Origin of the sequence: Streptomyces sp. NPDC017520, from assembly GCF_044329855.1 — a bacterium.
Taxonomy (GTDB): domain Bacteria; phylum Actinomycetota; class Actinomycetes; order Streptomycetales; family Streptomycetaceae; genus Streptomyces.
Map to the genome: position 1 here is coordinate 1 of NZ_JBIRKB010000009.1, position 112,417 is coordinate 112,417.

Sequence of the window (112,417 nt, forward strand, 5' to 3'; positions counted from 1 at the left end):
CCCGCGGAGCGGGCTATGACCCGGCAAGCCGGGTCATAGTGAATGAATTGCGCAAGCGCAATTCCCATTCCGGCGCTTGCGCCGGAATGGGATTCCGTAAACGGAATCCCTAAAGGGAATGCAATTCGCGCAAGCGCTCATTGCGGGCACCCGCGCAAGCGCGGTCGCCTGGGCTGGCAGCAAGGGGGGTGTCACGCGGGGGTCTGTGTAGGGCTTGGGGTTCCTGGCCACCACCTCCACAACGGATGTGACGGCCTGTCGGGCTGGGCGGGTGCCGGCCTCGCCGCAGTGAGGGGTTCCGCTGCGCTCCACCCTGACCACTCCCCCACCCTCGAAACTGCCCGCTCGCACTCACCAATACCCCATCAGCATACAGGATAACCGGCCGCTTCGGGGTAAGATTCGGCCATGTATCACCCTGGGGGTGAAAGTTGGTGCGCGGATGCTGCATCACGGATCACGCCTGTGTAGTGTTTGGGTCCAGACACCACAACCTCGGGCCACACCATCGCGCCGGGATCTTCCATTCTGATTACGCGCGACATTCCGCGAAAAGGAGAGCACGGGAAATGGCCGTGAAGTTGCGTGACCACCAGATCGAAGCCGTTGCCGCCATCGTGCGGGGCTTCGATATCCCGCCGGGCGGTATCCCCGTGAATGGCCTTCGCGGTCAGGTGCACGCCGCGTGTGGCACGGGAAAGACCATCATTGCGGCAACGTCGGCGAAGCGCATTGTGCCCAAGGGCCGCATTCTCGTCCTGGTGCCGACGCTGGACCTTCTGACCCAGACGGTGCAGGCGTGGCGCGAGGCCGGGCACGCGGGGCCGGCGGTTGCGGTGTGCAGCCTCACCGACGACCCGGAACTGTGGAACCTCAAGGTGCGCTCCACCACCAACCCGGTGCAGCTGGCTCTGTGGCACAGCTCCGGGCCGGTCACCATCTTCGGGACGTACGCCTCGCTGGGGGTCCTGGCGGAGGCGTTCGAGGGCGCCTACGGGCAGCAGCTGGCCCCGATGGACCTCACGGTGGTCGATGAGGCACACCGGACGTCAGGCTCGATGGGGAAGGCGTGGGCCGACGTCCACAACCAGGGCGTCATCCCCTCGCACCGCCGGCTGTACCTGACGGCCACGCCGCGGATCTGGGAAGAGCGGCTGAACCGCGACGTCGCCGAAGGGGTGCGCGACCCGCTGCCGCGCGAGATGGCGGCCTCCATGGATGACGAGAGGGTCTTCGGGCCGGTCCTCTACAAGCTCTCGTTGGCGTCGGCCGTGTCGCGGAAGCTGCTGGCGAGGTACCAGATCATCGTTCTGGAGCTCCAGGACCCGGTCGTCACGCCCGAGCGGTTGATGGGCGAGGAGCGGCACAGCGAGAAGGTCCGCGGTGAGCGGCTCGGGGCGCTCCAGGCCGCCCTGCTCCACACGATGGAGCAGCACAACCTGTCGACCTGCATCACCTTCCACCACCGGACGATAGAGGCACAGGCTTACGCGGAGGGCCTTCAGCGCGTCGCGGCCAAGCTGCACGCCGACCAGCCCGAGAAGTACCCGGCGAAGATCTGGGCGGACTGGCTGTGCGGCGAGCACGTTCCCGAGCGCCGGCGGGGAGTCCTGGGCGGCTTCGGGTCCACCGCGATGCGGGCCGTGCTCTCGAACTGCCGGGTCCTGGGAGAGGGCGTCGACATCCGGGCCGTGGACTCGGTGGCCCTCCTGGACCCCAAAGGGGCCCCTCACGACATCGTCCAGGCCATCGGACGGGCGCTGCGTCAAAAGCCCGGACAGGGGAAAGTGGCCTCTCTGATCGTGCCTGTATTTCTCCAGCCCGGAGAGCAGCCGGAAGACATGTTCACCTCCGGATCGTATAAGCCCCTGGTGAAGGTATTGGAAGGTCTGCGCGCTCACGACGAAGAGGCAATCGAATTGCTCGCGATTCCGCAGGAGCCTCAGAAGGACGTCGCGCAGCCGTCCGAGTACATTGGTCCGCCGCCCGAGGAAGGCGAGGACGAATCCCGTCTTCTGCTCCGTTTTGCCGCTCCCCGTGACCCGGTGATGGTCGCGGACTGGATTTCCTTCAACGTGATCGACACGGAGCGCCAGGACTGGGGACGCGGCTGGGCGGCGCTCAAGAAGTTCGCGGAACGTGAGCTTCACGCCCGGGTTCCGTACGGGCACAAGGAAGGCGCGTACCCGCTCGGGCAGTGGGTCGCGGAGCAGCGACGGGCGTACGGGGCGGGGCAGATGACCGGCCTGCGCGCCCAGCGGCTGGAGAAGCTGGGCATGGTGTGGAAGCCGGCCGATGAGCGGTTCCAGGAGAACTTGGAGGCCGCCAAGGCGTACTACGACCGGCACTGGACCCTGTGCGCTCCCCGGTCCGCCACCATGCTGGACCGGCCTGTGGGGCAGTGGCTGTCGAACCTCCGCCGGGCGGGTGCGCTGGAGGGTCACCCTGAGTGGAGGGCGGCGCTGGAGGCCGTGGATGAGCACTGGAACCCGGCGTGGTCGGCGGAGTGGCAGAGGCACTACGCAGCGCTGCGGGAGCTACTGACGGACGAGGAGGACCGCTCCGAGGTCCTGCCCGGGTTCACCGTGCACGGCATGGACGTGGGGAAGTGGCTGGCGAAGCAGCGTCGGCACACGGTCTGGGTGGGGCTGATGGACGGGCAGCGCGAGCTCCTGGAGGTGGTCGGCGTCGTCCCGCTGTCCCCGGAACAGGCGGAGCCCGCCAAGAGACCCAGGAATGCTGTGAGCACCTTCGAGAAAGGCGTGGCGGCCCTGGCGCAGTACAAGGCCCGCACCGGCTCTCTGGTTGTCCCCAGAGCCCACACAGAAACAATCATGGTTGACGGTGATGGGCACCCCGTGAAGCTCGGGGTTTTTTTGAGTAACAGCAAGAGCAGGCGTGGGAAACTCACCGCAGGCAAGCTCGCCGCGCTTGCCGACCTCGGAGTGGAGTGGGCGGCAGCGTAGTCGTGCTCGGGAACCTCCGTACGGCCGGGCCCTGCTCTCTCTCGGGGCCCGGCCGCATCGTTGGGCGTTCGGTCAGGTCGGGACGGGCAGCGGCATCTGGTCCCGGGTGCGGCCTTCCAGGAGGCGGCTGCCGGCCTTCGGGGTGCGCCCGCCCGGGCCGAAGCCGCGGCCAGGTCCCCACCGAGAACGGCAGCATCATCAACGGAGCGCTGGGGGGCCGGCGACGGCACCTGGCGTGGGTGTCCGCTGAGGTGCGGGTCACCAGGGGCGGGGTTCGGTGGTCAGTTCCTTCCACCGCAGGTGGCGGTGTTCGTCTTCGGGGCTGGGGCCGAGGGCGAGGGCCTGGTCGTCGACGCGGTAGGTGAGGCGGTAGAGCAGGACGCGGGTCGCGCATTCGAGCCAGGGTCGGTGTCCCGGGCGGGCGGGGCCGGGCCGGGGACGGTGGTGAACCAGGCGGGCAGGAGCATGCGGCTACTGATGGCGTCGGTGGTGGCTTCGGCAGACGCCTCACGCGGTCGGGGCGGACGCGGCCGACCAGTTCGTCCGGCAGGTCACGCAGGACCCAGGCCAGGCGAGTGACGTCGTGGCCGGCGTCGCTGACGATCACGATATGCGGGTCCTCGGCCTGCCACTGGCCCGCGGCGATGAGTTGTTCGACCATTCCTCGGAGCTGGGCGGCGGTGACCGCGGTCGCGTCGTCCGCGGGCCCGAGCCGGACCGCGTTCAGGATTGCGGTCCAGGACGTGGTACCCGGCTCCAGCACGGCCACGAAGGGGTACGGCCGGCCCGGTATGAACTGCTGGGCCGTTTTTGCCCGTCCGTGGACGTGGCTGAACAGACGGTCCGCGGAACACGGCGCGTGCGGGCGGAGCCACGGCGACACATCCACCGCCAGCGCCAGGGGCCCGTCCTCGAACCGCGGCAGCGGCAGTCCGGCCAGCACGGTACGCAGTCGGCCGAATGTCGATCCGGCCGTGATTCAGACCTCCGTACATCGCTTCGTGCTCACGACGATGCTCCGGCAGCAACATCTGATCCATCGGGGACTTCACTGCACCGTCCGCACACAAGACGGCGTCGGACAGTTCGAACGAACTCGTCGCGCCGAGCGCCCAGACACTCATAGAACTCGCTCCGGAAGCGTGACGCTTCCGCGTCCGTCTCCCTCCGGACAGCATCAGGCAGCAGACTCATTCTCACGGCCTTGGTCGTGGTCACGTGCACTTTGGTCGGAGCACATGATCGGGCGGAGGCCGCTCCCACGTCCGGCGAACCCCCAGGTGAGCGACCCGGTACGAGACGGCGTTCGAGCCCGGAAGAATAGGAACAAGCTCAGTGTGCAGGCACTGTCGTGGGTGTTGCCCGGGCTTCGACGCGGCGTTGCCGCCTGCCGGCTCGGCCGGGGAGGTGAGGTAGGGGGTGAGGGGTGCCTGTCCGGCCGGTACGCTGCCGGGGTGACGGACCAGATCGAGCAGGATGGGCGGCGGCCGGCGAACGACGGGCCGAAGGCCGCCGCCCGTAACCGGGCCGCTCTGGTCATCGCCGCGCGGGAGGTCTTCGCCGAGCAGGGTCTGGAGGCGCCGCTCTCCGCGATCGCGCGCAGGGCCGGGGTGGGGCAGGGCGTTCTCTACCGGCATTTTCCGGACCGGAGTGCCGCGGTGGCGGCGGTCCTGGAGGAGAACGTGCGGCAGGTCGAGGAGGCCGCCGCGGACGAGGACGCCACCTTCGACGCCGTGCTCGGTGTGCTGACGTGGCATCTTGCTGAGTCGGCGGCTTTCATCGGTCTTCTGCACTCCGACCGGGCGGGCGGGCGCTCGGGTATCCGGGCGCAGGCCCTTGCGCTGTCGGAGCGGGTGGAGTGTGCGCTGCGCAAGCACCTTCCCCGCGGTCATCGGCTGAGTGCGGGGGACGACCTCGTGCTCTCGGTCGCCATGGTCTCCGCCGCCGTCATCGGCCCCACCCGCGAGGAGCGCGAGCACCGGGCGCTGGCCGGCTGGCGGTTGCTCGGCGTCGAGGTGGGGCCGGTGCGGGCCTTCGGCGGCTGAGCCGGGGTCCGCGTCAGCCGCCGTTGGACTGCCGGGTGCCTTCTGCCAGCGCGTCGAAGGCGTACAGGTAGCCCCCGGCGGGACCGCTGACGGTCATGTATGCCCTGGTCCCGCCGGGTGTGATCGCCACGTTGGTCGCCGATTCCAGGCCTTCGGCCCGCGCGGGAAGTTCCACCGTCGCCAGCCGCTCACCGTGCCGGTCGTACACGGCCATGGCCGCCCGGCCGTGCAGCCCCTGGTAGAGGTTGCCGTCCGCGTCCACGGCGATCGAGTCGGTCTGGGCTAGTCCGCCGTCCACCCGGATGGCGGTGTGCCGGGACGTCACCCCGCCCTTCTCGTCGAGGCGCAGATAGGAGATCCGGTTCTCGGTGAGCTCGCTGAACCACAGCCCTTGGTAGTCCGCGTCGAAGGAGACCCCGTTCGGCGCGGCCAGACCGTCGGCCAGAATGGTGGCGCGGCCGCCCTTCCGGTCGATCCGCACCACACGGCCGTGCGCCTTGCCCTCGGACAGACCGCGTGAGTCGCTGACGTACAGGTTGCCCTCCTGGTCGAAGGCGATGTCGTCGGGGTTCATCCGCGCTCCGTCGACCTCGCGGGAGAAGAAGGTCCGCGGGTCGCCGCCGTCGGGGGCCAGGCTGACGACTTCGCCGTGCGCGAAGTCGCTGAGGTAGAGCCGTCCGTCGTACGGGCTGAACTGTGCCGAGGTATAGGCCCCTTTGCCGTCGGTGTGGATCGCCCGGGACGTCTTCTTCGCGACGTCCACGCGGATGACTTTGGGCTTGCCCTCGGGTGCGGTGACGTCGACGACGATCAGGCCGCCGTCGTCTCCGAACACTGGGCCCTCGAGCAAGGTCATCCCGGTCTCGCTGTGTACCTGGGTCAGCCGCATGACCTTATGTGCCTGGATGGTCCTGCCCGCGGAGACCGAAGACACCTTGTCCTCGGGGCCGCCGCTCTCGGTTCCGCATCCGGTGAGGATCAGCGCGCCGACGGTGGCGAGCGCGGAAAGGGACCGGGCTGAAAGTCGCTGCATGGGGGGATCACTTTTCCTGTCGGGGTGGGCGGGTTCCGGGGGCGGTGGAAGTAGGCGGCCTGCGGAGAGGGGAACACCTGGCCGAATGTCGCTGTGCCGCTCCGACCTCAACCGGACAGTGTTGTCCGGTAGTTGCTACCGTAGCGGACGGCCGCCCGACCGGGGCCGCCCCGACATCCGGATCGAGGACCCCCACATGACGACTCCTCAAGCACCGGCTCCCCACGAGCTCGCCGCACTGAGGCGGCGCTACCGGCTCGAACGCGAACGGCGTGTGCGTCCCGACGGCGCCGCCCAGTACCGCGACGCCGACGCCGAGTTCGGCTACTACGCCGCGGACCCGTACACGGCCGGGCCGGTCGTGCGTGACCCTCTCCACGACACCGTCCAGGTCGCCGTGATCGGCGGCGGATTCGGCGGCATCCTCACCGGGGCGCACCTGCGGCAGCAGGGCGTCGAGCGCGTCCGGATTCTTGACAAGGGCGGTGATTTTGGCGGCACTTGGTACTGGAACCGGTATCCGGGAGTCCACTGCGACGTCGAGTCCCACGTCTACCTGCCGATGCTCGACGAGACCGGCTATGTCCCGGAGTGGAAGTACGCCCCCGGTGACGAGATCCGCCGCCACGCGATGCGGATCGCGCGGAAGTTCGATCTGTACGCGGATGCGTTGTTCTCCACCGGGGTCACCTCGCTGTCCTGGGACGAGGCGTCCGAGACCTGGGTCGTGGCCACGGATCGCGGCGATACCTTCCGGGCCACGTACGTCGTCAACGCCACCGGCACCCTCACCGACCCGAAGCTTCCCGGGATCCCCGGCATCGAGGACTTCGCCGGCCACACGTTCCACACCTCACGGTGGGACTACGCCTACACCGGCGGGACCCCCCAGGGCGGCATGGCCGGACTCGCGGACAAGCGGGTGGGTATCGTCGGCACCGGGGCCACCGGCATCCAGGTCATCCCGATGCTGGCCGAGGACGCCGCACACCTCTACGTCTTCCAGCGCACCCCCTCCACCGTGGACGAACGCGGCAACCGCCGCACCACCGCCCGGGACGTGGGCGCCGACCGCGAGGGCTGGGCCAGGCGGCGACGGGAGAACTACCTCCGCATCGTCTCCGGCGAGAGCGCCGACCAGGACCTGGTGGCGGACCGGTGGACCGCGTCAGCGGTCCTGCTGGAGAAGCTCCTGCCGAGCTTCCGGCGGCGGCACGGTGACCGGCAGGCCTTCGAAGCCGCCTACGAGGCCGCCGACGCCGCCAAGATGAACGAACTCCGCGCCCGCGTCGAACAGACGGTCACCGACCCGCGGACAGCGGAGAAGCTCAAACCCTGGTACCGCTACGCCTGCAAACGCCCCACCTTCTCCGACCGGTACTACCCGGCGTTCAACCGCGACAACGTCACTCTCGTCGACACCGCGGACACCCACGGCATCGAACGCGTCACCGAGCACGGCGTCACGGTCGCCGGCACCACGTACGAACTGGACTGCCTGATCTTCGCCACCGGGTTCAACGTCGGGACCTCCGGCATCCACTCCGGCAAGCTCCCCGTCCATGGCCGGGGCGGCGTCCAGCTGCTGCACAGGTGGGCGTGGCAGGGCCCGCGCACGCTCCACGGCTTCACGAGCAACGGCTTCCCCAACCTCCTGCAGATGGGGTCCCTCCAGAACGCCAGCAGCGTCAACTTCACCCACATCCTGGATGAACAGGCCATCCACACCGCCGCCCTCATCGCAGCCGCGGAAGCCGGCGGCGCCCTCATCGAACCCACCCCCGAGACCGAGGACGCCTGGATCTCCGTACTGGCCGAGGGCGCGCCCGACCACGAGTGGTTCCACACCGAGTGCACTCCCGGCTACTACAACCGTGAAGGGCGAGGCCGCCCCAACGGTCCCATCGCCTATCCGCACGGGGCCGTCGCCTTCCACGAGCTTCTGGAACGCTGGCGCGACGAGTCCATGAAGGAAATCCTCCGGAGCAGGACCGTCCACCCCACCTGACACGGCTCGATCGGCCCGCCCGCTCCTCCACCTCGAACCCCCAGCCCTCGGCCCTCAGCCCTCGCAATGCCGGAAGGACCGAACCATGAACGCACCCGTACCCGCTCCGGACATCGCCTCCCGCACCCCGCGGAGCGTGACCGCCACCAGGGCCGCGTCCGGCATCGGCCGGGCCACCACTCCCACCCTCGCCCCGCAGAACGACCACGTCCTCACAGCCGACCTCGACGCAGAGAACGCCGAGGAGACCCTACGAAGAGCCACAACCGCCGGAGACACCACCCTGACAACCGCCGGGAACCTGACCAAACACCGGGTAGCCAACCCCAAAAGAAACCACACGCCGGCGGAGTTCGGCGGGGTCGATGTCCTGGTCAACAACGCGGGAATCATGGACCGTATGCCGGCGGCGCACGAGACCGACGACGCCGAGTGGGACCGGGTGCTGCGCAACGACCTCACCGCTCCCTTCCTCCTCACCCGCGCCGTACTTCCCCACATGGGGGCCGCGGTGTCCGGCTGCCTGGTCTTCACCGGCTCCGAGGCCGGCCTGCGCGGCGGCGCCGCCGGGGCCGCGTACACCGCCGCCAAGCACGGAATCACCGGGCTGGTGAAGAACCTGGCGGTGATGTACCACGGGCAGGGCATCCGGGCCAACATCATCGCGCCCGGACCCACCGCGACGGGCATCGGTGTCGACAGCCGCCCCGGAGCACGCGGCCCCTTTGTCCTCAGGAGCCTCATCGGCGCGAACACCGGGCGCATCGGCTCGGCGGCCGAACAGGCCGCCGCCATCGTCTGACTCGCGTCCGATGCGGCTTCCTTCGTCAACGGCGCCGTTCTGCCCGTCGACGACGGCTGGTCAGCCGTCTGACCCGGCCGGGCCAAGGGAAACACGGCGCATCACGGGCGGGCCGCGCCGGAGACGCGGAACCCTCGGTGCGGGCGGTCAGGGCAGGAGCTCCACATACCCGTCGGAGGCGTGGACACGGATCCGCTGCCCGTCCCTGATCAGCCGGGTGGCCCGCTCCACGCCCACGACGGCCGGCAGACCGTACTCCCGGGCGATCACCGCGCCATGGGTCATCAGACCGCCGACCTCCGTCACCAGGCCCGCGATCCCGACGAAAAGCGGCGACCAGCTGGGGTCCGTGAAGGTCGTGACCAGGATGTCGCCCGCTTCGAGGTCGGCCTCCGCCATGTCGAGGATGACGCGGGCTCTGCCCTCGACGGTCCCGGCGGACACCGGCAGGCCGGTCAGCGCACCGGCCGGCACGTCGTCGCGCCGGTACGCGCCGGTGAGGGCCTCACCGTCCGACGTGAGGACCCGGGGCGGGGTGAGCGCGTGGTACGACTGGAACGCCTCCTTGCGCCGCTGGATGAGCCGCGCGTCCGCCCGGTTGGACCGTACGGCCTCGTGGAGTTCCTGGAACGTCAGGTAGAAGGCGTCCTCCTTCTCGGTGAGCACCTTTTCCCGCACCAGTCGCTCGGCCTCCGCCAGCAGGGCCCGCTTGTAGACGAAGTAGCGGCTGACGATGCCGTACTTCGGGTACTCCCGGTATCCGATGAAGGTCCTGACCCGGTCGATCATCCGCTGGGTCTCCTCGGCCTTCCGGTCCCCGTCCGGCAGGGCCCGCAGCCGTGACAGCACGTCCTGCTCCTTCTGCCGGGCTTTGCGCCGGCCCTGTTCGAAGCGCTGCTCGGCCGCGCCCGGCCCGAAGTTCCGCACATGGTCGAGGATCACCGGAACGAGCGTGGTGGGGCGCTCGCGCCATCGCGGCCTGGTGATGTCGATCTCGCCGACGCAGCGCATGCCGTACCGGTCGAGGTACGCCTCGATGGCCTCCCGTGCCTCGCCTCCGCCCTCGGTCTTCGCCAGCTCGTCCAGGAAAGAGCCGTCCTCCAGCTGCTCGGCGTCCCGCAGGAAACCCAGCACCCCCGGCAACGGGCGGATCACGTCAGCGACGTCGAGCAGCGCCAGTCCCATCTCCGACGTGATGTTGTCGGGGGCCGACAGCGTCAGCGTGTCCGCGACGTTCTTCTCGCCCAGCCACTCCCGCAGCCTGTCGTTGAGCCACCAGGTGGCGTCCATCCCCGCCATGAGTGCCCGCATGCTCAGCGGGTCGGCGAGAACCCGCTTGTGCTCCTCGAAGGCCTCCAGGAGGAAGTCGAACAGCGCCGGACCCTTCTTCGTCCGGATGTCACGTTCCAGCGCCGCGATGGACGTCCGGCTGCGTTCGATCAGTTCGGTGACGACGGCCGGATCGGTCTCGATCGGGGCGGGCGCACCGGTGGACGGCGACCCGCCGGGGGCCGCGTCCGGGTGCGAGGGGCCAAAGCCGTCGCGTTCCAGGACGGTCTCCAGGGCATCCCTGACCAGCGGATCGCCCTTACCCATGGCGTCCAGCAGGCTGTCGCGGCTCGTGGGCGATGCCAGGCGCGAGGTGACGTCGACGAACAGCCGCCCGCCGGCCTCGTGCATCGGCACCATGGCCGTCAGCTGCCACATGGAGTACCCGAGGGGCTTCATGGGGTCGGTCATCATCTGCTGGTGGCCGACGGAGACGTAGACGCGATTCCCTCCGTCGTCCCCCTCGTCGTTCTCCCCGTCATCCCCTTCGTCGCCGTTCTCGATGACGGGGAGGGGGAAGAGGGTGGTGATCGGCCTGCTCTGCACGAACCGGAAGCCGTCGTCCACCAGGCACCATTCGATGTCCTGCGGGCAGCCGAAGTGCGCTTCGATACTGCGGCCGAGCCCCACGAGGCGGACGGCCTGCTCATCCGTCAGCGCCGGCCGCTCCCGCTGTCGTGCGTCGACCGCCACTTCCCGCGTACCGCCGGCGGGCAGGGCGTGCAGGGCGCGCTCCTTGGCGGCGACGGTCCTGGTGACGACTTCGCCGTTCCGGACCGTGAAGACGTCCGGGTTCACCAGGCCGGAGACCAGGGCCTCGCCGAGGCCGAAGCCGGCGTCCACGGTGGCGACCTTCCGGTTGCCGGTGACGGGGTCGGCCGTGAACAGGATGCCGGACGCGTGCGGGAAGACCATCCGCTGCACGACCACGGCCATGTGGACCGTTCGGTGGTCGATGCCGTTCCGCTGTCGGTAGACGACGGCCCGCTCGGTGAACATCGAGGCCCAGCACCGGCTGATGTGCTGGAGGACCGCGATCGGCCCCAGGACGTTGAGATACGTGTCCTGCTGACCGGCGAAGGAGGCCGTCGGCAGGTCCTCCGCCGTCGCGCTGGACCGGACGGCGTACGCACCTTGCTCACCGAACCGGACGACCGAGCCAGTAATCGCCGCCGCGACGTCGCCCGGGACGGGGATCTCCTCGATGATGCGGCGGATTCGTGCACTGAGCGTGCGAATCGCCTCCTGGTCCTCCGGGTTCAGCCGCGACAGCTCATCGAGCCGTTCGTCGATCGACGGGACTTCCTCCATGGCCCGCCGGAAGGCATCGGTCGTCACGCAGAAGCCGTCCGGCACGCGGATGCCTTCGATCCGCGACAGTCCGCCCAGGTGTGCGCCCTTGCCGCCGACAGCAGCGACACGCGTCTCGTCGGCCTCGCTGAGGTCCAACACGTACGGGTCCGTCATCGCGACACCTCCGGAGCGGCCGTATTCCTTTGCACTGTGGCGGCCGGTCGGATCACCGGCGCCTCGCCCTCTGTCGAACCTCTTGTCGGGCACGTACTCATCCCTGGTTGTCTTCCCTCTGACGAATGGACCGGCGGATTTTCCCGGCCGGTCGGCGCACGTCGTGCCACCGTTCCCGCGAGTGGTGGCCTCGACCCGAGGATTCTGCGCTGGCACCGGGGTCTTGCCGCAAGCCCCCCGGTGAGCTATAAGTTGAGAGTGGCAAGGAGAGATCTCTCTCCTTGCCTTTGTTGTTGGGGCCTTTGCTGTTGGGGCCTTTACTGCTGGGCTTCCCGGGCGCCGGGGCATTCCTCCACGTTCATTGAGTCTTCGCCATCTTCGAACACGCAGGTCGGAAGCTCTGGCGTGGCGGCGGCCGGCGCACATCATCGTCTCCTGCCCGGGCCATCGGGTCGGGTGGTACTTCGGCGGCCAGGACATCGGGTCCCAGGCAAACGCCTACGCGGGGCCCGCGGGCCCTCGGACGCTGACCTGGACAATCCGCCGACGGTGGGTCCCGAGCGGTTTCCCATGGAAACCAGGGGTCCTGCACGTCAACGGGGAGCTGGTCCATCACGGCACCGAGGTCTCTGGCCTCCGGCGACAGCACGGGGGCGCCGTCGTCCGCCACGGCCCGCACGGCGCCGGCCGGGCCAGGAGCACCCGGGTCGAGCCGAGTCCGTCGACGCCGGGCGTCCGTACGTCCATCAGCACGACGCCCGGCCGCTGCTGGCCACCCCGGTGATCGCGGCGTTCGCGTTAGCCGCCTCCCCGACGACGGGCAGACCCGGTTCGCCGTCGATGACGAGCCGCAACGCCATCCGCGCCGACTGGTCGTCGTCGACGATGACGACACTCGCCGGCTCCCGCTCGCTCGGAACCGTCGGCGGGCCGGCGGACGGCCGGCAACGGAGGTCGGCAGGACGTCCGGGCCGTCGGGGGAACGGCGGATCGCCCGCGTCCCCGCCGACGTCGGGGCGGCAGCACGGCTGCCTGCCCCGCCCGGACGGGTGGTGGCCGCGTCGGGAACACTTCGGCGAACTTTCTCGTTCGACCCTCCGGCCCTACCGTGAATCGTGAATCCGAGGAACCGCCTTGCCCGATACTTCCACTGGCGACGCCGTGCGCCCGCTCCCGCCGCCCTCCGCCCAGGCGGAGCGCCTGATCGAACTCGGGGTGCACGCGATCGCGGGGATTCCCGCCGAGGACATCCGGGCGTTCGCCCGAAAGGCCGGGCGGGGCGGTGACGTCCTGCTCGCCGTCCATCCGGAGCGCGCCCCCGCTTCCGCCCTCGCGCCACTGCTCCTGCGCGACGGCAAGCCCGGCTTCGTCGTCGTCGACATGCCCGACGTCGACCGGTTCGGCCCCGACGCGGTCGAACTTCCCGACGCGCCTCTCTATTTCGTCGCCGGTCCCGACCGCGGCGACCACATGGCCAACTGGAGCCCCGAAGAGGCGTTGCCCGCCCTCACCGAGGCGGGCCGCACCCCCTTGGTGCTCACCGAGGGCATCCACTGGGTCCTGCAGCAGCCGACGGTGCTTGAGCGGAACCTCTGCTTCATGACCATCGGATCCCGGCTGCGCAAGGCGAACGGCGCCCTGGACGCACGTACCCCGGCGCTCTGGATCAGCAACGGCACCGGGCGGGACGGCAAGGAGCGGCGTAACGCTCCCAAGGTCGGCTGGTGCTGGTGGGGCAACCGCCATACGTGGCTGGGATTCGCCTCCGCCACGGGCCGCGCGGGCCAGTAGGGCCCGTTCGCCCTGCTGTTGCCCCATCTCTGTGCCCCACCTCCGATGAAGCGGGCCGCGCGGTCCGCTGCTGTGTCGACGTCGGCGGTCGCTCGTCCCACGCGCTCGACCTGGGGCGATACGTCGCGGTCGGGTCAGGGGTGGCCTGCTTCCCTCTCGGATGTCGGGCCCGCAGGCAGGCGCCCTGAGCCTCGAGGCCACCCGGCGTCACGGCATGCCCGCACCGTGACGCCCCGGCTGCACACGACGGACGGTCTACGTCATCAACGCGATGTGCGGATGCCCGGGCTCCGCCGGGCAGACGAACAGGTGCTGCCGGTAGCCACTGCCTATCTGGACCCCGGTCGCGTTGTAGCCGCGGTGGCCGGGGTACGGTCCAGCACCCGGGTGGGGGTGTGGAGACCAGCTGTTCCCGGCGTCGTCCCCTTCCTCGAACGTGGCGACGGTCATCAGGACCTCCATGCCGGTGCCGCACTCGGAGCAGGGCTGCGAGCTGGGGTCGGTGGAGTTCCAAGCGGGCCAGCCGCCGACCTTCCAGCCGGGTGCGTTGGACAGCACACAGTCGTAGTACGTGTCCGGGTCCATGTCTTCGTCTGCTGCCTGCGGCACACTCCATTGCCTGAGCTGCTCCCGCAGTTCTTCACTCAGCTCCAGATGGTCGGGGTACTCGGTGATCTGCTCCGGTTCGAGCACGCACGGTTCCGGTAGATAGCCGTCGAACTGCACTGCGGGCGGCTCGGGGGGCGTGTCGAGGACGTCGGTGACGGCGGCTGCCGAACGCCAGAAGAGCAGAGTCCTGGGCATGATCGGATGATCGAAGGGGCACCACAGAACCTGCAGCAGGTCCTTGCCCTCCGGCGGGTTCAGATCGGGGACGTCCCGTGCGTACAGCTGGGCCACGGGCAGCATCGCTATGGGGCCGTCGTACGCCTGGACCGCCGGCCTCACCGGATACGTCCGAGGGGGCCGGATCCGTTCGAGAGTCTCCCGTTCCTCCGTAGTCAGGTCCCGGCCGTGCGAGGCGGCGAAGATCCGTCGTTCCAGCCGCAGATCCGCCGGGGGCTGGGCCCGGTTGACGCCATCCACCACATGCGGTTCCTCGCAGTGCGGCCACGGCTCCTCGGCGGGCCACAGCAGCGGCCCGCCGATCGAGCTGTCGTGCCACGTCGGCCCCCCAGGGCGGGGGTGCAGGCGGGTCGCCGTGCGGGCCAACGGAGCCAGCTGGGGAAAGACCGCGGCCACGTCGATCGGCCGTGGCGGGGTGACAGGAGTGACCTTCATGGCCGCAATCTTGCCTACCGCCTCTGACAACGGCCCCCGCGACCGCCCCCCGAAGAGTTCCGGCACGGGTGATACCCAGGAGAAAGCTACCGCCGATCCGTCCGGCAGCCGGCCCGCGAGCAGGTCCACGATCGCCGCGTGGATGTCCGTCCACGCGCGCCTCTGGACGCCTGGCTGCGGCGTGTCACGGACCGCGCGAAGACATGCTTCCCCCCGCCTGCGTCTTCGGGGCTTCGGTTGCGTCAGGCCGCACTCCTGCGGCAGGAGACGACCACCAGGAACGGCCACAGGGCCTGGACGAATGTCACGACACGCTCGGCCACTCCGGGCGCCCCCGCACTCTGCAGCTCGGCCAGGAACCACAGGGCGCTCGCGCCCATCAACGCGCTCGCGGCGAGCGACACGTCCAGCCTCAGCGCCCACGGCACCGGCCTCCGGTCCCGGACGGCGGCCAGGGGAGGCCACACCGCCAGGAGCACGAGGCCCACGGTGGACACGGCGCCGTGCTCCAAAGCCCCGCCGCTGTTCGGGACGGGCACCAGCGTCAGGGCCAGTGCGCACAGTCCGCCGCCGGCCAGGGCCACCCGGCCGGCGGGCGCCGCCGGCCGGAGCGCGTGCGCCGTCGCCACGTAGCACGTCCCCAGTACCAGCAGCATCCCCGTCATCAGCCAGTAGCTGGCAGCACCGTAAGAGGCCAGCACGCTCAGGGTCTGCCTCGCGGGGTCGTACTCCGGACCCTGGCGCAGCTGCGCGATCATCCAGGAGCCGACCAGAAGGACGGGGGCGCAACCGGAGGTGACCAAGGCCCACCAGGGAGCAGATCGCATCGAGCCAGCATAAATGTGAGGATCTCAACTATTACTGACATTTGCCGGATTCGTTCGACCGGCTCCACCGGCCGCGCGCGGGAGACGCGTCGGCGGCCGGGGCGTTCAGCTCGCCAGCACGCGCGGGACCACTGGGCGCCTCGGACGCGGGCCGTGGCCTGGTACGTCAGCGGCCCCCGCGACGTCGGCCGTGTGCCCGTGGGCGTGCCGTTCCGGGAGATACACGCGGCGGGCGGCGGCGAGGTCGGCGCGTGCCGTTAGTGCGGGAGCCGCCGTGCAGCAGCACCAGCGGGTCGCCGCCCCCTCGGTCCCGTACGGTCCTGACACGGGGCGGATCCGCGTACTCACCCGTCGTTCCGGGACTCCCCGGGGCTGTCGTCTTCGTGGTCCCCGTCTCCGACCGGTCCGCGTCACGGTCCCGTGGGCCGCACACGGAGCCCGTGCGGTCACGTCCGTGGGCCCGCACGAGCGGCGATCGCGGGCTCGTGCCCGGCCCGCCGAGAAGATTTCCAGAGGTTTTCGGGCGACGATGTCGAGAACCCGCATCCGGCTCCGTCCCTGGAGTGAAAGCGGCCACAACGGGCCGCACAGCACCGAGGAGTAACACCATGGCCAAGTACCTTCTGCTCAAGCACTACCGCGGAGCCCCGGCCTCGGTCAACGACGTACCGATGGACCGGTGGACGCCCGAGGAGATCTCGGCGCACATCCAGTACATGCAGGACTTCGCGGACCGGCTGGAGAAGACCGGGGAGTTCGTCGACGGCCAGGCACTCGCCCCCGAAGGGGCGTGGGTCCGGTACGACGGCGAGGGCCGCCCGCCGGTCACCGACGGGCCGTTCGCCGAGACCAAGGACCTCATCGCCGGCTGGATGATCATCGACGTCGACGGCTACGACCGCGCCGTCCAACTGGCCGGGGAGCTGTCGGCCGCTCCGGGGGCGGGCGGGAAGCCCATCCACGAGTGGCTGGAGGTCCGCCCGTTCCTGTCCGCGCCGCCCACCGTCACGGAGTGACGCCACGATGAACGAGGCCCTCCTGCGGAGCCTCACACCGAGCGTTCTCGGAATCCTCGTCCGCCGCGGAGCAGACTTCGCGGCGGCCGAGGACGCCGTGCAGGATGCCCTGGTCGAGGCGGTGCGCGTATGGCCGGACGAGCGACCGCGGGACCCCAAGGGCTGGCTGGTCACCGTGGCCTGGCGGCGGTTCCTCGACGCGACCCAGGCGGAGGCCGCCCGGCGCCGGCGGGAGGACCTCGTCGACGAGGAGCCCGCGCCCGGCCCCGTGCCGGCGGTGGACGACACGCTCCAGCTCTATTTCCTCTGCGCCCACCCGGCGCTGACGGCGTCGTCCGCCGTCGCGCTCACCCTGCGCGCCGTCGGCGGGCTCACGACCCGCCAGATCGCCCGGGCCTATCTGGTGCCCGAGGCGACGATGGCACAGCGCATCAGCCGGGCGAAGCGCACCGTCTCCGGCGTGCCGTTCGATCAGCCCGGCGACGTGGCCACCGTGCTGCGCGTCCTCTATCTCGTCTTCAACGAGGGCTATTCCGGCGACGTCGACCTCACCGCCGAGGCGATCCGGCTCACCCGACAGCTCGCGGCAGCGATCGACCACCCGGAGGTGGCGGGGCTGCCCGCCCTCATGCTGCTCCACCATGCCCGCCGCGCCTCCCGGACCGCGCCCGACGGGAGCCTGGTGCCGCTCGCCGAGCAGGACCGGGGCCGCTGGGACACCGGAGCGATCGCCGAGGGCGTCGAGATCCTCCAGGGGGCCCTCGCCCGCGACCGGCTGGGCGAGTTCCAGGCCCAGGCCGCCATCGCGGCGCTCCACGCCGACGCGCCGACCGCCGGGGAGACCGACTGGGTGCAGATCGTCGAGTGGTACGACGAGCTGGCCGCCCTGACGGACAGTCCGGTCGTCCGGCTCAACCGTGCGGTGGCCGTCGGCGAGGCCGACGGACCGCGCGCCGGGCTGACCGAACTCGCCGCACTGAGCGACACGTTGCCCCGCCACACGGCGGTGGCGGCGTATCTCCACGAGCGCGACGGCGATCTGCCGAAGGCGGCGCGGCTGTACGCGGAGGCCGCCCACCAGGCCCCCACGCTCGCCGAACGGGACCACCTCACGCGCCAGGCCGCCCGGCTGAACGCCGGTCTTCGGCGCTGACGGACCGACCGCGCCCACCACGGCCGGAGGTGCGCGACCGGTCCGTCGTACGCCATCCGGCGCGGCAACGCAGCATCTCCGGCGGCGTGTTGGCGAGGACGTCCTCCCCCACCCACCCACCCACCCACAACTTCGCGCCGAGCGCGCGCCGGCCGGCCCCGGATGGGCTCGCAGAGGAAGCGGTAATCGCTCAGGGACGGACCGTCGAAACGGCGGCCGGGATTCTGGGCGAGTACGAACAACTCTCGTCGCCGGCCGCCAGGCCGCGGTGCGGGTGGCGGCAGCGGCGAACCGTACGGTCGAGCGAGTAGATCACTCGATCGTGACTTCCGCACCTTCGACACCCGGTGTGTCGCGATGCTGTGGGGCGGGCGCGCGACCCGCGCCGTCGGCAGTTGATGGGGTGGGAGTGGCATGACGCGAAAAGCGGGACGTGACGGGGACCTGGACGAGCGGGTGGTCCTGCTCGTGGCGGGGGCGGCCGATCTGGCGGTGAGCGCGGTGGGGTCGGCCCTGGGAGCGGTGCGCGGGCTGCTGCGCCGCTCGGACGCCGCCGAACTGGCGGCGGACGCCGAGCACGAGCTGATGGCGCGCGGGCGCCTGGTACTGGGCCGGTACGCTGCCCCGCCGCAGGCCCATCTGGAGCTGCTCGCCCGGCATGCCGTCGCCCGGCGGGCCGCCGATGACGCCTGACCGCTGGGACGCGGCCGCGTTCAAGCTCCGGGTCGACGAGGTGCTGCACCCGTTCGTCGCCCGGGAGGCCGAGCTGTTCGCGGCGATCGACCCGGCGCTGGCCCCGGTGGCCGAGCAGGTGGAGGCGGTCGTCGCGAACGGCAAACGGCTGCGGGCGGCGTTCTGTTACTGGGGCTGGCGGGCGGCGGGGCAGCCGGACAGCGATGCGCTGGTGCGGGCCGCGGCCTCCTTGGAGCTGATCCACGCCGCCGCTGTCGTGCACGACGATCTCATCGACGACAGTGCTCTGCGGCACGGCCGCCCCACCGCGCACATCGCTCTGCGCGGCGCCGTGCGCCGTCGCCCGCGTTCCATCGCCGCCGCCAGGTCGCTGGCGATGCTGGTCGGCGATCTGCTGATGGGAATGGCCGGGCAACTGTTCACCGCCAGCGGTCTGCCCGTCGCCTACCTGGGCCGGGCCCGCCCGTTGTGGACGGTTCTGGGCCGGGAGCTGATCGCGGGCGAGTGCCTGGAGATCCTGCGCACCGGAGCGGAGCCGGACACCGCGGCCTCGCTGAAGGTGATCCGGTACAAGACCGCCAAGTACACCGTCGAGCAGCCCTTGTTGATCGGCGGTGTGCTGGCCGGGGCCGGCGGTCGGCTGCGCGAGGGCTACTCCGCCTACGGGCTGCCGCTGGGCGAGGCCTTCCAGCTGAGGGACGATCTGCTCGGGCTGTTCGGAGACCCGGGGCGCACCGGCAAGGCCAATGCCGACGACGTGTGCGGCCACCGGCCCACGGCCCTGCTGGCGGAGACCTGGCGGGTCGCCGGCGACGACGACCGTGACCGGCTACGGGCCCTTCTGGGCCGGCGCGACCTGGACGAGGACGGGCTCAACGCGGTGCGCGCGGTCATGCGCAGGCTCAAGACCCCCGGCCTCGTCGAAGGCATGATCACGGCGCGCGTCGAGGAAGCCCTCGACGCTCTCCATGACCTGGACGTGCCGTCACATGCGGCCGACGCCCTGACGGCGCTGGCGAACTCGGCGACCGTCCGGCTGTCCTGACTCCTCGCCGGCCCGCCGCACACCCCCGCACCACACCGCATCTCGCATCGCATCGCACCGCATCGCACCGAGAACAAGGAAGTCCGTCTTGACCTACACCGAGGCTTCGATGAACACCCTGCGGCAGGGCGGTGACGAACTGGCCGACGCCACCGTCGCCGCGCTCTTCGAACGCGGGGAGGTGGGCAAGTTCAACACACTGATGCGCTACGTCTCCACCGCCGGCGCTCCCCTGCCGGACGGGCTGCCCGATGTCGCCCGGGACTACCTTCAGGCCACAAGCGCCCCGCCGGCCTGGGTCGACTGGGAGGAGATGGAGAAGGCCCGGCTGTTCTTCATCGACAACAACGTGCACATTTCCACCGCGCTGTCGTTCGCCTCCATGCCGGCCTGCTACGTGGTCCCGCATGTGGCGAAGCTCCTCTCCGCCACCCACGGGCTGAAGTACCCCTCCAAACGGATGGCGGAGACCGGCCAGTTCACCGTCTATCTGATGCGGCCCGACGCCTTCGAGGCCGGAGGCCGCTTCCTCCCCGCCGCCCAGAAGGTCCGGCTTCTGCACGCGTCGATCCGCCATCACCTCCTGCGCGAGAAGCGGTGGGACACCGACGCGCTCGGGACGCCGATCTGCCAGGAGGACATGATCGGCGGGCAGATGTTCTTCTCGCTGCTCGTGCTCGACAGCCTGCACCGCCTCGGCATCCACCTGTCGGAGGAGGGCGCGGCGGCCTACTACTACGCCTGGCGTGTGGTCGGCGCGATGCTGGGCGTCAGCCAGGAGGCCGTCCCCCGGACCCTTGACGAGGCGCGCCGGTTCCTCGACCTCTACATGGTCCGGCACATGGGGCCCTCCGAGGAAGGCGCGCTGCTGACCCGGCAGCTCATCGACCTGTACGAGGAGGTGGTGCCCGGGACCCTCTTCGACCCGATCGTCTCCGCGCTCATCCGGCACCTGGTCGGCTCCACCTGCGCCGACTGGCTCCAGGTACCCCGCACCTCGTGGGACACCGTCGTCAAGGCCGTACCCCACCTCCTCGGTGTCCTGGAGACCGTCGAGGACCGGTCCCCCCTCGGTGCCTGGGCCCTGGACCGCCTCGGCCACCTCACCACCGTCCTCGAACTGTCCTCCCTCACCCGCGGACGCGTGATGCATTACGCCATCCCCGAACAGCTCAAGGAGGAGTACGGCGTCTCCGCCGGAGCGTCCCGCGCCCGCCGCTGGAGTCCGCCCGCCGTCACCGTCCCCGGCCCCGCCCCATCGTGACCATTAGGTAAGCCTCCTCATATGCGATGTGTCGTCTTCGGGTCCCCACACGCCGAGAAGCCGGTATCCCCCCTTCTTTCGGCCGCCTCCCGGGAACGGCTCCGTCCGGACGCGCCGTGCCCCTCCCCCGAAGGAGACACGCAGCGCATGTCCATGCCCCGCCGCGGCCGCCTGGCCGCTCTTGCCGCCCTGACCGTCGTATCCGTGGGCGCCGGAGTCCTCGCCGTTCCCGCCTCCGCCTCCACTCCGGGCATCCACGCAGCCGAGCGGGCCGAGGTCGGCGGTACCACGTCCGCGACCTCCCCGACCCTGGTGTCCGGCCGTTCCTCCTGGGGCTTCAAGAACCCCTGGGACCGCTACGTCACCGGCTCGGGCGGCTCGGTGAACGTGACCGGCGGCACGACCGCGGACGCGACCGGACGGGTCGGCTATCCCGTCGAGCACGGATCGGTGGACCCCGCAGAGCGCTCCGCCGATGTGCGCTTCGGTGGCTCGGTCACCTACGCGGTCCCGAGTCACGGGATAACCGCCATCACGCTCGCCAACCGAGGTCACCGTCAGCGGCAAGGGATACCCGCCCGGGCGCGGCGTGTACCTGGCCCAGTCCATCGCCCTGCCCGGCACCGCCGACGCCAGCGTCTTCGGCAACGCGGCGTACGTCCGGCAGGTCGGCGCGGACGGCACCTTCAGCGTCACGCTGAAAATCACCGAGACCTTCGCCCCCTCCGGGGCCCCCGTCGTCGGCTGCCGTGCCACCGCCTGCTGCGTGACGAGCTTCAACTCGCACGACGGGAGCGACTCCACCTGGATGCCTCCCGGGCCCAGGACGTCGCCCAGCCGCTCAGGTTCGGCGTCGAGGTCCCCGTCGCCGCCGTGACCCGGCACCCCGCGTCCCGCACCGTCCGCTCCGCCGCGACCGGCACGTTCACCGCCGCCGCGACCGGCGCGGACTCGGTCCGCTGGGAGCACAGCACCGACTGCGGCACGACCTGGAGCACCGTCGCCGGAGCCGCCACGACCAGCCTGTCGGCCAAGGCGTCGGCCGCGCTCAACGGCCACCGCTACCGTGCTGTCTTCGTCAACGCGTCCGGTGAGAGGGCCACTTCGGCCGCCGCTCCCACGGTGTCCGCTGTGCCCGCCCGGATCGTCTCCTTCAACGCCTTCCCCGAGCCGGCCCGCAAGGGGCGCACCATCACCGTCAAGGGCACCCTGCGCAGCCTGGAAGGCACCTGGAAGGCGCAGTTCAAGGCCACGTCGTCCCGTCTGGGCACGACCGGCGCCGGCGACCGGGCCGATGTGCGCTGACCCGGACCCTGTCCGTCCGGCCCCGGCACCGCTGCCCCTCTCCCGTCGTCCGGGGAGAGGGGCAGCGGCAGTCCGGCAGTCCGGCCGGTGGTGGAGCTGGTCAGGGGGCGGTGCCCCAGGCGAGAGTGGAGCCGGTGTAGACGCCGACCCTCGGGGCGTCGGCGAAGGCGGTGTTGGTGGAGCGGCTGTAGTCGTCGCTCTCCTGGAACGCCGACCAGTCGCTCTTGTTGATCCGCAGCTGAATCTCCCCGGTCGTGGCGCCCGCCGCGAGGCTGCCGCTGCCGAAGCCGACCTCCAGGTAGTGGCCGGCGCCGGTGGCCGGTGTGCTCACCGCCCGGACGCCGTGTGTCACGTTGCCGCAGCCCAGCACCGCGTAGTCGCAGGAGGTACCGAAGGTGCTCGCGCCGCCTTCGGAGGTGAACCAGTAGCGGGCCGTGACCGTGGACAGATCGACCGCGGTCGAACCGGTGTTGACCAGGCGGAGGGACATCCGGATCTGGTTGTCGGTCGGGGAGCTGTCGGTGTTGCGGTATTCGGCCTTGAGGGTTCCCGTTCCGGTGCCGCCGCCCGCCTCGGTGGTGACCTGTGTGGCGGGGGACGCCGCCGAGACGTTGCCCGCCGCGTCCTTGGCCCTGACGGAGTAGCGGTAGGCGGTCGAGGCGCTCACGCCGGTGTCCGTGTAGGTCGTCGTGGCCGTCGTCCCCACCCGGACGCCGTCGCGGAGGATGTCGTATCCCGTGACGCCGGTGTCGTCCGTGGACGCCGTCCAGGCGAGAGTGACGCTGCTGCTGGACTTGGCCGTCGCCCGCAGGTTCGTGGGCACGGTCGGCGCCTGGGTGTCGTCCTCGCCCCCGCTGCCGCCGTCCAGCGGCGGGTTGGCGTTGCGGAGCAGCTCCTGGAACTGTGCTGAGAACCAGTGCCCGGCCACCGGGGAATCCGGCAGCGCACCCGTGAGGTTGAAGCCGTTGCGGCCGTTGCCGGTGTACGTCGGGTCGCACATCCGGTCGAAGCCCTTGCCCTCGTCGTTGTCCCGGGGCTCGCTGCTGCCGTCGGACTCACCCGGGGGCTTGGCCCAGACGTAGGCGTCGATCCCCGGCTCGGGGGCGGTCGTGGGACGCTCGCCGATGCCCGCGCCGCTTTGGTTGCACCAGTTGCCGGCGTGGATGCGGCGGTCGGTCCGGCTACCGTCGACATAGGCGTCGGCGCTGGTCAGCGGTCCGGGTCCAGCGGGCCGGGAAGAGCCGCCCCAACCGTTGCGGGCGGTGTCGATGAGCATGCCGATGTCGGAGGCAAAGCCCTGACGGACCAGTTCCGTGCGCAGGGCCTTCGCGAACGAGAGCTCGTCCACGTAGTAGTTCCAGTCCACCCAGCGCGACTGGCGCACCGTGGTCCCGTTCACGGAGTCGGTCACCGCGAAGTGCGGCTCCTGGAGCGCCGAGTAGTTGGCCGTGTTCACGATGAAGCCGTGCACGTCGGAGACGGTGGCGCCCTCCATCGTCGCGGCCTTCTTGAACTGCTGTGCCGCGGGGACGAAGTTGGAGTCCCAGCCGAGCCAGCCGTGGTGGGCGGCGTCGACGTAGTTGTAGACGTTGGGCACGGCGCCCAGGGTGCTCAGGGCGTATCCGATGCCCTTCTCGTAGTTGCCGTTGGCCTTCATCGTGGCGCACTCGGGGGTGGAGCCGGCGGTCCCTCCGGCGTTGGTGACGAGGTTGGGCAGCGAGTCCGGTTCGATGAGCGTGACAATGCGCAGGCTCGCGTACGCGGGGTCGTCGAGGATGTCGGCGATGGGGTCGATGTAGTCGTTCTTGTAGCGGCTCAGCTCGGTGGGGCCGAGTTCACCGTTGGAGGCGAGGGCGGCGCAGTCCCGGCCGGGCAGGTTGTAGATGACGACCTGGAAGAGGTCGGCTCCCTGGCTCACGGCCGTGTCGAGGTGCGCGCGCAGGCCTCGCGCGCCGGGGGTACCACCGATCGCGGCGATGCGGTCCATCCAGACGAAGGACGGCTCGTCCGCGATGACGTCGCCGCCGGGCTCGGCGGCGGCCTTGGCGGACCAGTCGGGGTTCACGTACGCGGTGGCGCCCGCGTAGGGGTTGTCGACGCGGTCGGCGGCCGACGCCTGTCCGGGTACGGCCACCGCGAGTGCGGCGCCCATGACCAGTGCGGACAGTGCTGCGGCCGCTCTTCTGCGAAGTGCGTGCGGGGTGGTGCCTCTGCTTCTCATTGCGGCTCCGTGCTCCTCTCGTACGTCCGTCGGGGGTAGCGACGGACGGGTTCAGGGGTCCGTGACGCTCAGGAGGTAAGGGATGCGAGTGGGGAAGCGTGCGTGTGGGGAAGCGTGCTTGTGGGAGCGCTCCCAAACTGGCGTGACATTCAATGACTGTCAAGCGCTACAGCGCAATTACGTTGCATGAACGTGTAGTTGGAGAGAATTGGAGCGCTCCCACCAACCGCCGAACTGGCGGCACGCGTAGCCCCCCGGTCATGTTCGCGTCGACGATTGGCCGACTTTCGACTTGCGGAGTGCGCGAGCGCCGCCGCGGGAGAAGACGCCGCAACGCTGGTCTGGGCCAGACCACGTCCGTCCCCCTATCCTCGCCTGTAGCCGGTGACACACCCACTCCCCCACCCAGGTTGCCTGCCGGCTCGTGCCCCCCACTCAACTCCGCTCGAGCAGCCGGGTGACCTCCCCCCTTCGCCGCCTCCAGGAGGCCACGGTGAAATTTCGCACCAGAAGCTCGGCGGTCATCGGCACGCTCTGCCTCGTCACGTCGCTGGCGTTGACCACGGCGTCGGCCGACGAGCCCGCGTCCCCGGTTCAGCCGGTGAACGCGTCCCTGACCGAAGTGGCCAGGGCCCAGAGCCCGTCCGCCGGGGCGGCCGGGCCCGATGACACATTGTGGATCGCCGAACGCGCGGGCACGGTAAGAGTGCTGGACGACCAAGGTCTCGGCGCACCCGTGCTCGACATCTCCGACGAGACCACCACGGACGGCGAACGCGGCCTGCTGGGCGTCGCGTTCGACAAGACGTTCGCTCACTTCTACATCTCGTTCACGGACCTCGAAGGCACCAGCACGGTGGACGAGTTCGCCGTGGAGGGCGGTCGGCTCCGGCCGGAGAGCCGACGCACCGTCCTCACCCAGACGCAGCCGTACGCGAACCACAACGGCGGGGACATCAAGTTCGGCCCCGACGGCTATCTGTACATCGCCTTCGGTGACGGCGGATCGGGCGGCGACCCGCACGGCAACGGGCAGAAGCTCGACACGCTGCTCGGCAAGCTGCTGCGGATCGACCCGAGCGGGGGCGACCCGTACGCCATCCCGGCGGACAACCCGTTCGTGGACGACGCGAACGCGAAGGACGAGATCTGGTCCTACGGGCTGCGCAATCCGTGGCGGTTCTCCTTCGACGCGGGCACGGGCGACCTGCTGATCGGCGATGTCGGCCAGAGCGACTGGGAGGAGATCGACTGGGCTCCGGCGGACAGCGAGGGCGGCGAGAACTACGGCTGGTCCTCCATGGAGGGCACCCACCCCTTCCGGGGCGGCACGGAGCCGGTGAACCACGTCCCGCCGGTCCACGAGTACGACCGCACGGGCCTCGGCTGCTCGGTGACGGGAGGATTCGTCTACCGCGGCGACGCGCTCTGGGACCTCCGGGGGAGCTATGTGTTCAGCGACTACTGCGACGGCACGCTGCGTACGCTCCAGCTGGAGAACGGCGAGGTGACCGGCGTGGGCGACCTCGGAGTCAGCGGCGGCGAGGTCATCTCGTTCGTCGAGGGGGGTGACGGCGAGCTGTACGTCCTGGGCAGTGCTGGCGCCGTCTCACGCGTCGACCCCGCGTGAGACGCTGAAACGCACGGACTGTCAGCCGCGCGGACCGGTGCGGGGCCCGCCGACCGTCATGATCGGCGGGCCCCCGCCCATGGCCCGGCCGTACGTCGGGGGCTCGGGCCCGACCGCACGGCAGGCACTCCGACACGCCGCCCCGCGCTCGTCACGGGAGGCTCCGCCCGGGCGGGGCCGGGCGGTTCGCCCTCTCCGCGCCTTCGCCGCGCTGATGGCCACGGCGGGCGTCCCGGTCGAAGATGCCCAGCAGCTCGCACGGCCCGCCCTCGGCGCCGATCGCGTGCGGGAGCATCGTGGGGAACTCCGCCGCCTGGTTCGTCTCGATCCGCAGGCGGCGGTTGCCCAGGAGCAGGATCGCGGTGCCGGAGAGAACGACGAGCCACTCGCGGCCCGGATGCGCGCGCAGCCGGGAGGGGTTGTCGGGCGGCGGCTCGGTCATGCGCTGACGGATGACGGTCATGCCGGGTTCCGCCTTGATGGGCCACCGCAGCTGACCGTGGGCCCCGTCGATCGTCGGGTTGGAGACGATGTCGTCGGAGGCCGTCTCGACCAGCTGGTCGAGGGAGGTGTCCAGGGCGCGGGCGAGCGTGACCAGCTGGTCCAGGGCCAGTCGGCGCCTGCCGTTCTCGATGCGGCTGAGCGTGGACTGGCTGACCTTCGCGCGGGCGGCGAGCTCTTCCAGGGACCACCCCTGGGCCACGCGCAGGGCGCGGATGCGTTTGCGTACCAGGCTGTCCAGCTCACCATCATCTTCTTGCGACATAGGCATGAGCGTATGCCATTGACGCAAGGCGCACTCTGCGTCGGTCGCTCCTGGGGTCTCGCCCCTACGTGCCGGTCCGGGGCCGCTGCGGCCGGCCCGTACTGCGGAGAGCTCCGCGGACGCACACCCTGCGGTCGGTGAGCCACAACCAACGGTTGTGGGCGCATAGGCTTCAAGGTGTGGACATCGAAGCCGTGCGCACGTTCGTCACTGTCGCGGAAACCGGACAGTTCCGGGAAGCCGCCGTGGAGCTGCGCATCAGTCAGCAGGCCGTCTCCAAGCGCGTGGCGGGCCTGGAACGCGTGCTCGGGGTGACGTTGTTCGTCCGCACCGCCCGTGGAGCGCACCCCACTCCGGACGGGCAGGCCTTCCTGCCCCACGCCCGCGAGGTGCTGCGGGCCGTGGAACGGGCCGTCGCCTCGGTACGCCCCGGAGACCGGGTGCTGCGTGTGGACGTGCTCCACCGGCGCATCGCCCCGGCGCTGGCCGTACGCGGCTTCTACCAGGCCCACCCCGGCACGGACCTCGACGTGGTGACGCTCGCGGACGCGAACGTGACCGGGGCGGCCGAGGCGGTGCGGGCCGGCCAAGTCGACGCGACCTTCCGCGCCGTGCCCGCGGGCGCGCTGCCCGACGGGATCAGCGCCGACCGCGTCCTCGACGATCCGTTGCAGCTCCTCGTCGGACCGCGCCACCCGCTGGCCTCCGCCCGGTCGTTGGCCCCGGCGGACCTGGCCGGTCACCGGGTCTGGATCCCGGGCATCAAGCAGGGCACCGAGTGGGCCGCCTACTACGACCGGCTCGCGGAGGACTTCGGTCTGCGCATCGACGCCGTCGGCCCCGATTTCGGGGCCGAGGCGCTGATGGACTCGATCGCCGACTCCGACGCGCTGGCCACACTCGTCGGCTCCCGGGACCGCTACGTGTGGCCGGCCTCGCACGACCTGCGGCGGATCCCGGTCGTGGGTCCGACTCCGGTCTATCCGCACGTGTTCCTGTACCGGACGGCCAATCCGCACCCGGTTCTGGCGGCGCTGCGCAGGTACCTCGCGCAGGTACGGCCGACACCGCCGGCCGACGCGTGGACACCGGGCTGGGCCCGCTGACGCCGTGGGCGAACCGCCTCAGTCAGGGGCGTCGCGCGGGGACGGGCCGGAGTCCGGGCCAGCGGGCGAGCATCCGCCGGCGCATGTCCGTACAGAGGATGCTCAGTCCGCTCGGACCATCGCGGCCGGCGGTCATGCCGCCGACGACACCGAGCCGGTGGACAAGGCGTTGACGGGCCGTCACGGTGCCCCACTTCCAGTCGCGGACCGGGATCCGGGCCAGGTGATCGGCGCCTTCGCGGTGGGCCCTCTGGACCAGGGCGTCGCCCCGGATCAGCCAGCCGGCGCAGAAGTCGGTGAGGTCGCCGTGGAGTTCGTCGCCGGCCTCGGTGCGCCATGCCGTGCGGTAGGCGGTCTCCGCCCGTTCCAGCAGCGGGGCCGGGGCCGCGGTGACACACCAGCAGGTCGGGAAGCCGATGCGCAGGTAGGCGAGCTCCACCAGCCCGCTGCCCAGTGAGGCCTGTTCGAAGTCGATGAACCGGGTCCCGCCGGTGGTATGCAGGTCGTTGCCGGGGCACGGGTCGCCGTGGAGCAGGGCGTGCCCGGGCGCCCGGGCCAGCCGGTGCACGAGGTCGTCGAGCTCGCCGGGCACGCCGGGAGGGACGGGAGCGTCGAGAGCGGCGGCCAGCCGGAGGAATGAGGCGGCGTCGGCGGCGTCCGGGCCCTGCCAGCGGGGCAGCACTCCGGCGTGCTCGGGACGGGCGACGGCATGCAGCCGGGCCAGTGCCGCCGCGTAGTCCACGATCCAGTCGCCGGAGGGTTGCCGGTGGTCCAGATGTTCCAGGACCAGCACCCGGTCGCCGGGAGCGGTGCCCAGGAGCCCGGGCACCACGGCCGGGTCGGCTCCGGCGGCGAGACGCAACGCGGCCAGCTCACGGGCGTACCGCTCATCGGCGTCGGGACCGTCGACGATCTGCTTCACCACCACCGGCGCCCCGGCCGTCTCCACCCGCCACACCCGTGAGCGCGGACTGCTGCTCAGCCGCCGGGAACGTCCGGGCGCGCCCAGTCCGGTCCGTAACTCGTCCCCCCAGGGCAGTCGCCGTCTCATGCGCTCATCCTCGCACGGGGGTCCTGCCCCGACCGGGGGATGTCCGGCCTCCGGCCCGGCCGTGGAGCAGCGGCGGGTCGAGACGCTCTTCCCCGTGCCGCCCGAGGGTTCAAGCACTGCTCCGGGCCGCGTCGCGCCGTACGGTACGACGTCGGCCCGCGCCCGAGTCCGGCACCGGGCCCCGCGTTGCGGCAGGGGCACGGCCGGCACGTACGGTACGGCAGGTGAACGAACCGCTCGAAGCCGTGACCGGCCCCCCTGCGGACGAACGCGTCCGGGCCACGACGACCCGCGTGTTCCTGGCGCTCGCCCCGCCCGACGACGCGAAGGACGAGCTGGCGCAGGCGCTGCGCCCGGCCTACGACGCCCATCCCCGCATGCGGTGGAACCGCATCGAGGACTGGCACATCACCCTTGCGTTCCTCGGTGAGCTGCCGGTCTCCGCCGTCCCGCCTTTGATGCCTCCGCTCGCCGGGCTCGCGGCGCGGCGACGTCCCCTGCGGCTGGCGCTGCACGGCGGCGGGCACTTCGACGAGCGGGTGCTGTGGGCCGGGATCACGGGGGACCTCGCAGGGCTGCACCACCTCGCCACCGACGTACGCGCCCTCGTCAGGGAGTGCGGTGTCTCCTTCCCCGAGCGGCCGCTGCGGCCCCATCTGACGCTGGCCCGGTCCCGCCGGGGTGACCACGCGGCCACGGTGGAGGCCGCGGCGGGGCTCGCCGCGTTCACCGGCCGGAGTTGGGAAGCCATCCGTCTCCACCTGGTCGGCAGCAACATCGGCCGAGGCCCGGGGCCGATTCACTACCGCGACATCGACGCCTGGGACTTCCACCACGGAGCGGGCGGGACCTGAACGTCCGCCGTGCTCCCACGGCGGTCGCACGGTCACGGTCCTGTGTCACGCGGTTCCGTGTCACGCGGACCGGTCGTACGGTCCCGTGCTTACGCGGACCAGTCGTACGGTCCTGTGTCACGCGGACCGGTCGTGCGACAGCAGGAACTCGGTGGCCCGCGCGATGGCCTCGGCGGATGTGCCGTGGACGGCCTCCGACTCGTCCTCCTGCAAGTCCGCGCCCGTGGCGGTGTACCACCAGGCGTCGGCGCCCGGATCGTGGTGAATCACGGCGTCGCCACCCGCGTAATGAAGGGGAATGGACTCACTGGCGGACTTCTTGGGCACCGCGTGCGGCCACTTGACGCGCGCCGACTGACGCTTGATGCCACCCCAGGCCGCGCCGAGCTGCGCGTAGCTGGATCCACCGCGTCCGGCGACGGTGGCCGCACTCTCGGCCAGCCGGTCGACGGACCGCTTGGCCTCGTAGAGCGACCGCACCATCGCCAGCTGCACATCGGGCGCGGCCATGAGGGCGGCGTCGAAGGGTTTGCCGGCCGCGCGGTAGGCGAGCGCGCGCGTCGAGATCCGTTCCGCCAGTGACCGGACCGCGTCGAGCACCTGCTCGTCCATGGCGAACGTGTCCTCGTCGCGGGGCTCGATCCAGGCGGGGTCCACCGGGGTCAGGACCGTGGCCCAGAAGTTCTCATCGCTCTGACCAGGGGTCGGGATCGCCTTCACATCATCCATGTGACAACTTTAGCTGTCACTGGATGAGTCGGCAATCATATTTGTCGCCTTGACTTTCGACAGATTCATCTGTCGCATAGCAGGGGGTGGCACCGGCGGACGTTCCTGATCTGCCTCGTGACCTTCGGTGCGGCCTCGCGCGACGACCTGGTCGCGACGGTCCGGATTCGGCCGCGCTCGACCGGTTCGCCGTCCGCCTATCGGCCTGCGGCTGTACGAATCACCGACCGTGGAGCCACTGGACCCCGGCATGCGGCGGGCGGTCGCCGACCGCAGAGCCGCCGCCCTGACCCACCGCGACGACCGACCACCAGGCACACCGGCCCTCAGTGACTCAGTAGGCGTCGGCGGCCTCCCCCAGGGCGGCGGTGAGACGACCCAGGACGTCCTGCAGCCCCAGAACCTCGTCCAGGGACAGACCGGTGGCGTCCAGCACACCTCGGGGGACGGACAGCGCGCGTTCGCGCAGGCGCGCGCCCTCGTCGGTCAGGTCGACCAGAACGGACCGTTCGTCCTCGCGGCTGCGTTCGCGCCGGACCAGGCCGACCGCCTCCAGCCTCTTCAGCAACGGCGAGAGGGTTCCGGAGTCCAGGTGGAGACGGTCCCCGATGCCCTTGACCGGCTGGGGGCCGTGCTCCCACAGGACCAGCATGACCAGATACTGCGAGTACGTGAGGCCCAGGCCCTTGAGAGCCTGCCGGTAGAAGCCGCCGAACGCGCGCGACGCGGAGTGCAGCGAGAAGCAGACCTGGTGGTCCAGTCGCAGCAGCTCCGCGTCGGGGACGCCGGAGAGATCGGGCGAGGCGCCCGGAGCAGTGGTCATGGAACCAGCGTACCGCCGACCACGCCATTCAGTTGTGCACAACTTAGTTGTATGCAATCTTTACTTCTGTCGCCGCGACCATCCCGGTCGGGGCTCCAGTGGAAGGTCACCACCCATGGACGCGTTGTACACCGCCGCCGCCACCGCCAACGGCCGCGAGGGCCGTGCCGTGAGCTCGGACGGTCAGATCGACCTCCCCCTCGCCATGCCTCCGGCTCTCGGCGGCAACGGCCGGGGCACCAACCCCGAGCAGCTCTTCGCCGCCGGCTACGCCGCCTGTTTCGCCAGCGCGATGGCCGCGGTCGGTCGCGAGATGAGGGTCGACACCAAGGACGCGTCCGTGACCGCCGAGGTCTCCATCGGCAAGGACGGCGACGGCTTCGGGCTCTCGGTGGTCATGCGCGTGGAACTCCCGGACGCTCTCGGGGGCGAGGCCGGGCGCAAGCTGGTCGAGGCCACCCACGCCTACTGCCCGTACTCCAAGGCCACGCGGGGAAACATCGACGTCGAGCTGGTCATCGAGTAGTCGCCCCGCCCCCGGGCCACTCCGCTCGTTCGCATCGGGACGTCACCCCTTCAAGCGGGCCAGCACCGCGCCCACCGCGCGGTGCACGGCCTCGCGCGCCCCATCGGTCGGGTCGAGGGTCTCGAAGCCGTGACGCCCCTCCGGTACGTCGATGACCTCGACGTTCGCTCCGCAGCGGGCGGCCTCGGTCAGGAACTCCTCGACGGTCGCGGCGATCTCGGCACTCTCGCGTTCCGCCCGGACCAGCACGACGGGAAGACGACCGGCTCGGGAGACCGCCCGGACCGGGTGGAGACGGGTGCCGCCCATCCCCCAGCTCGGCAGCGGCGCGAGGATCGGGTAGTTCGCGGCCACGCAGCGCAGCCACGGCGGCGGGTTTGTCAGCCAGTCCGCCATGATCGGGCCTCCGCCCGAGAAGAACCACAGGACGATCCGGTCCGGGTCCACCCGCGGATCGGCGCGCACCCGCTCCACCGCGTCGGCCACGTCCGCGGCGGCGACCTCGTAGTCGGTCACGGCGTGCAGGCGGTGGTCGAGCGTCACGCCCACGACCCCCTGCCCGGCGACGTGGCGTGCGTATCCCGTCAGCGTCGGCCAGTCCCGGGGCGTGGGCCGTGCGTCGGCGGGCACCGGGCCGCCGTGCACGAACACCACGGCCGGGTGCGGGCCCGGACCGTCCGGCAGGTACAGGTCGGTGTTCCCGGTCCGCTCGCGGGGCCTTTCGGGCACGTCGAGCAGGAACGGCCGCAGATGGGCGGGCGTACGGGAGGCGGCGTCGGCGGCGGTCAGCCGGTGCCCCCCGCCGGACGCGGCCTCGATCAAGGTCTCGGCCAGCGCGGCGGGGCAGGACAGCATCGGCCAGTGCCCGGTGGGCAGTTCGAGGAAGGGCACCCGGGCCTCGGCCAGCGACCGGAGCGCTGGGTCGCCGACGTCCACCAGGATCTGGAGCATCTCGACGCCCGGCCCGTTGCCGGTGCACAGCACCCCGGTCACGGGCACGTCGGCCACGGCTCCGGTGAGCCGCAACGGCTGGAGCAGCGTGCCCAGCGGCTGCGGTGCCGCGAGGGCGGTGAGCCCGTCGAGCGCCGCTCCGGAGAGACCCGCGATGCTCCCCCAGCGGGACCACGCGTCCCGGGCCGGGGGCGGCAGCTCACCGCCGGTCCCCCGCGCCCCGTTTCCGGCGGCGCGCTCCATCACCTCCTCGCGCAGTCGTTGGTCGGGCACGGCGGCCAGGGCGGGGACTCCGTCCCGCGGCATCCCGGCGTCCAGGTACACGATCCGGGCGATCGCCCCGGCCCTCCGGTCGGCGGCGCCGAGCACCGGATGGATGCCGTAGTCGTGGCCGACGAGCACGATCTCCCTGCCGTTCTCCGCCGCCACCGCGTCGATCACCGCGAGCACGTCCGCGACATGGGTCTCCAGGTCGACGGCCGCGCCGGGATCCGCGGGGCGCCCGCCGAGCGCGGTGAGCGCCACCGTTCGCACCTCGGCGCCTTCCGCGGTCAGCCGAGCGGCGGTGTCCCGCCACACATGCGGTCCGGTGAACGCCCCGGCCACCAGGATGAATACGGTCATGGTCCCTCCTCGTCACGGTGTCTGCCGCGCACCGGCCCGATCACCCGGCAGCGCTCGCCGTTACCGTAGGAACTCCCCCTGGTGGAGGTTCAAGTGTTCTCGTCGTACGACGGTCTGTGCACCATCGGCGAACTGGCCGAGCACACGGGCGTGAGTGTCAAGACCGTCCGCTTCTATTCGGATCGAGGGCTGCTTCCGGAGGCATCCCGCAGCGCCGGCGGGCACCGCAGGTACGCCCCCGAGGCCGTGGAGCGGCTCCGCATGATCCGCTCCCTGCGCGGCCTCGACCTGGCGGTTCCCGAAGTGCGCCGCATCCTCGACGAGCAGGACGAGCGGGGCGACGGGGCAGGGGAGGGTGGCGCGTTGGAGGATGCCGTGGCCGGCCGGCTGCGCTCCCTGGGCTCCGAACTCGCCGCGCTGCGCTGGCGGGAGGCCGCGCTCAGGCTGGTACAGGAGAGCCCACCGGCCGAACGGCCCGACCGGCTGCGGCTGGTCGGTGCGGTCGCCGCCCCGCCGAGCACCGCCTCGCTGGCCCGGTTCTGGCGTGCGTGGCTGCCGCCCCGCATGCCCGCCCGGTCGGTCACCGCGTTCCTGGAGGCGGCGGTGCCCGACCTGCCCGACGACCCGCGGCCGGACCAGGTCCTCGCCTTCGCACGGCTGCACGCCTACGTGACCCGTCCGTGCGGTGGCGGCGGTGGCGGCGGCTCCTGCCAGCCCCGGGCGCACCGCGTCGCCGGGGCCCGTGCGTCGGCTGTGCTGTACGCGGGTCTCGCCGCGGCCTACGACCTGGCCGGCGGGGAGTTGCGCCGCGATGCGGAGCCCTGTCCCGGCGAGGCGCTGGACGGTTTCGTGGACGCGTACGCGAGCTCGTACGGCGCCCCCGACACGGCGGCCTTCCGCCGCGTACTGGCCGGCCGGCTCGCGGACGATCCGCGCATCGACCGCTACTGGGACCTGACGGCCGAGGTGATCAGTGCTCCCGGCGGCCGCCCCGAGCCGACTCCGGGCTCCGCGCACGACTGGCTCCTGGCCTCCCTGGAAGCGCAGTTGCGGGCGATGGACGGTGTGGACGTGCGGTTGGGGCACGGTTCCGTCGCACCCTCGTCCGGAACGGGCGTACGGAACGGGGCACGGGCCGTTTCACCCCGGTGAGCGGGGCCGTTCCCGGTCCGCGATCACCCCAATCAGGCACTCCGGAAGAGCCAGGGCCGCCGGGAGCGGCGTGTCGGGCGGTGACACATGCGGGGCCGGCGCCTGGCGGGGTCGGTGAGGGGGCGCGCTCGCCCAGTTCGCGGTGCGGACCAGCACCCTGCTGGCGGTCGCCCTGATCGTCGCGCTGGTGTGGGTCAGGCCGAACTCCGCGCTGCTCAAGAGCGCCGTGGCCGCGACCGTAGTGCTCGTGCTGTTCGGCCTGCGGCTGGTGTGGCGCTTCGTCACCGCGCGATGCCGCGGCAACCGGTGCCGGCCGCACCAGTGAGGCGTCGCCGTCACCGGCCCGCTCGGCGGGGTGCGGGACGCGGTGGTGGGATCCGGCGCGCCGTACACCGTCCATGGCCGACGCGCCCTCATATGCTGCACCTTCTCCCAGTTCGCCCGCTTCAGGAGGTCCCGTGCCGGCCCGCGCCATGTACTGCTACACGTGCGATTCCGACGAGCAGCACCGTTCCCTCACCACCGACGAGAAGACCTGGCTCCGCAGCCGAACGGGCCGCCGGAGCGTCGACGAGTTCTTCATGTGCCAGGCGCCGAGCTGCCGCAATGTGCGCAGCGGTTTCAACAAGCACCCGTTCGACCCCGTGATCCGCGTCCCCCTGCCGGACTGAGACCGGCTCGGCGCGGCCGTACGCAGGCCCGGCGGTCCGGCCCTTGCCAGTATCCAGAATCCTGTTTACTGTTTGGTTCGTGAACGACCTCGACGACCGACTCCTCACGCGCAACGGCCTCGCCGCCCGACAGCTGGCCGTCCTGCTCCTGCATCACGAGCCGGACACCCGGCTGCCCCGCGTGCGCGACTTCGCCGAGGAGCTGGGCTGCGGCAACGGGACCGTCCAGGCGGCCCTCCAGCTCCTGGAGGAGGCCGGGGCGATCTCCACGACCGCGCGCGGCCACCTGGGCACCTTCCTGGTCCGTTCGGACCGCACCGTCCTGTGGCGGTTGTCCGGCCTCGGCACCCTGCTCGCGGCCATGCCGCTCCCTTACTCCCGTAGGTACGAGGGGCTGGCGACCGGACTGCGCAGCGCCTTCGAGGAGGCGGGCGCGCCGTTCGCGATCACGTTCATGCGGGGCGCCGGAGCCCGCACCGCCGCCCTGCTGGAGGGCAAGGTCGACCTGGTGGTGCTGTCGCGCTTCGCCGCCGACCAGCTGATCGCCGAACATCCGGTGGAGCTGGTGGCCGATCTCGGCCCCGCCACCTACGTCGGCGCACACGGCATGCTCGTACGGCACGGGGCCGACCTGGCCGCGCCGGGGCTCCGGGTGGCCATTGACCACGCCTCGGAGGATCTGCGCATGCTCGTGGAGCGGGTGTTCGCCGGCCGGGAGGACATCGAGTGGCGGGAGGCCTCCTACATGCAACTGCACGACCTGTTCGCCCGGAACGAGGTGGACGCGACCGTCTGGAACCTCGACGAGGCGCAGGACCGGCTCGGGCTCGGCGTCGACGTGGTGCCGCTCGGCGACGAGGTCACCCGGGAGCTGGCCCTGCGCAACTCCACCGCCGCCGTGATCGGCCGGACCGAGGGAGCCAAGGCTCTCGCCGCCGTCCGCGAGTCGCTCGACCTGTCGACGGTGACACGACTGCAGAGTGAGGTACTGCGGGGGGAACGCGTCCCCTCGTACTGACCCGCGGGCCCGGCCGCCGCGACGCGAATGTCCCGGAGCGCCGCACACCCTGAAAATACAGAATCCTGGTTATTGTTGATTGAGGAGGACCGATGGACGACCAGCTCGCACTGCGGATCCAGCTGTTCCGCGAAGGCGGTCAGGTCAAACCCGAGGTGGCCGACTTCGTCGCCGCCGAACTGGGCGCCCTGGAAACCGAGGGGCACCTCGTCACCGAGGCGACGGCGGCCATGCTGACCAGCCATCTCATGATGGCCATCGGCCGACTGCTGAACGGCGAGCCGATCGAGCAGTTCCTCACCGACGACCAGGTCGCCGCCGAACTGGCGGACCATCCGGAAGCGGTCGCGCGCGCCCGGGCCGTCGCCGCACGGGCCGAGCGGGAGCTCGGGGCCGCTCTCCCCGAATCCGAGATCAACTTCCTCGGCATGCACCTGGCCGTACTCGCCCGGAACTCCCCGCCCGCCCCCGCGTCCTGACCGGCATCGCGCTCCTCTCCCCGTACGCTCCCCTCCCCCGTACGCCCCCTCTCCCCGTACACCCCTCGGGAACACGTAGAAAGCAGGACAGCCATGACGAAGATCCTCACCGGTGGAGTCGGCAAGGTCGAGGTCACCCAGGCCATCGGCAAGCTCGGCATCGATTCCCTCGATGTCGTTCCCTCCAGCGACATGGACGCCGCGATGAAGCTGCGGGTCGGCCAGGCCGACTACTACCTGGGCACCTGCCACACCGGCGCGGGCGCGTCGCTGGGCGTGCTCGTCGGCCTCCTGGGCAGCGCCTCCTGCCACACCTTCGGCCGGAGCGTCCCCACCGAGGACGCGATCGCCGCCCTGCTCGCCGACGGCAAGAAGGCCTTCGGCTTCTCGATGGACCAGATCGACGTCATCGCCCCGCTGATGGCCCGCGCCATCGCGGCCCGCGGCTGATCACAGCCTCCTTCATCATCATCCCGGGCACCAAGGAGTGACTCGTGAGCACCACCCTCGCCGCCGGCGCGGAACTCGACTTCTCGCTGGCCCAGCAATTGACCGTGATAGCCCTCTGCGCGCTCACGGCGTTCATCGCGCACATGGCGCTGGCCGTCTTCAACGACGGTGTGCGCCCCTTCCTGCTGGACTTCATCCAGGGGCGCACCACCCGCAGCGCGACGACGGCCGTCTCGTTCGGGCTCTCGGCCGGGTTCATCTTCGGGCTCGGCGCGCCGATGGCTCTGTCCACCGGCGTACTGAACCCGTGGCTGCTCTTCCTGCCCACGGACATCCTCGGGATGCTGTCACCGAAGAAGTGGCTGGCCCCGATCCTCGGCGGCGCGTGGGGCGCGGTGGTGGTCTTCGGACTGAACGGCGCCAACAACATCGCCCATGACCTCCCGGTCGACTTCCTGACCGCGATGCAGCAGATGTCGACGCCGATCCTGTTCCTGTTCACGCTCTTCCCGGTGCTCGCCATCACCAAGCAGTTCGGCCGCAAGTGGGGCGGCATCGCCGGCGTCCTCGAACTGGCCCTCGTCGTCATGACGATGAAGCTGTGGCCCAACATGTTCGCCGGTGCGCTGGCCATGGCGGTGGGCGTGCTGATGCTCATCGGCCTCGCCGTCTCCAAGGACCTGCGGCAGCGCCGGACCGACCGGGCGGCGGGCGTCGTGGAGGAGGTGACCGGGGACGACCCGATGGCGTCCCTCTTCAGCGCCAGCGCGGCCCGGCTGCGGAAGTACCTCCCTCTGTTCATGGTGCTGGGCGCGGGCGTGTGCGTGCTCGCCCAGATGCACGTGTTCGGCGGCGGCGAGGCGACCAGCTTCCTGATCGCGAAGGGGCAGTACGCCGAGGCGGCGCAGGTCGACTTCTACCGGGTCTTCGGCTTCATCCCGCTGATCGCGACCACCGCCCTGGCGTCCGGCGCGTACGGCATCGCGGGCTTCACCCTGGTGTACCCGATCGGGTACCTCATGCCGAACCCCTTCCTGGCCGCCGTCGTCGGTGCGCTCGTGTTCGCCGTCGAGGTGCTGGCCCTCTCCTGGATCGGCAAGCTGCTCGGCAAGCTGCCGAGCGTCCGGGACTCCTCGGAGCACCTGCGCAGCGCCATCGGGGACACGCTCCAGCTCGCGATCCTGTTCGGTTCGCTGATGGCCGCCAACGCCATGGGGGGCGGGCTCGGCATCCTCGTCGTCGGCGGGCTCTACCTGCTGAACGAGTCGATGGGCCGGCCCGTCGTGCGGATGGCCGCGGCTCCGGCGGCCGTGATCGTCGGCGGTGTCCTCCTCAACATCCTGTACTGGCTCGACCTGTTCACCCCGGTCAAGGGCTGAGCCCCCAGACGGATCCGGCCGTGCCGTACACGGAGAAGGAAGCCCCACGATGAACCACCCCGCCCCGCACACCCTGCGCACCGTCACCGGAGAGCTCCGGGCCGCTTCGGTACGCGGCCCCGCCCTCGCCCACGAACACCTCGTCCTCGACCTGGACCGGGTGGGCGACGGCTCGGCCGTCCTCGCACCGCAACGCCACGCGGCGGCCGTGACCGCCGAGCTCGTCGCACTGCGCGAGGAGTATGGCCTCGCCCTGGTCGTCGAGCTGACCTGCCGCGGCATGGGACGCGACATCCGCGCGCTGTCCCGGATCGCCCGGGAGACCGGGGTGGCCGTCGTCGCCGCGACCGGCTGGTACTACGAGCCGTTCCACACGCCGGAGATCGACGCGCTGGACGTGGCGGCTCTCGCCGGCATCCTCGTCCAGGAGATCGAGGAGGGCATCGACGGGAGCGGCGTCCGGCCCGGCGTCCTCGGGGAGATCGGCAGCCACGGCGACGTACCCACCGCCTCCGAGACCAAGGTGGTGCGGGCCGGCGCACGCGCCGCGCTCGCCACCGGCCTCTCCGTCGCCACCCACGCGCAGCTCGGCCGGGGCGGCCTCGCCCAGCTGGAGCTGCTCACCGGCGAGGGCCTGCCCGCCCACCGCGTGAGCATCGGACACCAGGACCTCCTCGACGACCCCGGCGTCCACCGGGAGCTGGCGGCGCGCGGGGCGTACGTGGCGTTCGACACGGTGGGCAAGTCCGCGTACCAGAGCGACGAGACCCGGCTGCGGCTGCTGCTCGCGCTGCTGGAGTCGGGCCACGCGGACCGGGCCCTGCTCAGCTGCGACATCTCCCGCCACGGCTATCTGCGCGGCGAGGGCGGCCAGGGGTACGGGCACCTCTTCGCGGACTTCCTGCCCCGGCTGCGGGCGGCCGGGGCCGACGACGACCTGATCGACCTGCTGACCCGTCGCAATCCGGTGCGCTTCCTGACCGGCGCGACCGTGGAGGAGAACTGACATGAGCCCCGCACCCCCGCCCGCGCTCCCCGTGACCTTTCCGCTGCCGACGGTGGACCTGGAGGACGCCGCGGCCCGGCAGTTCCGGCTCCTGGAGGCCACCGCCGCGCACTTCGAGGGCGAGCAGTTGTTCACCGCCGACGCGGGAGTCGTCCCCGGCCTCGGCCGGCCCCGGACCACCGCCCGCGTCGAGGCGGTCCTCGCCGACTTCTTCGGCGCCGAGGACGCCGCCCTCGTACAGGGCGCGGGCACCGGGGCGATCCGGGCCGCGCTCAACGCCGTCGTCCGGGCGGGCGACGATCTGCTCATCCACCGGGCCCCGGTCTACCGCACCACCGAGGTCACCCTCCGAGGCATCGGCGTGCGCACCACGGAGGCCGACTTCAACGACCGGGCGGCGCTCGGCACCGCTCTGGCGTCCGGGCGGTTCCGGTGGGCGTACGTCCAGCACACCCGGCAGCGACTGGCCGACTCCTACGATCCGGCCGAGGTCATCGCCGCCTGCCGGGCGGCAGGGGTCCGCACGATCGTGGACGACAACTACGCCGTCATGCGCACCCCCGCCGCCGGTGTCGAACTGGGCGCCGACGCCTCCTGCTTCTCGCTCTTCAAGCTCCACGGGCCCGAGGGCGTCGGCCTGGTCGTGGGCGCCCGCGACCTGGTCGAGGGGGTCCGCCGCGACAACTACTCCGGCGGCGGGCAGGTCCAGGGCCACCAGGCGCTGGACGCGCTGCGCGCCCTCACCCACGTACCGCTCCTGTGGGCCGTGCAGTCCCGGGTGGGGGCCGAGGTCGCCGAACGGCTCGCGGCCGGTGAGGTGGCCGGGGTGGCGGAGGTGCGTGTCGCCAACGCCCAGGACCGGTGCCTGCTGATCCGCCTGGACCGGCCCATCGCCGCCGAACTGCCGTCCGTGGCCGCACGGTTCGGCGCCGCACCGTACCCCGTCGGCTCCAACTCGCGTTACGAGATCGCGCCGCTCTTCTACCGGATGTCCAGCTCCGCCCTGGACGACGCCCCGGAGCTGGCCGACTGGACCGTGCGCGTCAACCCGATGCGGGCCGGCGCGGACCTCGTCATCGACATCCTGCGCCGCTCGCTCGCCGCGATGGCCGACCCGAAGGACCACTGACCGTGTTTCTCGACACCGTGCTCACCCGCAACCCCGAGCTCGTCGACGCCGCGGCCGCCCTGCACCGGCGTGGCGAGATCCCGCCCGACACGTATGTGATGGATCTCGACGCCGTCGAGTCCAACGCCGCAGCTCTGGCGGCCGAGGCCGAACACCTCGGCATCGGTCTGTGGTTCGTCGTCAAACAGATCGGCCGCAACCCCGAACTGATCCGGGCCGTCGCCCGGCACATCCCCCGCTCCGCCGCCATCGACCCGGCCGAGGCCCGGACCCTGCACGCGGCCGGGGCAAGGCCGGGCAACCTCGGCCACCTCGTCCAGATCCCCCGGCGGGAGCTGCCCGGCATGCTGGCGTGGCGGCCGGAGAACGTCACGGTCTTCGACCTGGCCAACGCCCGTGCCGTCTCGGAGGCGGCCCAGGAGCTGGGCTTCGTCCAGGACGTCCTTGTCCGGCTGGAAGGCGCCGGGGGCGTCGTCCACCCGGGGCAGGAGGGCGGGGTTCCGGTGGAGCGGCTGGACGACTTCGCCGAGGCGGCCGAGGCGCTGCCGGGCATCCGGATCGCCGGCGTCACCGCCTTCCCCTGCGTGCTCTGCGACCCCGCGACGGGCCTGCCCACCGCGACAGCCACCTTCGACCTGGCGCTCAAGGCCCGTGACCTGCTGGCGGCGCGCGGGCACCAGAACCTGAGGCTGAGCGCGCCCAGCGCCACCTCGATGGCGTCCCTCCCGCTGCTCGCCGAGCGCGGGGCCACGCACGGGGAGCCGGGCCACGCCCTCACCGGCACCACTCCGCTGCACGCCCTGGACCCGGCCCAGCCCGAGAAGCCCGCGTACGTGTACGTCAGCGAGGTCGCCCACACCCTCGACGACGGCCGGCCGGCCCTGTTCGGTGGCGGTTTCTACGCGCGCTCCCACATCCGCAGCGCCCTCCTGCCACGCACCGGCACACGTCTGGGCGTGCGGGGCGCCCCCGCCGAGAACATCGACTACTACCGGCTGCTCGACGCACCCCCGCCCGGCTCGGACGTCCGGCTGGGCGACACCGCGCTGCTCGCCTTCCGCACCCAGATCTTCGTCACCCGCTCGACCGTCGCCGTCGTCTCCGGACTCGCCTCCGGCAGGCCCCGGCTGAACGGGCTCTACGACGCCCACGGCCGAGCCCTGTAAGGAGCGATCCCATGGCCAGGACTGTCATCGTCGTCATCGACGGATTCGGCGTCGGCGCCATGCCCGACGCGGGCGCCCTGCGCCCCGGCGACCTCGACGCCGACACCTGCGGGCACGTCCTCGACCACGCCCGCGCCGCGTTCGGGCGGCCGCTGCGGCTCCCGGTGCTCGGGGCGCTGGGCCTCGGTCTGGTCCACCCGCACCGGGACCTGGCGCGGAGCACCCGGCTGCCCGTGGCGGCGGGCCGGGCCGCCCTCGGCTACCCGGGCGCGGACACCTTCGCGGGCCACCAGACCATGATGGGCGCGGATTTCAGCAGGGTGACCGTGGCCCGGCTCGCCGACCACCTCGACGAGGTGACCGAGGCGCTCACGGCGGCCGGTCACCGGGCGGAGCGGCCGGCCGGGAAGCCGCTGCTGCTGGTCGACGGGGCGGTGCTGGTCCACGACAACCTGGAGGCCGACCCCGGGATCAACTGGAACGCCTCGGGGCGCCTGGAGGATCTGCCGTTCGACGGTCCGGGCGGGATTCTCGCCGTCGCCCGTACGGTGCGGACGGTCGCCCCGGTCGCCCGGGTCATCGCGGTGGGCGGGCACGCGGACGGTCCGCTCGGTTCCTACGTACGGGGCGGAGACGGGGGCACCGTCGGTCTTGACACCCCGGCCACCGGCTTCTACCGCAACGGCGGCCTGGAGGTCCAGCACCTGGGCGCCCCGCTCGACCACACCCGTCAGCTCCCCTCTCTCGCGGCGCGGGCCGGCATCCCGGTCACCCTGGTGGGGAAGGCCGCCGACATCCTGGTGTGCGAACAGGCGGACCGGCGGCCCGCCGTGGGCACCGCCGATGTCCTGGCGTACGCCCTGGACGCGGTACGCGCCGGGGGCGACGCCCTGGTGGTCGCGAACGTCCAGGAGACGGATCTGGCGGGGCACCAGCAGGACACCGGGCGCTACGGGCAGGTGCTGGAACAGGTGGACTCGGGGCTCGCCGGGCTCCTGGCACTGCTCACGGACTCCGGGGACCGGCTGATCGTCACCGGCGACCACGGCAACGACCCCTCGATCGGGCACGCGCACCACACCCGGGAGTACGTGCCGGTACTGATCCACCGCCCCGACGGGGCCGGGGTGGAGCTGCTGCCGGACGCGCGGAGTCTCGCCGACGTGGGTGCGACGGCCGCCCGGTCGCTGGCCCTGTCCCCGCGGGACCTGGCGGCGGGAACGCCGATCGGCACGGACGGGGAGGCGCGGGCCGCCGCACTCCGGACGTAGCCGCCGGGCACGAACAATCACCGGACCGTGATTGCGGTCCGGTGATTGTCGCGGGTATATTGAATTCTTCTGCGCTCATGCAGAAAGGCCCCGCTCGGGGACCTTATAGTGACGAATATATCTGGCGGGGAGCCGTTTTGTCAAACCGGGAAAGCGACGAATTGCGGGAAGAGCAGGAATTCATCGACCGGCTCCATGCCCGGGTCGACGCCCTGCGCGGGGTGGCCGCCGATGGCGTCGAGCACGCGCTGACGCCGGTCGGGACGGGCCAGCAGGCGCGGCTGGAGCGCGACATCCTCGTCGCGGAGCGCTCGGGTCTGCTCGCCGCGCTCAACGCGGTGGACGGCTCGCTGTGTTTTGGCCGCATCGACCGCTCCGACGGGCTCGCGCACCATATCGGCCGTATCGGGATCCGGGAGGACGACGCCGAGCACACCCCTGTTCTGATCGACTGGCGTGCGCCGGTGGCGCGTCCTTTCTATCTCGCCACGGGACACACGCCGATGGGTCTGCGCCGGCGCCGGCACATCACCACCGAGGGCCGCACGGTCACCGAGCTCCATGACGAGATCCTCGATCTCGGGGACCGCGACCGTACCGGTTTCGAGGATCCGAACGGCGACGCCGTGCTGCTCGCGGCGCTCGATTCCGCGCGCACGGGGCGCATGGGCGACATCGTGCGGACCATCCAGGCCGAGCAGGACGGCATCATCCGGGCCCCGCACCGGGGCGTCCTCGTCGTCGAGGGCGGACCCGGCACCGGCAAGACGGCCGTCGCGCTGCACCGGGCCGCCTTCCTGCTGTACGAGCACCGCGAGCTGCTCGCCAAGCGGGCCGTACTCATCGTGGGACCCAACCCGGCGTTCCTGCGCTACATCGCGGAGGTGCTTCCCGCGCTGGGCGAGACCGGGGTGCTGCTCGCGACGCAGGCGGAGCTGTTCCCCGGCGTGCACGCCACCGGCACGGACTCCCCGCGCGCCGCGGCCGTCAAGGGCGGTGAGCCGATGGCCGAGGCGCTCGCCCTGGCCGTACGCGACCGGCAGCGGCTGCCCGAGCCCGGGGCGGCGATGGTCATCCCGCACGAGGACGGCGGGGACCTGGTCCTGGACTGGGAGATCGCGTACGAGGCCCGGCAGGCGGCCAGGGACACCCGTCTGCCGCACAATCTCGCCCGCCCCCACTTCGTCTTCCGGGTCATCGACGCGCTCACCGCGCAGCTCGTCGAGCGCATCGGCGCGGACCCCTACGGCGGGCCCAACTTCCTCGGCCCCGACGATGTCGCCCAGCTCGGCCGGGACGTGGCGCTGAGCAAGGAGGTGCACGCGGCGGTGGACGAGCTGTGGCCGCCGCTGACCCCCGAGGGCTTCCTCGCCGACTATCTGGCCGACCCGGTGTACGTACCGGACGAGGACGCCGACGCGATCCGGCGCCCGGCCGCCGCAGGGACGTGGACGCCCGCCGACGTACCGCTGCTCGACGAGGCGGCCGAGCTGCTCGGCGTCGACGACAGCGCGGAGCAGGCGGCTGCCGAGGCCGCCCGTCAGGAGCGGGTCGGGTACGCGCAGGGCGTGCTGGAACTGTCGCGCGGCTCGGAGAGCTACGAGTTCGAGGACGAGGAGTCCGAGGTCCTCGCCGCCCACGACATCATCGACGCCGAGCGGATGGCGGAGCGGCACGAGGAGGCCGACCACCGCACCGCCGCCGAGCGGGCCGCCGCCGACCGCACCTGGGCCTTCGGGCACATCATCGTCGACGAGGCGCAGGAGCTGTCGCCGATGGCGTGGCGGCTGCTGATGCGCCGGGCGCCGAGCCGCTCGCTGACGCTGGTCGGCGATCCGGCCCAGACGTCCGAGGAGGCGGGCGTCGGGTCGTGGGAGAAGATCCTCCGGCCGTACGTCGGCGACCGCTTCGAGCACGTCACGCTGGAGGTCAACTACCGTACGCCCGCGGAGATCATGGAGCTGGCGGCCGGGGTCATGCGGGAGAGGGACCCCTCGTTCACCGCCCCCGTCTCGGTGCGGTCGACCGGCGAGAAGCCGTGGACGCGGGATGCCGGGGAGGACCTGGCGGGCGAGGTGGCCCGGGCGGTCGTGGAGTTGACGCCCCGGGAGGGGCGCCTCGCGGTGATCGCGCCGCGTGCGCTGCACGAGGAGATCGCCGCCCCGCTGGACGGCGTCGCGGTGGGCGAGGCCCCCGACCTCACGCGCCCGGTGGTGCTGCTGGATCCGCGCCAGGCCAAGGGGCTGGAGTTTGACCATGTGCTGGTCGTGGAGCCCGCCCGGTTGGGCACGAGCGATCTGTATGTGGCGCTCACCCGTGCCACTCAGCGCCTGGGCATCGTGCACCGGGAGGAGCTTCCCCCGGCGTTGCGCTGACGGGGTGGGCGGCCCGCCCTTCGTGGCGCTCGGCGTCGGCGGGCCGCGGACGTGGCCGGAACACGGTTGGCGAAGCCATAGGGTAACGCCATGTCTTCGCCATTGAGTTCGACAAAGACCGCGGCTGCTCTCCGCACGTCGGCACGGGTCTCCGCAGAGGTGCTGCTGGTCCTCGTGGCGGCGGCGGTCGCGCTGTGGGTGCTGGGCCGGATGTGGTCGGTCGTATGGCCGCTGATAGTCGGCCTGTTCCTCACCACGCTGACCTGGCCGCTCGCCCGCTTCCTGCGCCGGCTCGGCTGGTGGCCCGCGCTCGCCGCGTCGGTGGTGACGGTGTTCGCCCTGCTCGTGGGGGCGGGCATCGTGGCGCTGATCGCGGTGCCGGTGGCGGGCGAGTCCGGGGAGCTGGCCGACGGGGTGATCGCGGGCATCGACAAGCTCCGCGAGTGGGCGGCGGGTCCGCCGCTGAACATCGGCGACGACCAGATCACCGGCGCCCTGGACACCGCGACCGCTCGACTCCAGGACAGTGTCGGCAGTGTGGTCACCACCGCCGTCACCGGGGTGAGCACCGTGGTCGACGGGCTGGTCACGGCGGTTCTGGCGATCTTCCTCATGTTCTTCTTCCTCAAGGACGGCCCGCGCTTCCTGCCGTGGCTCACCCGTCAGCTTCCCGGGCGGCTCGCCACCGACGTCCCCGAGGTGGCCTCCCGCTGTTGGGACACCCTGGGCGCGTTCGTGCGGTCGCAGGCGTTCGTCGGTCTGCTGGACGCGGTCTTCATCGGGCTCGGCCTGTGGATCCTGGAGGTGCCGCTGGTGCTGCCGCTGGCGGTGCTGACCTTCGTCTGCGCGTTCGTGCCGATCGTGGGGGCGCTGTTCGCCGGATTCGTGGCGGTGGTCATCGCCTTGGTCTCGAACGGACCGATGGACGCCCTGCTCGTGCTGGCGATCATCGTCGTGGTGCAGCAGTTGGAGGGCAATGTGTTCCAGCCCATGATCCAGAGCCGGGGGCTGGGGCTGCACGCGGCCACGATCCTGCTCGCCGTGACCCTGGGCGGCAGCCTGGCCGGCGTGGTGGGGAGCCTGCTCGCCGTGCCGGTGGCGGCGGTGCTCGGGGTGGTCTGGAACTACCTCCGCGAGCAGCTCATGGAGGAATCCCCCCAGGACGGGGCCCCGGCCGACGGGGACGGCTCACCGGTCCCGTCGGCGTAGGGCCCCACCCCTCTCACCGCCCGAGGGTGCGCAGCAGCCCCGGCAGCGCCCCGCGCAACTCGCGCTCCCAGTAGGGCGGGGAGTGGGTGCCCCGGTAGAAGTGCGTGGTCACCGACACCCCGTGGGCCCGCAGCCGGGAGGCCATCGCCCGGTTCTCCGCCCCCATGATGGCCTCGGTCGGGGACAGGACGTCCTCGGGGAAGGGGGCGTCGGGGTCCTCCAGGCCGGGGACGTGCGGGTCCGGCTCCGTGCCGGGCGGGTCGAGCGCGCCCGCCCGGCCGTCGCCGCTGGAGAGGTGGACCTCGACGCCGCGCAGTCGCTCCGGCCGGTAGTACGGGTCGTGGTCCTGCCAGATCCGCCGCTGGGCCACCGGGTCGCCCCACAGGGCCAGCCGGTCCAGGCCCAGATAGTCGAGTCCGGCCTGGACCGCCCGGGGGTGCTGGAGCGGATGCACGTAGCCGCTGAGGCCCGCCACCGCGCGGAACAGGCCGGGATGGCGTGCCGCGTAGGTCAGCGCGCCGAAGCCGCCCTGCGACTCCCCCGCCGCGACCCGCCGGTCCCCCGCGCCATAGCGGCGCTCCAGCAACGGGCGCACCTCGTCGAGGTGGAAGCTCTCCACGCGCGGCGCGCCGCCGGCGCCGCCGTTCCACCAGTCGCTGTAGAACCCGAAGAGCGGCATCGACGGCATGACCACGAGCACGTCGCGCAGTTGCGGGAGCCGCTCCACCGCGTAGTCCTCGGTCCAGGCCTCGGGGTCGCCATGACCGCCCGCCAGCAGATACAGGACCGGCCATTGCTCGCCGCGCCGGCGATCCTCCCAGCCGTCCGGGGTGAGCAGGCGGACCGTGCCGGCGCCCTCCAACGCCGCCGACCACACGGTCAGTTCGAGGAGCCGGTCGCCGATCCACCGCTCCCCCGTCACTTGTATCCCCGGGGGCCGGTCCCCGGGCGGGGCCGCTGCCGCCGCTGTCCCGGGCACGAGCAGCAGCAGGGCAGCGCCCCATGCGATCATCTTGCGCGGAATGCTCATCACCGCGTCCTCCCGACATCGTCGGCCGGACTTCGCCCGACGCCTCGGACGGTACGGAGCGGGACGGCGCCCGGCATCCTCCGACGGGAGTCCGCTCGTACACCGACGGGAGGCGGTCTCCCGCTCCCGGTCACTTCACGCAGGTCTCGTCCGTCTTCGGGAGCAGGCCCGTCGCGAGGTAGCGGTTGACCTCGGTGTCCACGCAGGCGTTCCCGTACTCCCCGTACAGGGCGTGGCGGTTGGCGTTCTCCAGGGTGAGGAGCCTGGAGCCGGGAAGCCTGCTGTGCAGGGTGGTGGTGCTCCGGTAGGTGGTGCGGGGGTCGCCCGTGGCCGCGACCAGGAGGACGGGGGCGTCGTGGCTGATACGGGTGGGGGCTTCCCGTGGCGCGTCCCAGAAGGCGCAGGGGCCGATGTTCTCGGTGAGGGGGCCGAACAGGGGGTGTGCGCCGCGGCTCCGCTGGATGTCGCGCCAGTAGCGCTCGGTCGCGCGCGGGGCCGGTACGTCACCGCAGATGATCGCCGTCTGGGAGCTGCCGAACGAGGAGCCCGCCCCGGAGAGCAGAAGACCCAGTGTCTCCCCGAACCCCGGGGGCAACGGAGCCTCGCGGCCCTTCGACGCCTGGGACAGGGCCGCCACCTGCTGGGCAAGGAGGTCCCGCGCGCCGTCGGCGTCGTCGGCCACGCCCATGAAGAGCACCGTCGGTATGTGGGTGTCGTCGACCCGGAAGATGTCGGGGGCGGTGCCGAGGGTCAGCGGGGCGCGGGCCGCCTTCGCCATGACGTGGTCGATGGTGGCGAGCACCGCCGTACGGGAGCGGCCCAGGCCGTACGTCGTGTGGCGGGCGGCCGCCCAGGCGGCCCAGGCGGAGAGCGCCTGCTCGTTCTCGCGCACCGTGTGCTTCAGCAGGCGCGGGTTGTAGTCGTCCGGTCCCACCGCTCCGTCCAGGACCATCCGGTCGTAGCGCCCGGGGAACATCTGGGTGTAGACCGTGCCCAGGTAGGTGCCGTAGGAATAGCCCAGGTAGGAGATCTTCCGCTCGCCCAGTGCGCCCCGGATCACGTCCATGTCCCTGGCTGTGTTGCGGGTGCTGATGTGCGGGAGCACCGAGGCGTTCGTGGCGCGGCACTTGGCGGCCAGGCTCTTGCTCAGCGCCACCTGGCGGTCGAAACCCGCCCGGCTCGCCCCGGCCGAGAACCAGGTGAAGCTGACGGGCCAGCCGCAGTCCAGCGGGGTGCTCCGGCCGACGAAGCGCGGGTCGAAGCCGACGATGTCGTAGCGCGGGCCGGCCTCCTTCATCGCCGTGCGGACGATCGGTGGGGAATCCACGGCAGGGCCGCCGGGGCCACCGTTGTTGAGGAGGATCGCGCCGATGCGGCGGCGGGTGTCGGTGGCCTTCAGACGGGATATCGCGACCGTGATCGTCCGGCCCCCGGGGGCCGTGTAGTCCAACGGGACGGTGACGTCGGCACACTGGACGCCCGCCCTGTCCAGGTCTCTGCCCGTCTCGTCCTGCGGGGAACTCATACAGGTGCCCCAGTCCAGGGGTTGGTGGTAGTAGCGGTCGAGCGCTCCGGCAGTCGTCGGCGGTGCGACCGTACGGGGTTCCGTGCCGGGCGGTGCGGTGGCCAGGGCCGGTGACGCCGTGATGCCCGCCGCGAGGGCCAGGGCCAGGCCCGCGGCGGCGGTTCTGGCGGTCGTCCGGGCGGCCGTGGTGGTGCGGGCGGCCGCCGGGGTTCGGGTGGTCTTCTGTGCGTCCTCTGCGTAACTCACATCAATAGACGCTAGGAGAAGAACGGTTGGGGATCACTGGGGCTGGCACCCCAGCTCGGCGGGGGTCACCTCCCCCTGTTCGTCGGGTTTCCCGGGCCCAGGGCCGCCGCCGGTCCGCTCCCGCGGGGGGCCGGTGCCGGGCGCGGGCGTCAGCGAGGCGTCTGTGCGGGCGAGTTGCCGGCCGGCCGGGGATGCGGCGCGGTACTGCGCACAGGCCGCTTCGACGGGACGCGGCCGGTGGATGCCCGGGAGGGGCGGCCTGGGGACGCCGTGGGAGGAGCGCGGGCCGCCCGGTCCGGCCGGGCGGCCCGGTGGGCGGTCAGACCTTGGCGGGGCGGCGCGCTAGGGCGTAGCCGTACTGTTCGGGCCAGCGGGGCCCGGCCGCCAGGGCCTCGGCCGCGTGATGGGCCCAGTGCGGATCACGGAGCATCTCGCGGCCGATCATGACCGCGTCCGCCCGCCCCGTCGCGACGATCTCCTCGGCCTGGTCGGCGTCGAGGATCAGGCCCACGGCGGAGGTGGGGACACCGGTCGTCCGCCGGACCTGGTCGGCGAAGGGGACCTGGTAGCCGGGGTGCGCGGAGATCGCGGCGTCGTGGACGATGCCGCCGGTGGAGACGTCGAGCAGATCGACGCCGTGTGCGGCCAGCTCTTGGGCGAGGCGGGCGGTGTCGTCGCCGGTCCAGCCCTCGCGCGGGTCCTCGGGGTTCTCGGTCAGCCAGTCGGTGGCCGAGGTACGGAAGAGCACCGGCAGGTCGTCCGGCCATACCGCGCGGACGGCGTCGACCACCTGGAGCGGGAAGCGCAGCCGGTTCTCCCAGCTTCCGCCGTAGGCGTCGGTGCGACGGTTGGTGGCCGGGGACAGGAAGGAGTTGATCAGGTAGCCGTGTGCGCCGTGGATGTCGACGACCCGGAAGCCGGCGGCGAGGGCCCGCTCGGCAGCCGCGGCGAAGTCACGTACCAGCTGCCGGATCTCGTCCTCGGTGAGCTCGTGCGGCACGGGCAGGCCCTCGAACGCGACGGCGCTGGGGCCGACGGCCGTCCAGCCGCCCTCTTCCTCGGGCACATAGCGGTCGGCGAGCCAGGGCCGGTCGGTCGAGGCCTTGCGCCCGGCGTGGGCGAGTTGGATAGCGGGCACCGATCCGTGTGAGGTGATCGCGGCGGCGATCCGGGCGAAGGCCTCCTGCTGGCGGTCGTTCCACAGGCCCAGGTCCCAGGGGCTGATCCGGCCGTCCGGGCGCACACCGGTGGCCTCCGTCATCACGAGGCCGGCTCCTCCAGCGGCCCGGCCCGCGAGATGGGCGAGGTGGAAGTCCGTGGGAACGCCCGCCTCCGGCCCGTCCGCGGCCGCCGAGTACATGCACATCGGAGACATCCACACACGGTTGGGGATCTCCAGGGACCGCAGAGTCAGGGGCGTGAACAGGGCGCTCACAGGGTGTCTCCTCACGTGGGGGGCAGTCGCCGCGCGGCGACATCGAGGCAAGTACGATAGACATCGTAGTACGTCGATTGTCAAACTACGAGAATTATCGTACTTTGATGGGGACCCCGAGGAGGCCGGCCACCCATGTCCACCACAGCGCGCGGAGCCGCGTCCGGGCGACAGCTCGCCCATCCGCTCCGGACGGAGATCCGCCTGGAAGCGGTCCTGCACGCCCTGGCCGACCCCACCAGGCTGCGCATCGCCCGTGAGCTGGCGGACGGGCACATCGACATGGCCTGTATCGCGTTCGGTCTCCCGGTGAGCAAGTCCACCAGCACGCACCACTTCAAGGTGCTGCGGGAGGCGGGCGTCATCCGCCAGCACTACGAGGGGACCTCCCGTCTGAGCCGGCTGCGCGAGGACGACCTGGAGGCGCTCTTCCCGGGGCTGCTCCCGGCCGTCCTGGAAGGGGCGCGCCGGTCGGCGGGAGCACCGGACCCGGCATGAGTACGGGTCCGCCCCGAGCACCTCGGGCGCTCGGGGCGGACGTGCGCGTGGCGGGGGCGGCCGGGCGGCCGACGCCTCAGATCGTCGCCGTGTCGATGACGAAGCGGTAGCGGACGTCGCTGGCGAGAACCCGCTCGTACGCCTCGTTGACCTGGCCCGCGCCGATCACCTCGATCTCGGCGCCGAGCCCGTGCACGGCGCAGAAGTCCAGCATCTCCTGGGTCTCCTTGATCCCGCCGATCATCGAACCCGCGATCGACTTGTTGCCCAGGATCAGGGAGAACAGGTTCAGCGAGATCGGCTCCTCGGGGGCGCCCACGTTGACCAGGGTGCCGTCGGTCCGCAGCAGGGCGAGGTACGCGCCGAAGTCCAGCGGGGCCGAGACCGTGGAGAGGATGACGTCGAAGGTGCCGGCCAGTTCCTCGAAGGTCCGCGGGTCGCTGGTCGCGTAGAAGTGGTCGGCGCCCAGGTCGAGCCCGTCGTCCTTCTTCCGCAGCGACTGGGAGAGGACGGTGACCTCGGCGCCGAGCGCGTGCGCGATCTTGACGGCCATGTGGCCGAGACCGCCGAGGCCGACGACGGCGACCTTCCTGCCCGGGCCCACGCCCCAGCGCTTGAGCGGGGAGTAGGTGGTGATGCCCGCGCACAGGAGCGGCGCGGCCTCGTCCAGGGCGATGCCCTCGGGGATGGAGAGGGCGAACGTCTCGGCCACGACGATGTGCGTCGAGTAGCCGCCGTACGTGGGCTCGCCGCCGCGGTCGAGGGCGTTGTACGTCTGGGTGTTGCCCTCGGCGCAGTGCTGCTCGCGGCCCATCAGGCACGCGTCGCACGCTCCGCACGAGTCGACCATGCAGCCGACGCCGACGCGGTCGCCGACCTTGAAGCGGGTGACCCCGGGGCCGGTCTCCGCGACGATCCCGGCGATCTCGTGGCCGGGGACCATCGGGAAGATGCCCTGTCCCCAGCCGTCGCGGGCCTGGTGGATGTCGGAGTGGCAGATCCCGGCGAACTTGATGTCGATCAGCACGTCGAACTCTCCCACCGGGCGGCGTTCGATCGTGGTGCGCTCCAGCGGGGCCTTGGCACGGGGAGCAGCATAGGCGGCAACGGTGGTCATGCCGGAGGTTCTCCTCTGGGTGATGCGGTAGGTACGTCTCCCAGCATCACGCCGTGAGGGGTGTTTACCCAGGTCACCGCTTTGCCTACGTCCAGCGGTCCTACTACTGACGGGGACAGGCTCAGGCTCCTGCGGCCAGGAATCACAGGAATAATGGAAGCCATGGACGATCGACCAGAGGCCGCAGCCCCCGAGCCGATGGACGGGCGCGCCGAGCTCAGTGAGTTCCTGCGCACCCGGAGGGCCAAGCTCCAGCCGGGGGACGTGGGCCTTCCGGAGTTCGGCCGGCACCGCCGGGTGCCCGGTCTGCGGCGGGAGGAGCTGGCGCAGCTGGCCGGGGTGTCCGTGGCGTACTACACGCGCCTGGAGCAGGGCAACGGGCGCAATGTGTCGGCCGAGGTGCTCGACGCGATCGCGCGTGCGCTGCGGCTCACGGACGCCGAGAGCGCACATCTGACCCACCTGGCCAAGCCCGCGCGGCACCGGAAGAAGCGTCGCCCGGCCAGGGTGCAGCGGGTGCGGAAGGGTCTGCTGTACCTGCTCGACAGCATGGACGGCATCCCCGCGTACGTGACCGGGGCGCGGTCCGACGTCCTCGCCTGGAATCCGATGGCGGCCGCGCTGTTCGGTGACTGGGGTGCGCTGCCGCAGATCGAGCGGAACTGGGCGCGGCTGGTGTTCCTCTCCCCCGCCTACCGGGACCTGTTCGTGAACTGGGACTCCAAGGCCTCGGACATGGTCAGCTATCTGCGGCTGTACGCGGGCTGCCACCCCGACGATCCGGAGCTGTCGGCGCTGGTGGGCGAACTCTCGGTCAGGAGCGACGAGTTCCGGCGGTTGTGGGCCACGCACAACGTCAAGGAGAAGGGCCACGGCGTCAAGGTGCTGCGGCATCCGCTCGTCGGGGAGCTGACCCTGTCGTACGAGACGCTGAACCTGCCGGACGACGAGGAGCAGCATCTGGTGACCTACCACGCGGAGCCTGGCTCGGAGTCTGCCCAGGCCCTGCGCCTGCTGGCGAGCTGGGGAGCGGACGCGGGCCGGGTCGACGTCATCGGCGACGCGAGGCGGGGCCGCGCCGGCGAGCGATGAGGACGAGCGCGCGGAGCCGGACCCGCCCGCCCCGGAGAGCTGGAGCCGCCGAATTCACCTCACCGGTCTTCTTTTCGGAGTACGGATAAATGCGGCAGTGATTTCCAGGCCCTTTTCGGGGTCCGCGTCCATCGCGCGCCGTGAAAGCGGACGGGAAAAGGAAATACATGCGCAGTCGCGCTCATCTGCCGCCCGCGCAAGGAACAAGGGCAATCTCTGCGCACCCGCGAAGCCCTATTCCGGCGTGAAAGCCTCCGCGTGCTCGGCCGCCCAGCTACGGAACGGCCGCGCCGGACGGCCCGTCAGTTCCTGGATCGTGGGGACCACGGACGCCTTAGCTCCCGCCCGCTGCCGCTCGGCGCTCTGCAGGAAGGCCTCGGCGACGGGCGGCGGATACTTCGCCAGCAGGGCCGTACGCGCGGCGTCCACGCCCAGTTCCTCGAAGCGCAGAGGCCGCCCCAGCACCAGGGAGAGCTGTGCCGTCTGCTTGCGCGCGGTGATCGCCTCCGGGCCGGACACGGCGTACGCCCTGCCCTCGTGCCCCGCGCCGGTGAGAACGGCGACGGCCACCGCCGCGACGTCGCGCGGGTCGACGCACGCTACGGGAGCGTCGCCGTACAGGGCGCGCACCACTCCGGCCGACCGGATGCCGGGGGCCCAGGAAAGGGTGTTGGACATGAACGTCCTGGGGCGCACGAACGTCCACGGGACCCCCGAATCCCTGATGGCCTGTTCGTTGTCCCGCTGGCGCCGGGTGATGAAGTCGTCTGCGCCCGGCTCCTCCACCGCCATCATCGACAGCTTGACCAGGTGGCGTACGCCCGCCGTGGCCGCCGCCGCGGCGACCCGCTCGTCGTCGGGCTCCGTCGGGCTGTTCGTCACCAGGAACACCGAGGCGACGCCCTGCAGGGCCCGGTCGAGAGCGGCGCGGTCGCCGTACTCCCCCCCGACGACCTCAACCCCTGCTCCCCGCACCGCGAGCCGCTCGGGGCGGCGCGCGAGAATCCGCACGGGGCCGGCCTCCGCGAGCTGTCCGGCGACCTCACGGCCCACCGCTCCGGTCGCACCCGTCACGAGAATCACTCGAGCAACCTCTCAGCCGTCGGCCCGGGGGCCGGACAGGACCGTGGAGAAGACCGTCTTGTCGTCCTGACGCCCTGTCACCTGGACCGTCACCGTATCCTCGTCCTCTCCCGGCAGGACCACCGCCCCTATCCAGCACGGGCTGCCGAACTCGGAGTACCGGTGGAACCGGGTGCTCGCCTCGACCGGAACGATTCCGGCGGGCCCTGCCACCAGGCACGCCGCCTGGCGGGCCGCCTCCAGCAGCAACATGCCCGGAACGTGGTCATTGGGGCGCTGGAAGAGGGTGGGGTGCCGGGTGTCCACGCGCAGTTCCCAGACTCCGTCCCGCTCCGTCCCCGAGAGCACCACGTCCTCGACGCGGGCACGGCCCGCGAGGACGGCCGGAACCGGCACGGTCTCCGGTATGGATATTCCCTCGGCCGGGGCGTCGCCTCGTATCCGCCTGTACGCCTGGGGGGTGCTGAACCGGGTCGCCCCCATCCCCGTCGCGGCGAGCTGACCGTCCCGGTGCACCGCCCAGCCGACCCGCCCCTGCGCCGGGAGCCCGCTCCGCCACTTCAGGTCGGTGCAGAACACCTCCACGTCGACCTCGGTGGGCGCGCCCCCCACCGCCAGATGTTCCTGATGGCAGACGTAGTCCAGTTTCGTCATCAGGAACTGGTAGCCGAGCGGGATCCCGTACCCGGCGTGGAAGGCGAGCATGGCCGCCTGCCGCATCGCCTCCGCGACCAGCAGCGGATCGTGCCGGTCGTCACCCACCGGGGCGAAGAAGGGATGGTCGTGGGGAAGAACCGCCTTCACCGCGAACCGGTCGCGTCCCAGGCGTGCCCAGTTCCGCGGAAAGGCGTCCTCCGGCCTGGTCCGGTGCACCATGTCGATCCCCACGGGATGCACCACCTCGGCCTCCACGTCCATAGTCGGCACCGGATCGGTCAAGACTGCTGCTTCGGGCATAACTCCCCCCAGGGGTCATGTAGTGGCGAGCCGTTCCTGCGATGCGCGTACTGGTACGACAAGATACAGAATAGTCGGTTATTTTCTCCATGTCCGAACGAGGCTCCCCACCCCGCGGGCATCCGGGAAATGCATCCGCCGGGCCACGACGATTACCGGAATTCCCGAGGCGCCGACCGTACAAAAGGCCGTTCTCGCTCCCTTTTCCCGCATGGCACCGATCCTGTCGAAAGATGGCGATCATGGCATGGTACGCCGGGCGCGCGCCCTCGACCCTGGACGCGTGGAAGCGTCCAGGGTCGAGGGCGCACGGAAGGCGCTCAGGCGCTCAGCGCCAGCTTCGCGCCGAGGCCGATCATCGTCACGGCGACCAGGCCGTCCAGCACCCGCCACGCGGAGGGCCGCGCCAGGAGTCCGCTCAGCAGCCGGGCGCCGAACCCGAGCGCGGCGAACCAGCACACGCTGGCGAGGATCGCGCCGAGGCCGAAGGTCCAGCGCAACGGCCCTCGGTCGGCGGCGACGGACCCGAGCAGGAACACGGTGTCGAGGTACACGTGCGGGTTGAGCCAGGTCATCGCCAGGCAGGTCAGCACCACACCCCGGCGCGAGGCGGCCGGAGCGTCCCCCGCGTGCAGGGCCGACGGCCGCACGACCCGGCGCGCGGCGAGCAGACCGTAGCCGACCAGGAACACCCCGCCGAACAGCCCCACCACCGTCAGCGCCGACGGCCAGGCCACGACGAGAGCGCCGACGCCTGCGACCCCCAGCGCGATGAGCACCGCGTCCGACAGGGCGCAGATCGCGACCACCGCGAGCACGCCGTCTCGGCGGACGCCCTGGCGCAGCACCAGGGCGTTCTGGGCTCCGATGGCGACGATGAGCGAGAGGCCGGTGCCGAAACCGGCGGCTGCGGTGGTCAGAGCGTTCGTCATACGGCGACGCTACGGAGCGGGAAATCACCGTGTCCAGCTAAAGATTCTTACGTATCATTAGCAGTCATGATGTCCGAGCTTCCTCTCGATCAGGTGCGGACCCTGCTGGCGGTGGTCGACGAGGGCACCTTCGACTCGGCGGCGAACGCCCTCCGCCTGACGCCGTCGGCGGTCAGCCAGCGGGTGAAGGCGCTGGAGCAGCGCACGGGCCGGGTACTGCTGATGCGGACGAAGCCGGTTCGGCCCACCGAGTCCGGTGAGGTGGTGGTGCGCTTCGCCCGCCAGCTCGCCAGGCTGGAGCACGACGCGCAGGCGGCGCTCGGGATGTCCGGGCCGGGCGAGCCGACGCTCCTGCCGATCGCGGTGAACTCCGACTCGCTGGCGACCTGGTTCCTGCCAGCCCTGCGGCGCGTGCCGGAGGAGCTGGGACTCTGTTACGAGCTGCGCCGGGAGGACCAGGACCATACGGCCACCCTGCTGCGGGAGGGGCTGGCGATGGCCGCGGTGACTTCGTCGCCGGAGGCGGTGACGGGCTGCTCGGTGCGCCGGCTGGGCCGCATGCGGTATCTGCCGGTGGCCAGTCCCGGTTTCGCCGACCGGTGGCTGGGGCGGCGGGAGGACGCCGCGTTGGGCGAGCTGATCGGCGACGCCCCGGTGATCGCCTTCGACCGGCGCGACGATCTTCAGGACGCCTTCGTGCGCCGGCTCGGCCCCGGCCGCCGGCCGAGCGCCCGACGCCACCTGGTACCCACGTCGGAGGGGTTCGCCGACGCCGTGGCGTCGGGTATGGGCTGGGGCATGGTGCCCGAGGTCCAGGCGGAACCGTTGCTGAGCGAGGGCCGACTGGTGCTGCTCGCCCCGGACCACACCGTGGACGTCCCGCTGTACTGGCAGCAGTGGAAGCTCGAATCAGCTGCCCTGGCGGCCGTCGCCGAGGCGGTGGCGGCGGAGGCCGCCGAGGCACTCGACGGCGACTGGCCGGAGTGACCGGCGCTCCCGTCCGGCACCGGCGGCGCGGTCGGGCGACTTCGACCGGATCGGGCCGGGCGAGCCGGGTGCCGCCCCGGTTGCCGGGCGCGGGGCCCCGCGCCCGGCACTCTCCGGACCGGGGAGCTTCACCGGCCTGACGGGGCGACTCGGTTCGGGTGCGCGGGACGCCTTAGGATGGCGGGTCTCTCCCCCCGGACAAGACTCGGAGGCATCCTCACCGTGCGTGTGCTGCTGGTGGAGGACGACGACGACCTGCGGGACGTGATCGCGGCCGGGCTGCGGGACGGCGGCTTCGCCGTGGACTGCGCGTCGGACTGGCCGGAGGCGGACGTACTGCTGCACATGACCGCGTACGACTGTGTGGTGCTGGACCGGATGGTGCCCTCCGGCGACACCCTCGCGCCGCTGGAGAGCAGGCGCCGGGCCGGCTGGTCGGTGCCCGTGCTGTGTCTCACCGCCCTGGACTCGCTGCACGAGCGGCTGCGGGGGCTGGAGAGCGGGGCGGACGACTATCTGGCCAAGCCGTTCTCCCTGCGCGAGCTCGTCCTGCGCGTCCGGGGCCTGAGCCGGCGGGCGTCGGCCCGGCTCCCCTCCTTCCTGAGCTGTGCGGACGTGGTCATGGACGTGGCACGGCACGAGGTGCGGCGCGATGGTGTGCTGCTGTCGCTGAGCCCGAAGGAGTACGCCGTGCTCCAGCAGCTCCTCGTCCACCGGGACGCCGTCGTCACCCGTGCCGGACTGCTGGAGCACTGCTGGGACGAGATGGCCGACCCGGTCTCCAACGTGGTCGACGCGGTGGTCGCGGGGCTGCGGCGCAAGCTCGGCTCCCCCGGCCTGGTGCGCACCGTACGGGGGCAGGGGTTCCTGTTGTCGGCGGAGCCGGGGCCGTCCTGATGGCGCGGCCCGTACGGCGGCGCGGCTCGCCGGCCCGGAGGCGGCTGCACCGGCTGCGGCTGCGGCTGACCGCCGCGTACACCCTGATCACCGTCGTCGGGCTGGCCTGCCTGTCCTGGCTGGTGATCCGTACCGACGACCGGGCGCGGCTGGACGCCGAGTACGACGAGATGCGCCGCCGGGCTTCCGTCGCGGCCTCGCTCGTCTACTACGAGGACGACCGGATCCGGCTGGACGGGCTCGCGGACGACGAGGCGACCTCGGGAACCCCACAGGTCCTGGTGGTGGAGGGCCGCCCCGGCGGTGCGTCGGTCACCGTGTTCCGGGGGCGTACCGCGCAGTTCACCGTGGCGGACGGGACGATTCGGGCGGTGACCCGTTCGGCGATGGACGAGGAAGGGCCGGTACGGGCCGAGGCGCGCGACCGTGCGGGAGAGCCCGTCCGTCTGCTGGCCGTGCCCTTCTACCACGACGCCACCGACGAGGTGGCGGGGGCAGCCGTCGCGGTCGGCGATCCGGAGCGTGGGGCGGCCGAGCACCGCAGTCTGGTCCTCTCGCTCGTCGTCGGGGCCGGTGCGCTGACGGCGCTGGCCGCGCTGACCGGACATGTCCTCTCCGGGCGGAGCACGCGGCCGGCCTGGGAGGCGCTGGAGCAGCAGGAACGGCTGCTGGCCGACGCGGCGCACGAGTTGCGGACCCCGGTCGCGGTGATGCGCGGATCGGTGGAGGTGGCCGCCGGGGCCCCGGGCGGGCTGGAGGCGCAGCTGCCCCGGATCCGGCGGGCGGCGGACCGGATGGCCGATGTCGTGGAGAACCTGCTGGCCCGGGGGCGGCTGGAGGCCGCCGTGGACGTCGTACGGGCAGAGCCGCTGCGCCTGGACCAGCTCGTCGAGGAGGTGTGCGCGGAGTTGCCGGAGGGCGGGCACTGGCTGGAGTCACGGCTGGAGGAGTCGGTGGTGGAGGCGGACGCCGCACTGGTGCGGGTCGCTGTGCGGAACCTGCTGGACAACGCCGTGCGGCACGGCCGGGCCCCCGGCGCGCCGGGCGGGGCCGGTCTGCTGGTGACCGTGCGCGGACCGGAGGTGCGGGTCGCCGACCGGGGCCCGGGAGTGGCCCCGGCCCGGCTGCCGGAGCTGATGGAACGGTTCAGCTCGCCGGGCGGGGGCACGGGGATCGGCCTCTCGCTGGTACGGCGGATCGCGGAGGCCCACCGGGGGTCGCTGACCGTCCGGGCGCGCCCCGGCGGCGGCGCGGAGTTCGTCCTGCGTCTCGCGCCCGCCCGGTCGCGGCGTGGCCTCGGGCGGGTGCTCACGATTCGCTCATGATCGGCCGTCCATGATGGGGGCAGTTCCGAAGCCCACGTCCAGGAGTCACGTATGTTCCAGCACGCCGTCCGTCCGCTCCTCCGCCGCCGAAGCACGCTCGCCGGTCTGGCCGGTGGTGTCGCGATCGCGACGGGAGCGGGACTGCTGCTGTCCCACGCCTTCGCCTCGGGGTCAGCGCCCGAGGTCGTGCCGCCCGGGGCCGACGTGGCCTTCGACTACCAGATCGGCGGCGCGTACACCCCGCCCGCCGGGGTCGGGGCGGTCTCCCGCGACCGTGGCGACGAGCCGGCCGAGGGCCTGTACAACGTCTGTTACGTGAACGCCTTCCAGAGCCAGCCCGACGCGCTGGACCGGTGGGAGAAGGACAACCCCGATCTGCTGCTGCGCGACGGCGACGGCGACCTGGTCAATGACGAGGAGTGGGGCGAGGCGCTGCTCGACACCTCGACCGCGGACAAGCGCACCCGGCTGGCGGACATCGTCGGGGGCTGGGTCGACGGCTGTGCGAAGTCCGGTTTCCAGGCGGTGGAGCCGGACAACCTGGACTCCTACGAGCGATCGAAGGGCCTGCTGACCCCGGCGCACAACGCGGCGTTCGCGAAGCTCCTGGCCGACCGGGCGCACGCCGCCGGGCTGGCGATCGGCCAGAAGAACACCACCGATCTGCTGGAGCGGCGGGGGACGATCGGGTTCGACTTCGCGGTCGCCGAGGAGTGCGGCCGGTACGACGAGTGCGACGCCTACGCCTCCGCGTACGGCGACAGGGTGTTCGTCATCGAGTACGCCGACGACGACTACGTGAAGGCGTGTTCGTCCGTGGGGGCGAAGGTCTCGGTGGTGCGCCGGGATCTCGACGTCCGGCCGGCCGGCCGGCCGGGGTACGTGTTCCGCACCTGCTGACGGGCGCTCCGGGGAACGAGCGGGATCAGGGGGCGTCCGGCGGGTGGGCGCAGACGGTGAAGATGCCACCGTCGGGGTCCCTGATCACCGCTTCGGTTCCGTCGGCGGGCGAGTCCACCAGCGGTCCCGCCGTACCGCCGGCCGCGCGGGCCGCCTCGGTGGCCGCTTCCGGGTCCGCGACCGGGAAACGGACGTGCCAGCGCGGGCGCAGCCGGGGGTCGGGGGACGAGGCGTCGCCGCCTCCGCGCAGGGTGGCCACGGTGCGGCCGCCCTGCCGTACGACGACCGCGTCCTGTTCGTACGCGTAGCCGACCTCGCAGCCGCCGGGTTCCTCGGAGGCCCAGCCGAACACCTCGGCATAGAAGATCGCGCTGTCGAAGGCGTGGCTCGTCCGCAGTTCGATGGAGGCGGGCGGATTGTCGCGGCCGAACGACCAGGGTGGGGTCCGGCCCTCCCAGAAGCCGAATCCGGCCCCTTCCCGGTCGGCGGCCACGGCCCCCCGTCCGGGGCCCAGCCGGATCGGGCCGACGGCGATGGTGCCGCCCCGTTCCCGGATCCGGGCCGCTGTGGCGTCCGCGTCATCGACGGCGAAGTACGGGGTCCAGGAGACGGCGGTGGGCAGACCGGGGGCGATCCGGGCGATCCCCGCGACCGGCAGGGCGTCGAGGTGGGCGACGGTGAAGCCCTCGCCGAGGGTGCCGGAGCGGAAGGTCCACCCGAGGACGGTCCCGTAGAAGTCCTGGGTGGCCCGCACGTCCGGGGTCATGAGACTGACCCAGCACGGAACCCCGTGCACCGGGGTGCTCTGCTCTGCCGCGGTCATCGGGATCGTCTCCTCGTCCCCGGTGGTAGCCGCCGGACGCGGACGCCGGTCCGGCGGGTGAGCCTGCTGGTCACCGGGTGTCGCAGGCCGGTGCGCTCCGTGGCGTCGGGCGGTCCTGGAACGGCACGCCTCCATACCTACGCCGCCGGGGTCGCCGCCGCCACCCGGGCCGCTTCCCGGAACGGTGCGGGCGCATGCCCCGTCCGCTCCGGGCGGGGATCGTGTCAGTGCCCGGTGGCAGACTGCCCACATGACCGAATCGCGGCCGAAGGCTGACCTCCAGCATTATCTGCAGTCCGCTCGCGACGCCCTGCTCTGGAAGCTCGAAGGGCTCTCCGAGTACGACGTCCGGCGTCCTCTGACGCCGACCGGCACCAATCTCCTCGGGCTGGTCAAGCACGCCGCCGGGGTGGAGCTGGGCTACTTCGGCGAGACGTTCGGTCGGCCGTTCGGCGAGACACCGCCCGCCTTCGGGGACGATGCCGAGGCGAACCAGGACATGTGGGCGGGGGCCGACGAGTCGCGCGAGGACGTCCTCGCCCTCTACCGCCGGGTGGCGGAGCACGCGGACGCCACGATCGCCGGACTGCCGCTCGACGCGGTCGGGCACGTCCGGTGGTGGCCCGGCGAGCGGAGCCGCGTGACGCTGCACCAGATACTGATCCATGTGATCGCCGACCTCCAGCGGCACGCCGGCCACGCCGACATCGTCCGGGAGCTCGTCGACGGGACGGTCGGACTGCGGTCCGGCACCGACAACATGCCGCCGGGCGACCGCGCCTGGTGGGAGGAGTACCGGCAGCGTCTGGAGCAGGTGGCGCGGGAGGCCGGGTAGCCGCTCCTCCCCCGGTTTCGTCGCCGTTCAGCGTCCGGCGAGCGCCGCGGGTTCGCCGAGGTGGTGCGCGGCGGTCCGCCAGGCCGCGGTGACGGCTTCGCGGGCCGTGGCGGTCGCCGCCTCGACATCCGGCGGGAGACGCAGCGGGGCGCCGACGTGGACGTGGAGCCGGGGGCGGCGGGCCGGAGCGGTGAGGAGCCCGGAGATCTGCTTGACGCACGAACCCGACGTCACCCGGCGGGCTCCTGCCTGGCCGAGCGGGACGACGGGCGCGCCGGACGCGTGCGCGAGACGGGCCAGGCCGCTGCGGAAGCTCTCCGGCGGAGCCTCCGCCGCGTCCGTGCGGCAGGGCAGCCGTCCCTCGCCGTAGATGAGCAGCTGACGGCCGTCCCTGAGCGCGACGGCCGCCGCGTCGAGGGCGGCCGCGGCCCGGTCGGTGTTCCGGTGCACGGGCACGTGGCCGCCGCGTTCCAGGAGGCGGCCGAGGACCGGTATGCGCCACAGCCCCGCGGTGGCCATGACGACGGGTTCGACGCCGAGGCGCAGCAGTGCGGCGAGGACGATGCCCGGGTCGGCCAGGGAGGTGTGGTTGGCGACGATGATGCTGCCGGCGGCCGGGGCCGTGGCGTGGTCGGACGTGACGGTGAGTCGTCCGAGCGAGGGGACGACGGCGGCGGCGACGCGGCTGAGCACGGTTCTCCCGGGGTTCGGCGGGCGGGGCCGCCGTGGTGACGGCGGTGCGGGGTCCGCCTCTCCCGGCTTCGCCCGCCACATCCTCATCGTCGTGGCGGCCGGGGCGTGGGGCCTGAGTGCGGGTACTCAGGCCCCTGGTCGATCGCCCCCGGATCGGGGCGTCCTGGGTTGCCGGGACGCCCCGGGCCGTGTGCGTACCGCTTCAGAGGGCCAGCCACACCGCCGTGTCCCGGGGCAGCCGGCCTTCGGCGTCCAGGGGGCCGCTGGTGAGGAGGACCTCGGTGTGGGCGGGGAGCCGGGCGGGTTCCTCGGCGAGGTTGACGGCGCAGACCAGGCCCTCACCGCGGGCGAACATCAGGAGGCCGGGTTCCTCGTTCAGCCAGCGCAGCGGTTCGGTGTGCAGCACAGTCAGGGTGCGCCGCAGCCGCAGGGCCTCGCGGTAGAGGGCCAGCATGGAGTGGGGGTCCTGTGCCTGGAGGTCGGCCGCGCGGCCCGCCCAGTCGGCGGGGAGCGGGAGCCAGGGTTCCACGGTGGAACCGAAGCCGGCGAAGGGTTCGCCGGCCGCCCAGGGCATCGGGGTGCGGCAGCCGTCGCGGCCGGGGGCCCGGCCCTGGGAGCGGAAGTACATGGGGTCCTGGATGCGGTCCAGCGGTACGTCGGCCTCGGGCAGGCCCAGTTCCTCGCCCTGGTAGAGGTAGACGGAGCCGGGCAGGGCGAGCGAGAGGAGGACGGCGGCGCGGGCGCGGCGGGTGCCCAGCTCCAGGTCGCTGGGGACGCCGAACGCCTTGGCCGTGAAGGCGAAGCCGGTGTCCTCGCGACCGTAGCGGGTGACGGTGCGGGTGATGTCGTGGTTGCAGAGGACCCAGGTGGCGGGGGCTCCGACGGGGGCGTGTTCGGCGAGGGTCTCGTCGATGGCGCGGCGCAGCGGTGCGCCGTCCCAGGGGCAGCTGAGGAAAGTGAAGTTGAAGGCGGTGTGCAGTTCGTCGGGGCGGAGGTAGCGGGCGAAGCGCTCGGAGTCGGGCAGCCACACCTCGCCGACGAAGATGCCGCCGAACGCGTCGGCGATGGCCCGCCAGCCCCGGTAGATGTCGTGCAGTTCGTCCCGGTCGATGTACGGGTGGGGTCCCGGGTGCCCGTCGAGGTCCGGGAGCGCCGGGTCCTTGGCGACGAGGGCGGCGGAGTCGATGCGCACCCCGGCGACACCGCGTTCGAACCAGAAGCGCAGGACGTCCTCGTGCTCCCGGCGTACGGCCGGGTGCGCCCAGTTGAGGTCGGGCTGCTCGGTGGCGAAGAGGTGGAGGTACCACTCGCCGTCCTCGACCCGGGTCCAGGGCACCCCGCCGAACTCGCTCTCCCAGTCGTTGGGGGGCAGCTCGCCGTGTTCGCCGCGGCCGGGCCGGAAGTGGAAGAGTTCGCGCTCCGCGCTGCCGGGGCCCGCCGCCAGGGCTGCCCTGAACCAGACGTGCTGGTCGGAGACGTGGTTGGGAACGATGTCGATGATGGTCCTGATCCCCGCCGCGCGGGCTTCGGCGATGAGCTTCTCGGCTTCCGCGAGGTCGCCGAAGGAGGGGTCGATGGCCCGGTAGTCGGCCACGTCGTACCCGCCGTCCGCCATCGGGGACAGATACCAGGGGGTGAACCACAGGGCGTCGACGCCGAGCTCGGCCAGGTAGGGCAGCCGGGAACGCACGCCCGTCAGATCGCCGGTGCCGTCGCCGTCGCCGTCGGCGAAGCTGCGGACGTAGACCTGGTAAATGACGGCCGAGCGCCACCAGTCGTCGGCGGCTAGCTGGCTGCCTTCCATAAGGCGGGTTCCTTTCGGGCGGGGCGCGGTAGCCGGCGGGTGTGGGCCGGTCCGCGCGACAGAGGGCGGGAGTTTCTGACGCCGCCGCCCCGGAGCGGGGCGGGAAGGCCGGGGGCGGCGGCGGGTCGGGGTGGGCGGCACAGGGTTGCCGCCCGGCGCGGTCAGCCTTTTGTGCTTCCGGCGCTGATTCCGGCGATGATGTGCCGCTGGAAGACCAGGAACATGAGGACCATCGGGATGCTCGCGATGACCATGGCCCCGATCAGCACGGTCAGCGGGACGTTCTGCGAGAGCTGCACCAGCGCCACGCTGATCGGCTGCTTGTCGGTGTCGGAGAAGACCATCAGGGGCCAGAGGAAGTCCTGCCACACGGCGACCAGCGCGAAGATCGACACGACACCGAGGACGGGTCTCGACAGGGGCAGGACGATGGACCACAGGGTGCGGAGCTTGCCCGCCCCGTCGATCTCGGCGGCTTCCAGGACATCGCGCGGGATCTGGTCGAAGAACCGTTTGAGCAGGTAGAGGTTGAAGGCGTTCGCGACGGCCGGCAGCCAGATGGCCAGCGGGTCGTTCAGCAGGTTGACGCCGATCAGCGGCATGTCCGCGATGGTGAGGTACTTCGGTACGACGAGGGCCTGCACGGGGACCATGAGGGTGGCGAGGATGCCACCGAGGATGATGTTGCCGAAGGCGGGCTTGAGCTTGGACAGGGCGTAGGCGGCGGCCGTGCAGAAGACGATCTGGAGCACCCAGGCGCCGGTCGCCTGGACGACCGTGTTCCACAGATGGGTCGGCAGCCGCATCAGGTCCCAGGCGTCGGTGTAGCCGCTCGTCCTCCACTGCTCGGGGACGAGGGTGGGCGGGGTGCGCACCACTTCCTCGGGCGGTTTCATCGCCCCCGTGACCATCCAGTACACGGGGAAGAGGAACGCGAACGCGAAGAGCAGGACGACGAGGGTGAACACCGACCAGTAGGCGGCCTTGCCGCGGCGTCCGGCGAGTGCCAGCGGCGAGATGACGGTACGTGTGGACCGCTCGGCCGGGGCGTCGCCGGACTTCCTGGCGCGGACGGTGGGCGGTTTCTGTACCGGGGGCGGAGCTGTCTGTGTCATGGCGGGCGACGCTCCTCTCAGTCGGTGCGCGTGAGTCGCAGGTACAGGGCGGAGAAGGCGCTCAGCACCAGCAGGAGCATCACGCTGAGGGCGGACGCGCCGCCGAAGTCGTTGTAGAGGAAGGCGTACTTGTAGATCAGGTAGAGCACGGTGACGGTGGAGTTCTCCGGTCCGCCGCCGGTGATGACGAACGGTTCGGTGAACACCTGCATCGTCGCGATGACCTGGAGGAGCATCAGCATCAGGATGATGAAGCGGGTCTGCGGGATCGTGACGTGCCGGACGCGCTGCCACACGGACGCGCCGTCCAGCTCGGCGGCCTCGTACAGCTCCCCGGGAATGCCCTGGAGGGCGGCGAGATAGATGAGGACGGTGCCGCCCATGTTGGCCCAGGTGGCGACGATCACGAGCGAGACGAGGGCGGTGTCGGCGCCGTTGGTCCAGTTCGACGTCGGCAGGTGGAGGAAGCCGAGCACCTCGTTGGCCAGGCCCGCGCCGGGATCGTAGAACCACTTCCAGAGCAGGGCGCTGACCACCGGCGGGATCATCACGGGGAGGTAGACGACGACCCGGAAGAAGGCTTTGGCGTGCCGCAGTTCGTTGAGGACGAGTGCCATGACGAACGGGATGGCGAACCCGATGACCAGGGCGAGCACGGTGAAGGTGAGGGTGTTGCGCCAGGCGGCGGCGAACTCCGGGTCCTGGAAGACGCGGGAGAAGTTCGCGGTGCCGACCCATTCGGGGTCGGAGCCGGGGGTGTACTTCTGGAACGCGATGATCACCGACCGGACGGCCGGGTACCAGGAGAACAGGACGAAGCAGAGCAGGCCGCCGATCAGGAACCCGTAGGCGGTGGCCTGGTCGGCGATCTTCCTGCGCAGCGGGCCGAGGGGCCCGCGGCCCGCCCTGCTCGCGTCTCCCGGGGGAGGCGTCGTGCCGGCGGACCGCGGCCTCACGGGCGGTGCGGGTCGGGACGTGGTCTTCATGGCTCTCTCAGCCCCGGGCCAGGATTCCGTCGATCTTGGACTGGGCGTCCTTCAGCAGGGCGTCGATGTCCGCGTCCTTCTTCGTCAGGACCGCCGAGACGGCCCCGTCGAGGACCGCGTAGATCTGCTGGCCGTGCTTGGGCTCCAGTTTCATGTCGAGCTGCTGGCCGCCGTCGATGAAGGCCCGGTAGTTCTCGACCGGGACGTTGGCGGACGCCTTCTTCAGCTCCTGGTCCTTGGCGTCGGTCGCACCGGTGAACAGGCGCGGCTCGGGCAGACCGACCGGGGACTTGTCCTCGGCGGCGCGGGCGTAGTTGTTCATGTAGCCCTGGCCCGGGGTGAGGAAGGTCCACTCCAGCCACTTGAGGCCGGCCTTGATCTGCTCCGGGGTGGCCTTCTTGTTGAACATGTAGCCGTCGCCGCCCATGAGGGTGCCCTTGCCGCCGGGCATCGGGGCGAAGGCGAGGTCCTCGTACTTGCCGCCGGCCTCCTTGACGATGCGCGGGACGTTGTCGGGGGCGGCCAGGTACATGCCGAGCTTGCCGGAGCCCATCATCTGGAGGGTGTCGTTGATGATGAGCAGCTGCTTGGCGCCCATGGAGTTGTCGCGCCAGCGCATGTCCTTGAGGTTCTGCAGGACGGCCTTGCCCTCGGGGGTGTCGACCGTGGCCTTCTTGCCGTCGTCGCTGACGACCGCGCCGCCCTGGGAGTAGATCGAGGCGGTGAAGTGCCAGCCGCCCTGGTTCTGGGCGCTGTACTCGGCGAAGCCGACGGTGCCGTCACCGAGGGCGGCGATCTTCTTGGCCGCCGCCTGGACTTCTTCCCACGTGGCCGGCGGCCTGTCCGGGTCGAGACCCGCCTCGACGAAGAGCGGCTTGCTGTAGAGCAGTCCCATGGAGTAGTTCGTGCGCGGGATGCCGTAGATCTTGCCGTCGACGGTGTAGGCGTCGCGCAGGGGCTGGGCTATGTCCTTGTACGCCTTGAGGTCCTTGACGTACTCGGTGATGTCCGCGGCCTGGTTGATGGAGACGACGCGCTCGGTGTCGGTGAAGTACGTGTAGAAGACGTCTTCCATCTGGCCGCCGGCCAGCTTCGCGTCGAAGGTCTTGGGGTCCTGGCAGGGGAAGGCGTCGTGCGCGGTGACGTCGATGTCGGGGTTCTGCTTCTCGAACGTCCTGACGTCCTCGTCGAACCGCTTGTGGTCGATCTTCGCACTCGGCTGGGGCCAGCAGTTGACCGTGATACGCGTCTTGCCGTCGGCGGCACCCTCGCTCTCGGAATTGCAGGCGGCCAGACCGGAGATGGTCAGTGCGGTGGCGACGGCGGCGACGCAGGTACGACGAAGAACAGAACTTCTCATCGGTGGACCCCTCTAGGGCACGAGTGCGGGAAGCCCACAGCCCCGAGCTGTGCGGCGAGCCACACTCAACCACCGCCGACGAATGTCCGCAAGATGTCACGTTGATTTCGTAAATCTTTGACAGCCCGTGCCCACTACAGGCCCCGCCGACGGACGAAACCGTGGAGACCATGGAGGCGGAACCCCGTCCGAGCGGGCCGCCCGTGGGCCGCGAGCGCCGTGCGGGACCGGGGCAGGACCGGCCGACTCCCCCACGGAGGCGGACGGGCGGCGGGAGCCCGAGGCATGGGGGCGCGGCAGTCTCCGACGGGTGACGTACCGCGGGCGCGCGAGGCCCGCAAGAGATGCCCACGAGCGCGGGGGCATCGACCGCGGGCCGTGGGTCACCACGGGAAACGGGCGAGAAACGGCCCGGTGGGCGCGGGCCCGGCCGGCGACGGGCGCGGTGTCGGTCCTGCTGCCCCGTCGCGCCGCGGCGGCCGGCTGGGAGCGCTCTCCACGCGCTTGCGTGGACCGCTCACCGAAGCGCGGCCGCCGGGCGGTCGCGACGGGTGACCGGGGGCCGCGGTGGCATCGGGCGCGATGTCGACGCCCGGCCTACCGCAGCCTCACCCGCTTTCACTGACGACGGCTGATTCAGCAAACCATCGCGTCACGAACGCAAGAATATGGCAATAGTTGCAGGACGTTTATCGTCCTGTGATGGACATGGCCGCCGCGAGGCGGCTGCGGACCGGGGTGCCGGCCTGCGGACCCGGCGGCGCTCAGCGTGCCGCGGCGGCCGTCCGCACCGTGCCGAAGTCGATGGCGCGGTCGGCCTCGCGCAGGACCTCCTCGGCCACTCTGCGTACTTCGGCGGGCACATCCCCGTGCTCCTCCACGAGGCCGGCGTAGATCGGTGCTTCGGTGCTGTCTGCGGAACTCATACGATTTTTTTCCCGGTGGTCTGGTGCGAAAAGCCTCTGCCGGTCGGCGGAGGCGGGGGCGAGTGTACGTGGTGGGCGGCGACGGCCGCGATTCCATTCCGGCGCGCGGACCCTGCCGCACCTGCTGGAACAGCGCCCCGCGCCGCCCCCGGGGCGCGGGCGGAGCCTTGTCACCGCCTGCGACGGTCGGCGCCGAGGTGCTGCACGGGGAAGCCCGCGCGGGCGGCGAGCGCGGTCAGCTCGTCGGCACCGGCCGCCCGCAGGCCCACCACCGGATAGCAGTCGGACTCGATGTCGAGGACGGCCAGCGCCGCACCGACCCCGGTAACGGCGTCCGCAGGCGTGCAGGAACCGCTCGGTCGGCAGGAGCGCCTCCTCGCCCTCGAAAAGCACCCACGGATCCACGGAAGGCGTCGATTCCAGCTTGCGCAGCTGGGCCCGGATCTCTTGCGGGTCCTCCTTCCAGTCGAACTCCGCGAGCAGACCGTGTGCGTCGAGCGCGTCGACGAGCGCGATCCAGGCGAGGCCGTCCACCGGCTCGTCGATACCCCGCCCCTCCAGGCGGTCCCCGAAGGCGCGCACGTAGTCGTGCGGACTGCCGTGGGCGCGCAGCACCTCCTCCGCCACGGCGGGGCGCGCGGGGGCGAGCAGTGAGGCGATCTCGGCCAGGGCCGCGCGGACCGCGACGGCGTCGTGCGGGTGGGACATGTCGTGCACTCCTCAAAGGGCGGGTGAGAACGCCGGAAGGCGCGGGCCGGGGCCGGGAGGCGGGCGGGCCGGGGCCTGGAGGCGGGGCGCGGGCCGGGAGGCCGGGCCGGACGCCGGGGCGCAAGGCCGGGAGACGGGGCGCGGGCCGGGAGGCGGGGCGCAGGGCCGGGACGTGCTCTAGGCCGTCTCCGCCGAGGGCCGCCGTCGGGCCTCGGGCAGGGGCCGGTGGCCCTCGGTCCACTCGTTGACCCAGCCGCAGCCCGAACAGGCGTACCGCCCGTCGAGACCCGCGATCAGGGTGCCGCAACGTGCGCATCCGATGTAGGTGATCTCCGGGTGCTCCGTGGCCGCTTCGTCCGGGGAGCGCCGCTCCGGGCGGGGCGCGGCCGTCATCGTCGGGCGTCCGTTCCCGCGGCTTCCAGCAGGATGCGGGCGAGCTCGGCCGGCTGCGAGAACATCGGCCAGTGGCCGGTGTCCATCGTGACGAGCCGCCACCGCTCGCCCGTCAGCAGCTCGGCCACCTCGGGGCTCGGCTCGGGCCGGTCGAGCAGACACTTGATGTACGTCGCGGGCAGCAGGCCCAGGGGACGGGCCAGAACGGCGGGCTCGATGAGCGTGGCGCCGGGGTGAGGGGTCGAGCCGTCGAGGAACCGGGCGAGCTGTTCCTCGGTGAGGCCCTGGTCCGCGCAGTCGGCGGCGGCCGGCGGCGGCCAGCAGCCCCCGTGGGCGGCGATGGCGGCCTCGACGCCGGCCTGGCCGTCCGGCCGGCCGGAGACGAAGGATTCGCCGTCGGCCGGAACGTCGGAATCGACGAACACGACGCGGGCGAGCCGGTCGCCGATCCGCTCGGCGGCCTGCCCGACCGGAATGCCCGCGTAGCTGTGCCCGACCAGCACCACGTCGCGCAGGTCCGGACGCTCGACCGCGTCGACGATGTCCTGGACGTGGGTCTGCTGCCCGGCCGCCGCTTCCTGTCTGTCGGCGAGGCCGGAAAGGGTCAGCGGATGGACCCCGTGACCGGCCGCGCGCAGGCCGGGCTCCACGTCGCGCCACGCCCACGAGCCGAGCCAGGCCCCTGCCACCAGTACGAATTGCGTCATGCCAGCAACGTAGCGCAGGGGTACGACGGAGCCTCCCGGCCGCCGTTCCGCCGGCCGCCGTTCCGTCAGCCGTCGGCGCTCCGCTGTCTCCGCGGCACCGGAACGGGGCATCGGGACGGCGGCACACACCATCCCCCTTTCGCTCTAGGCCACTTACCGATCGACCAGGATGCATTGTCAGCCGTTTCTGACTGCTTTTCGCTATGAACGGAGGCGGTGGGCCGCGGCGAGGCAGGATGTCCCCGTGATGGGCAACCTCCCCGTCGTGACGACCAGCTTCGTCGGACGCGACAACGAACTGGTCAGCGTCGAACGGGCACTTCAAGAGCATCGGCTGGTCACGCTCACCGGCCCCGGCGGGGTCGGCAAGAGTCGGCTCGCCCTGCGCACCGCCGAGCGTGCCCGGGACCGCTACACCGACGGGGTCTGGTGGGCCGGCCTCTCCCATCTGCACGACGAGCAACTGCTCGCCACCACGGTCTGCGACGGCGTCGGGCTTCTGGACCACAGCCCCCGCCGGCCCGTGGCCGCGCTCGGTGAATGGCTGTCCGGTCGGCGGCTGCTCCTCGTTCTCGACTGCTGCGAGCGGATCGTCGGCCCCTGCGGGCGGCTCGTGACCGAACTGCTCGCCTCGGCACCGGGGCTGACGGTCCTGACCACCAGCAGGGAGCCGTTGGGCGCGGCGGACGAGAAGTGCGTCGAGGTGCCCCCGCTCTCCGCGGGCGACGACGGTAACGAGGCCGTCCGGCTCTTCCACGAGCGCGCGGCCGCCGTCACCCCGGCCCTCTCGCTCGACGCCCCCGGGAACGCGGCCGCCGTCGCCGAGATCTGCCGTCGGCTCGACGGCATACCGCTCGCCATCGAACTCGCCTGCGCCCAGCTCCGCGAGAGCAGCGCGCAGGAGATCACCGGACGGCTGGCCTCCCGTATGGAGGAGCTCACCGACGACACCGTCTGGCCCCGCCGCCACCGGGCCCTGCGCACCACCATCGGCTGGAGCCACGAGCTCTGCGCACCGCTGGAGCGGCTGTTGTGGGCGCGGCTCTCCGTATTCCGCGGCGTCATCACCACCCCGGACGCGGAGGCGGTGTGCGCGGGCGGGCCGCTGGACACCGGAGCCATCGCCCCGGCCCTGGAACGTCTGGCCGACCAGTCCGTGCTCCGGCGGACCGGGGACGGCTACCGCATGCTGGACACGCTGCGTGAGTACGGGGCGATGTGGCTAGCCGAACTGGCGGAGGACGCGCTCCTCGCGGACCGGCACGCCCGGCACTTCGCCCATGTCACCGTCCAGGCGTACGCGGGCTGGCTCGGGCCGTCTCAGGTCCTCTGGTACCACCGGATCGCCGACACCCACGCGGACCTGTGCGCGGCCCTGGACCATCTGCTGGCCGAGGACCCGGAGATGGCGATGGAGATGGCCGGGTGCGCGGGTCTCTTCTGGAGCTGCTGCGGCCATCTGCACCAGGCCCGTACGTATCTGGAGCGGGTGCTCGCCCTGCCGCTCACCGCCGGCCCTCACCGCACCCGGGCGCTGTGGGCCCTGGGCATCACGCTGACCCTTCAGGGCGACCACGAGGCGGCGCGCCGCACCGGCGAGGAGTGCCGGCACGCCGCACACCGCGACGGCGACCCGGAGGCGGTGCTGCTCGCAGCCCACTCCATGAGCTTCACGTACCTGATGATGGGTCAACCGCTCACCGCGTACGCCGTCAGCGACCGCGCGCTGAGCCACCACGACGGCGACCCCGCCGACGCCCCCTCCCAGCTGCGTTGCCGGGTGATACGGCTGTTCGCCCTGTCCGCGCTCGGCCGGCTCGACGAGGCGTACGAGGAGGCCATACGGCTCCAGCGGATCAGCCTGCGGTTCGGCGAGCACTGGGCACGAGCGTACGCCGACCACCAACTCGCCCTCATCCACCTGCTCCAGGGGCGCCCCCGTCATGCCGAGAGCCACGCGCGCGCGATGCTCGCGAGCAAGCACGAGCTCCACGACAGCCTCGGCATAGCGCTCGGCCTCGATCTGCTCGCCGGATCCATCGCCGCGCAGGGGAACGGAGTGGCCGCGGCCCGTGCCTCCGGTACCGGACACGCGTACTGGCGCATGATCGGCCACCCGCACCGGGGCACCCCGGAGCTCGGGGCGATCCGCGAGCAGTGGGAGCTCCGGGCCCGGCAGGTCGCGGGCGACTCGGCGTACGAGCGGGCCTACCGGCGCGCCTCGGCCGACGACGCCGAACGCGGCCTGGCCCACGCCCTGGAGCGCGGACGTCCCGGATAGCCGGAACCGCCCGGACGCCGGAGACCGGCTGCGGCTGCGGCAACTGGACACGGAACACCCCGGCGGGAGACCACTTAGCATCCCCGTATGACGTCCATCAACAGACTCCGTCCCGACCACGCGGAGGCTCTGCTCGCCTTCGAGCGGGAGAACCGGGCCTACTTCGCCGCGTCCATTCCCGACCGGGGCGACGACTACTTCGCCGCGTTCGCCGAACGGCACCGTGAGTTGCTCGCCGATCAGGACGCGGGGCTGCTCCACTTCCACGTCATCGAGGACGACGACGGCGGCGTCCTGGGCCGGATCAACCTCGTGGAGGTGCGGGAGGCTTCGGCCGAGCTGGGCTATCGCATAGCGGAGAAGGCCGCGGGGCGCGGGCTGGCCACCTGGGCGGTCCAGCAGATCTGCGTCCTGGCGGTCCGGGAGTACGGGCTCACCGCACTGCGCGCGGAGACGACGCTGGACAACACGGGATCGCGCGCGGTGCTGGCGCGCTCAGGGTTCGAGCCGCTGGAGGACGTCATGTTCGGCGACCGTCCCGGGCGGCGGTACGTCCTGGACCTGAGCGGGGGCGCGCCCCCGGCCCACTGAGCGGCACCGCTGAAGGAAGCGGGGGCCGGGAGCTGTCGGGTGGCCGGTGCGCTGCCCGGCGCCGGCGGTGTGGCGGGGATCGGCCGGATGGTCCACCTCGGGGGCAAGCCCCGCCCGGCCGCCCGATGCTGGGGCTCGCGGGAGCGGACGCCTCCGCTCCGCCCGACGCCCACCGCCTTCAGGAGGCCTCCGTGTCCGTACCTTCTCGTCCTGACGCCCCGCTCCCCCGCCCCCGTGGCCGGTCCCGGCGGCGAAGGGCCGTCGTCGCGGCCCTGGCGGCCGCATCGCTCGCCGGCCTGATGTCCGGGCCGGCCCACGCGAGCGGGGGCGGCGGCGACGGCCACGGGCCGGCCGACCCCGAGCTGCGGCGGCGGCTCCAGGCGCTCGTGGACACTCCGGGAGGGCCGCCCGGCGCCATCGCCGTCCTCACGGCGGGCGGCCGGAACGAGGTGTACCGGGCGGGTACGTCGCAGCTCGGCACCGGGCGTCCGCCCAGGACCGGCGACCACATGCGGATCGCCAGCACGGCGAAGGCGTTCAGCGGCTCGGTCGCCCTGCAGCTGGCCGAGCGGGGCGCGCTCGGCCTGGACGACACGCTCGGCCGACGGCTGCCCCGGCTCCCCGCCGCCTGGCACCGGGTGACACTCCGCCAGCTCCTCAACCACACCAGCGGGCTGCCCGACTACACCGAGGCCCCGGCCTTCATCGCCGAGCTGACCGCCGACCCACGCCGGCGCTTCGACTCGCGCCGCCTGCTGGACTACGTCGCCGGGGACCCGCTGCGGTTCGAGCCGGGCTCGGCCTACCACTACTCCAACTCGGACAACATCGCCGTGGCGCTGATGGCCGAGGCGGTCACGGGACAGCGGTACGAGGAGCTCCTCGCCGAGCTCGTGTACCGGCCGCTCGGCCTGCGCGACACCAGCCTCCCGCAGGGCTACCGGCTGCCCGAGCCCTATCTGCACGGCTACGCGGTGGATCCGTCGGAGGCTCCCGAGGACGTCAGCACGGTGCTCGGCGCGTCGGGCGTGTGGGCGTCGGGCGGCATCGTCTCCACACCCCGGGACCTGGGAGCCTTCATCCGCGGCTACGCCGGGGGGCTGGGCCTCGGCCCCGGGCTCCGCCGGCAGCAGCTGTCCTTCGTACAGGGCAGCTCCGAACCGGCCGGCCCCGGGCGCAACAGGGCCGGTCTCGCGGTGTTCTCGTACACGACGCGCTGCGGCACCGTGTACGGCCATACCGGCAACTTCCCCGGCTACACGCAGTTCGCCGCGGGGACCAAGGACGGCAAGCGCTCGCTGACCGTCTCCCTCGCCTCCCAGGTGAACAGCTCGACCAACCCCAGGCTGCTGGCCGGGCTCCGCGAGCTCCAGGAGGACTTCGTCTGCCGGCTGCTCGACCGCAGGAAGCCGGGAACCGCGCACTGACCGCGCCGCAGAGCACGGAAGGGGTACGCCGGGCGTCCGGCGTACCCCTTCGCGGGTCAGGCGGGGCGGCGGTCAGTCGTTGTCGGTCTCCTCGCGGACGATGGTGTCGTTCTTGGCGTCCACGTCGAAGGTCGTCTTCTTCCAGTCCGAGCCGACCACGTCGACCTGCCAGACGACGCTGTCGCCCTCGCCGTCGTCGAGGCCGACGGAGGTGACCGTCCCCTTCTTCTTCTCGGTGGCGACCTTGGCGGCCTGCTGCGGGGTCTGGGTGGCCTGGGCGAGCCGGTCGGCAGTCTGCTTCTTGTCGTCCGCGTCCTGATCCGCGTCGACCCGGGCCTCGATCACCTTGCCGTCGACCGCGTTGATCCGGACGGTGTGGACCGTGCCGTCCTTCTCCGCGACCTCCGCGACCCAGACCGGGCCCTCGGAGCCCGGGCTCGCGCTCGGGCTGGACGTGCCGGTTCCGGTCGGGCTCGCGGTGCCGGTCGGGCTGGCCGAACCGGTCGGGCTGGCGGAACCCGTGGGGCTGCCGGATCCCGTCGGGCTGGGGCTCTGGTCCTTGTCGTCGTCGTCCACACCCTCCAGGTCCAGATCGACCAGCTTGCCCCCGGCCACCTCGCCGGCGGCGGTGGTGGCGGCGTCGTCGAAGGTGACCTTCGTGGCGTCGAGGACCTTCTTCCGCTCCTGCTGGTCCTCGGTCAGCTCGGCACTCGCCGAGGGCGACGTCGTCTGCTTCTGCGGGACGACCTTCGCGGCTTCGGAGGTGGCCGCGGTCGTCGCGCTGTCCGAACTCTGACCGCATCCGGTCATCAGAACGGCCGTGGCGGCGGCCATGCCGAGGGCGCCGACCGTCTTGAGGGTGCGGGAACGGGAAGAGGCACTGTTCATTCGTCGAGGCTCAAGTCTCATGCACGCATGCCTAGCCCTTCGGGCCATCGGTCATGTTGTCCTACCAGGGAGTCACCCGATCGACCGGGCGGGTCCGCCCGTTGGCCGTCGCTCCCCGGGCGCTGGACGCCGGGGTGCGAAACAATGGCGGCAGGGCCGTATTCTCCGCGCCAGGCCCGGAGGTCGTCATGGAGCACATGGTGCACACCGAGTGTTACGAGCTCATCTTCCAGTTGTCCGGAGCCGCGGACGACGTGGTCCGCGTGCGGCTCACCGACCGGCTGGGGGCCGGCGGGTTCCCGGTGTACGAGGACGAGACGGGGATCGTGCGCGCCGAGATCAGTGACCGGGGCGAAGTCCGCATGCTCGCCAGCGGCGGCCACCAGGTCCCCGGCACTCCCCTGCTGGCCCGCCCCCTGAGCGAGGACCCACCCCGGACGCCGTGACCGGACCCGCAGGGCGGGGCGCACCGTGCCCGGTGCGCCCCGCCCTGCGGTGCGCGCACGTCCGCACGCGACCTCACCCTTCCGTTCATGCCCACTCCTCGCCCGATTGTGTTTACATTCCCGCACCCCGGACGTAATCTGAGCACGAAACCACAGAGTCGGGCATGAAACGGAAACGAAACCACATGTACGCACCGGAGCGTCAGCAGGAGATCCTCCGCCTCGCCCAGGAGAGCGGGCGGGTCGACGTGCTGTCCCTGGCCGACGAGTTCCAGGTGACGGCCGAGACGGTCCGGCGCGACCTCAAGACCCTGGACCGGGCGGGACTGCTGCGCCGGGTGCACGGTGGGGCGATCCCCGCCGGGCGGCTCGGCTTCGAACCCGACCTCGCCGAACGCGACGTCGTCGCCGCCGGAGAGAAGGACCGCATCGCCCAGGCCGCCCTCGCCGAGCTGCCCTCCGACGGCAATGTCATCGTGGACGCCGGGACGACGACCGCACGGCTCGCCGCCGCCGTACCGGTCGACGCGACGCTGACCGTGGTGACGCATGCCCTGCCGGTGGCCGCCCGTCTCGCCGACCACCCGGGCATCGCGCTGCATCTGGTGGGCGGCCGGGTCCGGCACCGCACCCGCGCGGCGGTCGACGCCTGGGCACTGAGTTCGTACGCCGAGATCAGCGCCGACGTGGTCTTCCTCGCCACCAACGGCTTCTCCCCCGGCAGCGGCCTGACGACGCCCGACCTCGCCGAGGCCGCGGTGAAGCGGGCCGTGATCAAGGCGGCCCGCCGGGTCGTCCTGCTCGCCGACTCCGGCAAGTTCGGGCAGGAGCACTTCGCCCGCTTCGGCGATCTCACCGATGTGGACCTGCTCATCACCGACACGGGCCTCAGCCCCGACGACGCCCGCTCCATCGAGAGCCGGGGCACGGAAGTAGTACGCGCATGATCCTCACCGTCACCACCAACCCCAGCCTGGACCGCACCTACGAGCTGCCCGTGCTGACCCGCGGCAGCGTGCTGCGTGCCACGGCCGACCGCGTCGATCCGGGCGGCAAGGGTGTCAACGTCTCCCGCGCTGTCGCGGCGGCCGGGCACCGCACCCTCGCCGTCGCCCCGATGGGCGGTCCGGAAGGCGCCCTGCTCGCCCGGCTGCTGGGCGACCTGGGCATCGAGGCGGTCGGCGTGCCGATCGCCGGGAACACCCGGATCAACGTCACGCTCGTCGAACCCGACGGCACCCTCACCAAGGTCAACGCGGCGGGCCCCGAGCTGAGTCCGGCCGAGGCGGAGGACGTCCTGGACGCGGTACGGGCCCACTCGGCCGCCGCCGACTGGGTCGCCTGCTGCGGAAGCCTGCCGCGCGGACTGCCGCCGCAGTGGTACGCGGAGCTGGTCGAGCGGAGCCACCGGGCCGGTGCGCGCATCGCGCTGGACACCTCCGGAGCGGCGCTGACCGCGGCCCTGGACCGGGGGCCGGACGTGGTCAAGCCCAATGCCCAGGAGCTCGCCGAGGCCGTCGGCCGACCGCTCGCCACGGTGGGCGACGCGCTGAAGGCCGCCGAGGAGCTGCGGGAGCGCGGGGCCAGGTCGGTGCTGGCCAGTCTGGGCGCCGACGGGCAGTTGTTGGTCGAGGCGTCGGGCGCCTACTTCGCCACCGCGCCGGCCGCCGCCGTGCGCAGCAATGTCGGCGCCGGGGACGCCTCCCTGGCCGGCTTCCTGGCAGCGGGCGGGCAGGGCCCGGAAGCGCTCACCTCGGCCGTCGCCCACGGTGCCGCGGCCGTGCAGCTGGCCGGGAGCCTCATGCCCACCCCGGCCGACCTCGATCTGCCGTCGGTCGTGACGACCTCCGACGTGCCGCTGGACCGCGCGCTGGCGGAGCCCGCCCCATGACCCCCGTACCGCCAGGACCGAACCCCGTACCGCCGTCACCGCCGCAATTCCCGCACCTCCCGTACGGACCCCACCCCGTACGAACCCGCCGCCCCGTCCCCCCGGGCCGCCGCACGGCGGTCCCCGAGCAAGGAGCACCGCGATGAGTGAGCTGATCACCGCGGAACTGGTCGACCTCGATCTGTCCGCCACGACGAAGGACGCCGCCGCGAGGTCGCTCGCCGAGCGGATGGTGGCCGCGCACCGCGTCACCGATCTCGAAGGCTTCCTGGCCGACGTCGCCGCCCGCGAGGCGCAGATGCCGACCGGCCTCGACGGCGGCATCGGCATCCCGCACTGCCGCAGCGAACATGTGAGCGCCCCGACGCTGGCCTTCGGGCGCAGTGTGGCGGGCATCGACTTCGGGGCGGCCGACGGTCCGGCCGACCTGATCTTCCTCATCGCGGCCCCGGCCGGGGCCGACGACGACCACCTCACCATCCTGTCGGGCCTGGCCCGCAGGCTGATGGACGCGGAGTTCACCGCCACCCTGCGCGCCGGAACGGATCCGCGGGCGGTAGCCGCGCTGATTCGGGGCGAGGAGCCGCCGGAGGAGAACCAGGAGCAGGAACGGGAACAGGCGAAGACGGAGACGCCCGGAGCGGCCGTAGCCGCCGCGAGCGCCCCCTTCCGGATCGTCGCCGTCACCTCCTGCCCCACCGGCATCGCCCACACCTACATGGCGGCCGAGTCCCTGGCCGCGGCGGGCCGCGCCGAGGGGGTCGAGGTGACCGTGGAGACCCAGGGTTCGGCCGGCTTCAAGAAGCTGGACCCCGCCGTCGTCGCGGCGGCGGACGCCGTGATCTGGGCGCACGACGTGGAGGTCCGGGAGAAGTCCCGCTTCCGCGGCAAGCCGCTGGTCGACGTCGGGGTCAAGGCGGGCATCAACCGGCCCGCCGAGCTGATCGCCGAGGCCCGCCGCAAGGCGGAACGCGGAGAGGTCGCCGCCGTGTCGGAGGACGGTGGAGGCGCGGACACCGGGGGCGGGAACGAATCCTCCGCGGATCACGCGCACTTCGGCGTCCGGCTCCGTACGTATCTGATGTCCGGCGTGAGTTACATGGTGCCGTTCGTCGCGGCGGGCGGTCTTCTGATCGCCCTGTCGTTCGCCATCGGCGGCTACGAGATAGCGAGCGCCAAGTCGGTCGCCGACCACTTCGTCTGGGGCGAGGCGGACAGCTGGGCCGCGCTGCTCAACCAGATCGGCTCGGCGGCCTTCGGGTTCCTGGTGCCGGTGCTGGCCGGGTACATCGCGTACGGGATGGCGGACCGGCCGGCGCTGGTGCCCGGGTTCGTCGGCGGGGCCATCGCGCTCACGGTGAACGCCGGATTCCTCGGAGGTCTGGTCGCCGGTCTGCTGGCCGGTGCGGTGGTGATGGCCATCCAGCGGGTCCCGGTCCACGCGACTTTGCGCGGCATCATGCCGGTCCTGGTGATCCCCCTGATCGCGTCGGCGACCGTGGGGTTTTTGATGTTCATCGTGGTCGGCAAGCCCATCGCCTCACTGCAGAACGCGCTCACGGACTGGCTGAACGGGCTGTCGGGGTCCAACGCGGTGATCCTCGGCGTCGTCCTCGGGCTGATGATGTGCTTCGACATGGGCGGTCCACTGAACAAGGTGGCGTACGCCTTCGCGGTCGGCGGTCTCGCCGACCCGACGCCGGGCAGCCTCAAGGTGATGGCCGCGGTCATGGCGGCCGGGATGGTGCCGCCGCTGGCGATGGCGCTGGCCACCACCGTACGCAAGAGACTGTTCACGAAGACCGAGCGGGAGAACGGCCGGGCGGCCTGGGTGCTGGGCGCCTCGTTCATCACCGAAGGTGCGATCCCGTTCGCCGCCGCCGACCCACTGCGGGTCATCCCGTCGGTGATGGCGGGCGGCGCGGTCACCGGCGCGCTGTCGATGGCCTTCGGCGCGACCCTGCGCGCTCCGCACGGCGGCGTCTTCGTCGTCCCGCTGATCGGCGAGCCGTTCCTCTACCTGCTCGCCATCGCCGCCGGGACGCTGGTGGCGACCGCGCTCGTCCTCCTGCTCAAGGGCGCGCGCAGGGCGGCGCCGGAGGCTGCCGGGGACTCGGGGTCCGCGGGCCCCGACGGCTCCCGGGTCACCGTCGCCGCCTGAACCCCGCACACCCCCCTCCCGAACGTCCCTTCCCCCAGGAGTGATCCATGCACCAGCAGACCGTCGCCATAGCCTCCCGCAGCGGGCTCCACGCCCGCCCGGCGTCCCTGTTCGTCAAGGCCGCCGCTCGTCAGCCGGTCAAGGTGACCATCGCCCGTGAGGGCCGCGACCCGGTCGATGCCCGCAGCATGCTGGCGGTACTGGCCCTGGCCGCCCCGCACGGGGAGACCGTGGTGCTCAGCGCCGAGGGCGACGGGGCGCGGGCGGCGGTCGAGGAGCTGGCCGAGCTGCTCGCGCGGGATCTCGACGCCACCTGATCTCCGGCCGACCGGTGCGATACGTACCACCGGCGACTGCCGGGTCGTTAGATTGGGACACGTGATCGAGACGTGGAACGCCGCGGACCCGGCCGTCCTGGCCCTCCCCTCCGGACGGCTCGTACGCGGCCGGGGTCTGCGCAAGCCCATGCCGGCGGGCCCCGAACCGGACTTCGCCGTACATCTCCTCGGGCGTACCCCGCCTCCGGTCGCCTGGGAGTCGCGGTGGCTGCGGTGGCCGGACTTCCGGCTCCCGGCGGACCGGGCGGCGGCGCGGGATCTCCTCGAAGAGGTGTGGGAGCGGGCCGCGGGGATGCGGGTCGAGGTGGCGTGCGGTGGCGGAATGGGCCGCACCGGCACGGCGCTGGCCTGCCTCGCCGTCCTGGACGGGGTCCCCGCGGGCGAGGCGGTGGCGTTCGTGCGCGACGGCTATCACGCCAGGGCGGTGGAGACGCCCTGGCAGCGCCGGTACGTACGAAACTTCGCGCGCTGAGGGCTGTCCGGCGATCCCAGTGGATCAGCGCGCGGCGTCAGCTGCGTGCGTCGCAAGGCGGAGGGACGTCCGCATACTGGACGTATGGGGACGTTCCGACAACGCGGCGAGGTGCCGTAGCTGTCGTCGCGCGCCCGCCGGAAAGCGCGGGAAGGGCCCTTAGCGAGTGGCGGGCCCCCGGGGCTTGTCGGGCACGTTGTCGAAGGTTCCCGGTACCGGAAGGGTGCTCCAGCGGCCGACCGGCCAGGCGATGACGACGGCCCTGCCGACGACCTCGTCGACCGGGACCATCCCCTGGTTCGGGTCGTCCTGGTGGTAGCGGGAGTCCGCGGAGGCCTGGCGGTGGTCCCCCATCACCCAGACCTTGCCTTCGGGCACGGTGACCTTGAACCGGCCGCCGTCCTCGTCGTCGGTGCAGGGGGTGTTGCCGGGGAAGACGTACGGCTCGTCCAGGGCGGTGCCGTTGACCTTCACCGGCCCGTCGCCCTCGCACTCCACGGTGTCGCCTCCGACGCCGATGACGCGTTTGATGAGGTCCTTCTCCTCGGCGGAGGGCATCACGCCGACGAAGCTCAGGACCTTCTGCACGGTGTTGGGCGGGTCCACGGGCACGTTGGCGAGCCAGTCCGACGGGTCGTGGAAGACGATCACCTCACCGCGCTCCGGCTCCGATCCGAACCAGGGCGTCAGCTTGTCCACGAGGACCCGGTCACCCCGCTGGAGGGTGTTCTGCATGGAGTCCGAGGGGATGGAGAAGGCCTGCACCAGAAACGTCTTGATGAGCAGCGCCAGCACCAGGGCGACACCGACGAGGAGCGGCAGCTCCACCCAGAACGGCCGGTTCTTCCGTGTCCTCGACCGCTGTGTGCCCGCCCGCCCCATGTGCACCGCTCCTCGCCCGTGTACCGCGCCCGTCCCTGGGGGGACGGATCCGGTGATCCACTCTATGGGGCGCGGTGAGCGACGTCAGACGGGTCCCGCGCCGACCGGAGGGACGGTGGCGCCCTCGCCGGCGCGGACGGCTTCGACCACGCTCTGGTGGAAGGTGCGGCTCTCCTCCTCGGAGGGGCACGGCACGGGGCTGCCGGTGAGGGTGAACCAGTCCGAGGACCCGCTGTACTGCACGGCCACCGACGCCTGTCCGTCGGACCAGGTCGTATGCACCGTGAGGTCGCCGCTCAGGATGCCCGCTTCCTCGGTGCGCACCCCACCGGTTCCCGCGAAGACACCGCTGGTCGTCCAAGATGCCCAGCTCATGACGGCCACCTTTCGGACGATGACGAGCCTGTCCAGCCGACTTCTTCCGAGTATGGCACCGCCGGTGGGACTACGCACGGGTGTGCGCGGGCCCCGTCCCGCCGCTGCTCCGGCCACCGGTTCTCACGCGCGTTCCAGCATGCCTCGGACGAAGGCGGCCTGGCCCGCGTGCTGGAGATCCTCGGCGATGACGCTGATCAGCCGGACACCGAGCGTCACCGGGGGCGACCAGCCCTCGTCGACGATCCGGTCGAGGGCGTGGCCCTCCAGCCCCGCGACGAAGTCCAGGGTCCGCTCGTGCACGGCGTCGAAGTAGCCGAGGAGGGGATCGGCGGAGTCCACGCGGACGGCGGCGACTTCGTCGGTGCTGTGCCCGTAGCCGGTCGCCGCCTCGTCGAACGGCAGTCCGAAGGTGTCCGCCCAGCCTTCGGTGAGCCAGATCTGTCCGGTTCCGGCGGCGTCGGCGATGTGGTCGTCCTGGACGCGGGTGAGATGCCAGACGAGCCAGGAGATGGAGTTCGCCCCCGCGTCGACGCGGGCGTTGAGGTCGTCGGGCCTGAGTCCTTCGACCGCCGCGTGGACCGCTTCCCCGACCCGGTCGAACGCTTCGGCCAGCATGCCTGCGGTGTTCATGTGTCCACCTTCGCCGGAGAGGCCCGTCGCTCCCGGGTGCGACACACCGTCTGGTCGGCGGTGTGTCGCCGTACGATCTGCTCATGGTCGCAAGCCAGGCGCAGAACGTCGATCAGTATCTCGCCGAAGCCCCGGAGGCCCGCCGGGCGGCGCTCACGGCGCTGCGCGCGCTGTGCAGGGAGGAGCTGACGGGATTCCGCGAGGTGATGGCGTACGGGATGCCCGCCTACGAGCGGGACGGGTCGGGCGAGATCGCCTTCGCCGACCAGAAGCAGTACATCTCGTTCTACCTGATGCGCGCGGATGTCCGCGACGCGTTCACGGACCGGCCGGCCTCCCACGACATGGGCAAGGGCTGCCTGCGCTTCCGCGATCCGCAGAAGATCGACTTCACGCTCGTCCGCGACCTGCTCCGGGCGACAGCGGCGACCCGCGGCACGGCCTGCTGACCCGGCGGCACCGCGGGCCGGGTGCCGCTCAGCGCAGGCCGTGCAGCCAGTCGGTCAGCAGGCGGTTGACCTCGTCGGGGCGTTCCTGCTGGATCCAGTGGCCGCAGCCTTCGAGGATGTGGGCGGCGGACAGGCCGGGGAGGGTCCGCGGATAGGCGTCGATGGCGTCGGACATCCAGGTGGTGGAGGCGTCCAGGGCGCCGCCGATGAAGATCGACGGCTGGGTGACGGGTGTCCCGTCCCAGGCCGCGAGGTCCTCCCAGTCCCGGTCGACGTTGCGGTAGCGGTTGAGGGCGCCGGTCAGACCGGTGCGTTCGAACTCCTCGGCGTAGACGTCGAGGTCCCGTTCGCCGAGCCAGCCGGGGAGCGGGCCGGCGGGGAAGCGGTCGGCCATGCGTGCGCCCGGAGGTACGAAGTAGAGGCCGGGGTGGTCCGCGGGGGCGGGGGTGTCTCCGGAGAGACCCGTGTAGAAGCCGGCGAGCCAGCCGCGTACGTCCGGTTCGATCTCCGCCTCGGCGCGGCCGGGGGTCTGGAAGTAGCTGACGTAGAATTCCTCCTCGCCTCCGATGCCCGCGAAGCCGTCGGTGGGGCGGGGGCCTCCCCGGGGCGTGTACGGGACGCTGAGCAGCGCGACCGCCGTGAAGACGTCCGGCCGGAGCAGGGCGCTGTTCGCGGCGATGGGCGAGCCCCAGTCGTGTCCGACGACCGTGGCGGTCTCCTCGCCGAGGGCGTGGACGACGGCGGTGTTGTCGGCGACATGGGCGAGCATGCGGTAGGCGTCGGGGGCGGCGGGTGCGGAGGAACGGCCGTAGCCGCGTACGTCGATGGCGACGGCCCGGTGCCCGGCCGCGGCCAGGGCGGGGAGCTGGTGACGCCAGGAGTACCAGGACTCGGGGAAGCCGTGGACGAGGAGCACGAGGGGGCCCGTGCCCTGTTCGACGCAGTGGATCCGGCCGCCGGGGACGGCGACCGTCCGATGCGTCGCGCCGGGCAGGAGGGCGGAGGGTCGGGCGGCACGGTCCGCGGAACGCGCGGACGGCGTGAGTACGGGGGTGGGCTCCGGCATGGCTCCTCCTCGGGCGCCCCGTGCGGGCGGGGCGGTCGTGTCGCTTCGGCGGGCGGCCGGGCCGGGGGCCCGGCCGCCTGGTCACGATCATTCGGCCGGTGCGACCGTACGGACAAGGTTGTTTGCCGTTCCGGCAAAACACCGGCTGCGGGGGCCGGCTTCAGACGAGCAGGCTCAGCAGGTGCGCGCAGGCGGTGGCCTCGTCCGGGTGGCCGGCGACGATCTCGTATGTTCCACGCTCGAAGACCCCGGTCTCCCAGACTCCGTCCCCGCCCCGCCGGACGAAGAGGAAGTCCGGCGGGGTGGGGGCGGGCTCGTGGACGCCCTCGATCCGGTAGTAGCCGCCGGGGATACGTGCCTCGACGAGTGCGGCCTGCAAGGCCCGGCGGTCCATGGCGGGTTACGCGCCCGCGGGCGTCAGGTAGGCGTTGTCCAGGAGCCACTTCACATTGAGGCGCTGCCCCTCGCCCGGGTCGAGGAACACGGCGTCGAGCTTGATCTGCCGGCCGCCGCCGGGCTGCTCGAACCACGGGGCGATGCCGCCCTGCCAGACCCAGAAGGGCTTGGCTACCTTGTAGACCCGGTAGTCGCAAGGGCTGGCCGCGTCACGGGTGTTCAGGTTCTGCGGGGGCAGGGCACGCTCGGCGTAGGCGTCACCCGCCGGAGCGAGGTAGGCGCCGTACTCCGAGCCGAAGCGGTCCAGGCGCTGGCCGGTGCGGAGCTTCACGGGCTCCTTGTCGATCTCGCCGTTCACCTCGGCGAAGCCGTCGTTGGGCGGGTACTTCCAGCTGCCGGTGTCAGCGGGCCCTTCCCAGTACTTCTTCAGGAAGTCGTTCGGCGTGAGGTCGCCGGTGCGCTGCCAGCCCTTCAGGAGCGGGCCGACCGGGGCGAGCCGCTTGTTCGGCAGCCACTTGGGACCGAGGCGGGCGTCGCCGCGGAACTCTCCGGTGCAGGGTTCGTGACGCTCGGCGGCGGGCGCGGGCCGGGCGGGCCCCGGTGCGGCGCTCGCCGCCGGGGCGGAGATCATGCCGGCGGTGATGCCGAGCGCGGCGAGTACGGTACGGATGCGGTTCATTCGGGAGTCCCCTCGAGCACTGATGATCCATCAGGACAGCTGACGCAGGGTAACCGCTCAACTACCCGAGGTTTCCGCGCCATGCCGTTTTCCGGCCACCGCGGACAGCACCGCGCCCCGGCCGCGACGATGCGCGACCGGGGCGGGGGGGACGGAGGGGCGTGGAACCTGACCGATACGGCGTGCCTAACTGACGTTGACGTCGATGCAGGCGTAGAACGCGTTCGAGGTGTCCGCGACGTTCCAGACGGCGAGCACCTTCTGCTGGCCGGTCTTGTTGCCGAAGTCGACCTGGTGGGTCACGGTCGCGCCGGGCCGCGCGCCACCGTCGTCGAATTCGGCGATCTTCTCGCCGCCCACGAAGTACTGCCAGGTGCTGGTCGAGTGGCGCGCGGTGATCTTCCACTCGAACTGCTGGGAACGGTTCACCGGAGTGACCGACCAGCCCTTGGAGTCATCGTCCAGCTCGGCGAAGCCGCTGTTTCCGCCGCTGCAGCTGGTGAGCCCCTTGGGGCCCTCGACGCTCTGCGGCTCGTACGTGATCGCTCCGCAGCTGACCGTGCCGGCGGCACACTGCGCCTGCCTGCTCGGCGGGTTGGAGATGTAGCCGTGGGCACTGGCGGAGCTCGCCGGAAGGCTCAGGGCGAGGACCGGGGCGAGCACGGCGCCGACGGCGAGTGCGGTCTTCCTTTTCGCGTGCATGTTTCTCCTTCACAGGAGGCCGCACCGCGCGGTGGCGGACCGTGGGGGGCCCGGCTTCGGCGGCGAGGCCTCGCGAGTGTGGGGCCAAGAGGCGCGAAGGGCTGCAAGTCCCTTGCCGGACAAGCCTGATGAAAGGTGTCCGGAAAGGCCTTGCACTTGGACTAGACCATACCCATCGACGCGTGCACGTCAAGAGCGGTGCGCTGTGGGGGGTCGGCCCCTCCGAGCCGCGCGGGTGGCCGCGCCCGCCCCGCGCGGCCACCCGTGTGACGCGATCACACCCGGTCGTCGCCGTACCGGACCGTCACACGCTCGAAGCCGAGGGAGCCGAGCAGCCCCTTCAGCATGTCGGCGGTGTTCTTCTCCGCGCGGGCGGTCAGTTCGCTCTCCTTCGCCGCTTCCGAGATGTGGTGGACGGCGAGCTTGTTGACCGCCTGCTCACTGCCGGGATTGTCGGAGAAGAGGTCGCCCAGCCGGTCGAGGAGACCGCGCTGCTTGGACACCGCGTAGGAACGGTCGGGATCGAGGGCCGGCCTGCCCAGCACCGCGTGCGGCAGCCGGAGTTCGGCGGTGGTGCGCTCCTCGTTCACCACGACGCCGCTCCCGGTGACCTTGCCCAGGTCGACGGAGGCGCCGACCGTGCCCGCACCGACGAACAGGGTGCGGGTGCCGCGCAGGGCGTCGGGGACGAACTTCGCGTCCTTCTCCAGGTCGACGACTACCTGGAAGTTGCCCGAGGCGGCCTCGTACGCGCTCATGTCCTGGATCGACTTGAGCACGGCGGGGCCCGACCGGTCGTGGGTCTCCTCGCCGAAGAGGTCGTCGAGACCCGGCAACTGGCTGAGCCGGCTGCCCGCGAACAGCAGGACCAGCACGGCCGCGGCGACGCCGAGGACCATCGGCCACCCGCGGGAGCGGCGGGTGGCGCGCTTTCTGTCGCCGTGCGGCGAGGGCTCTGTGGTTACGTCGCTGGACGTCATGTTCACCGTGTGACCCACGACCGGTGCTTTCAGTCCGGCTGCTCCCGAATCCCCAGAGAACTACCGTACAAAATGGGCCTGTTCCGGTACGGCCGGGCAGACGCGAGGGCGCCTGCCCGGCCGTACCGGGCACGCTCAGCTCGGCGCGGGGGCCACCCGCACACGATCGCTCACGCCGTCGGTCAGGAAGGACGCCAGCTCCTTCCCCTGGTCGGCCACGGCGTCGCGGTCGGCCCGGGAGAAGCCCCGCAGGGGTTCCACCGCCACCACCCCGTCGGTGACACGCCAGGTGGCCGCCACGCGGCCGTCGACCAGCACGACACGTTCGCCGGCGACCGAGAGGCCGCGGTGGGCGTCGTCGATGATCCGGCCGCGGTCCTGGTAGCCGAGGATCGCGTTGTCGAAGGCCGGCAGGAACCGCACCGGGGCGGGAGTGTCCGGGTCCGGTCGCGGCGCGTCGGGCAGGTCGAGCAGCTCCCGTCCCCGCTCGTCGCGGAAGCGGACCAGCTCGTCGCGTTCGGCGGCCACCGCGCCGGGCAGTCCGGCCAGGCCCGACCAGGCGCGCAGGTCGGCCGTCGCGGCGGGTCCGTGGGCGGCCAGATAACGCCGGACCAGTACCTGGCCGACCGGGTCGGCGCCGCCGGGGGCGGGCGGATCGACCGGACGGCCCAGCCAGGAGGAGAGGGCGACGTTGCGCACCCCGCCCTTCGCCCGCCACAGCCCCCGGGGCGGCGCCTGCGCCATCGGGACCAGAGCGGCGACCACCATCTCGCCCAGGGGGCGAGGCCCCGGACCGGGCCAGCGCCCGGCGAGCGCGGCCACGATCTCGGCCGCTGTCCGGGGCACCCCGTCGGCCATCAACTCCCGGGCGTCGGCCGCGAGTGCGTCGAGATCGACACCTTTCAGCTCGTCGCGGTAGACCCCGAGCACGCGTTGGCGCAGCATCGCGTCGTGGCGGGCCCGCCAGGCGAGGACGTCGTCGGCGGCGACGAGGTGGACCGTGCGTCGCATCAGATGAGTGCGCACCACGCTCCGCCGGGTCAGCAGGTCCGAGAGAGCCGCCGGATCGAAGGCGGTCAGCCGGGACCAGAGCCCGACGAACGGCTCCTGCGGTTCCTGCGCCTGGAGGCCGCAGAGGTGGGTCACGGCGTCCACGACCGGCAGATCGGCCCGGTCGAGCAGCAACTGGCGGGCCAGCATGGCGCGGTTGAGCGCCCGGTTGTCGAGGACGGTCACCGTGTGGTCTCTCCTTCTCGATCGCCCGACGTCGGTCTCCGCGCGCCCCCGCGCGATGTGCCGGTGGTCAGGTCGCCTGCCGCCCGTCGAGCGTCTCGCGCAGGATATCCGCGTGCCCGGCGTGCTGGGCGGTCTCGGTGAGGACGTGGGTCAGCACGCGCCGTACGCTCCACTCGCCGCCGGGTTCGTTCCAGGGCGCCTCGGGGAGCGGGTGCGTCGCCGAGAGGTCGGGGACCGCGAGGATGATCTTCTCGCTGCGGGCGGCGACCTGCTCGTAGGCGCCGAGGACCCCGGCCGTCGTCTCGCCGGGCAGCATCCGGAACTCCTTCTCCCGCTCGATCGCCCACTTCGGGTACTCAGCGGCGGTGCCGGCCGCCAGATCGTCCCAGGTGACCCCTTCGGGCAGGGCGAAGGACATCGCCGACGGGCCCTCGGTCACGAAGTTCAGCCAGCCCTCCTCCATGGCCGTGACGTGCTTGACGAGGCCGCCCAGGCACAGCGCGCTGACGGTCGGCCGCTCACCGGCCTGCTCGTCGCCGATCCCCTCGACCGTGCGGATCAGGGCGGCCCGCGCGGTGGCGAGGGCGGCGAGCAGGTCGGAGCGCTCGGGGTCGGGAGAGGTGGTGGCGGAGGTCATGGTGATCGGGTTCCTTCCGGGGTTCCGGTCGTGCGGTACGGGTCAACCCTCGCAAGGGAAGAGGTCAGGGTGTGGCCTCTTCCGGGGTCATACTGGCGTCATGCCGAAGACTTCAGCGCGACTGCTGGCGCTGCTCTCCCTGCTCCAGGCGCGCCGGGACTGGCCGGGCCCGTTGCTGGCCGAGCGGCTGGAGGTCAGCCCGCGCACGGTGCGGCGTGACGTCGACCGGCTGCGGGAGCTGGGCTATCCCATCGTGGCGTTCAAAGGCCCCGACGGCGGATACCGGCTGGACGCGGGCGCGCGGTTGCCGCCGTTGCTGTTCGACGACGACCAGGCCGTCGCGCTCGCCGTCGCGCTGCGGACCGCCGCCGCGACCGGCGCCGGGATCGGGGAGGCCGCGGCCCGCGCGCTCACCACCGTCCGGCAGGTCATGCCCGACCGGCTGCGCCACCGCGTCGACGCCCTGCGGGTCACCGCCGTCGAACGCATGGGAGGCCCGCCGCGACCGCAGGCCGATCCGCGGGTGCTCGTGACGCTGAGCGCGGCGGTGCACGCCCGCGAGGTGCTGCGCTTCGACCACTCCCCCGCGTACGCGCCGGCCGCCGCCGATGCCCCGCCCGCGGTGCGGCGGGTGGAGCCGCACCACCTGGTCACCTGGGGCGGGCGCTGGTATCTCGTCGCCTGGGACCTGGATCGCGAGGACTGGCGGACCTTCCGCGCCGACCGGATCACCCCGCGTACTCCCACGGGTCCCCGGTTCACGTCGCGCGAGGTGCCCGGAGGCGATGTGGCCGCCTTCGTCGCCGCCCGGTTCCAGGGCTCCGACGCCCCCGGCGCGTGGCCCTGCCGCGGCGAGGTGATCCTCGACGCGCCGGCCTCCTCGGTGGCCGGCCATGTCCGCGACGGGATCGTCGAGGAGCACGGCCCGGACCGCTGCCGCGTGGTCCTGGGCGCCTGGTCGTGGGCGGGCCTCGCCGCCGAACTCGGCCGGTTCGACGTGGACATCGAGGTCGTCGGGCCCGACGCGCTCAGGGACGCCTTCGCTCGATTGGCCCGCCGCTGTGCCGACGCGGCGGGCGCGGGGCCGGGGCCCGGGGCGGGGCCCGTCGGCCCTCAGGAACCGACGCGACGCGTGTCGTAGGTGTCGTCCGTCGTCGAGGCGGTCACGGACGAGGCTATGTGACCCGCCAGGTCCAACGCCAGGAACAGCACCACGAGCCATTTCGCGGCGCTGCTCAGGACCAGCGGGCGGGTGGCGGAGCGCGACCGCTCCGGGGCCACGGCGAGACCGTCGCCGCCGAACAGCCCCTTGGGGCAGGCGGGGTGAGCATCATGACGTACGCGGAGAACCGCATCCGGTAGCGCAGGGAGGCCGCCGTCGCCTCGAACAGCGGCCGGGGCATCCGGCCGAGGCACAGCGTGATCAGCCACCGGACGAAGGCCGGCGCCCACCACCCGTGGACGGCGAGGCTCTGCACGATCGCCGCCGGGATCATCAGGAAGACACGGAACAGCACCGCGAGGCGGTTGAGCGGGGTGGGCCGCACCTCGATCCGCACCCCGATCCGCACCGGGGCCCGCCGCCGGCGGGCCGGTTCGACGATGTCCAGGACGGGCCGGAACTCGTCCGCGCCCGTTTCCTTGCGGCCCGGGCCCCACTGGCCTTCGGCCAGGTCGCTCCTCCTCGGCGGGGAATCCGTACGCCGTCCGCGCGCAGGACGTGCCCCCACCGTGCGTCCGCCCCGGGCCGCCCGCAAACGGCCCGGCCCGAACGGGTGCCCGGGCTCAGCGGCGGCGGAGGCGGTCGAGCAGGGAGCGGACGGAGCCGGACCCGGTGGAGCTGCGGCCGGCGCCCGCCGGGCCGTCGGTCCTTCCGGCGCGGGAGCCGCGCTCCTTCGCCGGGGCCGCGGCCGCCGGCTTCGGACGGGCCCGTTGACCGGGCTCGCTGCCCGCGGTCCTGGTGCCCGCGGTCTTCGTACGACCCGCCCCGGTGCGCGCGGCGGGGCTCGGCGCGCGCACCGGCTCGGCCGCGGGCTTCTCCGCCGACGGGCCGCCGGGGGAGCCCGGGTCGTCGGTGTAGGTGTAGTAGCGGTGGCTGATCCGGCGGCCCAGCACGAAGTAGCCCAGCAGCGCGCCCGCCGTGTTGAGGATGACGTCGTCGATGTCGAAGGCGCGCCCCGCGACCAGGGCCCCCTGGATCAGTTCGACGAGGGCCATGGCGATGGCTGTCAGCAGCGTCGTCCGGATCATGCGCAGGCGGCGTGGCACGAAGAACGGCAGCAGGAGCCCGAACGGCACGCCGAGCAACAGGTTTCCGCCCGCCTGCTTGACCGCGGCGAGGAAGGTGTAGTCCTCGGCGTACTGGCGCAGGGAGCGCCCGGGACGGAGATTCGCGGTGACGAGATCCGCGGAGGCCGGTGAGGGCGTGAGCGTCACCTTGGCCAGGAGGACGGAGAACGCCACCAATCCCAGCAGCACCACCGTCAGGACCACCCCGCGCACCAGCACACGTACCCATGTCCCCTGGCGTGTAGGGGGATTCGCCTCTGCTGTCATGGCCGACGGGTGCCCCCGACCGGCCGGAACACACGCCGGACGGCCCCGTGGGGCGAAAATGTCACGCGGCCGTCCCTGCCCGCCTGCGACGATGTGCGCATGAGCGCACGTAAGAAGAGGGACCTGCTGGAAGAGGCCGACCGGTTGCGTACGGAGGGCCGGCCCGAGGAGGCGCGCGAACGGCTCCTCGCCCTGACCGCCGAGTACCCCGACGACGCGGAAGTGGCCTACCGGACGGCGTGGATCCACGACGTACTGGGGCTGGAGTCGGAGGCGGTGCCCTATTACGAGCGCGCCCTGGCCAATCCGGAGCTGGCCGCGGAGGACCGGAGCGGGGCGCTCCTGGGACTGGGCAGTACGTACCGGGTCCTCGGGCGGTACGGGCAGGCGGTGGAGACGCTGCGCCGGGGCGTCGAGGAGTTCCCGGACGACGGCTCGTTCCGGGCCTTCCTGGCGATGGCCCTCTACAACACCGACGAGCACCACGAGGCGATGCGGCTGTTGCTGGAGTTGACGGCCACGACCAGTAACGACCCGTACGTCCAGCGGTACCGGCGGGCGATCGAGCACTATGCGAAAGACCTCGACGAGACCGTGTGACCCGTACGGGGCCATGGCGGTCGCCCGCGTCGCGGCGCCCCCCTCCTCCGATGTGCCCCGGGCCGGTGACATGTGCTCCGGTGCTGGAGACGGTCCCGGGGCGGGGCGGCCGGCCTCTGCCGGGCAAGGGGAAGCCCCGGCCGGATCGGGGGAATCCAGCCGGGGCGGCTTGAGTGCGGGCGTGAAGGGCGGTCGCCTCTCGGCGGAGCGCTCCAAGGGGCTTCGACGGGCGATGTTTCCCATGGGCTACAGGTGAGGCCCGGGGACACGGCCCCCCTCACTCCCACATATAGATGAACGATAAACCATCCTGGGTCATTCCCGGGAACCCGCCCCCGCGAATGTGATCCACGGCACGGATTTCCGGGCTTCCCCCCTGGTCAGGACTGGCTCGGTCAGCTCGCGGACGTCTCGCCGGTGCCGTAGCGGCGCCGGAACTGTTCGACGCGGCCCGCCGTGTCGAGCACCTGACGGCCGCCGGTGTAGAACGGGTGGCTCGCCGACGAGGTCTCCACGTCGATGACGGGGTAGGTGTTGCCGTCCTCCCATGCCACGCGCTCGCCGGAGTCGGCGGTGGAGCGGGTCAGGAAGGCGACGTCGGCCGCGCGGTCACGGAAGACCACCGGACGGGAGACGGGGTGGATGCGGGACTTCATGGATGCGTTCCTTCCTCACCGCGGAAAGCGGTGACGTACGGCGGTGACGTACGGGGGGGGCAGGCTTCTTCCGGACGGTCAGCGGACCTCGCGGAACAGGACGTGCCTCCCTGCGGCGGAGTCGAACTTGCGGAGCTCCAGCCGGTCGGGGTTGTTACGGCGGTTCTTGCGTGTCACATAACTCCGGCCCGTTCCCACGGTGGACCGGAGGGTGACGACCGGCCTGATCTCACTGCGTGCCATGGGCGCCTCCTGGTGCTTCTGCCGAACCCACCCCCGTATCGGGAATGGGATTCGTTTTCGTTCTGGTGAGGTAACGCGGGCTGCCCGCTCGGCATTCCCGACCCGCCGCGCACCGTGTCCCGGAGGGCTGCCCGCGCCCTTCTGCCAGCGGCAGAGAACCAGCCGGACCGGGTCCGACGATCACTACAGTCCCGTCCCATGGAGACGATTACGACGCGCACGGTCGCATATCCGGCCGACGGTTTGACGATGATCGGGCACCTCGCGCTCCCGGCCGGTGTCGACCGCCGGCCGGCGGTGCTGCTCGGACCGGAGGGCACCGGGCTCAGCGACGTCGAGCGCCGCCGGGCGGAGGCTCTCGCCGAGCTGGGATACGTAGCGCTGGCCTTCGACCTTCACGGCGGGCGCTATCTGGGCGACCCCGAGGAGATGCTGGCCCGTTGCCTGCCGCTGCTCGCCGATCCCGACCGGATGCGGGAGATCGGGCATGCGGCGCTCGACGTGTTGCGCACCGAACCGCGGACCGATCCCGACCGGATCGCCGCCATCGGCTACGGCACCGGGGGCGCCGTAGGACTGGAACTCGGGCGCGGCGGCGTCAGCCTGCGCGCGATCGGGACAGTCAACGCGACCACCACGGGCCGGCCGGGCGAGTCGGCGCGCATTCGCTGCCCGGTCTGGGCCGGGGTCGGGTCGGAGGACCCCATCATGTCGCCCGCGCGACGGAACGCGTTCACCGACGAGATGGAGGCCGCGGGCGTCGACTGGCGCCTCACGGTCTACGGCGGCGCCTTGCACGCCTTCCACCACCCGCCGGTCGACCACCCCGTGGTCCCCGGCGTCGGCTTCCACCCGCGACACGCGCAGCGAGCCTGGCGCGACGTCGTCGGCCTGCTCGCCGAGTGCCTGCCCGTGAGCTCCAACGACGCCGGAGCGGGAGGCGACCGCTCAGCTCAGTCGCCTCGCTGAACGCCGATCGCTGCCGCGGGACGAGGCGGCGGCGCCGCTCCGGTGCAGGAACCGGTGGAGGATCGTCACCGTCAACTCGCCTCAAACGCAAGCCTGTTCGGATCGTCACCGTCCCCGAGAGCCGCTGGCATATGCCAGAAGCAAGGACCCATCGAGTGTTGCCAAAGCTCTTACGGGCCGCCGCGGCCTGTGCGACAGTCGGTAGCGATCCACCCTTCAGAACCGGCTAGGCCGCGCCTGTATCGGAGTACGAGATGCCGTCCCCCCTCTCCGCGGACCGCCCCGCACCACAGCCTCCCGCGCATGACGCCGTCGAGGCCCTGATCCACCGCACGCGTCGGTTGCGCGGAGACGTGGACGCGGTACGGCGGGACGCCGTCGTGTTCGACGAGGACGACCCCCAGCTGCGCTGGCAGCGTGCCCTGTGCGAGCTTGCCGTGCAGCACCTCGACAACCTCGACGAGCACCTGGGCCAGCTCCGGGCGGGTCTGCCGGACCGCTCCTCCGCCAATGCTCCCCGGGCCTCCGCGGTCCCGGACGGCCCGAGCGCCGGTTCCCTGCCGAACCGGGTGGGCAGCGCCGAGTGGAACCTCCTCACCGACGAGTCCCGCTGGTCCGAGGAGCTGTACGAGATCTTCGGCAGGCCGCCCGGGTCCACCCCCCTCTCCCTCGACGACCTGCCGTCCGTACTGCTGCCCGAGGACCAGCCGGTGCTGACCGCCATGGTGACGGGCTGTCTCGTCGACGGCCGGCCGATGGACGGCGAGTTCCGCATCGTGCGGCCCGACGGCCACACACGCACCCTCCACATGACGGGCGAACCGGTCCTGGACGCCGAGGGCTGCACCGCCTCCATGTGGGCGGTCCTGCGGGACGTCAGCGAGCTGCGGCGCAGCGAACAGGCCGTGAGCAGAAACAGCGCGTCGGTGCGGCACGAGGAGCACATCGAGCGCGCCGAGCACCGCATGGCCGTGGAGCTCCAGGAGGCCGTCCTCCCCCCGTGGCGCGGATCGCCGCGGCTCCCGACGCGGGGCCCCGGGGCCCTGGACGTCGCCGCGCACTACCTCCCTTCCGAGTCGAGCGACCTCATCGGCGGCGACTGGTACGACGCCATGGAGCTGCCGGACGGGCGCACCCTCCTCACCGTCGGCGACCTCACCGGGCACGGCATCCCCGCCACATCGGCGATGGCGATGGTGCTGGGAGCGCTGCGCGGCATGGCCGTCGCCGGCATCGAGCCGGGCGCGCTGATGGGGCACCTCAACCAGGTGCTCGAAACGTCGATACGGCCCGCGCTGGGCAGCGCCCTGTGCTGCCGCTACGACCCCGCCACCTCCGTTCTGTCCTGGGCGCAGGCCGGACACCCCGCACCGCTGCTCTTCCGCCACGGTTCGGGACGGCTTCTGCCCCCGCCGGACGGCATGCTGCTCGGCGCCGCGTCCAACGTCGTCTTCGAGCAGGACGAGGTGCGGCTGTACCCCGGTGACGTGCTCGTACTGCACACCGACGGCCTGACGCGAAGCGGCGACCGGGGTGCGGGCCCGGAGGCGTTGCTTGCCCTCGCCCCCCGGTTCGCGGACGCCCGTACGGCACAGGAGTGCGTCCGGAGCGTCGTCGAGGAGTTCGGCGGGACCGAGCGCCTGGACGACGCGTGCGTGCTGGTCGCCCGCATCGGGGCATGAGGAGGCGCGGACGTATCAGGGCGTGACGGAGCGCGGAGTGGCGCCGTCGGCTCAGATCCGCGTGCCCTTGGCCTTCTTCTGGCTCGGCGGCATCGACAGCTCGATCTCCGCACGCAGATCCTGAATCCCCGCGTATCCGGCGAACTGCCCGGTGAGCCGGTACATTTCGCGGAGCCGGTCCCAGGTGCGGTGCGAGGAGGTCTCCCCCATCGACACCAGCGCGAGCCGGGCGTACCGGTCGGCCTGTTCGGGGTCGTTGGCGATGAAGCAGGCCGAGGCCAACGAGATGTAGTCGAAGATTTTCGACCTCTGGCGCCCGTTGACCCGCAGCTCCAGCGCCTGCTTGGCATGGCGCTGGGCGACGACCGCGGCCCCCCGGTCGTGCTCGGCCAGGGTGCGGAAGGCGAGCGCCTGCATGCCGTGCATATCGGCCTCGTCGAACATCTGCATCCAACTGGGCGGTGGCACATCGCTCTTGTCCGATACGAAGAGCTCCTCGGCCTCACCGAGGGTGCGTCGCATGGCCTGCCCGCGGCCCATCGAGGCCTGGGCCCATGCCTCGATGGTGCGCAGCATCGCCTGCGTACGGGGCAGGGTCTCGTCGCCGGAGCCGGACTTGGCGAGCTTCATCAGGTCGAGTGCGTCGTCGGGGCGGCCCAGGTGCACCATCTGCCGTGCCGCCCGGGAGAGCGCCTCTCCGGCGCGCGGCCGGTCGCCGCCCTCGCGGGCCGCGTGGGCGGCGATGACGAAGTACTTCTGAGCGGTGGGTTCGAGGCCGACGTCGTGGGACATCCAGCCCGCCAGGACGGCGAGGTTGGCGGCGACGCCCCACAGGCGGCGCTGGAGATGGTTGGGGTGGCGGTAGGCGAGCATGCCGCCCACCTCGTTGAGCTGGCCCACGACCGCCTTGCGTTGGAGTCCGCCGCCCCGGGACGCGTCCCAGGCGCGGAACACCTCGACCGAATGCTCCAGGGCCTCGATCTCCTCGGAGCCGACCGGTGCGGCCTCGTACCGGTCGAAACCGGCGGGATCGGCGTGCAGGGGATCGTTGGCACGTGGAGCTGCGGCCGCCGGAGCGGGGTCGCTGTGCAGCCAGTCGTACAGGGGGCCGGCGATGGTTGAGCCGGCGGCGAGCGCGGCGCCCGCACCCACCAAGCCGCGACGGTTGAGCATGAGGTCCATTCCCGTGAATTCGGTGAGGACCGCCGCCGTCCGTTCGGGCGCCCACGGCAATTGATCGGGATGTTGTTCCGTCCCGGAGTCACGCCGCTTCCCCACACGCCCGCGTCGGCCGAACCCGAGGTCCTCGATGGTCACGACACGGCCGAGCCGCTCGGTGAACAGAGCCGCCAGCACTTCGGGCACGGGATCACGGGGGGACTCCCCCATATCGATCCAGCGCCTGACGCGCGAGGTGTCGGTGGCCAGCTGCGGGTGGCCCATGGCCGCCGCCTGCCGGTTCACCATTCTCGCGAGTTCGCCCTTGGACCAGCCGGCCAGGCCGAACAGGTCAGAAAGGCGGGTGTTGGGTTCTCCGGTCACTTCAAGCCCCCAGGTTCTCGGCTGACTTGACACTAACCCCCTGTCAGATGCGCTGTGACTATTCGCCAGGGTTCGCCAGGGTCCGCCAGATGGTCTGCCACCCGCGCTCCGGTGTCAGGTAGGAAAGCGCCACCCCGCCCGGCAGCCCTAGGTACTCCCCAGGGTGCCGAACGGCCGTCGGCCGGGTTGGCGCACGTACCTTGTCGGCGCACGAAGGGATCTGTCTCGCCCATGTACACAGCATCGTCCTCCGTGTCCGCCCCGCCCCGTCCGCTCCGCCCGATGGGCGCGGGCGGCGGGCCCTATCTCGCTCCTCACGCCGGCGCACCGGCGCAGAGTCCGGGCCGGGCCCGACGGGCCGCGGGGCCGGGCACCGGACCGCTCAGCGGAAGGATCGACCTGTCCGGGCCCCAGGGCGCGCAGGTAAGGATGGCCATCGCCTCCGTGCAGCGCATCTGCCCCGAGTTCAACCCGGTCCAGGTGCTGCGCCGCAGCGGCCGTTCGGTCCTGATCGTCGGAACGACCGGGCGGGCCACCGCCGTCGCGAAGTGTTTACTGGACCACTCGCCGGCGTGGACCGAGCGGTTCCGGCACGAAATAGCGGCATACCGCGCGTTCGTCCGGCACCGCCCCCCGGTTCGGGTGCCCCGGCTGATCGCGGCGGATCCGGAGAACTGCACGCTGGTGATCGAGCGGATGCCCGGTCGGGTCGCCGCTCTCACCCGGCACCCGGCGGAGGCGCCGCCGAGGGCCGATATCCGGGCAGCGCTCGGGGCGATCGCCCGGGTGAACGCCTGGCGGCCGCCGCCCGGACTGTTCGAGGCGCCGCTCGACTACGCGTCGCGGATCGCGCGCTACCACGAGCTCGGTCTGTTCACCGACCGTGACCTCGGCGATCTGCAGAAGCTGCTGCACGGTCTGGCCCACGCGGGCGGCAGGCAGGGCATGGGGCAGTTCTGCCACGGGGACGCCCTGCTCTCCAACATCCTGCTGTCGCCGACCGGGCCGGTGCTCGTCGACTGGGAGCACGCCGGCTGGTATCTCCCGGGGTACGACCTGGCGACGCTGTGGGCGGTGCTGGGCGACGCCCCGGTCGCTCGACGCCAGATCAGCCAGCTGGCCCAGGCCAGGGGGCCGGCCGCGCGGGACGCGTTCCTGGTCAACCTGATGCTGGTGCTGACCCGCGAGATCCGCAACTACGAGACGGCGGTTCAGCGCACCATGCGTGAGGCGCCCGCGGCGGGGGCCGGGGCCGACCGGCCCGGCGCGCTCTCCTCGGGCGAGGAGCAGCGGCTGCTGCTGCGCAGGCTGCACGACGACTGCGCCCTGGCGCGGCGGGCGGTGCGGGCCGCGGTCGGCACACGCTGAGGAGCAGGACGGCGAAGCGGGCATAGGGCCCGCTTCGCCGAGAACCGCAGTGACCTGACCACCCTGAAGAAGAAGCGCGCTGCGGGACCGGTGCCGACACACCGGTCCCGCGGCGCGCTGTCGTGCGTTCCCGGGCCTTTCCGCCGTCGCCCGGTCGAGCTGACGCCGACGCTCCCGGGCCGGCATCGCCCGAGGCTCCGTACGGCGGCGACGCCGCCCCCTTCCGTGCCGTATCTCCCCGTGACCGGGCGTTGACCCTGTGCCGCCCCGAGGTCCCTCCCGGGTGAGGCCCGCCACGAGACCCACGTCACCTACGGCCTCCGGTAGTAGGCGCGAGCCCTCCCGGACGGCGTAACAAACCGTCCATATGGCTCATAAATTGGCATCTCACGATGAAGAGTAGTAAAGGCGGTCATTGCTTCCTATGTCGGCGAGCGCTAACCATGGATCCCGGCAGGAACCGAGTTCGAGCCCGCGTCGATCGCCCTCCGGCGAACGCGGCTCGGACATCCCGGTTCCCGCCGACGCGGCGCGAAGGCCGCGAAGCCCGTCCCCCATAGGAAGAGCTCACGCATGCCCCGCATCTCCACCCTGCGCATCACCCGCTCGCACAAGATCGCCACCGCCGCGCTCGTCGCGGCCGGTTCCGTCAGCGCCATAGCCGCCACCGGCGGTCCGAGCGAAGCGCAGACCACGGCAACGCGGCCCTCCATCTCCGTGGAGCCGGTCGCCGCCGCAGGCATCCCCACGGCGAAGGACGCGGCGGCCAAGAAGGCCGCTCAGGAGACCGCCGCCAAGGAAGCCGCCGCGAAGAAGGCCGCGGCCGCCCGCAAGGCGACCGCGGAGAAGGACGCCGCAGAGGCGCGCTCCGAGAAGCAGGCCGCCAACCGCTCCACCGAGCGCAAGGGCGTCACGCCCAAGAAGTTCGCGAACAACCTCGACGGCTGGATCCGCGAGTCGCTCGACATCATGAAGAAGAAGAACATCCCCGGCTCCTACGAGGGTCTGCACCGCAACATCATGCGCGAGTCCAGCGGCAACCCGAACGCCGTCAACGACTGGGACATCAACGCGCGGAACGGCATCCCCTCCAAGGGTCTCCTCCAGGTGATCCAGCCCACCTTCGACGCCTACCACGTCAAGGGCACCCCGAAGAAGCTCACCGACCCGGTCGCCAACATCACCGCCGCCGCGAACTACGCCGCGGACCGGTACGGCTCGATCGACAACGTCGACTCCGCCTACTGAGCGGCAGACCCCGAACGACCGACTGGCGAACGACCGCCTTCCGAGCACGCACCAGCGCCGCGATTATGTGACTATTCGCCGCCGTGCGTGCTCCGTATGGCCGAAGGGTAGTGCTGCGCGGACACCACCGGTCCGCGCGTTTCCCCGCGTGGAGGCTTCTGGAAAGGCCTGACGCACATGGCACAGCCCTTCTCACTGCCGGACTTCTATGTTCCGTATCCGGCGCGGCTCAACCCTCACGTGGAGGCGGCACGCACGCACACCCGGGCGTGGGCCCGCTCCATGGGGATGCTGGAGGGATCCGGCATCTGGGAGGAGAAGGACCTGGAGGCGCACGACTACGCCCTCCTGTGCGCCTACACCCACCCCGACTGCTCGGCCGAGGCGCTCTCCCTGGTCACCGACTGGTATGTGTGGGTCTTCTTCTTCGACGACCACTTCCTGGAACTTTTCAAGCGCACGCCCGACCGGGAGGGCGGCAAGCGGTATCTGGACCGCCTGCCCGCCTTCATGCCGATGGAGCGCGGCGCCCCGACGCCGGAGCCGGTGAACCCCGTCGAGGCGGGGCTCGCCGATCTGTGGGCGCGCACGGTCCCCTCGATGTCGGACGCCTGGCGGGCCCGGTTCGCGGAGGCGACGGAGAACCTCCTCAACGAGTCCTTGTGGGAGCTCGCCAACATCCACGAGGGCCGCATCGCGAACCCGGTCGAGTACATCGAGATGCGCCGCAAAGTGGGCGGCGCACCCTGGTCGGCTGGTCTGGTGGAGTACGCGGCCAACGCCGAGGTGCCCGCTTCGGTCGCCGACGCCCGCCCGCTGCGGGTGCTGCGGGACGCGTTCTCCGACGGAGTGCACCTGCGCAACGACCTCTTCTCCTATCAGCGTGAGGTGGAGGACGAGGGGGAGAACAGCAACGGCGTGCTGGTGCTGGAGAAGTTCCTCGGCTGCTCCACGCAGGAGGCCGCCGAGGCGGTCAATGACCTGCTGACCTCACGGCTCCAGCAGTTCGAGAACACCACGCTGACCGAACTGGGCCCGCTCTGCGCCGAGAAGGGCCTGGACCCGGCGCAGACCGCGGCCGTGCTGGCGTACGTCAAGGGGCTCCAGGACTGGCAGTCCGGCGGCCACGAGTGGCACATGCGCTCCAGCCGCTACATGAACGGCGGCGGCGCGGGCGAGGCCGTGGCCGGCTTCGGCATGTCCGCGGCCTCCATCAGGTTCACGCTCCGCTCGGAGACCGCGCGGGCCCGCAGCCAGAGCCATGTGCCGTACCAGCACGTGGGCCCCTCGCTGCTGCCGGACTTCGACCTGCCGTTCGGGACGACGCTGAGCCCGCATCTGGAGGGGGCCCGGGTCCGGATCGTCGACTGGGCGCGGCGCATGGGCATCCTGGAGGCCCAGCCGGGGGTGCCGGGTTCGCACATCTGGGACGAGCGGCGGCTCGTCGCGATCGACCTGCCGCTGTGCGCGGCGGGGCTGGATCCGGACGCGACCCCGGACGAACTGGACCTGTCCTCGGGGTGGCTGGCCTGGGGTACGTACGGCGACGACTGGTTCCCGGTCGTGCACGGGCGGGCCCGGGACCTGGCGGGGGCGCGGCTGGCCAACGAGCGGCTGTCGCTGTTCATGCCGCTGGACGGCGGGGGGACGCCGGAGCCGGTGAACGCCCTGGAACGGAGTCTGGGCGACCTGTGGCGCAGGACGGCCGCCCCGATGGACCTGAGCGGGCGGCGTACCTTCCGCACGGCGATCGAGTCGATGACCGAGAGCTGGCTGTGGGAGCTGGCGAACCAGGCGCAGAACCGTATCCCCGATCCGGTGGACTACATCGAGATGCGGCGAGCCACGTTCGGCTCGGACCTGACAATGAGCCTGTGCAGGCTCGGGCACGGCAGGAAGGTCCCGGAAGAGGTCTACCGCAGTGGTCCGATGCGTTCCCTGGAGAACGCGGCGGCGGACTACGCGTGCCTGATGAACGACCTGTTCTCGTACCAGAAGGAGATCGAGTACGAGGGCGAGGTGCACAACGGCGTCCTGGTCGTGCAGAACTTCTTCGGCGTGGACTATCCGACGGGCGTGGCGATCGTGCACGACCTGATGAACTCGCGGCTGCGGCAGTTCCTGCATGTCGCAGAGGTCGAACTCCCCGTGTTGTACGACGACTTCGGCCTCGACGCCGAGGCCAGGGAGATCCTGGCGGGCTATGTGGGGGAGCTCAAGCACTGGATCGCGGGGATCCTGATCTGGCACCGGGGCTGCCGCCGCTACCGCGAGGAGGACCTGCGGCAGGGCAACGACACCCCCTGGCATCTGAGCGGCCCCACGGGGCTGGGCACCTCGGCAGCGCAGGTGACCCGGCTGATGGCCCAACTCGCGGGCAGCCCGTTGTAATTGTCCGGCTCATGGCCCGTCGCGCGGAGGAACGGACGGCGGGCCACGACCGGTGGCGGACGCGGACGGGGCGGGGGCTCGGAGTCGGAGCAGGACGTGCCGGAGCACGGCCTCGAACTCCGCCGCCGTCGGCGGGGTGTCGGTCAGCAGCCCCTGGAGCAGCAGGCCGTCGATGACACCCTTGAGCGCCCGCACCCGGACCGGGTCATCGGTGTAACGGCGGCCGTACGCGGCGATGGCCTCCAGCCAGTGCCGGGTGGAGCCGCGGAGCTCCGGGCGGCGGGCCGCGAGCAGGTACAGCTCGTACTCCGCGAGGAGCCGTCCGGGGCCGTTGACGACCTTCGCCAGCAGCTCCGCGAGCGCGGTGACGCCCGGGGCCGCCGTCGGTCTGCGGTGCGTGCACGGTGGCTCCGGGCGTCGTGGTGGATGGGGCGGCGGGGGCGCGGCGGCACGGGCCCGTCAGTGCGCGGGCCCGCCGGGAGCCCCGGCCGGTTCTCCCGCTTCGCGGTCGTGACGCTCCTGGAGACTCCGCTCCAGCGGACGCCGGGCGCACACCGCCGTGAGCAGGGCGGCCACGCCCGCGGCGACGGCGACGACGAAGCCGCCGCCGGGACCGAAGCGGTCGACGATCGCTCCCGACACCACGGCACCGGACGCGACGCCCACACTGAGCCCGGTGACGGCCCAGGTCATGCCCTCGGTGAGGGCGGCGGGCGGCACCGTCCTCTCCAGGTGAGCCCTGCTGTTCGGCGAACGGGACGCTCACGACGTCGACGGTGCCGACGATGGCGCCCTCCGGGGGCAGACGTAGGGGCGCGCCCCTTCGCGGTGAACGATCACCAAGGGGAACGATCGCTACAACTTGAACAGTCGTTTCGTTTTCTACCCCGGTCCCCCTCCCGGGCCGCCGCCCACCCGGGCGCGGGGAATGGCCGGATGCCCGCCCGGACAACGGAAAAGGCCGCCCGGACGAGTCCGGGCGGCCTTGCGCAGGGACGTTTCAGCCCTGCTGGAACAGCTCTGCGGGCAGGGGCTTGAGCAGGGTGTACAGATCGTCGGTGATCGGCCGGTCCCAGCTGGCGATGGTCACGAGGACACCGTCGCTGCGGTCGAACTGGACGCAGGCGATACGGCTCTCGGAGAGCTTGACGCGGCGGACGATCAGCAGGTTGTCGCCCTGCATGACCGGGACGTCCTCGGAGCTGACGACCTCGATCGGCTCGTCGTTCTCCAGGGCGAGGAGCAGTTGGGCCACCTCGAAGGGGACCTGGCCCTCCTCGGTCTCGCGGGCGGGCGAGCCCTCCGGGAGATTGCCGATGATCATCGCCGGGCCCCGGCCGCCGTACAGGTCGTAACGGAGGAAGACGCCCTGACAGCTGCCGTCGGGGGCGGGGAGCAGACCCGCGCCGAGGTTGCCGGGCCAGTCCCCGGGGTCCATGGCCAGGACGTCGAAGTCCGGGCCCGCGGGTGTTGCGGCGCTACGGCGGCGGAGGAAGGACATGCTGCCATGTTACGTGTCCCGGCTCACGTTGCGGAGCCGGGCCCGGGCCGCACGGGACCGGGCCCGCCGCTCCCCCTCAGCCGGGCGGGGGCTCCGCTCCGACCAGCCACATGGCGAAGAACTGCGCCCCTCCGCCGTAGGCGTGGCCGAGCGCCCTGACGGCCCCGTCGATCTGGTGCTCCCCGGCCCTCCCCCGCACCTGGAGGGCCGCCTCGGCGAAGCGGATCATGCCGGACGCTCCGATGGGATTGGTGGACAGCACACCGCCCGAAGGGTTGACCGGGAGGTCGCCGTCGAGTTCGGTGACGCCCGCCTCGGTGAGCTTCCAGCCCTCGCCCTCCTCGGCGAAGCCGAGGTTCTCCAGCCACATCGGCTCGTACCAGGAGAACGGCACGTACATCTCGACGGCGTCGATCTCCCGGCGCGGGTCGGTGATCCGGGCCTGCCGGTAGACGTCGGCGGCACAGTCCTTGCCGGCCTGCGGGGAGACGAAGTCCTTGCCCGCGAACAGGGTCGGTTCGCTGCGCATCGCCCCGCCGTGCACCCAGGCGGGCGGGTGGGGCGAGCGGGCCGCGCCGTCGCGGTCGGTGAGGATCATGGCGCAGGCTCCGTCGGAGGAGGGGCAGGTCTCCGAGTAGCGGATGGGGTCCCAGAGCATGGGGGCGGCCCGGACCTTCTCCAGGGTGATGCCGTGGTCGTGGAGGTGCGCGTAGGGGTTCTTCAGCGCGTTGCGCCGGTCCTTGTAGGCGACGAGCGATCCGACCTCGTCGGGTGCTCCGGTGCGCCGCATGTAGGCCCGCACGTGCGGGGCGAAGAAGCCGCCCGCGCCGGCCAGCAGCGGCTGCTGGAAGGGGACGGGCAGGGAGAGACCCCACATGGCGTTGGACTCGGACTGCTTCTCGAAGGCGAGGGTGAGGACGGTGCGGTGCACGCGGGCGGCGACGAGGCCCGCGGCGACCAGGGCGGTGGAGCCGCCGACCGAGCCCGCCGTGTGGACGCGGAGCATGGGTTTGCCGACGGCGCCCAGCGCGTCGGCGAGGTAGAGCTCCGGCATCATGACGCCCTCGAAGAAGTCGGGGGCCTTGCCGATCACGACGGCGTCGATGTCGCTCCAGGTGAGCCCGGCGTCCTCCAGCGCCCGGACGGCGGCCTCGCGGACCAGTCCGGCGATGGACACGTCGTGCCGGGCGGCGACGTGTTTGGTCTGGCCGATGCCGACGACGGCGACGGGCTCCTTAGGCATGGGTGCTCTCCCCTTCCAGGACGGCGACCAGGTTCTGTTGCAGGCAGGGGCCGGAGGTGGCGTGCGCGAGCGCCCGGTCGGACTCGCCCCGGTGGATGCGGGCGGCGGCCTCGCCGAGGCGGATCAGTCCGGCGGCCATCACGGGGTTGGCGGCGAGCGCGCCGCCGGAGGGGTTGACGCGGACGTCGTCGCCGAGCCCGAGCGCCTTGCGCAGGACGACCTCCTGGGAGGTGAACGGGGCGTGCACCTCCGCGGTGTCGACAGGCCGTTCGAACGCTCCGGCGCGCTCTGCGGCGAGCCGGGCGGAGGGGCTGTCGGTGAGGTCGCGGACGCCGAGGCCGTGCGCCTCGATGCGGTGGTCGATGCCCCGGATCCAGGCGGGCCGCGCGCACAGGGCGCGGGCGGTGTCCCCGGCGGCGAGGACCACGGCGGCGGCCCCGTCGCCGATGGGCGGGCAGTCGCCGGTGCGCAGCGGGTGCACCAGGTATTCACCCGCGGGAACGTCGCCGGTGAGCTGGGCGTGCGGGTTGCCGGCGGCTGCGGTGCGGTTGCGGGCGGCGATCTCGGCGAGGGCTCCTTCGTCGGTGGCGCCCGCGTCGATGAGGGCCTGCGCCTGGAGGGCGGCGAGCGCGACGGAGTCCGGCCAGAGCGGGGCGAGGTAGTAGGGGTCGAGCTGGCGGGTGAGGACGTCGCGGACCCGGCCGGGCGAGGACTTTCCGTAGGAGTAGACGAGCGCGGTGTCCGCCTCGCCGGTCTGGATCTTCACCCAGGCCTCGTACAGCGCCCAGGCCCCGTCCATCTCGACATGGGACTCGGAGATGGGCGGATGCGCGCCGACCCCGTCGAGCGCCATGGTGAAGGAGAAGGCCCGCCCGGCGAGGTAGTCGGCGGAGCCGGAGCAGGTGAACCCGATCTCGTTCGCCTTGAGGCCGGTCGCGCCGAGCACCTCGTGGAGGACGGGCATCAGCAGGTCGACCTCGGAGAGTTCGTCGGTGCGCCGCCGGTGTGCGGTCTGGGCGAAGGCGACGATGGCCACGTCCCGCATCTACACCAGCTCCTTGTACGTGTCGTAGTCGGCGTCGGGCTCCCCGGTGGGCCGGTAGTGGTCCGGGTGGCGGGCGCCCTCCACCCAGACGGGCTCGACGCGCAGCCCCATGCGCACCTGGTCGTACGGGATTCCGGCGATGCGCCCGTGCAGGGCCAGGTCGGCGCCGTCGAGGGCGATGTGGGCGTAGACGTAGGGGACTTCGATGTCGAGATTCTTCGCCTTGATGTTGACGATGCAGAAGGTGGTGACCGTGCCGCGCGGGCCGACCTCGACCTGTTCGGCGGTGGCGACCCCGCAGGTGGGACAGGCTCCGCGCGGCGGGACGTAGACCTTGCGGCAGGCGGGGCAGCGTTCGCCGACGGTACGGTGGCCTTCCAGGGCGGCGAGGTAGGCGCTCTGGGCACGGCCCGGGGTGTGGACGTAGTCGAGGCGGGCCGGGGTGACGATGCCGGTGACGGGGTCTGCGAACACCCCTGTGTGCGGGGCGGGTTCGTGGTTGCCGGGCTCACCGTCGTACGGTTCGAAGCAGGCGATGTCGGTGATGGCTCCGGTGCGCGTCGCGGCCCAGCGGATGCGGACGCGCATGCCAGTGCGCACGGCTTCCGGGCCCGGCGCGTCGAGTGCGTGCAGGAGTGCGGTGCCGGCCCCGTCGAGGCGGACGAGCACCCAGGCGAAGGGCGTGCCGAGCGGCTGGTCGCGGCGCGAGTCCGGGTTCCAGGCCCAGGTGGTGACGGTGCCGGTGGGGGCGACCTCGACGAGGTCGCTGATCTCGCTCGCGGTGACGGGGTCGTACTCCACGGGAGGCACGAGCACCGTGCCGTCCTCCGTGCGGACGCCGAGGACGGTGCGTTCGCGCAGTCCGGTGAGGAAGGCGCTCTGGACGGGGCCGAGCGATCGGGTGAAGGGGAATGCGACCACCAGCGGGGCGCTGAGGACGTCGGACATGGCTACTGCCTCCTTGGCGAGAGGGCCTGGACCGGGGAGCCGAGCGCCCGGCGCTCAGGCGCGCCGGTAGACCGGCGGCCGCTTCTCGGTGAATGCGCGCGCACCTTCCTTGGCGTCCTCGGTGGCGAACACGGGCCAGCCGCGCTTGAGTTCGGCGGCCAGCGCCTCGGTCTCGGCCAGCTCCGCGCCCTCGTAGACCGAGGCCTTGACGGCCTCGACGGCGAGCGGCCCGCAGGCGTTGACCCGTTCGGCGACGGCAAGGGCCTCCTCCAGCGCCGTTCCGTCGGGCACGACCCTGCCGATCAACCCGATGGCGGCGGCCTCGTCGGCGGTGTACGGGCGGCCGGTGAGGAGCATTTCGAGGGCGTGGGTGCGGGGGATCTGACGGGGCAGCCGGACCGTGGAGCCGCCGATCGGGAAGAGGCCCCGGCGGACCTCGAAGAGCCCGAAGGTGGCTCCCGCTCCGGCGACGCGGATGTCGGTGCCCTGGAGTATCTCGGTGCCGCCCGCGACGCAGGCGCCCTCCACGGCGGCGATGACCGGTTTGCGCGGGCGGTGGTGGCGCAGCATCGCCTTCCAGTGGAGGTCCGGGTCGGCCGTCATCCGCTCCCGGTACTCCTCACCCTCCATCCCGCCGCCCGCCAGGGCCTTGAGGTCCATGCCGGCGCAGAACGCGCCACCCGCGCCGGTCAGGACGACGGAGCGGACCGTGTCGTCCGCGTCGGCCGCGAGCCAGCCGTCGTACAGGCCGACGAGCATCGGCAACGAGAGCGCGTTCCTGGCCTGTGGTCTGTTCAAGGTGAGCACCAGCGTGGCGCCTTCGCGCCGCACGGTGAGGTGTTCCGTACCGCCCATGACCGACTCCTGTTCTCCAGACCTGGAACAGGTTGCAGGAGGAGGGGACGCAGTTCAATAGATTTCTGACAGCTCGTCAGATTGTTTCGACGCCGCCCCTTCCCAGTTGTGCCGCCCGGCGCTCTAATGACGGCCGAGCCGCCAGTCACCCGGGGTCAGGAGGAACGGTGGAGTACAACCTTGCCGACCTGTTCGAATCGGTCGTCGACGCGGTGCCCGACCGCGAGGCGCTCCTGTACGTCGACCATCCCGGTACGGGCGCGGAGCGGCGGCTCACGTACGCGGAGCTGGACGCCGCCGCCAACCGGATCGCCCACCACCTGATCGACGCGGGGATCCGGCCGGGCGAGCACCTGGGGCTGCACCTCTACAACGGGGTCGAATACCTCCAGACGGTACTGGGAGCCCTCAAGGCGAGGATCGTTCCGGTGAACGTCAACTACCGGTATGTCGAGGAGGAGTTGGTCTATCTCTACCAGGACGCGGACCTGGCGGCGCTGGTCTTCGACGGCGAGTTCGACGAGCGGGTCGCGGCGGCCGCCCCGCAGGCCCCGGGCCTGCGCCACCTCGTCAGGGTGGGACCCGCCCCCGCCGCTCCCCCGGCCGTGCCGGTCGTGTCGTTCACCGAGGCGGAGGCGTCGGGCGAGGCCGGGCGGGGCTTCGCACCCCGCTCGGCCGACGACCAGTTCATCATCTACACGGGCGGCACGACCGGGATGCCGAAGGGCGTGATGTGGCGTCAGGAAGATCTCTTCTTCTCGGGCCTGGGCGGCGGCGCCCCGACCGGCGATCCGGTGAGGAGCCCGCAGGAGCTGGCGGAGCGGGTCGCCGCGGGCGGCGGGGGGATCACCTTCTTCCCCACCCCGCCACTGATGCACGGGACCTCCACGCTGACCGCGTTCATCGGCTTCAATTTCGGCCAACGCATCGTCGTGCACCGTAAGTTCGTACCTTCCGAGGTGTTGCGGACGATCGAGAAGGAGAAGGTCACCAGTGTCTCGCTGGTCGGCGACGCGATGCTGCGACCACTGATCGACTGCCTGAAAGGGCAGTTGCGCGGAACGGACTGCTCGTCACTGTTCTCCGTCTCCAGCTCCGGGGCGATCATGTCGGACTCGGTGCGGGCGGAGTTCCAGGCGCTCGTGCCGACCGTGATGCTGCTGAACAACTTCGGTTCCTCCGAGTCCGGTTTCAACGGCACCGCCACCGCCGACTCGGGGCCGGAGAAGGGTTTCCGGGTGCAGGTCAACGCCCGTACGGCCGTGGTCGATCCGGTGAGTCACGAGCCGGTGGCCCCGGGCGAGCCGGGCCGCATCGCCCAGCGCGGGCACGTCCCGCTCGGCTACTACAACGACCCGGCCAAGACCGCCGACACCTTCTTCCACAGGGGCGGGGAGCGGTGGGTGCTGCTGGGCGACATGGCGACCGTGGACGCGGACGGCATCGTCACCGTGCTCGGCCGGGGCTCCCAGTGCATCAACACCGGGGGCGAGAAGGTGTATCCGGAGGAGGTCGAGCAGGCGCTCAAGTCCCATCCGGACGTGTACGACGCGCTCGTCGCGGGCGTACCCGACGAACGCTGGGGAAACCGGGTCGCCGCCGTGGTCCAACTGCGCGAGGAAGCAAGTGCGTTGACCCTGAACGAGATACAGGCGCACTGCCGGACCCGACTCGCCGGCTACAAGATCCCCCGCGCGCTGGTGCTCACCGACCGGATCCGGCGCTCGCCCAGCGGCAAGGCGGACTACCGCTGGGCGAAAGCGGTGGCGGCGGGGGCCGACCGGGGCTGAGGCCGCCGGGCCATCGCTCGGAGCCCGGTGCGTGCCGGCCCACCGTCCTTGTCGGCGCGCGACGGCACGGGTGAGGGGCCCGCCCCCGTGGTGGGGTGGGCCCCTCGCCCGTTCCGGAACGGCCGCAGCCGGGTCGCCCGGCTGCCGGGTCAGCGGACGAAGTAGCCGCGCTCCGCGTCGAAGTAGGCCTTCTCGCCCTTGATGTAGGTGATCCCGTAGGGGCCGCCGAGGTTGCGGTACTCGCCGCTGGCCCAGCCACCCTCGATCTCCGCGTGACCGCCGCCGGCCGGGCCGTCCCAGCCGTTCGCTGCCTGGGCGGAAGCCGGTCCCGCGGCGACGAACCCGGCCGTGGCGACAGCCGCCAGCGTGATCGCGATACGACGAATCATGGCGCTCTCCTTCATGTCATCGGTAGGTGCAGTGCGACCAACCTGGCCGATGGGACAGCCTTTGGCATATGCGGCACGCGGGCGCCCCGACAAGGAGAACCTGTTCGGCCCCCCACCCCGAGATGTTTCTACCGGGACGGGCCGGTGTGCGCCCGTCCACGTGGGCCATACGGGCGGGGTGGCCGCCGTCATGACGTGTCCGGGGTGTTTCTCCACCAGGAGTGCGCGGCCGACGTGATCGTCTCTGCATAAGTGCCTGCCGTCGCGCGGCGCGAACCTTCGGTCGGCAGTGCACGAAGGCATGCGATCGGGGTACGCGCCCGGGCGGAGTGCCGAGTCGTCCGTCGTCACCACTGATCTCGGAAAGGCGTGAGATGGACCGCTGCCAGCCTGCGAAACACTCGTTCGGCGATTCTTCGCGCCCCGCCCCCGAGGTGGGCGGAGGCCGCCACCCCACCCCATCGTGCGAGGACGCCCGGGTCGTGGACTCGGACGTGGTCGAGGCGGTCCTGCGCACCGCACGGGCCGTGCTGGCGGACCGGATCGACGAGGCGGTGCGGAGCGACGTCTCCTTCGGCGAGGAGTTGGCACGACGGGTCGCCGACTTCACGCTGGAGGGCGGCAAGCGGATGCGGCCCCGCCTCCTGTGGTGGGGGATGCGTTCCTGCGGTGCGGCGGAGACCGCGGCCGCGCTGCGGCTCGGGGTGGCGCTGGAGCTGATCCAGAGCTGCGCGCTGATCCATGACGATGTGATGGACCGCTCGCGGCTCCGCCGGGGGAAGCCTGCCGTGCACATCGGTCTGGCAGAGCGCGCGGGCCTCCCGCCGGATTCCGAGCGGGGTTCCGCCTTCGGCACCTCGGCCGCCGTGCTGGCGGGTGACCTCGCCCTGGTCTGGGCCGACGACACCGTGGCGGAGACCATGCTGTCCGCCGTCCAGCGGCGTCGGATCGGCGCCCTGTGGCGGGCCATGCGGACCGAGATGGTCGCCGGGCAGTACCTGGATCTGCGGGGCCAGGTCAGCGGTGGGTCATCAGTGGCGCAGGCCTTGCGGACCGCCCGTCTCAAGAGTGCTTCGTACTCCGTCGAGCGGCCTCTGGCGATCGGTGCCGCCCTGGCGGGCGCCGATGACCGGACCACCGACGCTCTCCGCTCCGCCGGCCGATGTGCCGGTATCGCCTTTCAGCTGCGGGACGATCTGCTCGGGGTCTTCGGCGACCCGGCGCTGACCGGGAAGCCGTCCGGCGACGATGTCCGCGAGGGCAAGTCGACCTACCTGCTGGCTGTAGGCCGGAGGTGGGCCGAAGCGGCGGGCGACGAACAAGCGCTGGAGGTACTGGGCCGCGTCACCGGCAACGCCGATCTCACCGAGGAGGATCTCGCGGACGTACGCGGCGTGCTCGAGATGACGGGGGCGCGCTCCCATGTGGAGCGGAAGGCGGAGCGCCTCCGCGACCACGCCGTACGCCGTCTGCGACAGGCCGTCGACGTGGACGCGCACGGCGGCCGGCAGCTCCTCGGTCTGCTGCGCACGGTCTCCGGAGAGCGGACCGCCCCCTCCCCCGCCACCGCCGGTGCGACGCACGACGGCGGCACCGGGGCGGCAGGCGCCTCCCCGGTCCTGATCGCGACCGAAGGAGGCAATGCCGGGTGATCACGGTCAAGGGGCCCGTCGACCATGTGGTGGTGGTCGGCGCCGGGCTGGCCGGACTGGCCGCCGCGCTGCACCTGCTGGGCGCGGGCCGCCGCGTGACGGTCGTCGAGCGGGAGGGCGTGCCCGGGGGCCGGGCCGGGCTCCTGGAGTCGGGGGGCTTCCGTATCGACACCGGGCCGACGGTGCTGACGATGCCGGATCTGGTGGAGGAGGCCTTCGCCGCG

At 71.9% G+C, this 112,417-nt stretch carries 102 protein-coding genes and 7 pseudogenes (1 of these 109 cut by a window edge); 56 read left to right on the forward strand and 53 right to left on the reverse strand.

Features of this window, described 5'->3' with window-relative positions:
- Positions 1–569 precede the first annotated feature (569 nt).
- On the forward strand, positions 570–2,966 hold the full coding sequence (locus ACH4KB_RS22040; RefSeq protein ID WP_398067585.1) for a Helicase associated domain protein: 2,397 nt from the start codon (positions 570–572) through the stop codon (positions 2,964–2,966).
- Between the two features lie 490 nt (positions 2,967–3,456).
- Here ACH4KB_RS22040 and ACH4KB_RS22045 read toward each other — a convergent pair.
- Positions 3,457–4,160 (reverse strand): annotated as a pseudogene (locus tag ACH4KB_RS22045) (transposase); the annotation flags it as partial.
- Positions 4,161–4,420: 260 nt separating this feature from the next.
- On the opposite strand from ACH4KB_RS22045, the gene ACH4KB_RS22050 reads away from it, so the two are divergent.
- Complete coding sequence (locus ACH4KB_RS22050) at positions 4,421–5,011, forward strand: TetR/AcrR family transcriptional regulator (RefSeq protein WP_398067586.1); 591 nt, start codon at positions 4,421–4,423, stop codon at positions 5,009–5,011.
- Positions 5,012–5,024: 13 nt separating this feature from the next.
- Here the strand turns inward: ACH4KB_RS22050 and ACH4KB_RS22055 are convergent, their stop codons facing one another.
- Positions 5,025–6,044 (reverse strand): SMP-30/gluconolactonase/LRE family protein, encoded by a 1,020-nt coding sequence (locus ACH4KB_RS22055; RefSeq protein ID WP_398067587.1) that lies wholly within the window; start codon positions 6,042–6,044, stop codon positions 5,025–5,027.
- Positions 6,045–6,240: 196 nt separating this feature from the next.
- Here ACH4KB_RS22055 and ACH4KB_RS22060 point away from each other — a divergent pair, with 196 nt between their 5' ends.
- Both ACH4KB_RS22060 and ACH4KB_RS22065 read left to right on the forward strand, forming a co-directional pair.
- Positions 6,241–8,052 carry a flavin-containing monooxygenase gene (locus ACH4KB_RS22060; protein WP_398067588.1) on the forward strand — a complete coding sequence of 604 codons (1,812 nt, stop codon included), beginning with the start codon at positions 6,241–6,243 and terminating at the stop codon, positions 8,050–8,052.
- Between the two features lie 85 nt (positions 8,053–8,137).
- A pseudogene (locus ACH4KB_RS22065) lies at positions 8,138–8,926 on the forward strand (SDR family NAD(P)-dependent oxidoreductase).
- A 75-nt stretch (positions 8,927–9,001) separates the two neighbouring features.
- On the opposite strand, the gene rph reads toward ACH4KB_RS22065, so the two are convergent.
- Positions 9,002–11,650: a rifamycin-inactivating phosphotransferase gene (gene rph, locus ACH4KB_RS22070; RefSeq protein WP_398067589.1), complete on the reverse strand. Its 2,649-nt coding sequence runs from the start codon at positions 11,648–11,650 to the stop codon at positions 9,002–9,004.
- 400 nt (positions 11,651–12,050) lie between these two features.
- Here rph and ACH4KB_RS22075 point away from each other — a divergent pair.
- Positions 12,051–12,317: pseudogene (locus ACH4KB_RS22075) on the forward strand (DinB family protein); the annotation flags it as partial.
- Positions 12,318–12,328: 11 nt separating this feature from the next.
- On the opposite strand, the pseudogene ACH4KB_RS22080 reads toward ACH4KB_RS22075, so the two are convergent.
- Positions 12,329–12,510: pseudogene (locus tag ACH4KB_RS22080) on the reverse strand (response regulator transcription factor); the annotation flags it as partial.
- Between the two features lie 274 nt (positions 12,511–12,784).
- Between ACH4KB_RS22080 and ACH4KB_RS22085 the strand changes: the two are divergent.
- Positions 12,785–13,441: a DUF5701 family protein gene (locus ACH4KB_RS22085; protein ID WP_398067590.1), complete on the forward strand. Its 657-nt coding sequence runs from the start codon at positions 12,785–12,787 to the stop codon at positions 13,439–13,441.
- A gap of 255 nt (positions 13,442–13,696) precedes the next feature.
- On the opposite strand, the gene ACH4KB_RS22090 is transcribed toward ACH4KB_RS22085, so the two are convergent.
- On the reverse strand, positions 13,697–14,722 hold the full coding sequence (locus ACH4KB_RS22090) for a hypothetical protein (RefSeq protein WP_398067591.1): 1,026 nt from the start codon (positions 14,720–14,722) through the stop codon (positions 13,697–13,699).
- 242 nt (positions 14,723–14,964) lie between these two features.
- Positions 14,965–15,549 carry a DUF998 domain-containing protein gene (locus ACH4KB_RS22095; protein WP_398067592.1) on the reverse strand — a complete coding sequence of 195 codons (585 nt, stop codon included), beginning with the start codon at positions 15,547–15,549 and terminating at the stop codon, positions 14,965–14,967.
- A gap of 608 nt (positions 15,550–16,157) precedes the next feature.
- Between ACH4KB_RS22095 and ACH4KB_RS22100 the strand changes: the two genes are divergently transcribed.
- From ACH4KB_RS22100 to ACH4KB_RS22125, 6 genes and pseudogenes are all read left to right on the forward strand, one after another.
- On the forward strand, positions 16,158–16,565 hold the full coding sequence (locus ACH4KB_RS22100; RefSeq protein ID WP_398067593.1) for a YciI family protein: 408 nt from the start codon (positions 16,158–16,160) through the stop codon (positions 16,563–16,565).
- 7 nt (positions 16,566–16,572) lie between these two features.
- Positions 16,573–17,718, forward strand: coding sequence for an RNA polymerase sigma factor (locus tag ACH4KB_RS22105; RefSeq protein ID WP_398067594.1), 1,146 nt, complete (start codon positions 16,573–16,575; stop codon positions 17,716–17,718).
- A gap of 414 nt (positions 17,719–18,132) precedes the next feature.
- The gene (locus ACH4KB_RS22110; protein ID WP_398067595.1) at positions 18,133–18,411 is read left to right on the forward strand and encodes a polyprenyl synthetase; all 279 of its coding nucleotides are present in this window, start codon (positions 18,133–18,135) and stop codon (positions 18,409–18,411) included.
- Positions 18,401–19,456, forward strand: a complete 1,056-nt coding sequence (locus ACH4KB_RS22115) for a polyprenyl synthetase family protein (protein ID WP_398067596.1) — start codon at positions 18,401–18,403, stop codon at positions 19,454–19,456. Before ACH4KB_RS22110 ends, ACH4KB_RS22115 begins: the two co-directional genes overlap by 11 nt.
- Before the next feature lie 88 nt (positions 19,457–19,544).
- Positions 19,545–20,720, forward strand: a complete 1,176-nt coding sequence (locus ACH4KB_RS22120) for an oxygenase MpaB family protein (protein WP_398067597.1) — start codon at positions 19,545–19,547, stop codon at positions 20,718–20,720.
- A 147-nt stretch (positions 20,721–20,867) separates the two neighbouring features.
- A pseudogene (locus ACH4KB_RS22125) lies at positions 20,868–21,950 on the forward strand (HtaA domain-containing protein); the annotation flags it as partial.
- Between the two features lie 175 nt (positions 21,951–22,125).
- On the opposite strand, the gene ACH4KB_RS22130 reads toward ACH4KB_RS22125, so the two are convergent.
- Complete coding sequence (locus ACH4KB_RS22130; RefSeq protein ID WP_398067598.1) at positions 22,126–24,246, reverse strand: glycoside hydrolase family 6 protein; 2,121 nt, start codon at positions 24,244–24,246, stop codon at positions 22,126–22,128.
- Positions 24,247–24,739: 493 nt separating this feature from the next.
- On the opposite strand from ACH4KB_RS22130, the gene ACH4KB_RS22135 reads away from it, so the two are divergent.
- Complete coding sequence (locus ACH4KB_RS22135; RefSeq protein ID WP_398067599.1) at positions 24,740–25,876, forward strand: PQQ-dependent sugar dehydrogenase; 1,137 nt, start codon at positions 24,740–24,742, stop codon at positions 25,874–25,876.
- A gap of 151 nt (positions 25,877–26,027) precedes the next feature.
- Here ACH4KB_RS22135 and ACH4KB_RS22140 read toward each other — a convergent pair whose 3' ends face one another.
- Entirely contained in the window at positions 26,028–26,642 is a 615-nt protein-coding gene (locus ACH4KB_RS22140; RefSeq protein WP_398067600.1) for a helix-turn-helix domain-containing protein, read from the reverse strand.
- 179 nt (positions 26,643–26,821) lie between these two features.
- Between ACH4KB_RS22140 and ACH4KB_RS22145 the strand changes: the two genes are divergently transcribed.
- Positions 26,822–27,748, forward strand: coding sequence for a LysR family transcriptional regulator (locus tag ACH4KB_RS22145; protein ID WP_398067601.1), 927 nt, complete (start codon positions 26,822–26,824; stop codon positions 27,746–27,748).
- Between the two features lie 22 nt (positions 27,749–27,770).
- On the opposite strand, the gene ACH4KB_RS22150 is transcribed toward ACH4KB_RS22145, so the two are convergent.
- The gene (locus tag ACH4KB_RS22150) at positions 27,771–28,799 is read right to left on the reverse strand and encodes an aminoglycoside phosphotransferase family protein (protein ID WP_398067602.1); all 1,029 of its coding nucleotides are present in this window, start codon (positions 28,797–28,799) and stop codon (positions 27,771–27,773) included.
- A 224-nt stretch (positions 28,800–29,023) separates the two neighbouring features.
- Here ACH4KB_RS22150 and thpR point away from each other — a divergent pair, with 224 nt between their 5' ends.
- Positions 29,024–29,653 (forward strand): RNA 2',3'-cyclic phosphodiesterase, encoded by a 630-nt coding sequence (gene thpR / locus ACH4KB_RS22155; RefSeq protein WP_398067603.1) that lies wholly within the window; start codon positions 29,024–29,026, stop codon positions 29,651–29,653.
- Positions 29,654–29,770: 117 nt separating this feature from the next.
- Here the strand turns inward: thpR and ACH4KB_RS22160 are convergent, their stop codons facing one another.
- Both ACH4KB_RS22160 and ACH4KB_RS22165 read right to left on the reverse strand, forming a co-directional pair.
- Positions 29,771–30,382: a hypothetical protein gene (locus ACH4KB_RS22160; protein WP_398067604.1), complete on the reverse strand. Its 612-nt coding sequence runs from the start codon at positions 30,380–30,382 to the stop codon at positions 29,771–29,773.
- 334 nt (positions 30,383–30,716) lie between these two features.
- A complete protein-coding gene (locus ACH4KB_RS22165) occupies positions 30,717–31,205 on the reverse strand; it encodes a MarR family winged helix-turn-helix transcriptional regulator (protein ID WP_398067605.1) in 489 nt (162 codons plus the stop codon).
- Positions 31,206–31,320: 115 nt separating this feature from the next.
- Between ACH4KB_RS22165 and ACH4KB_RS22170 the strand changes: the two genes are divergently transcribed.
- Positions 31,321–31,731 carry an Ohr family peroxiredoxin gene (locus tag ACH4KB_RS22170; RefSeq protein WP_398067606.1) on the forward strand — a complete coding sequence of 137 codons (411 nt, stop codon included), beginning with the start codon at positions 31,321–31,323 and terminating at the stop codon, positions 31,729–31,731.
- A gap of 42 nt (positions 31,732–31,773) precedes the next feature.
- On the opposite strand, the gene ACH4KB_RS22175 is transcribed toward ACH4KB_RS22170, so the two are convergent.
- Positions 31,774–33,306, reverse strand: a complete 1,533-nt coding sequence (locus tag ACH4KB_RS22175; RefSeq protein ID WP_398067607.1) for an alpha/beta fold hydrolase — start codon at positions 33,304–33,306, stop codon at positions 31,774–31,776.
- A gap of 93 nt (positions 33,307–33,399) precedes the next feature.
- On the opposite strand from ACH4KB_RS22175, the gene ACH4KB_RS22180 reads away from it, so the two are divergent.
- The 13 genes from ACH4KB_RS22180 to ACH4KB_RS22240 all read left to right on the forward strand — a co-directional run bounded on the left by ACH4KB_RS22180 (position 33,400) and on the right by ACH4KB_RS22240 (position 46,611).
- The gene (locus ACH4KB_RS22180; protein WP_398067861.1) at positions 33,400–34,458 is read left to right on the forward strand and encodes a MerR family transcriptional regulator; all 1,059 of its coding nucleotides are present in this window, start codon (positions 33,400–33,402) and stop codon (positions 34,456–34,458) included.
- 142 nt (positions 34,459–34,600) lie between these two features.
- Complete coding sequence (locus ACH4KB_RS22185; RefSeq protein ID WP_398067608.1) at positions 34,601–34,783, forward strand: hypothetical protein; 183 nt, start codon at positions 34,601–34,603, stop codon at positions 34,781–34,783.
- 133 nt (positions 34,784–34,916) lie between these two features.
- Positions 34,917–35,129, forward strand: coding sequence for a hypothetical protein (locus tag ACH4KB_RS22190; protein ID WP_398067609.1), 213 nt, complete (start codon positions 34,917–34,919; stop codon positions 35,127–35,129).
- Between the two features lie 79 nt (positions 35,130–35,208).
- Positions 35,209–36,147: a GntR family transcriptional regulator YhfZ gene (gene yhfZ / locus ACH4KB_RS22195; RefSeq protein WP_361332533.1), complete on the forward strand. Its 939-nt coding sequence runs from the start codon at positions 35,209–35,211 to the stop codon at positions 36,145–36,147.
- 92 nt (positions 36,148–36,239) lie between these two features.
- Positions 36,240–36,626, forward strand: coding sequence for a PRD domain-containing protein (locus ACH4KB_RS22200; protein ID WP_398067610.1), 387 nt, complete (start codon positions 36,240–36,242; stop codon positions 36,624–36,626).
- A 93-nt stretch (positions 36,627–36,719) separates the two neighbouring features.
- The gene (locus ACH4KB_RS22205) at positions 36,720–37,076 is read left to right on the forward strand and encodes a DUF2620 domain-containing protein (protein ID WP_097870030.1); all 357 of its coding nucleotides are present in this window, start codon (positions 36,720–36,722) and stop codon (positions 37,074–37,076) included.
- 44 nt (positions 37,077–37,120) lie between these two features.
- A complete protein-coding gene (locus ACH4KB_RS22210) occupies positions 37,121–38,455 on the forward strand; it encodes a YhfT family protein (RefSeq protein WP_398067611.1) in 1,335 nt (444 codons plus the stop codon).
- A gap of 49 nt (positions 38,456–38,504) precedes the next feature.
- Complete coding sequence (locus ACH4KB_RS22215; protein ID WP_398067612.1) at positions 38,505–39,461, forward strand: phosphotriesterase; 957 nt, start codon at positions 38,505–38,507, stop codon at positions 39,459–39,461.
- 1 nt (position 39,462) lies between these two features.
- Complete coding sequence (locus ACH4KB_RS22220) at positions 39,463–40,590, forward strand: aminotransferase class V-fold PLP-dependent enzyme (RefSeq protein WP_398067613.1); 1,128 nt, start codon at positions 39,463–39,465, stop codon at positions 40,588–40,590.
- A gap of 2 nt (positions 40,591–40,592) precedes the next feature.
- Positions 40,593–41,756 carry a YhfX family PLP-dependent enzyme gene (locus tag ACH4KB_RS22225; RefSeq protein WP_398067614.1) on the forward strand — a complete coding sequence of 388 codons (1,164 nt, stop codon included), beginning with the start codon at positions 40,593–40,595 and terminating at the stop codon, positions 41,754–41,756.
- Positions 41,757–41,767: 11 nt separating this feature from the next.
- Positions 41,768–43,027 carry a phosphopentomutase gene (locus ACH4KB_RS22230; protein WP_398067615.1) on the forward strand — a complete coding sequence of 420 codons (1,260 nt, stop codon included), beginning with the start codon at positions 41,768–41,770 and terminating at the stop codon, positions 43,025–43,027.
- 161 nt (positions 43,028–43,188) lie between these two features.
- Entirely contained in the window at positions 43,189–45,402 is a 2,214-nt protein-coding gene (locus tag ACH4KB_RS22235; protein ID WP_398067862.1) for a HelD family protein, read from the forward strand.
- A 90-nt stretch (positions 45,403–45,492) separates the two neighbouring features.
- On the forward strand, positions 45,493–46,611 hold the full coding sequence (locus tag ACH4KB_RS22240; RefSeq protein ID WP_398067616.1) for an AI-2E family transporter: 1,119 nt from the start codon (positions 45,493–45,495) through the stop codon (positions 46,609–46,611).
- A 13-nt stretch (positions 46,612–46,624) separates the two neighbouring features.
- Here the strand turns inward: ACH4KB_RS22240 and ACH4KB_RS22245 are convergent, their stop codons facing one another.
- The 3 genes from ACH4KB_RS22245 to ACH4KB_RS22255 all read right to left on the reverse strand — a co-directional run bounded on the left by ACH4KB_RS22245 (position 46,625) and on the right by ACH4KB_RS22255 (position 50,847).
- Positions 46,625–47,641: an alpha/beta hydrolase gene (locus tag ACH4KB_RS22245; protein ID WP_398067617.1), complete on the reverse strand. Its 1,017-nt coding sequence runs from the start codon at positions 47,639–47,641 to the stop codon at positions 46,625–46,627.
- A gap of 130 nt (positions 47,642–47,771) precedes the next feature.
- A complete protein-coding gene (locus tag ACH4KB_RS22250) occupies positions 47,772–49,412 on the reverse strand; it encodes an alpha/beta hydrolase (protein ID WP_398067618.1) in 1,641 nt (546 codons plus the stop codon).
- A 319-nt stretch (positions 49,413–49,731) separates the two neighbouring features.
- On the reverse strand, positions 49,732–50,847 hold the full coding sequence (locus tag ACH4KB_RS22255; protein ID WP_398067619.1) for an NADH:flavin oxidoreductase/NADH oxidase: 1,116 nt from the start codon (positions 50,845–50,847) through the stop codon (positions 49,732–49,734).
- A gap of 135 nt (positions 50,848–50,982) precedes the next feature.
- Between ACH4KB_RS22255 and ACH4KB_RS22260 the strand changes: the two genes are divergently transcribed.
- Positions 50,983–51,345: an ArsR/SmtB family transcription factor gene (locus ACH4KB_RS22260; protein ID WP_398067620.1), complete on the forward strand. Its 363-nt coding sequence runs from the start codon at positions 50,983–50,985 to the stop codon at positions 51,343–51,345.
- Positions 51,346–51,421: 76 nt separating this feature from the next.
- Here ACH4KB_RS22260 and ACH4KB_RS22265 read toward each other — a convergent pair whose 3' ends face one another.
- The gene (locus ACH4KB_RS22265; protein ID WP_398067621.1) at positions 51,422–52,462 is read right to left on the reverse strand and encodes an NAD(P)-dependent alcohol dehydrogenase; all 1,041 of its coding nucleotides are present in this window, start codon (positions 52,460–52,462) and stop codon (positions 51,422–51,424) included.
- 162 nt (positions 52,463–52,624) lie between these two features.
- Between ACH4KB_RS22265 and ACH4KB_RS22270 the strand changes: the two genes are divergently transcribed.
- Complete coding sequence (locus ACH4KB_RS22270) at positions 52,625–53,554, forward strand: helix-turn-helix domain-containing protein (RefSeq protein ID WP_398067622.1); 930 nt, start codon at positions 52,625–52,627, stop codon at positions 53,552–53,554.
- 234 nt (positions 53,555–53,788) lie between these two features.
- On the opposite strand, the gene ACH4KB_RS22275 is transcribed toward ACH4KB_RS22270, so the two are convergent.
- The 3 genes from ACH4KB_RS22275 to ACH4KB_RS22285 form a co-directional block, all read right to left on the reverse strand.
- On the reverse strand, positions 53,789–54,637 hold the full coding sequence (locus ACH4KB_RS22275; protein WP_398067623.1) for an NAD(P)H-binding protein: 849 nt from the start codon (positions 54,635–54,637) through the stop codon (positions 53,789–53,791).
- A 12-nt stretch (positions 54,638–54,649) separates the two neighbouring features.
- The gene (locus tag ACH4KB_RS22280) at positions 54,650–55,594 is read right to left on the reverse strand and encodes a ScbA/BarX family gamma-butyrolactone biosynthesis protein (protein ID WP_398067624.1); all 945 of its coding nucleotides are present in this window, start codon (positions 55,592–55,594) and stop codon (positions 54,650–54,652) included.
- 320 nt (positions 55,595–55,914) lie between these two features.
- Positions 55,915–56,526 (reverse strand): LysE/ArgO family amino acid transporter, encoded by a 612-nt coding sequence (locus tag ACH4KB_RS22285; protein ID WP_398067625.1) that lies wholly within the window; start codon positions 56,524–56,526, stop codon positions 55,915–55,917.
- A gap of 66 nt (positions 56,527–56,592) precedes the next feature.
- Here ACH4KB_RS22285 and ACH4KB_RS22290 point away from each other — a divergent pair, with 66 nt between their 5' ends.
- The 4 genes from ACH4KB_RS22290 to ACH4KB_RS22305 all read left to right on the forward strand — a co-directional run bounded on the left by ACH4KB_RS22290 (position 56,593) and on the right by ACH4KB_RS22305 (position 60,635).
- A complete protein-coding gene (locus ACH4KB_RS22290; protein ID WP_398067626.1) occupies positions 56,593–57,513 on the forward strand; it encodes a LysR family transcriptional regulator ArgP in 921 nt (306 codons plus the stop codon).
- 222 nt (positions 57,514–57,735) lie between these two features.
- The gene (locus ACH4KB_RS22295; protein WP_398067627.1) at positions 57,736–58,410 is read left to right on the forward strand and encodes a response regulator transcription factor; all 675 of its coding nucleotides are present in this window, start codon (positions 57,736–57,738) and stop codon (positions 58,408–58,410) included.
- On the forward strand, positions 58,410–59,735 hold the full coding sequence (locus ACH4KB_RS22300; RefSeq protein WP_398067628.1) for a sensor histidine kinase: 1,326 nt from the start codon (positions 58,410–58,412) through the stop codon (positions 59,733–59,735). The genes ACH4KB_RS22295 and ACH4KB_RS22300 overlap by 1 nt, the downstream gene beginning before the upstream one ends.
- 51 nt (positions 59,736–59,786) lie before the next feature.
- The gene (locus ACH4KB_RS22305; RefSeq protein WP_398067629.1) at positions 59,787–60,635 is read left to right on the forward strand and encodes an endo alpha-1,4 polygalactosaminidase; all 849 of its coding nucleotides are present in this window, start codon (positions 59,787–59,789) and stop codon (positions 60,633–60,635) included.
- A gap of 25 nt (positions 60,636–60,660) precedes the next feature.
- Here ACH4KB_RS22305 and ACH4KB_RS22310 read toward each other — a convergent pair whose 3' ends face one another.
- Positions 60,661–61,458 carry a VOC family protein gene (locus ACH4KB_RS22310; RefSeq protein WP_398067630.1) on the reverse strand — a complete coding sequence of 266 codons (798 nt, stop codon included), beginning with the start codon at positions 61,456–61,458 and terminating at the stop codon, positions 60,661–60,663.
- A gap of 250 nt (positions 61,459–61,708) precedes the next feature.
- On the opposite strand from ACH4KB_RS22310, the gene ACH4KB_RS22315 reads away from it, so the two are divergent.
- Complete coding sequence (locus ACH4KB_RS22315) at positions 61,709–62,293, forward strand: DinB family protein (RefSeq protein ID WP_398067631.1); 585 nt, start codon at positions 61,709–61,711, stop codon at positions 62,291–62,293.
- A gap of 27 nt (positions 62,294–62,320) precedes the next feature.
- On the opposite strand, the gene ACH4KB_RS22320 is transcribed toward ACH4KB_RS22315, so the two are convergent.
- The 9 genes and pseudogenes from ACH4KB_RS22320 to ACH4KB_RS22360 all read right to left on the reverse strand — a co-directional run bounded on the left by ACH4KB_RS22320 (position 62,321) and on the right by ACH4KB_RS22360 (position 70,985).
- Positions 62,321–62,986: a lysophospholipid acyltransferase family protein gene (locus tag ACH4KB_RS22320; protein WP_398067632.1), complete on the reverse strand. Its 666-nt coding sequence runs from the start codon at positions 62,984–62,986 to the stop codon at positions 62,321–62,323.
- Between the two features lie 202 nt (positions 62,987–63,188).
- Positions 63,189–64,790, reverse strand: coding sequence for a glycoside hydrolase family 13 protein (locus tag ACH4KB_RS22325; RefSeq protein ID WP_398067633.1), 1,602 nt, complete (start codon positions 64,788–64,790; stop codon positions 63,189–63,191).
- Between the two features lie 161 nt (positions 64,791–64,951).
- Positions 64,952–65,905, reverse strand: coding sequence for a carbohydrate ABC transporter permease (locus ACH4KB_RS22330; protein ID WP_398067634.1), 954 nt, complete (start codon positions 65,903–65,905; stop codon positions 64,952–64,954).
- 17 nt (positions 65,906–65,922) lie between these two features.
- Complete coding sequence (locus ACH4KB_RS22335) at positions 65,923–66,891, reverse strand: carbohydrate ABC transporter permease (protein WP_398067635.1); 969 nt, start codon at positions 66,889–66,891, stop codon at positions 65,923–65,925.
- Positions 66,892–66,898: 7 nt separating this feature from the next.
- Positions 66,899–68,251 carry an ABC transporter substrate-binding protein gene (locus ACH4KB_RS22340; RefSeq protein WP_398067636.1) on the reverse strand — a complete coding sequence of 451 codons (1,353 nt, stop codon included), beginning with the start codon at positions 68,249–68,251 and terminating at the stop codon, positions 66,899–66,901.
- A gap of 764 nt (positions 68,252–69,015) precedes the next feature.
- Positions 69,016–69,177, reverse strand: a complete 162-nt coding sequence (locus ACH4KB_RS22345) for a hypothetical protein (RefSeq protein ID WP_018956403.1) — start codon at positions 69,175–69,177, stop codon at positions 69,016–69,018.
- Between the two features lie 170 nt (positions 69,178–69,347).
- Positions 69,348–69,885 (reverse strand): annotated as a pseudogene (locus ACH4KB_RS22350) (DUF6630 family protein).
- Positions 69,886–70,062: 177 nt separating this feature from the next.
- Positions 70,063–70,278 (reverse strand): hypothetical protein, encoded by a 216-nt coding sequence (locus tag ACH4KB_RS22355; RefSeq protein WP_398067637.1) that lies wholly within the window; start codon positions 70,276–70,278, stop codon positions 70,063–70,065.
- Entirely contained in the window at positions 70,275–70,985 is a 711-nt protein-coding gene (locus ACH4KB_RS22360; protein WP_398067638.1) for an alpha/beta fold hydrolase, read from the reverse strand. Before ACH4KB_RS22360 ends, ACH4KB_RS22355 begins: the two co-directional genes overlap by 4 nt.
- 247 nt (positions 70,986–71,232) lie before the next feature.
- Between ACH4KB_RS22360 and ACH4KB_RS22365 the strand changes: the two genes are divergently transcribed.
- The 3 genes from ACH4KB_RS22365 (at position 71,233) to ACH4KB_RS22375 (ending at position 75,284) form a co-directional block, all read left to right on the forward strand.
- Positions 71,233–73,266 (forward strand): ATP-binding protein, encoded by a 2,034-nt coding sequence (locus ACH4KB_RS22365; RefSeq protein WP_398067863.1) that lies wholly within the window; start codon positions 71,233–71,235, stop codon positions 73,264–73,266.
- An 87-nt stretch (positions 73,267–73,353) separates the two neighbouring features.
- Complete coding sequence (locus tag ACH4KB_RS22370) at positions 73,354–73,857, forward strand: GNAT family N-acetyltransferase (protein WP_398067639.1); 504 nt, start codon at positions 73,354–73,356, stop codon at positions 73,855–73,857.
- Between the two features lie 125 nt (positions 73,858–73,982).
- A complete protein-coding gene (locus ACH4KB_RS22375) occupies positions 73,983–75,284 on the forward strand; it encodes a serine hydrolase domain-containing protein (RefSeq protein ID WP_398067640.1) in 1,302 nt (433 codons plus the stop codon).
- Positions 75,285–75,356: 72 nt separating this feature from the next.
- On the opposite strand, the gene ACH4KB_RS22380 is transcribed toward ACH4KB_RS22375, so the two are convergent.
- The gene (locus ACH4KB_RS22380) at positions 75,357–76,172 is read right to left on the reverse strand and encodes a PepSY domain-containing protein (RefSeq protein WP_398067641.1); all 816 of its coding nucleotides are present in this window, start codon (positions 76,170–76,172) and stop codon (positions 75,357–75,359) included.
- A gap of 197 nt (positions 76,173–76,369) precedes the next feature.
- Here ACH4KB_RS22380 and ACH4KB_RS22385 point away from each other — a divergent pair, with 197 nt between their 5' ends.
- The 6 genes from ACH4KB_RS22385 to ACH4KB_RS22410 all read left to right on the forward strand — a co-directional run bounded on the left by ACH4KB_RS22385 (position 76,370) and on the right by ACH4KB_RS22410 (position 81,480).
- Positions 76,370–76,618, forward strand: coding sequence for a DUF6296 family protein (locus tag ACH4KB_RS22385; RefSeq protein WP_398067864.1), 249 nt, complete (start codon positions 76,370–76,372; stop codon positions 76,616–76,618).
- Positions 76,619–76,803: 185 nt separating this feature from the next.
- Positions 76,804–77,565 carry a DeoR/GlpR family DNA-binding transcription regulator gene (locus ACH4KB_RS22390; RefSeq protein ID WP_398067865.1) on the forward strand — a complete coding sequence of 254 codons (762 nt, stop codon included), beginning with the start codon at positions 76,804–76,806 and terminating at the stop codon, positions 77,563–77,565.
- Complete coding sequence (gene pfkB / locus ACH4KB_RS22395) at positions 77,562–78,509, forward strand: 1-phosphofructokinase (protein WP_398067642.1); 948 nt, start codon at positions 77,562–77,564, stop codon at positions 78,507–78,509. The genes ACH4KB_RS22390 and pfkB overlap by 4 nt, the downstream gene beginning before the upstream one ends.
- A gap of 142 nt (positions 78,510–78,651) precedes the next feature.
- A complete protein-coding gene (locus ACH4KB_RS22400) occupies positions 78,652–80,670 on the forward strand; it encodes a fructose-specific PTS transporter subunit EIIC (protein WP_398067643.1) in 2,019 nt (672 codons plus the stop codon).
- Positions 80,671–80,717: 47 nt separating this feature from the next.
- The gene (locus ACH4KB_RS22405; protein WP_398067644.1) at positions 80,718–80,987 is read left to right on the forward strand and encodes an HPr family phosphocarrier protein; all 270 of its coding nucleotides are present in this window, start codon (positions 80,718–80,720) and stop codon (positions 80,985–80,987) included.
- 61 nt (positions 80,988–81,048) lie between these two features.
- Positions 81,049–81,480 (forward strand): protein-tyrosine phosphatase family protein, encoded by a 432-nt coding sequence (locus ACH4KB_RS22410; protein WP_398067645.1) that lies wholly within the window; start codon positions 81,049–81,051, stop codon positions 81,478–81,480.
- A 159-nt stretch (positions 81,481–81,639) separates the two neighbouring features.
- Here the strand turns inward: ACH4KB_RS22410 and lepB are convergent, their stop codons facing one another.
- The 3 genes from lepB to ACH4KB_RS22425 all read right to left on the reverse strand — a co-directional run bounded on the left by lepB (position 81,640) and on the right by ACH4KB_RS22425 (position 83,370).
- A complete protein-coding gene (gene lepB, locus ACH4KB_RS22415; protein WP_398067646.1) occupies positions 81,640–82,362 on the reverse strand; it encodes a signal peptidase I in 723 nt (240 codons plus the stop codon).
- An 84-nt stretch (positions 82,363–82,446) separates the two neighbouring features.
- Entirely contained in the window at positions 82,447–82,737 is a 291-nt protein-coding gene (locus tag ACH4KB_RS22420) for a hypothetical protein (protein WP_026290270.1), read from the reverse strand.
- 123 nt (positions 82,738–82,860) lie between these two features.
- A complete protein-coding gene (locus ACH4KB_RS22425) occupies positions 82,861–83,370 on the reverse strand; it encodes a DUF664 domain-containing protein (RefSeq protein ID WP_398067647.1) in 510 nt (169 codons plus the stop codon).
- Positions 83,371–83,453: 83 nt separating this feature from the next.
- On the opposite strand from ACH4KB_RS22425, the gene ACH4KB_RS22430 reads away from it, so the two are divergent.
- Positions 83,454–83,819: a DUF1801 domain-containing protein gene (locus tag ACH4KB_RS22430; RefSeq protein ID WP_398067648.1), complete on the forward strand. Its 366-nt coding sequence runs from the start codon at positions 83,454–83,456 to the stop codon at positions 83,817–83,819.
- A 28-nt stretch (positions 83,820–83,847) separates the two neighbouring features.
- On the opposite strand, the gene ACH4KB_RS22435 is transcribed toward ACH4KB_RS22430, so the two are convergent.
- The 7 genes from ACH4KB_RS22435 to ACH4KB_RS22465 form a co-directional block, all read right to left on the reverse strand.
- Positions 83,848–84,885 (reverse strand): alpha/beta fold hydrolase, encoded by a 1,038-nt coding sequence (locus tag ACH4KB_RS22435; RefSeq protein ID WP_398067649.1) that lies wholly within the window; start codon positions 84,883–84,885, stop codon positions 83,848–83,850.
- A 160-nt stretch (positions 84,886–85,045) separates the two neighbouring features.
- Positions 85,046–85,279, reverse strand: coding sequence for a hypothetical protein (locus ACH4KB_RS22440; protein WP_398067650.1), 234 nt, complete (start codon positions 85,277–85,279; stop codon positions 85,046–85,048).
- Between the two features lie 6 nt (positions 85,280–85,285).
- On the reverse strand, positions 85,286–85,960 hold the full coding sequence (locus tag ACH4KB_RS22445) for a TNT domain-containing protein (protein WP_398067651.1): 675 nt from the start codon (positions 85,958–85,960) through the stop codon (positions 85,286–85,288).
- Positions 85,961–86,146: 186 nt separating this feature from the next.
- Positions 86,147–86,662 carry a lytic polysaccharide monooxygenase auxiliary activity family 9 protein gene (locus ACH4KB_RS22450; protein ID WP_398067652.1) on the reverse strand — a complete coding sequence of 172 codons (516 nt, stop codon included), beginning with the start codon at positions 86,660–86,662 and terminating at the stop codon, positions 86,147–86,149.
- A 275-nt stretch (positions 86,663–86,937) separates the two neighbouring features.
- The gene (locus ACH4KB_RS22455) at positions 86,938–87,642 is read right to left on the reverse strand and encodes a DUF4230 domain-containing protein (RefSeq protein ID WP_398067653.1); all 705 of its coding nucleotides are present in this window, start codon (positions 87,640–87,642) and stop codon (positions 86,938–86,940) included.
- Positions 87,643–87,777: 135 nt separating this feature from the next.
- Complete coding sequence (locus ACH4KB_RS22460) at positions 87,778–88,878, reverse strand: winged helix DNA-binding domain-containing protein (protein WP_398067654.1); 1,101 nt, start codon at positions 88,876–88,878, stop codon at positions 87,778–87,780.
- A gap of 67 nt (positions 88,879–88,945) precedes the next feature.
- Complete coding sequence (locus tag ACH4KB_RS22465) at positions 88,946–89,515, reverse strand: DinB family protein (RefSeq protein ID WP_398067655.1); 570 nt, start codon at positions 89,513–89,515, stop codon at positions 88,946–88,948.
- Positions 89,516–89,615: 100 nt separating this feature from the next.
- Between ACH4KB_RS22465 and ACH4KB_RS22470 the strand changes: the two genes are divergently transcribed.
- Positions 89,616–90,656: a helix-turn-helix transcriptional regulator gene (locus ACH4KB_RS22470; protein ID WP_398067656.1), complete on the forward strand. Its 1,041-nt coding sequence runs from the start codon at positions 89,616–89,618 to the stop codon at positions 90,654–90,656.
- Here ACH4KB_RS22470 and ACH4KB_RS22475 read toward each other — a convergent pair.
- Both ACH4KB_RS22475 and ACH4KB_RS22480 read right to left on the reverse strand, forming a co-directional pair.
- Positions 90,629–91,188 (reverse strand): annotated as a pseudogene (locus ACH4KB_RS22475) (DUF4389 domain-containing protein). The gene ACH4KB_RS22470 and the pseudogene ACH4KB_RS22475 overlap by 28 nt on opposite strands.
- Positions 91,189–91,300: 112 nt before the next feature.
- The gene (locus ACH4KB_RS22480) at positions 91,301–92,023 is read right to left on the reverse strand and encodes a VanZ family protein (RefSeq protein ID WP_398067657.1); all 723 of its coding nucleotides are present in this window, start codon (positions 92,021–92,023) and stop codon (positions 91,301–91,303) included.
- Between the two features lie 147 nt (positions 92,024–92,170).
- On the opposite strand from ACH4KB_RS22480, the gene ACH4KB_RS22485 reads away from it, so the two are divergent.
- The gene (locus tag ACH4KB_RS22485; protein WP_398067658.1) at positions 92,171–92,671 is read left to right on the forward strand and encodes a tetratricopeptide repeat protein; all 501 of its coding nucleotides are present in this window, start codon (positions 92,171–92,173) and stop codon (positions 92,669–92,671) included.
- A gap of 395 nt (positions 92,672–93,066) precedes the next feature.
- On the opposite strand, the gene ACH4KB_RS22490 is transcribed toward ACH4KB_RS22485, so the two are convergent.
- Positions 93,067–93,327 (reverse strand): type B 50S ribosomal protein L31, encoded by a 261-nt coding sequence (locus ACH4KB_RS22490; RefSeq protein WP_398067659.1) that lies wholly within the window; start codon positions 93,325–93,327, stop codon positions 93,067–93,069.
- A gap of 78 nt (positions 93,328–93,405) precedes the next feature.
- A complete protein-coding gene (gene rpmG, locus ACH4KB_RS22495) occupies positions 93,406–93,570 on the reverse strand; it encodes a 50S ribosomal protein L33 (protein WP_164339431.1) in 165 nt (54 codons plus the stop codon).
- A 198-nt stretch (positions 93,571–93,768) separates the two neighbouring features.
- Between rpmG and ACH4KB_RS22500 the strand changes: the two genes are divergently transcribed.
- A complete protein-coding gene (locus tag ACH4KB_RS22500) occupies positions 93,769–94,539 on the forward strand; it encodes a dienelactone hydrolase family protein (protein ID WP_398067660.1) in 771 nt (256 codons plus the stop codon).
- A 254-nt stretch (positions 94,540–94,793) separates the two neighbouring features.
- Positions 94,794–96,221 (forward strand): PP2C family protein-serine/threonine phosphatase, encoded by a 1,428-nt coding sequence (locus ACH4KB_RS22505; protein ID WP_398067661.1) that lies wholly within the window; start codon positions 94,794–94,796, stop codon positions 96,219–96,221.
- 51 nt (positions 96,222–96,272) lie between these two features.
- Here ACH4KB_RS22505 and ACH4KB_RS22510 read toward each other — a convergent pair whose 3' ends face one another.
- A complete protein-coding gene (locus ACH4KB_RS22510; protein ID WP_398067662.1) occupies positions 96,273–97,763 on the reverse strand; it encodes a hypothetical protein in 1,491 nt (496 codons plus the stop codon).
- A 231-nt stretch (positions 97,764–97,994) separates the two neighbouring features.
- Between ACH4KB_RS22510 and ACH4KB_RS22515 the strand changes: the two genes are divergently transcribed.
- From ACH4KB_RS22515 to ACH4KB_RS22525, 3 genes are all read left to right on the forward strand, one after another.
- A complete protein-coding gene (locus tag ACH4KB_RS22515; RefSeq protein ID WP_398067663.1) occupies positions 97,995–99,131 on the forward strand; it encodes an aminoglycoside phosphotransferase family protein in 1,137 nt (378 codons plus the stop codon).
- A 573-nt stretch (positions 99,132–99,704) separates the two neighbouring features.
- The gene (locus tag ACH4KB_RS22520; protein WP_398067664.1) at positions 99,705–100,379 is read left to right on the forward strand and encodes a transglycosylase SLT domain-containing protein; all 675 of its coding nucleotides are present in this window, start codon (positions 99,705–99,707) and stop codon (positions 100,377–100,379) included.
- 177 nt (positions 100,380–100,556) lie between these two features.
- The gene (locus ACH4KB_RS22525; protein WP_398067665.1) at positions 100,557–102,770 is read left to right on the forward strand and encodes a germacradienol/geosmin synthase; all 2,214 of its coding nucleotides are present in this window, start codon (positions 100,557–100,559) and stop codon (positions 102,768–102,770) included.
- A gap of 9 nt (positions 102,771–102,779) precedes the next feature.
- Here ACH4KB_RS22525 and ACH4KB_RS22530 read toward each other — a convergent pair whose 3' ends face one another.
- From ACH4KB_RS22530 to ACH4KB_RS22560, 7 genes are all read right to left on the reverse strand, one after another.
- Positions 102,780–103,121: a hypothetical protein gene (locus ACH4KB_RS22530; RefSeq protein WP_398067866.1), complete on the reverse strand. Its 342-nt coding sequence runs from the start codon at positions 103,119–103,121 to the stop codon at positions 102,780–102,782.
- Between the two features lie 108 nt (positions 103,122–103,229).
- Positions 103,230–103,490: a hypothetical protein gene (locus tag ACH4KB_RS22535; protein ID WP_398067666.1), complete on the reverse strand. Its 261-nt coding sequence runs from the start codon at positions 103,488–103,490 to the stop codon at positions 103,230–103,232.
- 280 nt (positions 103,491–103,770) lie between these two features.
- A complete protein-coding gene (locus tag ACH4KB_RS22540) occupies positions 103,771–104,271 on the reverse strand; it encodes a hypothetical protein (protein WP_003971159.1) in 501 nt (166 codons plus the stop codon).
- A gap of 76 nt (positions 104,272–104,347) precedes the next feature.
- Entirely contained in the window at positions 104,348–105,514 is a 1,167-nt protein-coding gene (locus tag ACH4KB_RS22545) for a thiolase domain-containing protein (RefSeq protein ID WP_398067667.1), read from the reverse strand.
- Positions 105,507–106,559 carry a thiolase domain-containing protein gene (locus ACH4KB_RS22550; RefSeq protein ID WP_398067668.1) on the reverse strand — a complete coding sequence of 351 codons (1,053 nt, stop codon included), beginning with the start codon at positions 106,557–106,559 and terminating at the stop codon, positions 105,507–105,509. Before ACH4KB_RS22550 ends, ACH4KB_RS22545 begins: the two co-directional genes overlap by 8 nt.
- Positions 106,560–107,507: a Zn-ribbon domain-containing OB-fold protein gene (locus ACH4KB_RS22555; protein WP_398067669.1), complete on the reverse strand. Its 948-nt coding sequence runs from the start codon at positions 107,505–107,507 to the stop codon at positions 106,560–106,562.
- 54 nt (positions 107,508–107,561) lie between these two features.
- Positions 107,562–108,362 (reverse strand): crotonase/enoyl-CoA hydratase family protein, encoded by an 801-nt coding sequence (locus ACH4KB_RS22560; protein ID WP_398067670.1) that lies wholly within the window; start codon positions 108,360–108,362, stop codon positions 107,562–107,564.
- A gap of 167 nt (positions 108,363–108,529) precedes the next feature.
- On the opposite strand from ACH4KB_RS22560, the gene ACH4KB_RS22565 reads away from it, so the two are divergent.
- On the forward strand, positions 108,530–110,152 hold the full coding sequence (locus ACH4KB_RS22565) for an acyl-CoA synthetase (RefSeq protein WP_398067671.1): 1,623 nt from the start codon (positions 108,530–108,532) through the stop codon (positions 110,150–110,152).
- Between the two features lie 149 nt (positions 110,153–110,301).
- Here the strand turns inward: ACH4KB_RS22565 and ACH4KB_RS22570 are convergent, their stop codons facing one another.
- Positions 110,302–110,541, reverse strand: coding sequence for a hypothetical protein (locus ACH4KB_RS22570; RefSeq protein ID WP_398067672.1), 240 nt, complete (start codon positions 110,539–110,541; stop codon positions 110,302–110,304).
- A gap of 374 nt (positions 110,542–110,915) precedes the next feature.
- Here ACH4KB_RS22570 and ACH4KB_RS22575 point away from each other — a divergent pair, with 374 nt between their 5' ends.
- Positions 110,916–112,193, forward strand: a complete 1,278-nt coding sequence (locus ACH4KB_RS22575; RefSeq protein ID WP_398067673.1) for a polyprenyl synthetase family protein — start codon at positions 110,916–110,918, stop codon at positions 112,191–112,193.
- Positions 112,190–112,417: the start of a phytoene desaturase gene (locus ACH4KB_RS22580; protein WP_398067674.1), read on the forward strand. It continues 1,296 nt past the right edge of the window; only the first 228 of its 1,524 coding nucleotides appear in the window; it begins with the start codon at positions 112,190–112,192; its stop codon lies off the right edge, out of view. Before ACH4KB_RS22575 ends, ACH4KB_RS22580 begins: the two co-directional genes overlap by 4 nt.

Coding starts and splice junctions, on each gene's coding strand:
- ACH4KB_RS22485 (WP_398067658.1), top strand. CDS start 92,171: ATGAGCGCACGTAAGAAGAGGGACCTGCTGGAAGAGGCCGACCGGTTG.
- ACH4KB_RS22270 (WP_398067622.1), top strand. CDS start 52,625: ATGGACGATCGACCAGAGGCCGCAGCCCCCGAGCCGATGGACGGGCGC.
- ACH4KB_RS22455 (WP_398067653.1), bottom strand. CDS start 87,642: ATGACGTCCAGCGACGTAACCACAGAGCCCTCGCCGCACGGCGACAGA.
- ACH4KB_RS22440 (WP_398067650.1), bottom strand. CDS start 85,279: ATGGACCGCCGGGCCTTGCAGGCCGCACTCGTCGAGGCACGTATCCCC.
- ACH4KB_RS22315 (WP_398067631.1), top strand. CDS start 61,709: ATGACCGAATCGCGGCCGAAGGCTGACCTCCAGCATTATCTGCAGTCC.
- ACH4KB_RS22230 (WP_398067615.1), top strand. CDS start 41,768: ATGGCCAGGACTGTCATCGTCGTCATCGACGGATTCGGCGTCGGCGCC.
- ACH4KB_RS22260 (WP_398067620.1), top strand. CDS start 50,983: ATGTCCACCACAGCGCGCGGAGCCGCGTCCGGGCGACAGCTCGCCCAT.
- ACH4KB_RS22430 (WP_398067648.1), top strand. CDS start 83,454: ATGGTCGCAAGCCAGGCGCAGAACGTCGATCAGTATCTCGCCGAAGCC.
- ACH4KB_RS22335 (WP_398067635.1), bottom strand. CDS start 66,891: ATGAAGACCACGTCCCGACCCGCACCGCCCGTGAGGCCGCGGTCCGCC.
- ACH4KB_RS22505 (WP_398067661.1), top strand. CDS start 94,794: ATGCCGTCCCCCCTCTCCGCGGACCGCCCCGCACCACAGCCTCCCGCG.
- ACH4KB_RS22525 (WP_398067665.1), top strand. CDS start 100,557: ATGGCACAGCCCTTCTCACTGCCGGACTTCTATGTTCCGTATCCGGCG.
- ACH4KB_RS22330 (WP_398067634.1), bottom strand. CDS start 65,905: ATGACACAGACAGCTCCGCCCCCGGTACAGAAACCGCCCACCGTCCGC.
- rph (WP_398067589.1), bottom strand. CDS start 11,650: ATGACGGACCCGTACGTGTTGGACCTCAGCGAGGCCGACGAGACGCGT.
- ACH4KB_RS22550 (WP_398067668.1), bottom strand. CDS start 106,559: ATGCGGGACGTGGCCATCGTCGCCTTCGCCCAGACCGCACACCGGCGG.
- ACH4KB_RS22300 (WP_398067628.1), top strand. CDS start 58,410: ATGGCGCGGCCCGTACGGCGGCGCGGCTCGCCGGCCCGGAGGCGGCTG.
- ACH4KB_RS22390 (WP_398067865.1), top strand. CDS start 76,804: ATGTACGCACCGGAGCGTCAGCAGGAGATCCTCCGCCTCGCCCAGGAG.
- ACH4KB_RS22165 (WP_398067605.1), bottom strand. CDS start 31,205: ATGACCACTGCTCCGGGCGCCTCGCCCGATCTCTCCGGCGTCCCCGAC.
- ACH4KB_RS22570 (WP_398067672.1), bottom strand. CDS start 110,541: ATGATTCGTCGTATCGCGATCACGCTGGCGGCTGTCGCCACGGCCGGG.
- ACH4KB_RS22405 (WP_398067644.1), top strand. CDS start 80,718: ATGCACCAGCAGACCGTCGCCATAGCCTCCCGCAGCGGGCTCCACGCC.
- ACH4KB_RS22090 (WP_398067591.1), bottom strand. CDS start 14,722: ATGAAGGTCACTCCTGTCACCCCGCCACGGCCGATCGACGTGGCCGCG.
- ACH4KB_RS22240 (WP_398067616.1), top strand. CDS start 45,493: ATGTCTTCGCCATTGAGTTCGACAAAGACCGCGGCTGCTCTCCGCACG.
- ACH4KB_RS22370 (WP_398067639.1), top strand. CDS start 73,354: ATGACGTCCATCAACAGACTCCGTCCCGACCACGCGGAGGCTCTGCTC.
- ACH4KB_RS22400 (WP_398067643.1), top strand. CDS start 78,652: ATGAGTGAGCTGATCACCGCGGAACTGGTCGACCTCGATCTGTCCGCC.
- ACH4KB_RS22420 (WP_026290270.1), bottom strand. CDS start 82,737: ATGAGCTGGGCATCTTGGACGACCAGCGGTGTCTTCGCGGGAACCGGT.
- ACH4KB_RS22285 (WP_398067625.1), bottom strand. CDS start 56,526: ATGACGAACGCTCTGACCACCGCAGCCGCCGGTTTCGGCACCGGCCTC.
- ACH4KB_RS22520 (WP_398067664.1), top strand. CDS start 99,705: ATGCCCCGCATCTCCACCCTGCGCATCACCCGCTCGCACAAGATCGCC.
- ACH4KB_RS22500 (WP_398067660.1), top strand. CDS start 93,769: ATGGAGACGATTACGACGCGCACGGTCGCATATCCGGCCGACGGTTTG.
- ACH4KB_RS22425 (WP_398067647.1), bottom strand. CDS start 83,370: ATGAACACCGCAGGCATGCTGGCCGAAGCGTTCGACCGGGTCGGGGAA.
- ACH4KB_RS22515 (WP_398067663.1), top strand. CDS start 97,995: ATGTACACAGCATCGTCCTCCGTGTCCGCCCCGCCCCGTCCGCTCCGC.
- rpmG (WP_164339431.1), bottom strand. CDS start 93,570: ATGGCACGCAGTGAGATCAGGCCGGTCGTCACCCTCCGGTCCACCGTG.
- ACH4KB_RS22130 (WP_398067598.1), bottom strand. CDS start 24,246: ATGAGAAGCAGAGGCACCACCCCGCACGCACTTCGCAGAAGAGCGGCC.
- ACH4KB_RS22355 (WP_398067637.1), bottom strand. CDS start 70,278: ATGACGGCCGCGCCCCGCCCGGAGCGGCGCTCCCCGGACGAAGCGGCC.
- ACH4KB_RS22100 (WP_398067593.1), top strand. CDS start 16,158: ATGGCCAAGTACCTTCTGCTCAAGCACTACCGCGGAGCCCCGGCCTCG.
- ACH4KB_RS22040 (WP_398067585.1), top strand. CDS start 570: ATGGCCGTGAAGTTGCGTGACCACCAGATCGAAGCCGTTGCCGCCATC.
- ACH4KB_RS22110 (WP_398067595.1), top strand. CDS start 18,133: ATGACGCGAAAAGCGGGACGTGACGGGGACCTGGACGAGCGGGTGGTC.
- ACH4KB_RS22280 (WP_398067624.1), bottom strand. CDS start 55,594: ATGCCCGAAGCAGCAGTCTTGACCGATCCGGTGCCGACTATGGACGTG.
- ACH4KB_RS22115 (WP_398067596.1), top strand. CDS start 18,401: ATGACGCCTGACCGCTGGGACGCGGCCGCGTTCAAGCTCCGGGTCGAC.
- ACH4KB_RS22540 (WP_003971159.1), bottom strand. CDS start 104,271: ATGTCCTTCCTCCGCCGCCGTAGCGCCGCAACACCCGCGGGCCCGGAC.
- ACH4KB_RS22445 (WP_398067651.1), bottom strand. CDS start 85,960: ATGAACCGCATCCGTACCGTACTCGCCGCGCTCGGCATCACCGCCGGC.
- ACH4KB_RS22055 (WP_398067587.1), bottom strand. CDS start 6,044: ATGCAGCGACTTTCAGCCCGGTCCCTTTCCGCGCTCGCCACCGTCGGC.
- ACH4KB_RS22340 (WP_398067636.1), bottom strand. CDS start 68,251: ATGAGAAGTTCTGTTCTTCGTCGTACCTGCGTCGCCGCCGTCGCCACC.
- ACH4KB_RS22205 (WP_097870030.1), top strand. CDS start 36,720: ATGACGAAGATCCTCACCGGTGGAGTCGGCAAGGTCGAGGTCACCCAG.
- ACH4KB_RS22365 (WP_398067863.1), top strand. CDS start 71,233: ATGGGCAACCTCCCCGTCGTGACGACCAGCTTCGTCGGACGCGACAAC.
- ACH4KB_RS22450 (WP_398067652.1), bottom strand. CDS start 86,662: ATGCACGCGAAAAGGAAGACCGCACTCGCCGTCGGCGCCGTGCTCGCC.
- ACH4KB_RS22095 (WP_398067592.1), bottom strand. CDS start 15,549: ATGCGATCTGCTCCCTGGTGGGCCTTGGTCACCTCCGGTTGCGCCCCC.
- ACH4KB_RS22380 (WP_398067641.1), bottom strand. CDS start 76,172: ATGAACAGTGCCTCTTCCCGTTCCCGCACCCTCAAGACGGTCGGCGCC.
- lepB (WP_398067646.1), bottom strand. CDS start 82,362: ATGGGGCGGGCGGGCACACAGCGGTCGAGGACACGGAAGAACCGGCCG.
- ACH4KB_RS22310 (WP_398067630.1), bottom strand. CDS start 61,458: ATGACCGCGGCAGAGCAGAGCACCCCGGTGCACGGGGTTCCGTGCTGG.
- ACH4KB_RS22305 (WP_398067629.1), top strand. CDS start 59,787: ATGTTCCAGCACGCCGTCCGTCCGCTCCTCCGCCGCCGAAGCACGCTC.
- ACH4KB_RS22465 (WP_398067655.1), bottom strand. CDS start 89,515: ATGACCTCCGCCACCACCTCTCCCGACCCCGAGCGCTCCGACCTGCTC.
- ACH4KB_RS22175 (WP_398067607.1), bottom strand. CDS start 33,306: ATGACCGTATTCATCCTGGTGGCCGGGGCGTTCACCGGACCGCATGTG.
- ACH4KB_RS22150 (WP_398067602.1), bottom strand. CDS start 28,799: ATGAGACGGCGACTGCCCTGGGGGGACGAGTTACGGACCGGACTGGGC.
- ACH4KB_RS22200 (WP_398067610.1), top strand. CDS start 36,240: ATGGACGACCAGCTCGCACTGCGGATCCAGCTGTTCCGCGAAGGCGGT.
- ACH4KB_RS22245 (WP_398067617.1), bottom strand. CDS start 47,641: ATGAGCATTCCGCGCAAGATGATCGCATGGGGCGCTGCCCTGCTGCTG.
- ACH4KB_RS22375 (WP_398067640.1), top strand. CDS start 73,983: ATGCTGGGGCTCGCGGGAGCGGACGCCTCCGCTCCGCCCGACGCCCAC.
- ACH4KB_RS22560 (WP_398067670.1), bottom strand. CDS start 108,362: ATGGGCGGTACGGAACACCTCACCGTGCGGCGCGAAGGCGCCACGCTG.
- ACH4KB_RS22575 (WP_398067673.1), top strand. CDS start 110,916: ATGGACCGCTGCCAGCCTGCGAAACACTCGTTCGGCGATTCTTCGCGC.
- ACH4KB_RS22385 (WP_398067864.1), top strand. CDS start 76,370: ATGGTGCACACCGAGTGTTACGAGCTCATCTTCCAGTTGTCCGGAGCC.
- ACH4KB_RS22170 (WP_398067606.1), top strand. CDS start 31,321: ATGGACGCGTTGTACACCGCCGCCGCCACCGCCAACGGCCGCGAGGGC.
- ACH4KB_RS22545 (WP_398067667.1), bottom strand. CDS start 105,514: ATGCCTAAGGAGCCCGTCGCCGTCGTCGGCATCGGCCAGACCAAACAC.
- ACH4KB_RS22345 (WP_018956403.1), bottom strand. CDS start 69,177: ATGAGTTCCGCAGACAGCACCGAAGCACCGATCTACGCCGGCCTCGTG.
- ACH4KB_RS22435 (WP_398067649.1), bottom strand. CDS start 84,885: ATGCCGGAGCCCACCCCCGTACTCACGCCGTCCGCGCGTTCCGCGGAC.
- ACH4KB_RS22555 (WP_398067669.1), bottom strand. CDS start 107,507: ATGTCCGACGTCCTCAGCGCCCCGCTGGTGGTCGCATTCCCCTTCACC.
- ACH4KB_RS22060 (WP_398067588.1), top strand. CDS start 6,241: ATGACGACTCCTCAAGCACCGGCTCCCCACGAGCTCGCCGCACTGAGG.
- ACH4KB_RS22325 (WP_398067633.1), bottom strand. CDS start 64,790: ATGGAAGGCAGCCAGCTAGCCGCCGACGACTGGTGGCGCTCGGCCGTC.
- ACH4KB_RS22470 (WP_398067656.1), top strand. CDS start 89,616: ATGCCGAAGACTTCAGCGCGACTGCTGGCGCTGCTCTCCCTGCTCCAG.
- ACH4KB_RS22490 (WP_398067659.1), bottom strand. CDS start 93,327: ATGAAGTCCCGCATCCACCCCGTCTCCCGTCCGGTGGTCTTCCGTGAC.
- ACH4KB_RS22290 (WP_398067626.1), top strand. CDS start 56,593: ATGATGTCCGAGCTTCCTCTCGATCAGGTGCGGACCCTGCTGGCGGTG.
- ACH4KB_RS22215 (WP_398067612.1), top strand. CDS start 38,505: ATGAACCACCCCGCCCCGCACACCCTGCGCACCGTCACCGGAGAGCTC.
- ACH4KB_RS22160 (WP_398067604.1), bottom strand. CDS start 30,382: ATGGATGATGTGAAGGCGATCCCGACCCCTGGTCAGAGCGATGAGAAC.
- ACH4KB_RS22265 (WP_398067621.1), bottom strand. CDS start 52,462: ATGACCACCGTTGCCGCCTATGCTGCTCCCCGTGCCAAGGCCCCGCTG.
- ACH4KB_RS22360 (WP_398067638.1), bottom strand. CDS start 70,985: ATGACGCAATTCGTACTGGTGGCAGGGGCCTGGCTCGGCTCGTGGGCG.
- pfkB (WP_398067642.1), top strand. CDS start 77,562: ATGATCCTCACCGTCACCACCAACCCCAGCCTGGACCGCACCTACGAG.
- ACH4KB_RS22220 (WP_398067613.1), top strand. CDS start 39,463: ATGAGCCCCGCACCCCCGCCCGCGCTCCCCGTGACCTTTCCGCTGCCG.
- ACH4KB_RS22140 (WP_398067600.1), bottom strand. CDS start 26,642: ATGTCGCAAGAAGATGATGGTGAGCTGGACAGCCTGGTACGCAAACGC.
- ACH4KB_RS22105 (WP_398067594.1), top strand. CDS start 16,573: ATGAACGAGGCCCTCCTGCGGAGCCTCACACCGAGCGTTCTCGGAATC.